Origin of the sequence: Legionella lytica, from assembly GCF_023921225.1 — a bacterium.
In the GTDB taxonomy this organism is placed as follows: domain Bacteria; phylum Pseudomonadota; class Gammaproteobacteria; order Legionellales; family Legionellaceae; genus Legionella; species Legionella lytica.
The window spans coordinates 2,865,172-2,980,514 of record NZ_CP071527.1; the positions used below are offsets into that span (position 1 = coordinate 2,865,172).

A 115,343-nucleotide genomic window follows, 5' to 3' on the forward strand; every position below is an offset into this window, starting at 1 on the left:
CTAGCAAGGATGAGGCTCTGAATAGAGCCGTTGATAAGGTTATTCAACAGGAAGAGCATGCACAAGAGATTGTAGCTCAAGAAGAAGAGCAGCAATCTAGTCCACTAGAAACCAATGTGCCACCAACCTTGGAACAAGCTGATTCTTCTACACACAATAACATTATCAGCGTACACTAAAAATTGGAGGGGGTAGAAATGGCTATTTTTTTTGATGACAAAAAGAATGCTTCTGCCGCCAAAAAGTTAATACAACACAATGAGCATGTTACGCGCAGGAAGCGTGTAACTCATGCTAAAACAGTCCTCCAAAAGTTAAAAGAAGATATTGATTACCGAGTGAAAAAGCTCCAGGGCGTCACCACCTTTCTAAGCGAACAGCATGCGCTTTATAAGCAACTCTCGCAAGAGTATGAAACCAGCCCCTCACCGGACTTAGCTCAACGCCTAGAAAAACAAAAACAGGGAATCAGTCAATTAGAGGGGCAATTACAGCAACATCAGCCAGAAAAATTAATTGCGAAGCTAACCACAAAGTATGAAAAATTAAAGCGGTTGTTGGAGCGGTCTGCAGAGTAATGAAAACTGCCGCAATTAAGTAATAAAGATTTATGAAAAGTTGGTCATACTGCACCAACCTACCCTCCATAATGCCCACTTAATGAACATTTAAGCTTTTCATGTTATATTGTCCGTATTAATCAGATAAAAAAGTGGTGAAATTATGCCCAAAGTCAGAAAATTAACAGGAAATTACATAGATATGCTGAAAGTACTCTATCCTGTAATGTCTTCATTTTATACATCAGAAGAAGCCTTTGTAACTAATTACATAACCGCGAGTTCAGCTATCTCAGAGACATTGCTCAAAGACTTGGGACGTGACAAATTTTTATCTACAAATGACAGAACCTATGAAGAGTTTGTTGCAGCCTGGATGACCCCTTCAACTTCTGCGGCGTATAATCAAGGCAATTTAACTAGCTCATTCTTCAGCTTGATGCTAAGCCTTTATATAAACGTAGATCCTCGCTTTGAAACACAGCCAACAGCCAAAGGAGCTCCTAACCGTATAGAAGAACGCATTGAGTACTCTCATAAAAACAATAATAGGTATATTAGTCTAGGCTATTTTGATGATGAAGGTATTCCATGTGGGATATGCATTAATTACTCTACTCGAGATCCTAATTTATGGACTATAAGTCTTATACGCAATACCAATGCAGAGCCTAAAGACAGAGAAGTTTTATTGATTTCGTCAGCAGAAATTCTCGCTCTAAATGAGGACAGCTTAGTCAATGCGAATAATGCCGAAAAGGCTATTCTCGATTTTTTAAAATCTAAAATGCTAAGTCAACAAATAAAGGATTGTGGTCTATTCACTAAGAATGGCACACTCAATATTGCTCATGCGAATAAGCTCCACGCCCAACATTACACAGGTTCACATCTTTATAGTAGACATATGGTTCATAAGTTGGAGAAACAAGTTGTAAGGATGAAACAATGGCAACTAACGGCACAGAAATTCAGCCTGATTAAAACTGCCTTAGCAGAAAAACGAGAAAAGAACATCCAACAACTGAATTCGTGGAAAGCTAGCTGGTTATACAGACCCGAATTAGAAACCGCCGGGAAGCAATCATTCCTTCGCAGAAATAGCGGCAATGTTTTTGCAACAGTAGCGGCTCTAGTTCTATTAGTCGGTTTTGCTTTAGTACTCTCAGGAATCTTAGCTCCATTGGGTATTACCTTGATAGGTACAGACTTCATCGTAGGTGCAGTTAGTGCAGGTTTCGCCTTCACGGCAGCTTTAGGAAGCATTGTAAAAATCGGGGCTAATGAGCAACGTCTGGCAGAGTATCAATCAGAATTAATGCGCCTGGAACCAACACGAGAGATAATATACAACCAGAAATTAACCAACATTACGACACCAACTGCAATCGAAGAGTTACCGGAACACGAGGCGATGCAAGCGGCAAATTTTCAAAACCAGCTAATACAAGCGGTTCTTCATGCAAATTTCAGTGAAACAGAATTCGCAGAACTTGAGGAGCAAATGAAACCAGCGGAACCACCTGTCACAGAGCCTGCTCATGACGAAGATGAGATGCTTTTTGTGGGTATCGATAAAGCATTTGATGCCCAAATACACATAGTAAAAGAACTAAACGAGGAAGATACCGCTTTAGAAAGAGAAGTAGATAAGGCCATTCAGCATGGAGAACATGCAAAAGGGATGGTGATTGCAGCACAAGAAGACCACCATCAAACTAATGTGGTACAAACTGTGGAACAAACTACTTCCCCTGCATTCGAGACCCTTATCACTGTACGCTAAAAATTGGGGAAGGAGAAATGACTATTTTTTTGATGACAAAAAAAGTAATTCTATTTCCCAAAAGTTAACACAACACAATGAGCATGTTACACGCAGGAAGCGTGTAACTCTTGCTAAATCCCCTATCCAGAAGTTAACATGGCGATGTTAAGCGCTAAATATGAGAAATTGAAAAGGTGTGTAACCTGATTGCTCGGAACCAGGCGACATCTGATGTGAGGCACTATTTATTTATATTCTTCGATATAGGCGCAGTCGTAGGGAATATTTGTACTGCAGTGTCATCAAAAGGATGCAAGTTAAACACGTCGCTAAAGACTTTTGCCGCAACGTCATTCGTGTTGGAATACCAATCGCTAATATCATCAGAATAATACTGAATGACAACGGGCTGAAAAATTGCATAGGCTACAAGCTGAGCCATTGGACCAGTCCCCATTCCTGTTTTTATAAAATATTTATTCCCCACCAAAGCCCGGCTTAACAGTTTTGCCTTAGCTTCAAGATCATCAGGAAGTAGCGCATTTACTGGCAATAAATTCGGTGCATAAACATTCACCGTGACCGCCAAATAATCACCAAACTCATGACGCTTATTCAGAAAGGCGGCAAGTGCTAATGCTTTCTTATCATCACAGACCATCACGTTAATTTCCATATCCAGCCCTTGGCCAGTTAAGGACTCCACGTGCACGCATGGGTCAGCCTCCAAAGCAGCGCTTAATTGGTTTTGTAATAATTCCCAAGGTGGCGTTAACCTATGAGTTGCAGCAAATAAGTTAGTACTCCCCCAAAAGCCCCAAAGCATCGCGAAAAATAATCCTGCCTTAATTGCTAACTTGCTCATTATCTACTCCAACGCTATTAAAAAATCAAAGAAAAGATAGAAACTTAGGGTTTCAATTAAGATGCCTCTTTGACTTAACCAAAGAGGCCAGAAGAAAATTACTCAGATGCTAATTCAATAGCAAAAGCGACTGCTAATTTACTGAAATTGGTCATATGCTCTAAGCTCAAAAGTGCCATAGTATCTGAAGAGCTATGAATGTAAGGGTTATGATCATCGAAGTTTGATTCACATGGGAATGCTGCTGGAACACCGATCTCTGTCCATGAGGCATGATCACTACAACCATAGCCACAACGAGAATAATCAACAGGAACCTTAACATAGGTATCAATTAACTTCGCTACAAAATTACTGAGACCTTTATCAGTGTAATCCGTAAATACCCACATAGTTGGATCTTTAGGATCAACACGATAACCAGTCATATCAAATTGAATCGCCGCTTTAACTGGAATTGCATGATCTTGGAAATGCTCGACCACATGCTGAGAACCAACCAAGCCACGCTCTTCAGCAGCGTACCAAATAATATAGATAGGACGTTTAAACGTAGTATTAGACGATAACAGAACGCGAGCCATTTCCATGATACTTGAAGAACCACTACCATCATCACCAGCCCCTGGCATACGACCATCTAACGTATCCATATGAGCACCAATAACAATACCTGGCGCTTTAATGTCTTTACCAATAACGGTCACTAAAGAAGGTTGTTTATAGTAGCCTGTAGAAACAAAATAGGTTGTTACATCAGTACGCCCATATTCAGTTGCCATTGCTTCAAATTTAGCTTTTAACCATTTTGCCGCATCAACACCAGTATCTTTGGTGGCTGAACGATTATGGTATGAAGTTAAATGAGCCAAAGTTTGCCAAATATTATCGGCAACCACATTTTGCAAAGCAGCATTTACTGCATCTTGATGCTTAATTTCATACGTGGTTTTTTCTTTTATGGGTGCATGCAACGCGTTTTTTGCCAAAACATTTTTAGCCGCGAGCTGTTTTGCAGCCAGTGAATTACCTGCTATGCGCTGACTCACATTCACAAAACGACCACAATGCTCCTTATCGGCCAAATGACTGAGTGACTCAACATCAGCACTTGGAACATCTATAATTCGAAATTGTTTGTTTTCTGCCAAAACATCATATGCAGTAGTTATTTTTGCAGCAAGACATTGAGATACTTGCAATTGCTCATGTACAGGAACACTAGCAGCAGCAACTTGGGTGCCCGCTAACATTGAACCAGCAACAATAAAGCCCATCCATTGATTAAAACGCATATCCTCTCCTAATTAATGTTGAGTTTCAAAACAAAAGAAACTACATGAGGTAAATCATGCCGTTTCACTTTACCTAAATTCATCTATTGAATCTACAGATACACATACAAAAACCTTTGCTCATCCTGGTTCTGCGCGCAATTACCCGCTATTATGCATTTTTTTTAACCTTTGCGCTATTGATAATCATTCTCATTTGAGATAAAGTCCTATTCACGATCGCTAACAGGTTAAATGGTTAACAATGAATACAAAAAAAATCCCTTATAATCTTGCTCTTATCCTACTCACCACAGGTGCTAGCTTAATTCTTGGCCTTTTAAGTTTTAGCGGAATGTTTGCCCTTATTCCCGTTTTGCCGTTTGCGATCGCGACACTTGTACTCTCCGTGGCCTATGAGGCAGAAATTTATTTACAAAATATTAAAGGTGCCCTCAGTAAAATTTTTAAATACAACTATTTACAAAACCAGCTCGCGAGAGAGTTTTTGCTAGAGCACTTTCCTAAAAATATAAACCACCCAGATTGCCCCCCCTTTTTCGTAAATTATGCGGCCTTACAGTTAAAACTTAAAAAGGCACCTAATAAGACAGAGAAAAAACATATTAAGAAATTACTCAAAGAGATGGAGCAGCAATTTGCCTTACAATTATTTTCCGACTCAGAAAGCATGCCTATTTCGGAAGATACAAACCAATTACGAATTTGGTTAGGCCAACATAATCAAGCAGCGTGGCAAGCAGATTTCCATAAGCGACGTCGCAATTTCCAAATGGTTGCCGCCTTTAGCTCGCTTTCTGCCCTATTTATGGGATTAGGAAGTACCTATCTTATCATGGAAGCGTTTAGTGCCATTCCCTGGATTGCCGTTATTCCCTTTGCTTACTGGCCTTTTATGATTGTTCCTATGGCCGTGATTGCTGGGGCTGCTTATGGTTTGTTGACGTATAATACGGTTACCGATCTTATTAGTAATGACACCATCACGAATTGGTTTACCCGAGTTCACACTCATTTTAAACAAGAAGGCTTTTCTGCACGCAACCTGTTTATGGCGTCCATGTCGACACTGCTCGTAGGCTTAGCAATCGCTCTTACGGTCTGTACTGCAGGAACCTGGTGGACTATCGCCACCAATGCACGCCCATTATTCGACTGGATGGGAAAAATGCCCAAGTTTGTCATGGGAGTAATAAACCCGTTGATTACTGGACTTTCAGCACTGGGCTTTAATATTCAAAATACGGCTGAATCAATCGAAGAATTAGACAAATCCATCTATACGGAAAAGGTTAATTCATCAACAAGCATCTATGACTCCATAAAAAAAACATGGAATGGTCTATGGGAAAATAAAAACTGGCTCAAAGTATTGAATCCATTCAGCATCATCAAGATGCTAACTATTACTCCGTTGCGCATCACCCTGTTTATGGGCCATTTAGTGAGTATTGCCTTAACCGCCGATCGCATGCCGGGAATTCCACAAATCTGGGCAGCATTAATTGCCTTTATTAGCGAAGGTTTTGAAGATGCCCACTATTTCATTGGCCGAGGGCATTCAGGAAAAAACGCAAAACAACAAGAGACTGAAGATATTAATGCCTTTACACAACGCATGCTACAAAAACGACTTGGCGAACAAGGTGGGCACAGCCATGAACTCGATATCCCTGCAAAAATCTTGTTTACGTTGGCAACCCCGCTGGATATTTTGGCCTCTAAATGGAATGCAATGGCAGCTTGGCTAATACCAGTAAATAAGGAGAAAAAACCACAACCAGTTGAAGCGGTAGCAGACAACCCACCACCCGAGCTAAATCTGGCTTTATCTGAAAATTGGAGGTCAGAGCATACGGTTTCCTTAATTGAAAAACACATACAAAAACATTTAAATAACGTATGGATTGGTACGGATACGGCAGAGAAAAAAGAAATAGCGCTTAGAGCATTGCAACAAGAAATACGTCGTGCCGATGCCAAGGATTTAGATGGGATACTTACTTCAGCGAAAACCAATTCAGTATATAATCAACATCGTTTATTTGCGCCTAAAGATGAGAAAACGACTACGCAGATTTTTGTTGAGGAATTATCGCAGCGGGTAACTTTAGCGGGTTAAGTAAAAGCCTCCTTCGACTTACATTTCATAAGAACGTTACTGCACTCATGCTTTTCCGGTTGTAGCATAAGTCGGGCCTCTGGCCCGACCTAACGCGGCCACCATAATTCGTGGATATTGTTTCCCAAAACACTTAAGGCTAATTAAATGTAAGCGTACAATTAAATTAAAATCAACGCGTTAAGCTTTTTAATACTCACCCATCCCCGCCAAAACCCAGATTTCATCGCGAAAATACGAATTACCCGTGCTAAAAAAATCGCAAGAACTATTAAGAATATGGTAAAGTACCTCATAAATTAAGCGATGTTAGGGCTGTTCAAAAAACAAGTAGCCCTTAGTGAAAATTCAGGCGTCAAGAGAGACATAGATGAAGAAAAGTTTGATTAGGAATTCACGGGCCTGGTTCGTCATGGGACATGATTTGGCCATGGCACTATTTAGTTGGTTTATTGTTCACTCGTTAATATCAGGACAACCGGACACATTTTCACTAACGCAATGGCTAAGCATTACCATAGCCTTTGCTATTTCAATTAAATATTTTCGTGTTTATGCGGTTGTGTGGAAAAATACCTCAACCAAAGATGTAAAAAGAAGTATTTATACCGTATTGACGGGCTCAATTTTATTCTTCTTTCTGGAGTTTCTCTTTAATAGGCTTGCGCTGATTTCGCGTTCAGAAATTATTTTCTATCCAGAATTAACCTTGATTCTTATTTTATCAACCCGTTATTTTTATCGCCAATATTTACAATCCTCCCACAAAACCCGGGCAACGGGAACAGGTTTGATTGTAATTGGTTCGGGAGCAGGCGCAAATTTATTCTTACGCGAAAATGATACTCGATTGAACCCCTACAAAATTGTCGCCATACTCGATGATAACCCGTTACTACATGGCACCTTAATGCAAAACTACCCCATTATAGGGTCCACTGATTTATTATTATCTCCCAAGTTCATACAGAGCTATCCAGCTGATGAGCTATTAATTGCGATTCCATCTTTACCCAAGGAGCATTTACAAGACATCTATAAAAAATGCAGTGCAACCGCTTATCCGGTAAAAATATTACCATCACTGATGAAGATCCTTGAAGGCTCAAGTCCTACGGAGCTAGAACAGATTAAATTAGAAGACTTATTAGGGCGTGCGCAAATTGAATTAGCCTGGAATGAAATTTCTACCGCCGTTTATGGAAAAAGAGTGGTGGTAACCGGTGGAGGAGGCTCCATCGGCTCCGAGCTATGTCGACAAATTGCGAAACTTAATCCAGAGAAATTAATTATTATTGATAACTCTGAGTTTAATCTCTATCAGATTGAACATGAGTTGCGTCATACTTTTGAAAATCTCCCGCTGCATATCAGCCTTACTTCGGTTCTTGATAAGCATGCGATTCATCAACTTTTTGAAAAAGTTAAGCCACAAATTGTGTTTCATGCTGCGGCATATAAACATGTTCCTATGCTGGAAGAACAAGTGCGAATTGCCGTCATGAATAACGTGCTAGGTACACAAGCGATTGCTGAAGCCAGTGTGGATTTTAATGTGAATAAATTTATTCTGATTTCAACTGATAAAGCAGTTAATCCGACGAATATAATGGGCACTACCAAACGGGTAGCCGAGATTTATTGTCAGAATCTAAATGGTCATTTTGCAACTCAATTTATTACCGTTCGCTTTGGTAATGTATTGGGCTCTGCAGGCAGTGTGGTACCGCTGTTTAAAAAGCAGCTTAAAGAAGGTGGACCGTTAACGGTAACACATCCTGATATTACGCGTTATTTCATGACAATTCCTGAAGCATGCCAGCTCATATTGCAAGCCATGGTTAATGGTCATGGAGGGGAAGTTTTTGTGCTGGATATGGGGGAGCCAGTTAAGATTAACTATCTAGCAGAGCAAATAATAAGACTCGCCGGGAAAGAACCACATCGTGATATTCAAATCAAATACACTGGCCTGCGTCCAGGTGAAAAATTGTATGAAGAACTGTTTCATGAAACAGAACAATTACGCCCAACAATGCATGAAAAAATTCTGCAAGCAAAACATCGTGTTATGGATTGGCAACAATTGATACATGCTTTTGATGCGATTGAGCAAGCATGCCATACCTTGAATGACCGGGAATTACGCAAGTTATTGGTGCACTTGGTGCCTGAGTATTGCGAGAACACGGAAGCATTGCCATCTGCTTAAGATGGCACATCTTCGCTGATGCCCCACAGACACGCTGCGGGGCATCAGCGAAGAGTATAAGATCTAGCCGTAAGAATAGAACATTGTTAATGAAAACCCTACTAGACAACCTAAATGTCCCGGTGTAATCTACGCGACACTTGCAAGAATAACATGATATAAGCTCGATCACTCCTTAAGCATTTTTATATCTTTATATTTCCTTTTAGAATTATTATGAACGATTATCGATATTGTAGGCTCAACGAATCAAATTTTGCGGACGTGGTACATTTGATAAAGGTAATTTACCATGTTGATGTAAATGTTGAACAGTTTAGAAAGAAATATGCTACTGACAGTTTCGGTGCTTCTTATATTGGCTATATTGCTTATCATAATGAAACAAATGAAGTTGCCGCGTATTATGGAATTTTTCCGCTTCGCGTCAAACTTAATGAAACGATTGTTATGGCGGCTCAATCAGGTGACACAATGACCCATCCGGCTCATCGGAACAAGGGGTTATTTGTGGAACTTGCCAAGCAGACTTATGAGCTAGGAAAAAGTTTAGGCATTCAATTCGTATATGGTTTCCCCAATCAATTCTCTTATCCTGGCTTAGTCAGAAAATTAGGTTGGACGCATGCATATGATATGCTGTCACTTAATTTGTTGGTACCTACGTTACCCTACGCCCATTTTTTAATAAAATGGCCTAACTTATCAACGTGGCATAGTAAAACTCTATTGAATTTGCTAAAAAAGTTTTTTGTTTTTCATGAAACATTGCCTGAAACACTTCTATCTTGTCAAAAGCAAAAAGAGGGAGTGATGCATGACCAAGACTTCTTTGATTATAAACTTGGTTATAATTGCATCCTTCTACAGCATCAAGATGTTTATATGGTTTTAAAAGTAGAAAATAATAATATTGGAATTGGGGCATTGTATAATTATGGCGAATTTTCTGGTATAAATAAGGCTCTGCGTAGGTTAAAATTAATTTGCGCATTAATGGGCGTTATGAGGATCAGAACTTATTGTTCACCAAATAACTTAGCGAACATTAACTTAGGAAAACTTGCGTTCTCTAAAAAAAGCCTTGCTTATTGTTATCTTAATTTCGGTATTGATTTTGATTTAGGGAAGCTTAACTTTACGTATTTAGATTATGATACCTTTTAGACCACTTTTACGACATAGCTATCTCTCACTCATGGGAAACTTCAAAAAAATTTCCCCTTGTGTTCATATTTTAAATGGGCATATTATTGGTGACAAGAGAGAACAAGGTAAAGATAGATTTAATCAATTATTGCAGCGTTTATCAGCTCATGTTGACTTTGTAAATATAGAGCAAGCATGTGAGCTAATTATAGAAAAAGCCCACTTAACCCGCCCAGCTGTAGCATTTACCTTCGATGATGGTTTTGATGACTGTTATCATGAAATTGCCCCTGCTTTAGAGCGGTTCAACGTCAATGCCGCCTTTTTTATTAATCCTAATTTTACTTATGGCGATGACGAATATATCCATAAATTTCTTAAAGAGAAGGCACCTCATCTTTCTTTTAGGAAGCCAATGAATGAGGCGATGGTAAAAGAATTACACAATCGAGGCTTTATTATTGGAGCTCATGGCTTAGATCATGAACGCTTAGTAAGCAATAACCCCGCGTTCTTAGAGCGACAAATTAAGGACTGTAAGGAAAAAATAGAAGATATGCTGCAAAGCGAATGTTCTTTTTTTGCCTGGCCTTATGGTAAGTATTCTGACATTTCTGATGAGGCCATGTTGATGATTCAGAAATTATTTCGGTATAACTTCAGTTCGGATCAGTATTCTTCTTATATGTCAGCGAAGGTATTTAATCGAAGACATTTTGAATGCGATTGGCCGGCAAACCATCTACATTATTTTCTTGCATGCCCGCGGCATGCATGAGTATAACTTTTTAGTTTATTTTTTCACCTATGAATTGTTTAAAAACCAGATCGTCGGTATCATCCGCAGATTATGATGGCAGGCAGCCAAATGCTTCATATTCTGCATAAAGAAAGATAAAAGGAAAAAGATGTCTAATGACTTACAACCCCTAGTTTCTATTGTAATCCCAGCATACAATAGTATGCCCTATTTGGAGGAAGCAATAGAAAGCGTCTTGTCTCAAGATTATCCAAATATTGAATTAATTGTTTTAAACGATGGTTCAACAGATAATACACGCGAATTTTTGGAAAAATATAAAGGTAAGTTTTATTACGACTCACACACCAATATGGGGCAAGCTGCGACCCTGAATAAAGGATGGAAGTTAAGTCGCGGAGATATCATTGGATATTTAAGTGCGGATGACATCTTAACCAAAGATGCAGTAAGCGTCTCGGTAAAAGCTTTTCAAGAAAACCCCGATATTATATTAACTTATCCTGATAATTTTGTGATTAACAGTCAATCTGAGTTTATTCGCAAATATACAGCACCTGAATATGAATATTATGATTTTGTTATTCATGCCAAATGTAGAATTGGCGTAGGGGCATTTTTTTTAAGAACCGCGTTCGATAAAATTGGAGGCTGGAACAGTAAATATCGTTTAATGCCTGATTATGCTTACCAACTATCTTTAGCAAAATTGGGTAAATTTAAGTATATACCCCAGGTATTGGGTTATTCACGGGTGCACTCTCAAGCGATATCAGCTAATAAAGTAAGTAATGAAACAGCCGACGAGTTTGTAACTGTAATGGAAAAAGAACTTATGGCTAGTACCGATAAGAGATTACTTGATTTAAAAGGTAAGATATTAAGCCGCTCCTATCTATTTTCAGCGCGAACTCATCTAGAGTCTGGGCGTTATAAAAAGGCATTACAGTACTTAATAACTACCATCAGGCTTGATCCAAGCCAAATTTTTAAACAAGATGTTTATCGCACTATTTTAAATTTCTTTACAAAAAAGATTTATATAAAAATTTACCCGAGGTAATAAATGGAAATAAGAATACTAAATCTTAAGTTTGGGATTGCTTCAGTTTTATTTTTATTTCTTTTCTCACTAGCAGGATTGAGTTCTTATCAAGGCTCATCTTTTTATTACTTTACTTTTGATATCACATGGTTAGCTGTATTACTCTCCGCATGTTGCTTTTCTCAAAGCTACGTTTTGTTTTATGCCCAGATTATGTTGTTTTTGGGATTTTGGACAAAGTTAATGGCTCATCTTATTTTAGGAGCCTATTTCGTTGAACCAACGGGTTTTTGGACGCATCACTTTGTGACTCCTGCCGCATGGGATCAGGTTTTACTAATATCGAGTCTAGCCGCATGTGGAGTTTTGCTAGCCAACCTATTATTTTTCTTCTGTACAAAAAAAGTGTCTCGGGAAAAGATAAAATTGAGTGTACCTCAATGGTATGTTAAGCATAGTGATTTCGCTTGGTATGTCCTTATTTTTGTTGGAATAACAACGAATACCATCAATATCTTTTATCACATTTCCACTACGGGCTTACGGCCCCAAATAATATTGCCTTTTCATCTAAATGCGGCAATGATTTGGCTGATGGTTATTGCTATTCCTTTGTCTATGGCCACATTTCTAGGATGGGAACAAAATCTAACCCAAAAAAGACAGCGCGGCTACTGGATCTGTTTCATGGCATTTTTCACATCATTATCGATTTTAAGCCGAGCAATTTATATTTTTTGGACTCTTCCTTACATTATCATCCTATTATCCAATTTTGACTTTTCTTTTAAAAGGTTCTCTTTTGGGCGAAATAAAAATATAATTATAGTTTATTTAACGTTTATAATATTATCTATTGTTCTCGTTAATGTTATCCGAATTGACCATTTTTCCCATCTCGCTTTAAAAGAACGTTCTCTTGAACAGCCGTTGAAAAACAAACCTCAGGCCATCCAACCAGCCTCAACCGCAAATGAGGAAAAATTTACCCAGCTATCAAAACTTTTTGTAGGGCGATGGGTAGGATTAGAAGCCGTAATGGCGACTACCGCATTCCCACAAACAGGGTGGAGCTTTTTTAAAGAAAGCCTCATAAAAAAACCTTCAGCAGGTGATGTAGGTGTTTATACACATACCATTTTAGAGCCCAATAAATACCAGAATACTAAAGAAACAATGTTTTCATCATTACCCGGACTCGTTGCCATATTAAATTACTCTAATTCCCACGCCATGGTTTTTTTGGGGATGTTTGGTATTTGTTTTTTATTATGTTATGTCGAACGAATGGTTTTTTTAATGATGAGGAATAAATTCCTATTATCACAACAAGGATTGATATTAGGCTATTGGTGCGTTGCTGGTTTAAATATCCCTTATTTAGGATTTATTAATTTACTAGAATGTCTTTTTGTTTCTTTATCTTTATGTTTAATTAGCCCTTGTTATGATTGGATTATGAAATATTCTATAAAAAAATCATCATCTTATCCGATATGATAACTATAAAGTATAGCTTATGAAAAAAGATGACCCGCTCAAAGAGGCTACAATAGTAAATGCTACCGCTCTTCATTCAGGTGGTGCTCTATCAATTCTACATCAGTTTCTAACACATGTTCGAGAGGAAGAGATTTATTATATTTTTATTCATCCCTCTTTAAATATCACGTTGGAAAAAAAGAATGTTTATTTTATTAAGAAAGAAGTAAATTCCATTATAAAAAGGATTTTTTGGGATAGTTGGGGATTAAAGCAGTGGTTAAAAAAACACCATATAAAAGCTAAAGCGTTACTCTCTCTGCAAAATACTTCTCTTGCAGGTTCTAAAGCACTACCTAAAATTATATATTTACATCAGGGTTTATCTTTGCATCAGCAAAAATGGTCCTTTTTTAAGCGCCAAGAACGACGTCTTGCGTTCTATAAATATGTTTATCCTTTATTTATTTTTTTACATGCAGACAAAAAAACGAAATTTGTTGTGCAAACTCAATGGATGAAAAAAGCTCTATGCACTTATTTTAACCAAAAAGATGAGCAAGTCTGCGTAATAAAGCCTGATATTCTGAGAAGAGATATTAACAACATTACGACACTAGAACTTCCATTCCAATATACTTTGTTTTATCCCGCGACTAGTGCCTTGTTTAAAAATCATGAAGAACTCATTTATGCCTTACATGAGATCAAGAAAAAAGATGCGTCACTGTCAATTGGGTTATATTTAACCATTAATCAAGAAGAAAATAAAAGTTTAGCTGAGCTAATTAAGAAATTGGAGCTCCAAAACAATGTCCTCTTTTTAGGGGCATTAAGCTATGAACACGTGTTAATGTATTATAAATCATGTAGTACAGTAGTTTTCCCTAGTTATATTGAGAGCTTTGGCTTACCCTTGGTAGAAGCGGCTATGTTTGGAAAACCGTTAGTGGCTATTGATGAAGACTATGCAAGAGAAGTAATTTCCAGTTACCCAGGCGCTCTATTTGCCCCACGAAACGCTCCGCAACAATGGATGAATGCGATAGAAAAATCTTTTTCTTATACCAATATCAAGCCTTATTCCCCAAATTATGAGACTAGTTGGAGCGATTTTTTCACATTATTGCATGAAAAATAATGTGTGCTTGTTCAGGTAATGATGCCAACTTAAGTTGGCACATTATTTTGATTAAACAGATGGATCCGTTACTGAGTTGTTACGGACCACATCCTTTTTAAATCTAAGCAAAAATCGCTCACCCCAAACCATTCCCGGTTTTTCAATGTATTTCCAAGAAAAATGTGCCAGAGTAATTATCATAACCAAGATAGTGAATACCAAGACATTGTTTCCCAAAACAGAATGCGTCGTAATGTATCGAATAAGTTCGCCAGTTTGAGGTTCGTTTAACATAGGAGCGAAATCATGATGGCTTAATTTTGAGAAAATTATTGCACAACTTATTACAAGAAAGATCATTGCGAAGTGAATCATATAAATCGAATAAGATAGTTTTCCTAATCTTATAAAAAACGGATGTTTTAAGAATGAAGAGAAAAAACCACCCTCTCTAGAAAAGATGATAATGACTACACAAAACCAAATGCTGGCAATTACTCCTTGATATTTTATGTTCCAATTTAAAATCATGAAAATCATGAAAAGACTTAAAGCTTCCAGTATGGTCATGAACTGTTTTGATAAAGAAACATTTAATGTTCTTTGGTAAATAGAGTACGCAAGTATGCCCGCAAAAAAGCAGGAAAAAACCCGTAATATGTTGTTATTAAGGACATCTAACCCCATCACTAATGAAAAAAATGCACATCCAGAAATAATGGCGAAAAGATAGAAGCTCACTTTACGGTTCAAGATTAATATCACGGCAAAAAGCATATAAACATACAGTTCCGCACTAATGCTCCATGCAGGGCCATTAAATGACAATGGGTCAGCTGAATTAAGCCAGGATTGTAATAGGAAAAGATTGGGAATAATTTCTTTTAATGAGTTTCTGCCAGAAAAAGCCGAGCCATTGAAATTAAGCCCTTTCATTTCTGCTAGCCACTTACCACATTCAAAGAGGATAAAGATGGCAAGCATAAAAAAGTGTAGCGGGTAAAGACGAAAGATTCTTTTGACGATAAACGGATTAAAATCATGATAATTGGCAAGAGAGTTTCTATACGTATGAAATAAAACAAATCCGCTTAAAACAAAGAAAAATTCGACAAATAAATGGGAGTTTCTAAAAAAGTTAAGCTCCGTGGCGCTGTAAGGAACGTGTAGATGAAAAAGCGCTACTGACAAAGCACATAAGCCTCTGAAGCTATCAAGCACAACGAAACGATTTGCCTTTAACATTAAAGTTAACCTTCAAACGAATAAGGGCTTAATTTAATTGCTCTTCATTATGCCCAAGGAATATTGCCAAGAGTTTATAACAACTGGTCATATTTGAAAATCAAGAAATAAACAATATTTCAGAGTCATCTGAACTATTTTTCCGCATCTATATATTTAATTGGAAAATTCTTATTTTTTAATCGTTTAATTTTCAAATCGTCAAAATAGTCGAATTCAAATAAAATGAAAGGTCGAATGTTTTAAGTTGTGATTGTCCTTAAAATCCTTTACCATCAAGCACCGCAAATAAAAAATTTATTTCCTCATACGGTACGGAATTGTAGATGAAATAAATTTAACCCAATCAAAGAAAGAAGTGAAAATTTTAGTTGTCTCACAATATTTTTGGCCAGAAACATTCATTATTAATGACTTAGTGCAATGTCTTGCAGCCCAAGGGCATCAAATAGAGGTTGTTACTGGGAAGCCTAATTACCCTGAAGGTACTATTTTTGAAGGATATTCCGCTTCAGGCTGTACCACAGAGTTATTTTCTGGGATTCCAGTTCATCGAGCTCCGCTTTTACCCAGAGGTAAAGGGGGTAAGAAACTATTGTTAAACTATCTTTCTTTTATATTGAGTGGCCTCATCTATTTTCCTCGCTTTGTAAGGAAAAAGAAATTTGATGCTATTTTTGTGTTTGTACCCTCTCCAATTACCTCTGTGATTCCTGCCATCTATTTAAAATGGCGTTTACGAGCCCATCTTGCCGTGTGGGTTCAGGATCTCTGGCCTGAAAGCGTGCAAGCAACGGGCTTTATTCAAAATAAGCATTTATTAAGTCTCATCGGATATATGGTAAAAAAAATTTATGCTGCATCAGATACTTTATTAGTGCAATCAAAAAAATTCCCTGCGGTGATGAAAAAATACACGCCCCTAGAAAAGGTTCTCTACTATCCTAATTTATTTTTAGAATCACCAAAAACGGAGTCTGTCTCTGCTAACGATATACCGGCTGATTTATTATCCGAGTTAGAATCTAATACTTGCGTTGTTTTTGCAGGAAATTTAGGCACGGCTCAAGCGCTAGAAACTATTCTTAATGCCGCTGAAGAAATAGCGCATTTACCACAATGTAAAATTATTTTGATTGGTAATGGAAGTATGTATGACTGGTTGCATCAACAAATAGCCCAAAGAGAAATTACAAATATATCACTTCCTGGCCGCTTCCCCGCAACTCTTATGCCCGTTATTTATGCTCGAGCAACAGCTCTTTTGGTAACCTTAAAAAAAGATGAAATCTTTTCTTACACAATTCCAAGTAAGGTCCAAGCTTATTTGGCAGCAGGTCGTCCTATTTTAGCTGCATTAGACGGTGAAGGAGCGGTAGTTGTTGAAAATGCGCAAGCAGGATTAGTATCTTCAGCAGAAGATGCCTCTGCGCTAGCGAAGAACATAGAAAAATTATATCATATGTCTGCTGCAGAGCGTGAAAAATTGGGAATAGCAGGGAGAGCATACTTTCTTGAACATTTTGAAATGACCAAACAAAGTCATCGACTCATTGAAATTCTTAATAATAAAATTAAATCGAGGTAATCTAATTTGAAAATTCTGGTTTTAGGTGTAACCGGTATGCTGGGGAGTGCAGTGTTTCATACTTTTAACCAGCAACAGAGTAATTTTACAGTTTGGGGCACTTTAAGAAGCAGGGAAAACCTTAAGTATTTCCCAGATTCTTGCCATTCTAATTTAATCTCTGATATCGATGTACTTGATTTTGATATGTTATGCAAAGTATTTGCCCAGATTAAACCTGATGTTGTTATCAACTGTATTGGTTTGATTAAGCAACTATCAAACGCGAAAGACCCTTTATCTGCGTTACCCATCAATGCCATGTTCCCACATAGACTCGCCCACTTGTGCGGTCTATCTGGAGCTCGCTTGATTCATGTTAGTACCGATTGTGTGTTTTCAGGGGAGAAAGGTTTTTATACTGAAAATGATAAGTCGGATGCAGAGGACTTATATGGTAAATCAAAATTTATTGGCGAACTTACCGAGTTTTCTCACGCGATTACCATCCGTACCTCAATAATAGGTCATGAACTCAATAGTAAAACAGCTTTGGTTGAATGGTTTCTGTCACAAAAAAATACTACCAAAGGCTATGTAAACGCTATTTTCTCGGGCTTGCCAACTTTTGAATTGGCACGGGTAATGCGTGATTATGTTATTCCTAAACCTGAGCTTCGTGGTCTTTATCATGTTGTTGCAAATCCAATTAATAAATATGAATTGATTTCATTGATCGCTGAAATATATAAGAAAGAAATAACTATTGTAGCGGATGAAGAAGTTAAAATTAATCGCTCTCTGAATGGCGAACGATTTAAAGCGGCAACCGGTTATGTTGCTCCGGCTTGGCCAGAATTGATTACCTTAATGTATGAATCAAAGAATTTGATATGGAGTTAATTTAGAATGTTCAACGATAAGACCCTTCTGATTACTGGTGGAACTGGCTCCTTCGGGCATGCCGTTTTAAAACGTTTTTTAAAATCAAACATACGTGAAATACGCATTTTTAGCCGTGATGAAAAAAAGCAAGAAGACATGCGTAATCAGCTAAAAAATGAGAAAGTAAAGTTTTATATTGGCGATGTTCGTGATTATTCAGCAATCGCGGAAGCGATGACTGGTGTGGATTATGTTTTTCATGCAGCAGCCTTAAAACAAGTTCCGTCCTGTGAGTTTTATCCTATGGAAGCAGTCCGTACCAACGTTCTTGGAACAGATAATGTTTTATCCGCAGGTATTGCTGCAGGTGTACAAAAAATAGTGGTATTAAGTACAGACAAAGCGGTTTACCCTATTAATGCGATGGGTATTTCCAAAGCGATGGCGGAAAAGATTGTGGTCGCTAAATCCCGTGTAGTTACCAATAAGGGCCCTATTATTTGCGCAACCCGTTATGGAAACGTGATGGCGTCAAGAGGCTCAGTTATTCCTCTGTTTGTGGACCAAATAAAAGCCCAAAAAGCATTAACGATAACCGACCCTAAAATGACTCGCTTTTTAATGTCATTAGAAGATTCTGTTGATTTGGTATTACATGCTTTTGATCACGCAAATCAAGGCGATATTTTTGTTCAAAAAGCGCCAGCTTCAACCATTGCTGATTTAACACAAGCATTAATTGAACTCTTTAAAAGCGACAATGAGGTTAAGGTTATTGGTACCCGCCACGGAGAGAAACTGTATGAGTCCTTAATTTCTCGAGAAGAAATGGCTAAAGCCGAAGATATGGGAAGATATTATCGCATTCAGGCGGATAACCGTGACCTAAATTATAATAAATATTTTGTCGAAGGTGAGGAACATATTTCCGATTTTGAAGATTATACCTCGCATAATACTCAGCAACTGAGTATACCTGAGATAAAAGATATGCTTCTAAAATTAGATTTTATTCAAAATGCTCTAGATAATACTCCCACTGAATTGTACTAAGCTATCCGGCTGGGGGCTATTAAAACCTCAAACTACACCGAAACTTTGTGTTGGGCCATGGGCCCAACCTATATTCAGCAGATTTAATTAATTATTGCTAATTTATAATTTTTACTTTCGAGCTTAAAATAAAAAATTGCAACAAGGGTCATGAGTAGCCAATAAATAAAATAGGTTAATACAAAAGCATAAGTTACCCCAATTAATCCATAGCTCCTGGAAAATGAATAACTCAAACAAACAAACACTGCACTTAAAATAATTTCCGTAATAACATATGTTTTCGTCCACGCTTTTGCTAAAAGTAAATAGGTAAATAACCAACTAGCAACGCGAAAAAAATCACCGAGAAGCTGATAAGAAAACAATTCCGTTGCAGGAGTAAACGTTTTACTGTAGAGAAGATTAATAATAATCCCTCGAAAAAGGTAAATGCATATAAGCATGAGGGCGATAAGGGGCATAAGAGTTTTAAAAGTACTCGTGATCTCTTCCTTTAATGCAGCAGGGGCCCGCAACTCGGATAACCGAGGCAAATAATACGTAGTTAAGGCTGCAGTAACAAACAATAAATAAGCATCGGATAAACGTATAACTGCTTGCCAATAACCTACATTTTCCCACCCAAACAACGTATTTAAGTCATTACGAACGATGATTTGTGCAAGAGGCACGGTTAAGGTACTTACGCTACTCATAAATGAATAACGCAGTAAATTATGAAGATACTTTTTCTCAATTTTAAAAGAAAATAGGAGACGAAACCAATCCTTACCATAGACAAATAATAATGAAATACAAATAGCTAATGCTTGGGCTACTACAAACGCGAGTAAAATACTTTTTAACGGATATAAAAGCGCAACACTACACACGATGATAAAACTAAGTACGCTGCTTATAATAGTAACCGTTATAAGCAATCGTATCTGGCCAAAGCCATTTAAAATAGAACACAGTAATAAATGCATGGCAATAAATAATTGAGCGATGGCCATCCAACGCATCAAATAAGCAAATTCAGCTGAGCCTAAAATCCATTCCGACAATTTTTGGCTATAAATTATGCCGAGCAACATCGTTGTAAGAGAGAAAAACAAGGTATAGAGAGTTGCCGTTGGTAAAAAATTTCTTAATTCTTGTGTATTGGCATATTCTGCAACGTACTTAATAACACCCAAAGCAATACCCCCGCCCGCGATGGTAGCAAAGATATTGGCCAATGCCATAAATTGCCCTAATATCGCTACTCCCTCAGGGCCTGTGTGCATTGCTATTATTTTTAGGCTCACTATACCTGTTAGAATTTTAACAAGTGTTGATAGCCCGGAAAAAAATGATGTCTTTAATAACTTATTATGAATTTTCATTGAACTGGTAATGTTCCAAGCGTTGGGTTTTCAACAACCTGCCATTTGCAAACAAGTTTCATTGATTGCTTATCAACGGCAGGTTTAATTTTAGGCTATTATAAGAAGCAACCCGGATTCTTACCACTATATTTTCTATAAATGTTAGTTGATTAGTGAAACATCCGTTTCTTTGCTGCCAATAGCTTTTGACATCTGGAAAATCCCCCGATCAAATGGTTTATCAGTACGTTTGTCACTACGTAAATAAACAAACTGTTTTTCAGAGTTATAAAAAACAGGCTCATGTTGGGTTAGAATATTTTTTAATAAAAAATCCAGGGGTAATTGTGTCGCATTATAGCCAGGCTTATACAGCGGACTTTTTACAGCAAAAAAAGTATTATATGTCTTAGTTACATTTACTGGAGTGAATGAATAACTTTTTCTTGCACTTGGTTTTGGAGTACGGAAACCATGATCACCATGAATTATAATCGTACTGTTTTTAGTTGCAGGATTACTTGCCAAAACGTCAAGAAACTGCCCCATCATTTTATGGGTACATTTAATTTGGTCTATGTAAGTAGCAGCTGTTTTCCCCCGATCACCTATGTATTCGCAATGAGCATTAAATACATAAGGATAATGTGGCATTAATAAATGAATAAAATAAGCATTACCCGTTTCAACGTCTTTGGCTAATTTAAGAATTTCGGGAAAAATTTTGTACGTTGCTGTTGATGCTTCAACTATAGTCTGCTTTTTATTTCCTGGAAACAAAATAGATAATATCTTATTGCTTAATTTATCCAACAATGGGACTGTAGAAAAAATATCATGAATCATAGCAATTGATTTTGCTTTGACATTCTCTACTGGCGAAGAAATAGGTGTGGCATAGTTGTAAGTATTACATTTTTTTATATTCGCATTTTTTCTATAGGTGCACAGATCAACATATGTGCTCTGCATTACATTGATTGCATACCCTTGCTTACTTAATAACTCAAAAAGTTTATTCTTAGTAATTAAATTCATCCCCTTTTCCTGGAGCAAATAATCGTCAAGTTTATCTAATGGTTTAAAGTTAAGAAAACTGGCGAAAGAGGATAGAGTTTGGAAATCTCGGCTATAAGCCTGGCCATATACTGTGAAATCTTTTTTCACATAATCGTTAATTAACTCTCTAGAAAAATAATCCGTTTTTTTTCCTTCTAAAACTGCGCCTCCAGTAATCCCGATTTGCTCATCCAGGACGATTTCAATATATGGAGGTAATTGAGAGTTCCCTTGGATTGATTGAAATTGTGTCGTGGAAAAAGGTGGGGTTTTCGCTGTAAAAAAAGCGCCAACCCAAAATACTGTGAAGATTATAAGAAGTAACTTGTCGAGTTGTTCACGGATACAATATAAGATGGCCATGAGCCCCATAACCATAAGGGGCGCACTATAACGGTACTTTAACCCAAAGGGCAAAACGGGTACTGCTTTCAGCTGGCTTAATAGAAAAAGAAAAAGTACTCCGGAAAGAATAAGCAATCGTAATGCAGTTCCACTAAAAACCATAACAGCTGAAGGAATTAAAGCAAATAGAAGCAATAACAAATAAGAATATAATGCCTCCGGACTCGTTATACTTATTCCGTTATGTTTGATGTATGCAGTACATAACGCCGTGAAAAACAAAGGAATTACCAAAAGATAACGCCAGTTTTCATTTAATTTTTTCAACATTCTATTAGCCTATTCTCTTCATCAAAAAAAGTGTCCGTGAAGTATCTTGAATAGTTCGCTCCTCTAATATGGTATAATAATTAGAAAAAGTTTTTCTGAACGACTCTAAATGGTAATTCGGGAAAATATCCTCCCTGCTTGCTAAAAGACGTTGAACTTGTGAGTCGTCTTTAGGTACGAACTCTATCAACAAATAATCGCCTAATCGTGAGAAATATTCAGCAATATGCTCAAGAGGAACATTATTGGAAATAGCTAAATGATGAATTAACGCCAGGGCCATAATTAAATTTACTTTCCCGCCTCGTTCAAGTAATCCATCCCTCTCCATTTGTTGCCAGCCCAGGCTTGAACTTGGATTAGTTAAATCCTGTAACAGCGGCAGAATGGATTGGTCCTTATCTTTTTTTATTTTTTGATAGTTCGTCTCTACTGCCATTGGATCTATATCAAAGCAAACAACGTTTGCTCCTGCATCGGCAATAATCCGACTGTAATAACCATTATTCCCCCCCAAATCCCAAGCAGAACGTGCGTTTGAAAGAAGAAATAACTCTTTAACTGTCTCCGCCTTGTGTTTGGTTGCTGCATCCGAATAATTAGTTTGATTATAGTAATCGCCCCATTCGGTTTTAATTGGTGACCAAGTTGTTTTTTTAATTAAGGAACTGAGATTATCAATTAAGCCAAGTAAATTTATTTTAGAAATTTTGTGGCTGCGCTTGGCTTTCATATTTGCAACATCACTATATTTTTGCTGAATTTTTGCATGCGCATGAATATGAGCAAAAATAGAAAATGAAAACTTACTTTTAAACGGTAATAACTTACTTGCTAGATCAAGTGGTATACCATCAATATATTGCTGAGAGAGCTTACCCAGACGAATATCTACTTTCGCCATTAATAGTAATGGCGCTAAGAAATGCCGGCAAAACTGGTTATAAGCAACCCACGGCTCCCCTTCTCTATAGAGAGCAAAAGAAGAAGTATCAATAAAAATAGGCTTGCCATGATGGAATTGAACATTATAGGCACTTGCGTCTTTTAAAATCATTCCATATTCAATTGCACACTTTGCAATTTCCAGAGTCAATAGCGCAGCATCTTTAAACTGGGAAAAGGACCATTCATAACAATAAGATATTGTTTCTATTTCTTCCGGCTTTAAAATTATTTGAGCTTGTTTATTGAATGCAAATTCAAGAGCGACCTCCTGGTGAGGTATTAAATAACCTTTAGACTGTAATTCCTTATATAATCCAGAGGCCATAAGATGCTGATAATCGGGGGAACCGGCTTCCGTAATTTGGCGATATATTTCCCCATTCAACGTATAGATTTGCCCACAAGGATCACGGAAAGAAGAGCGATGCCCCTCTACTGTATTGAGAAACTGATTAGGCTTGTTGGCTGTCATTATCATCTTTTATTTTTTCACTCCTGGAAAACAATTTTGCCTTTAATTTATGCCAATACGTTTTTAATATAAAAAGCCCACCAGTAATCGCTGCAATAGTGGACTGAATAATTAAACTACCTGTACCTGGGTCTAAATAAGCGTAAGCATTAGAAATCCAAATAAAAGACGAAAGTGCAATAAGAATATATTTCATATTGTTACCTATATTATTTTTTTACAAAAATATTAAATTAATAAAAATTGCGGCAGAGTTTAATAAACTTTTACTTTATGGTAAATGATAAACGTCGCCATGTCCGCATTCTCAAATAAAATAAACGCCAACCTTTATTCAAGTAAGGATTGGTTTTACTGTATTGCCTCAAGCTCTCCAGAGGCCTCTCTACTAAATAAAAAACGATCCCACCGGCTAAAATGGCAGATATCAAGCCTATACACATGGCAAGAATGCTGTTGGGCCAATATTGGATGTATTTCATATATACAAGCCAATGAAAAAGATAAATAGAATAGCTCCATTTACCTATAATTCGAAAAAAAGAAGTACAGAGAATCCGCCCATACAACCCCTTGCCCTCCAGAGTAAAAACAATAAATAAAGCCCATGCCAAACCAAAATAGATAAATTGATTTGCCAAGCTAAGATCAAGAGGAATTTTGAAAAAATAGAGTTTAGAAATTGGTAAGGAAACAAGGCACACTATCATTGTTACAAATCCTATTAAGGTTGCATTTTTTGATGTGGCATATGGCTTTAATTGCTCATAGATTGCAGCAAAAAAAACTCCTGTAGTAAAAGGGGTTAAATAGTAATTTACTTCAATGGAATTAATCGAGGTAAGCCAATAAGGCCAATAAAATTGCTCGATTAAAACGAAGCTCACAAAAACAAGTGTAGAGAATAAAGGATTAATCTTGGCAGCTTGAATCAAGATAAATGCAATTAGAGGCAAATAAAAATAAAATTTAAACTCGACTGGAATAGTCCATAAATGTGAAAAACCTTGTTTTAGCAATAAAGCATCTTCAACATTCGTCCATGAACTAATACCTGTTGTACCTAAAAATTTATAAACAATAAGAGCTAAAAAATAAAGTGGTATGATTCTTAAAAAGCGGCTTATCCCATAGTGTATCAGTTGAGAAGAACCAAAGCCTGATGTTTTGAATTTTGTGGTCAGCAGAAAAGCGCTCAACACAAAAAACAACCAGCAGCCAATTTTTCCACTACCCGCAAGATAGGGTGATGTGTTGATGAAAAACATCGTAATCGCATGGGTTATCAACACGATAAAACATGCCAATCCTCTTATACCATCAGCACAGGAGAAATAGAGCGCGCGAGGATGTATTTCTATATTTTTACTCATCATTCTCTATTCATCCTGAAATTATTCTATTTTGACCATATAACGCGATTAATATAATCAACATAACTGGATACAATTCGAACCATTTTTTTCGAAACACAACCACCTTCATAATCTGAAACAACTTTAAAGGTGCGTGAGCTTTGATTATGTTGTGAGGTGACTATACGTACAGCATCCAAAACACTAGCTGATTTGAGTCCACACATGACCAAAGTCGCATCATCCATGCCTTCTGGACGTTCATGCGTATTCCTAATAGTAACTGCAGGAAGATTTAGCAAAGAGGCTTCTTCGGTAATCGTGCCACTGTCTGATACGACACAAAATGCTTCCATTTGCAGTTTAATGTAGTCTAGAAAACCAAATGGCTTTAAGAAGTGAATGCGTGAATCCAATCCAGTAACATTAAGACTCTCTAATCTCTTTCTTGTTCGAGGATGAGTAGAAACCACTACCGGCATATTATAGGTTTGTGCCAAAGACTGTAATGTATCTAATAGATCCTGCAGGTTTTCGGGAACGTCTACATTTTCTTCCCGATGATTGCTAACTAAGAAATACTGCTGAGGTTGTAAATCAAGTTGTGACAAGATGTCTGATGATAAAATCTTGGGCATAAAATGCTCAAGAACCTCTTGCATATGTGAGCCTGTTTTAATGATTCTTTCTGCAGGTATGCCTTCACTAATTAAATAACGCCGTGCATGCTCTGACAACACTAAATTGATGTCACTTAAATGGTCAAGTACCTTACGGTTTAATTCCTCAGGAACACGCTGATCAAAACAACGGTTACCTGCTTCCATATGAAATACTGGGATTTTACGACGTTTTGCAGAAAGAACCGCGAGGCAAGAATTAGTATCCCCATAAAGTAGAAGCGCGTCAGGCTTTTCTTTTTCCAAGACTTCATCAGCTTTTTCAATAATACGCGCAATGGCTTGAGCGGCTGTATCTCCAACTGCTTCTAAAAAATAATCAGGCTTACGGATTTCCAAATCATCAAAGAAGATTTGATTAAGCTCATAATCAAAGTTCTGACCTGTATGCACTAAAATATGGTTGGTATGTTTATCAAATTCAGCAATGACGCGTGACATCTTTATTAATTCAGGCCTGGTGCCCACTATGGTCATTACCTTAAGCATTTGGGAAATCCTAATTTAAACGTGATAAAGGGCGTAAATTAACATAAAATGAACCATAATAACAGGACACTCAATAGACATTTACTTCAATATAAGTGCCTCAACTATTCCTACGATTTCCTTCACTAAAGGTAAATTTCCTCGTGTTTCAACATTTAATCGCAATAGAGGCTCTGTATTAGAAGAGCGCAGGTTTAGCCGCATGTGTTCAAACTCTAGGCTAATACCATCGGTCCGGTCTATTTTAGGCTGTAATGCAGAAAAATGAGCTTCTACACGCTCCATCACTCGCTTAGCATCAGCAACTTCATAGTTGATTTCACCACTGCAAGGAAAGGCATGAACACATTCATCAATGAGACTTTTTAACGACTTGCCAGTTTGACTCACTAACTCAATCACTAATAACCAAGGAATCATTCCGCTGTCACAGTAAGCAAAATCACGAAAGTAATGATGCCCACTCATTTCCCCACCGTATACCGCATTTTCACTGCGCATACGTTCTTTAATAAAGGCATGCCCGGTTTTGCATTGAATTGCATGGCCATTAGCTCGCTGAGCAATATCAATGGTGTTCCAGGTTAGCCGTGGATCATGAATTATTTTGCCACCAGGATTTTTTTTGAGAAAAGCCTCTGCTAATAAACCAACCAGATAGTATCCTTCAATAAATTCACCCTGCTCATCAAACAAGAAACAACGATCAAAATCTCCATCCCAGGCAATACCCATATCTGCCTGGTGCGCTTTTACCGCCGCGGCAGTTGCTTGACGATTTTCCATTAATAATGGATTCGGTATACCATTAGGAAAATCCCCATCCGCCTCATGATGAATCTTAATAAAACTAACGGGAATATTTGCCATGTTAAAGCGCGCTTCGATGGCATCAATTACATGCCCTGCAGCACCATTACCTGCATCAACGACTAGTTTTAATGGTTTTAATTGCTGCGAATGAATGTAACTTAGTAAATGATCGACATAAGCATCGAGGATATTTAATTGCTTATATTGTCCTTTTGGTGCAACAGGTTGAAATTCATTCTTTATCACTAGCTCTTCAATGGCGTTTAAACCACTATCGCCGCTAATAGGAGCCGAACCTTTACGGACTAATTTCATGCCATTGTAATCAATTGGATTATGACTGGCGGTAACTTCGATCCCTCCATCAGCACTTAAATGAAAGGTAGCAAAATAAACCTCCTCTGTTCCGCTCATGCCGATATCAATAACATCTGCTCCAGCATCCATGATGCCGCGCGCTAAAGCCTGTTTTAATGATTCGCTACTATGGCGTACATCACTTCCCACCACCACGGAGTTTGCGTTTAAAAATTGCGTGTAAGCAAAACCAATGCGGTATGCAAGCTCTTCATTCAATTCAATACCAAGCTTGCCGCGTATATCATAAGACTTAAAACATGCGAGTGTCATGGAAATTAACCCCGTCCATAGTTGTCTTGAAAACGAACAATATCATCCTCACCCAGATAATCCCCGCTTTGCACCTCAATCATTACCAAATCAAGGACTCCAGGATTTTCCAAACGGTGTTTGCAGCCTGCGGGAATATAAGTAGACTCATTAACGCGAACAAAAAACTCTTCCTCACCGTTAACGACTTTAGCCATACCGCTGACCACAATCCAATGTTCACTGCGATGATGATGCATCTGTAGACTTAAGCTTGCACCGGGTTTCACTTCAATACGCTTTATTTTAAAGCGTTCGCTTTGTTCGAGTATTGTATAAGTACCCCAGGGGCGATATACCGTACGATGTAATTTATAGGCTTCATGGCCCCGTGCTTTTAATTGGGTATAAATATGTTTTACATCCTGCGCACGCGACTTGTCAGCAACGAGCAGCGCATCAGGGGTATCCACAATCAATAAATTCTCAAGCCCCACGGCCCCAACTAAGCGATTATTACTTCTTATATTGCAGTTGGAGACATCGTACAATAACACATCGCCCTCAAGACGATTACCTTGCGCATCAGGCTCAATTAACTCATCAATAGATGTCCACGACCCTACATCGCTCCAGCCAATCTGACAGGGGATCACTGCGATATTCTCAGCTTTCTCCATGACCGCATAGTCAATGGAATTATCTGGAACTTGGGCAAATGTTTCTTCATCTAATTCTAAACCAGCAACGTTTTGATGATGCACCAAGTGTGACTGAGCAAAACAAGCACGCACCGCATGCAAAATTTCTGGGCAATGCTCTTCCAGGGCGCGCAACATAGCGCCAGCAGAAAATAAAAACATCCCAGAGTTCCAGAGAAACCGGCCGGAAATTAAATATTCCTGGGCTTTGTCTAATGCAGGCTTTTCTACGAAGCGTAATACTTGATTTGCTTCCGCCTCAATGTATCCATATTCTGTTTTAGGTTCGGTAGGTGAAATGCCAAAAGTGACTAGCTTATCATTAGCAGCCAACGCCAAAGCATCGTTTACTGCTGCTTGGAACGCATCTTGATTCAAAATTAAATGGTCCGCCGCTAAAACAAGCATCATTGCCTGTTCGCCATGTAAATTAATGGTATTCAGTACGGCGGATGCTATGGCTGCTGCGGTGTTACGGCCGAAGGGCTCCATAATGTATGAGGTTTCAATATGATTCGTATTAACCTCGGAGCTTTCTTCAATCATTTTAAATAAAAACTCTTTATTCGTAACGATCATCGCTTCACGTACATTAGGTAAAGAAGCTCCGCGAATAAATGCTTTTTGAAATAAACTTTGCCCATCTGCAAGACGCATAAAGGGCTTAGGATGTAATTCACGTGAAACTGGCCAAAGGCGTGAACCCGCTCCGCCACAAAGAATGATTGGTATTAGTTGCATTCCTGAGTTCCTTTTTTTGCCGGCTCGTAATCTGCTGATATTTTACCAACAACTACAAACCTAAACTTACTTACGCGCTCTGCTGTAATAATTCTCGAGCATGTGAGCGTGTTTGTTCTGTTATTGTTAAGCCGCCTAACATGCGGGCGATTTCATCGATTTTTTCCGCGTGTTGCAGTAAGGAAATACGAGTGAAGGTTTGGGTATTATCACTACTCTTTTCCACCATAAAATGGTTGTGCGCCGAGGCGGCAACCTGGGGTTGATGAGTAACACAAAAGACCTGTAAACGCTCACCTAATTTACGCAACATTTGTCCCACTAAGGCCGCGGTAACACCACCAATACCCACATCTACCTCATCAAATAATAACGTTGGAGTGGAGCCTTGTTGGGCGGTGATCAGTTGAATGGCTAAACCGATTCGTGAGAGTTCCCCACCTGAAGCAATTTTACTCAGTGCGTCAGGTTGCATGCCAGGGTTGGTACATACTTTATACTCGACCTTATCCATGCCATGTGCATACATCTTGTCTAATGGGGTGATGTCAATTTCAACCCAACCCTTTGGCATTCCTAATTGTTGAATGCTGGCAGAGATTTCCTGGGCTAACTTGGGGGCGTGCTCTTGTCTGGCACGTCTTAAACAGTTTGCGGCTTGCTCATAAGCCGCCACCAATTCACGATGTTGTCGTTGTAAATCCGCTAACTTAGCTTCACTGTCTTGTAATAACGTTAATTGTTTCTGTAAACGTTGTGCATGTTCTGCCAGTTGGCTGCTATCAACGTGATATTTTCGCGCCAGCTGATGAATGATGCTCATGCGGCTTTCTATTTCATGCAAACGCTCTGGATCAAGATGCACCCGCTCAGCAAATTGCTGCATTTCGCCAATGGCCTCTTCACATTGAATTAAAGCACCGTTAATTAATTCATAGGTATTTTTAATTTGCGCTTGCTCTTGGGGTAGTTGACTAAGCAATTGCAAAATATGATTTAAGCTCGTACACACATTTGGCTCATCTTCAGCATTTAATAAACCATGAATATTCTGACTGTGTTGCAAATATTCTTTTGCATGGTGCAACATTTGATGCTCTTGATACAAAGTATCAATTTCATTCTCTTGCAGATTTAAGGTGGAAAGTTCTTCAATTTGAAATTTTAATAATTCAATACGATCGGCTTGTTGCTCTAAACCTTGTAAGGTATCAATTTCTTGTTGCACTTTCTGACATTGCTTATAAAGCCGAGCCACCTCATCAAACAGGGCATGATTCTTCGCATATTGATCTAATTGCTGGCGATGAGTGGCATGCTGCATCAGGGTTTGTGTCTGATGTTGCCCATGAATATGTACTAACTTTTCACTGAGTTCTTTTATTTTTTGTAGTGGAAAGGGTTGCCCATTAATGTATGATTTTGAACGGCCTTCTGCATAGATTACTCGACGTAAGTAGACTTCGCCGTCCTCACAAGGAATATCTTGTTCTGCCAGCCATTGCGCAGGCTCCGAATTTTGATGCACGTAAAAACCTGCAGTAATGTCGCATTTATCCTGCCCGGGACGAATTACTGATGCATCGGCACGTTCACCTAAAGCCAGTAATAACGCATCGATCATAATCGACTTACCAGCCCCGGTTTCCCCGGTAAAGGCGGTCATTCCCTGCGTGAAATCTAATTCCAGGTGTTGCACGATTGCAAATTGTTCAATGCACAAAGTTGTGAGCATGATTTATCCCTGATGTGTGGATTCCCAACCAAGCTTGGATCGTAATGTATCATAGTAATGATAATCAAGAGGATGCAACAATCGTAACTGATGTGCATCTTTTTGAATCGTAACTCGCTGTCCTGGTTTTACCATACGCGACTGATGCCCATCACAGCTCACACACAGATCGGCTTCATTGCCTTCATTAATGTGTAATTCAATTTTTGATTCGCCATCAACGACCAAAGGACGGGAGCTGAGGCTGTGAGAAAACATCGGCACCAGCACAATCGCATTCAATTCAGGATGCATAATTGGCCCACCAGCAGATAAAGCGTACGCTGTAGAACCAGTAGGGGTCGATAAAATCATGCCATCAGAACGATAATGACTAACCAACTGCTCATTTACGTATACAGAAAACTCGATTAAATGCGTTTCATTACCACGTGACAAAACCACATCATTTACCGCATCCCCTTCAAAATAAGTCTCTTTATCATCATAGATACGAGCATGCAATAAGAAGCGTTTTTCTTCTTTATATTGTCCGGCCAATACCGCACTAAGCTGGCTTTCAATATCATGAGGTAAAATATCAGTTAAAAAACCTAGGCGTCCGCGGTTGATCCCGATGACCGGCGTATTTACTTTCGTGGCCATACGAGCAGCGGAAATCAAACTACCATCTCCGCCAATCACAATGATCAAATCGTTTTTTTCACCCATCTCATTTTTAGTTAAGACCGGTAATTGCACGTCAAAACCCAGCAAAGTGTCAACGTCTTGATAGACGCTGACCTTTTGGCTTTCCAAAAACTCAACCAAGCGATTTAAGCTGTCGTTAACCCCTGGGTTTGCACGATGTTGGCGTGCATATAAAATCACACGCTTAAATTTAGTTTTATTCGTCACTATTTGCTCGAGATGCTTTTTTGCGCTCATGTTCTTTCAGCGCTTTTTTACGAATACGAATTGAATTAGGCGTTACTTCAACTAATTCATCCTCATCAATAAATTCCAAAGCTTGTTCCAACGTTAATCTGATTGGTGGCGTTAGGATAATATTTTCATCAGTACCTGACGCACGCATGTTGGTTAATTGTTTTTCTTTAGTTACATTCACGACCAGATCGTTGTCACGGGCATGAATACCAACCACCATACCTTCATAACACGGTGTTTGGTGTTCAACAAATAAACGTCCACGCTCTTGTAAGTTAAATAAGGCAAAAGCACGTGCAGCTCCTTGGCAGTTGGCGATTAATACACCATTCACACGCTTACCAATACGTCCTTTATATGCAGGACCATAATGATCGTACACGTGATACATCAAGCCTGTACCTGAAGTAGCGGATAAGAATTCGCTATGGAAGCCAATAAGGCCGCGAGTTGGGATGATGTAATCTAAGCGCACCCGTCCTTTGCCATCTGGAACCATATCTTGCATTTCACCACGGCGCTCACCCAATTTTTCCATGATTGCACCTTGATGGTTCTCTTCCACATCAACGGTTAAACGCTCATAAGGCTCTTGTTGTTCGCCATCAACTTCGTGCAGGATTACTTCTGGCTTACAAATTGCCAGCTCATAGCCTTCACGGCGCATGGTTTCAATCAGAATAGATAAATGTAATTCCCCACGACCAGAAACACGGAACTTATCCGGGTCATCGCAATCTTCAACGCGTAAAGCCACGTTGTGTAATAACTCAGTATCTAAACGCTCACGAATTTTACGTGAGGTAACAAATTTACCGTCTTGACCAACAAAAGGCGAATCATTTACCTGGAAGGTCATACTGATGGTTGGCTCGTCAACCGAAAGTGCAGGTAACCCCTCAACCATAGCCGGATCGCAAACTGTATCGGAAATCTTCAAGCCTTCGATACCAGTAATCGCGATGATATCACCAGCGCTTGCCTCTTCAATCTCAACACGTTCCAAACCTCTAAAGCCCAAGAGCTGTAATAAACGGCCAGAACGAATGTTGCCGTCTTTATCCATAATTTTCACAGGAGATTTTGCTTTGATTTGACCGCGAGTAATACGACCAATACCAATAGTCCCTACATAAGATGAGTAATCCAACGAACTGATTTGCATTTGGAATGGGCCTTCAGCATCAACTTGCGGTGCATGAACCTTATCAATAATCGTTTGCAATAAAGCGCTCATGTCCGTAGCTTCATCCTCTAGATTCAGCTTAGCATAGCCATTTAATGCAGAAGCATAAACAACTGGGAAATCTAACTGCTCATCGGTCGCACCAAGATTGTCAAACAAATCAAATACTTGGTCCATAACCCAATCAGGTCGAGCACCTGGGCGGTCAATTTTATTGATCACCACGATTGGATTTAATCCCTGTGCAAACGCTTTTTGCGTTACGAAGCGAGTTTGAGGCATCGGGCCGTCTACCGCATCAACCAGCAACAGCACGCAATCTACCATCGACAGAATTCGCTCAACTTCCCCACCAAAGTCCGCGTGTCCAGGAGTATCAACAATATTAATTTGATGATCATTCCAATACACGCAAGTGTTTTTAGCTAAAATGGTAATGCCTCGTTCTTTTTCCAAAGCATTAGAATCCATAACGCGCTCTACTTTAGGAGCTCGTTCATTAAGAGTACCTGTTTGTTGCAAAAGCTTATCAACTAGGGTGGTTTTGCCATGGTCTACGTGTGCAATGATGGCAATATTGCGAATCTGTTCAATCATAAATAGCCTTTAAAGGAAAAAACAATGTATTTGTTCATAGATTCGACATTATACATCAATAGGCCAGTAAAACCTATCCGACACGTTAATTATGCTAAATTCAATAGAATAAGTAGCCCGATGTTTTAAACTCATACAAAATAAAAACCGCTGATTTACTTTAAAATACACAGAAATAGCAAAGCTTTGCTAGACTAGTAGTGAGGAGCTTAAAAACGGGGGCTATATGCAACCATTAATTTTACATCCTACTGATATTAGCCAATGGCATGCCTTGGTTAATGAGGCTCAAGCAACGACTCGGCTTGTACTCAATGAAAACACTGAAAGTTATTTAGTGTTTCTATTAATGCGCTTTTCCCAAGGAACCAAGCTCATTGAATCCGTTGTTGCGCTCGACTTTTTAGAGTCGGTCCATAAACCACGTCCCATGCAAACCCAATATCTGCGAGATGTCGGTGATAAAAGCTTACTTTTCTGCGGTCTGTTTCCTGGAATCGCCAAGCGACGCCATGTAAGTCTCAATTATTTTTCCGAAATGGGACAGGCAGCTTATTTAAGTGTGAGTGAATTGGAGGCAAAACCTTCCTCTGAGCTTTTCATTGAACTTAGTGAGCAATTTATTAATTTACAACAAATCTTGCAGGCAATGCGCGGGCAATGTGTGCAACTAATCCAAACAGATTGTAATCTGTTGTCTGCGATTAAATTGACGTTACAGTAAATGATTAACGAAGCCTGGTTTAGGCAATGCTAGCCTTTGTTTAAAGAGTACATTGCCTCCCTGTTGCGAGCAACCAGGCTACATTTACTTATGGAATAACATGGCGACATCAATCGCATCGAAGAGGTATTCCTTGTTGCAAAAGTCACAACGAATATCTATTTTACCCTGTTCCTCTAATAATTCCTGGGCTTCTTTCTCGCCGAGAATATTAATCACCTGCCGCATTTTATCCAGACTACAACGGCATTGAAATTGAGTACCACGACTGTCAAAAACACGTACCTCAGTTTCATTATACAAACGATAAAGTAAGGTTTGATTATCTAAGGTTAACAACTCTTCTTCACTGACAGTTTGCCCTAATTGTACAGCGTACTCCCAAAACTGCTCTCGCTGTACCGTATCTTGCCCAGGCATTAATTGCAATAACATCCCCGCCGCAGCAGTTTCATTCACTGCCAACCAAACACGGGTAGATATTTGTTCGGACTGAGCAAAATAATTCATTAAATTTTCACTCATGGAAGTGGACTGTAAAGGCACCATACTTTGGTAGGAGTTGGTTTGATTATCCTGGTTAATCGTCATTACCATCTGCCCACTAAGGAAGGCCTTAGCATAATCTTCGGTTTCCAAAGATTCTTCAAAGCGCGCAAAAGCCCTTATATTGAGCTCATGATCACATTGAACCAAGAGCAAAGACAAACGCTTGTCTCCTTGAAATTGTAAACTCAAACTGCCTTCAAATTTAATACTGGATGCAAGTAATAAACATGAAACGATGGCCTCACCCAACAAATTTTTAACCATGGGAGGATAATTACGCTGAGCCATAATGGTTTGATAAGTTTTTTCAATGTGTACTATTTCGCCACGAATATTGGCATGTTCAAAAATAAAGCGTTGCAGGGTATCAGATTCTTTCATAATGAACTCAAGTGCAAAAATAGTGGGTATTCTATCTTAGTTTAGAACCTTATGAATAATATTTTATGTTAAAAATAGAGCATTCACGATGAATATCACAGGATTTTTCTATCGAATGATAGCCTAATAGGTTACTCTTACCGGAATTATATCAATATAGCTTCCCAGCATCACATTTTGCGCAACCGACAGGCGACCGTAGACCGCGCTCTGTCTCATCGGAAACAGAAACCCCGATTCACTATATTACCACTGACGGAGGAATCAGCTGGAGCCTAACTCTCCTATTGCCAGTACCAGCCAGCATAGCGACGACAATCTAACACTATTTTTACTCTTTTTTAGTGGAGAAATCCTTACGGTGAACTATGCTTAAAAGAATCCACATAAAAAAATAGAGGACATATCATGATCGATAAAAACATACTCATACCTATTATTAAAACTTTAGATAAAGTTATTTTAGGTATAGAAGAAGTTGAAGAACCTAAATCATTGGATGCACGACAACAATTTATTGAAATTGACACTGAAGAAGAGTTTGACGTAGAGCGCTCCATGAATTAATTATTGATTCATCCTTTCAGAGAAGCAATAATCGCTCTTTTTTGAGCGAGAACCAGAAAGATGCTAAATAGCCAACAAATGGCAGCCGTAAATTATATAGACGGACCTTTATTAGTTCTTGCAGGAGCAGGCAGCGGCAAAACACGAGTCATCACGCAGAAGATAGGCTACTTAATTAATGAGTGCGGGTATGCAGCCAACAGCGTATGTGCTGTAACATTTACCAACAAAGCAGCCAGTGAAATGCGTGCTCGAGTGGCCGCAGTTCTTCCTGCCGCAAATCGGCGGGGATTAAAAATTGCCACCTTCCATACCCTAGGTTTAAGCATGGTTAAGCGTAATCTTGATTTATGCGATCTAAAGAAGGGCTTTTCCATCTTTGATAGCGAAGATTGCTTACAAATATTGCGCAGCTTTTTGCCTGCCAATAAGGCAACTGAGCGTGATTTTCTGATGCAGATTCAACAACGTATCTCACGTTGGAAAAATGATCTGTTAACTCCAGAGGAAGTTTTGCGCAATCCCTCCGATGCCCCTTTATACGCTGAAGCAGCCGTACTCTATCCACGCTATCAACAAGCATTAAAAGCATATAATGCCGTTGATTTTGACGATTTAATTCGTCTTCCAGTGACCTTACTTAAAGAACACCCTGAGGTGCGGGAGTATTGGCAGAATAAAATTCGCCATTTATTAGTAGATGAATATCAAGACTCAAATACTAGTCAATATCTTTTGGTTAAACTACTCACCGGGCTGCGTTCGCAATTTACCGTCGTGGGTGATGATGATCAATCTATTTATGCCTGGCGAGGAGCAAAACCAGAAAACCTAAAACAATTGCAAGAGGATTATCCTCAATTAAGAATTATCAAATTAGAACAAAATTATCGCTCAACCAACATTATATTAAATGCCGCCAATCATCTCATTGCCAATAACCAGCATCTTTTTGATAAAAAATTGTGGAGCGATCTGGGGCAAGGCGAGTTGTTGCGAGTAGTTCGTTGCAAAGATGAAAATGATGAAGCCGAGCAAGTCATCGCGGATTTAATTAGCCATAAAATGCGCGCGAGAACTGAATATGGTGACTACGCAATCTTGTATCGAGGTAATCACCAATCACGGATCTTTGAAAAAGTACTGCGCCATTATGGGGTTCCATACCGTATTAGTGGAGGCCAATCTTGGTTTGCCAAAGCAGAGATTAAAGATGTCTTTGCTTATTTGAAATTACTCTGTAATGAGGCAGATGACGCCGCCTTTTTAAGAGTCATCAATACTCCAAAACGCGGAATTGGTGAAGCAAGCCTCGATGTTCTGGGGAACTATGCACAAAATCGTGGACTTAGTCTTTATAAGGTAATGGATCATTTGGCACTCAGTGAAAATATCGCCGAAAAACCACGGACGGCCTTGCTGCAATTTAAATCATGGATGGAGGAAATAAAAAAACGCGTTACCTCATCCGATGCCATTGTGGAACATTTAAAGCAAATGGTTGAAGACAGTGGCTATGAAGCCTATATCTATGAACAATGCGATACGCCCGCTAAAGCACAAAAACGGATGGATAATGTCTGGGAACTATTGGAATGGGTTGGTCGTTTATTGGCAAAAAAACCAGAGCATACCTTAACCGATGTAATCAACAAATTAATCTTAATTGACATCTTAGAACAATCTGACGGAGAAGATAGTGACTCAATACAGCTCTTAACCCTACATGCATCAAAAGGACTTGAGTTTCCTTTTGTGTACCTAGTTGGGATGGAGGAAGAATTACTTCCACATCGAGTCAGTATTGATGATGATCAAATTGAGGAAGAACGACGTTTGGCCTATGTAGGCATTACTCGGGCGCAAAAAGGTTTATGTTTTACCTTGGCAAATCAACGACGTAAGGCGGGAGAAATGCAAGATTGTCTGCCCAGTCGATTTCTAGAGGAACTACCCGCGGAATACCTGGAATGGTTTGGTAAAAAAGTGGCTCCTTGTGAAGAACGCTCTAAAAACCTGGCTAAATCTCATTTGGCGGGTATTAAAAATATGTTGAATGGTTCTTAGATGCCTTAATACTTCAGAAATTGCCGCACTTTCGTTTTCACGTCTCAGGCATTAAACCACACCAGAACCCCATGTTGGGCCATGGACCCAACATGCATAATCGTGCAAGCTTTCCTTCGCTTTATCGTGGTAATGACGTATCTCAGATGCCCTGATATACTGAATTTTATGAAAAAAAATATTATCTTACTCATCGTTTCTTTTGCTATGTTCATGGAGGCGGTTGATACCACCATCATTAATACAGCAATTCCAGTTATGGCACATAGCCTCAATGTAAACCCTATTGATTTAAAATTAGCTCTAATTAGCTATCTATTAAGTCTTGCTATTTTTATCCCAATTAGTGGCTGGATTGCCGATAAGTATGGTATTAAAAAAGTATTCATTACCGCCGTTTGTGTATTTACTTTAAGTTCTGCCTGGTGTGGTTTTACCCAGAGCCTCAGCGAATTAATTTGTGCCCGCATTATCCAAGGCCTGGGCGGCTCATTAACAATGCCTGTGGGACGGCTTATTATTTTACGGACTTTTGAGCGCCATGAACTCATTGCAAAAATGAGCCAGGTCGTGATGATTGCTGCGTTAGGAATGATGCTAGGCCCCTTATTAGGCGGTATAATTTCCTATCATTTCTCTTGGCGCTGGATCTTTTGGGTCAACATTCCGGCAGGTATTTTGGCCATTTATCTTTCTCATAAAAACCTACCATTAATGCCATGTCGTCCGGTTCCACCCTTGGATAAACTAGGGTTTGTACTTTTCGGCAGCGGCCTGGCTTTGCTTACCTTTGGCTTATCAATGCTCAGCGAATCAGACATTGGCAGCTCTCATACTCTGGTCGTTCTTGTTTCGGCACTCATCTTACTGCTTGCTTACATCAACCAGTCTCGCCATAAAAAACACCCCATTATCAAAGTAGAACTGCTGCAATTACGCACGTTTGCAGTTGCCGTCACCAGTAATCTATTTGCACGCTTAAGCTTTGGAGGCACCCCCTTTCTACTTCCCCTGCTCTTGCAAATTGGCTTGGGCTATTCGTCACAACTGTCCGGATTTTTACTTACACCAATCGCCTTAGGGGTGTTGTTGGTTAAACCCATGTCTGTCTACATACTTCGTTTGTTTGGCTATAAAAGACTACTCATCTTAAACACTATTTTAGTTAGTATTGCCTTATGGTCTTTATGCCTAATAAATTCGTCCTCATCAATCTATGAGATTAGCTCGCTTACCTTTATTTATGGTTTCTTAATTGCGCTGCAATACACGGGAATGAATTCTTTAGCCTATGCTGAGGTCAGCGAAGACAATATGAGCGCAGCAACCAGTATTATGAGCACCATTCAACAATTAGCTCAAAGTTTTGGGGTTGCCGCTGCGGCAATTATCATTAGTTTTTTTACCGTCAACCAGCAATTGTCGATTAAAGCACTCCATCAAACTTTCGCAACACTAGGTATTCTGACGCTTTTATCAGGGGCAATATTCTTAACACTCAAAAAAAATGATGGCGAAGAACTACTTAAACCTAAATTATAAGTTAGAGATTTCTGAACAAATCCTCTATTATGTGCGCGCATTGTATGTTTTTTCACATTAAATTGAAAAATTTTAAAAATATTTAATAAAAAAACAGCACAATTAATAAAATAATGCTACAATGGGCTGGTAACAATTTAGGAAATTATCATGTCAGAAAAAATACGCGGTACAGTAAAATGGTTTAATGAGTCCAAAGGTTTCGGATTTTTAGAAAGTGGCGGCACAGATTATTTTGTGCACTTCAGTGCAATCCAAGGTAGCGGGTTTAAAACTCTTGCCGAAGGTGCAACTGTAATGTTCAAAGCTAGCAAAGGTCAAAAAGGACCACAAGCTGAAGACGTAGAAGTAGTTTAAACCTTATTTCTAGCGCCCCGTTCATGCTTAAAATATTCCATTTTAGCATGAACGGGGCGTTTTTTTTTGCATCTATTTTGCACGCCTCACAAGTATACTCTAAAATAACGGATTGAATGCCCCTGCCCATTAAATCCAATACAAGGAATCGTATGATGAGCAAAAAAATTGCCGTGATTGTTGGAAGTTTACGTAAAGAATCCTATAACCGAAAAATGGCACATGCGCTCATGGCCGTTGCACCTGAATCATTGAGCTTACACATCATTGAAATTGGTGATTTACCTTTGTATAACCAAGATCTTGATGATGAAAATAGACCAGCGGAAGCCTGGTTACATTTCCGTGAGCAAATAAGAATGGCCGATGGAGTACTCTTTGTTACTCCAGAATATAATCGTTCAGTGCCTGGTGTTCTTAAAAATGCCATTGATGTAGGCTCACGCCCCTATGGTAAAAGTGTTTGGTCTAAAAAACCTGGGGCAGTAATGAGTGTTTCTCCGGGAGCTATTGGCGGTTTTGGCGCCAATCACCACTTACGACAATCTTTCGTCTTCTTAGATATTCCAGTTTTGCAACAGCCGGAATCTTATATAGGTGGCGCAGGAAGCTTGTTTGATATACAAGGTGAACTTACGAACGAAGACACTAAGAAATACATTCAGCAATTTATGAATGCCTATGCCCACTGGGTTGAATTAAATACACATAGTAAATAGGATTTGTTGTATTTGTCCCAGCAATTGCCTTGGATATATCAGGCAATTGCACTAAAATAGCACACCAACGACCACCCCGCTGCAAATAACTGGAAAATATAAAGGTAAAAAGGTACATTGCAGCTCTTAGTAATACAAAAATTCCCATTGAGGGAGAGAGGAATAATGCAAAAATCAGCACAACCGACAGAAGACCTATCAATGGTAGAATCATTTCCGATTGCCATTATTGTAGGCGTGTTCAATCGGCACATAACTCAGAACTTACAAGATGGCGTAATAACCCAATTACAAAAGCGGGGCATTAAGAAAGAACACATTAGTGTCTATGAGGTTCCAGGTGCTATTGAAATTCCTTTGATCGCTAAAAGGTTAGCAATGTCTAATTCAGTACAATCAATAATCACTTTAGGTTCTGTTATTCGCGGTGACACCAGCCACTATGATCTAGTCTGTACCATGGCTAGCGAAGGCTGTATGAAGGTCTCATTAAAATATAATATTCCCGTCATTTTTGGTTTATTAACGACGGAGAATGAAGAGCAAGCGTGGGATCGTTTAGGCGGAAAACACGGACATAAAGGTATAGAATTAGCCAATGCGGCAATTTCCATGCAGCAACTTTTAAATCAATTGCCGCGGTAATAATAGGTAGTAACTCATGGCCAATCAATACGAACAATTTGAGCAGCGCAAACAAGATCACATTAAGCTTTCCCTAATGCATGAAAACCAAACTGCTGACTTAAGTAAGTTTGACAGCATTCAGTTAATCCATGATGCGCTTCCCGATCTTAATTTTGATGAAATCACTATAGAGAGCATGCGATTTGGCCAAGTAGTAACCAAACCATTTCTAGTAAGCTCAATGACGGCAGGACATCGCCGGGCAGAGCATATCAATCAGCATTTAGTTGAAGCCTGCTCGCAAAGCGGCTGGGCCATGGGGGTTGGGTCCCAACGGCGCGAACTGATGGATCCTAAAGCTGCATTCGAATGGACTCACCTACGCAAGAGTTTTCCTAAGGTACATTTATACAGCAACTTAGGGATTGCACAATTAATTAATACTCCGCTTGCCGATATTCAGCGTCTAACCGATGCATTACAAGCAAATGCATTAATCATTCATTGCAACCCATTACAAGAATGTATGCAACCCGAAGGCACCACGGATTATAAGGGCTGTTGGCAAGCATTGGAGCAATTAGTTAAAAAGTTCCATTTACCGGTTATTATCAAAGAAACAGGCTGCGGTTTTTCTCAAAAAACCATGCAGCGTTTGACTGATATAGGTATTGCAGCACTCGACATAGGCGGCTTAGGTGGTACGCACTGGGGACGAATTGAAGGACACCGAGCAACCCAGGATCCCATACGCCATCAAGCAGCAATTACTTTTAAAAATTGGGGCATTGATACTGTCACTGCAGTGCAACAGGCAGCCGCATTAAAACCTGCTTTTGAAATTTGGGGATCGGGTGGTGTCACTAATGGTTTAAATGCTGCCAAATTATTTGCGCTAGGAGCCTCGACTGTAGGTTTTGCAAAGCCGATGCTTGAAGCAGCTTTGGACTCTACAGAGCAAGTTCTTTTGCAAATGCATACGATTGAATACGAATTAAAAGTTGCGATGTTTTGTACTGGCAGTCGTGTTCTTAATGATTTGACTCAGAAATTAGCTTAGAGAATCAGGCTACGTTGGATGGGGTTACTGTTTAAGGAAAACCTGGTTGCTCACAACCAGGCTACATTTATTAGGTGTGCTTTATTCGACTACTTCTTTCTTTTCTTCAAGGCTTCTCGACAAGCCAAGCTTCTCTTTCAAGCGTGCTACTGCATCTGGATCGTATTGACGTGTTGTTTTATGTTTTACAACAACTGCTGAGCGCGCAGGCTGAGCTGGTGCTTGTGCTGAATACGAACGAGCGGGATAAGTAGGAAAATAATCATCTGAAGCAAATTGTTGGTTCGCTGTTTTCGGTTGATAGCTTGAAGGTTGCTGGTTTGTACTGTATGGAGTTGTGCTTTTTTCTGCCATCACTTTGCGAGCATTACGAACGCTTTTCTCAACGCGTTTTTTAATCTTCGCAGCAGCATGATCTGCCTCTTCAGCACTGACCTCAGCTACTTCATTACCCTGCAAATCAACGCGCATTTCACGTGCTTTTAAACATGCCAAGTAATCAAGACGACGCGTAAATAAAACGACAGCCTCCCTAAGTTTACTCTTAGAAATACCAACCTCAGCAGCTTTATCTGCATGCAGCAAAATATCATTCATAATCCCACCCTTTAATGGACGGATTCGTAATGAGTTATCAAACGCAGCAGGGAAATTAGCCGCAAGCCATAACAACGCATCAGAGCGTGCTTTTTTAGACTGGTTTTTTTGAGCTTTATTAATAACAGCGGTGCGCGGGTGCAGCTCCTGTTTTCTCATCAGTGTACCCTTTAGAAATTGGTTGCCTATCCGAAAATAATATGATCATTCACCTTCTGAATGAGCGCACAATGTACAATGTTTAAGGGTTGTTTGCAAGCACTCTAAGTAAGTTCATCTGTTTCCAAGAGAAACATCAAAATTCTAGGTAGAAAAAAAATCAATATTCAGCCTATAATTAATTTAAATTGAGACTACCATGTATATCCATGAGACGATTATTTATAGCTTTCTTTTGTGCCTTTCTGCCCTGGACTATTTTTCTTATAAATGATAACCCAGGAGGTGCTTTCGTTGCCCTGGTAATGCAAGCGACACTGATTGGTTGGCCCTTTGCATCCGTGTGGGCTTGGCGTACCCAATATCCTCCCAAGGATCAGGATACACAAAAAAAGACCCCTTAAGGTCCAAACCCTCATCAATAATTTGCATTGAACATAAGGAATACCATGTTAACTCGTGTTATCGTAAATGGAGCCAATGGTAAAATGGGAGCATTGGCTTGTGAAACGCTCAACGCTCATCCTGAATTTACCTTAGTTGCTCAACTTGGCCGACAAGATAATTTAGCTCAAGTAATTCATGATACCCAAGCACAGATTGTGGTTGATTTAACACGAGCAGATACGGTGTATCAAAATAGTCTGACGATTATCAATAATGGAGCTCGCCCGGTCATTGGCACCTCAGGATTACTTCCAGAACAAGTCAACGAGCTAGCCATAAAATGTGAAGAGCAACGCTTAGGTGGAGTTATTGCTCCTAATTTTTCCATTAGTGCCGTTTTAATGATGCTTTTCGCAGCAAAAGCTGCAGAATACTTTTCTGAAGTAGAAATTATCGAGACCCATCATCAACAAAAATTAGATGCTCCTTCTGGTACTGCGTTAAAAACCGCAGAAATGATTGCCGGGGCAAGAAAAGCGCCTAAGAACAAATTAAACTTAAAAGAGTTAATTCCTGGAGCTCGTGGCGGCACACATTGTGATATTAATATCCATTCGTTGCGATTACCCGGAGTACTAGCCCGCCAACAAGTTATTTTTGGTAATGCAGGTGAAACACTTTCTATTACTGATGACAGCATTAGTCGAAGTTGCTTTATGCCAGGTATTGTCTTGGCTTGTCAAAAGGCCAGGACATTAAATAGTTTAGTTTATGGTTTAGAGCATCTGTTATAGCATTTATTTACCATTAAAAGAAAACCTGGTTGCAAGCAACCAGGCGTTATTTTTAGGATGGTTCCGCAGCCTCCGGAGTTATAGTGATAACTCCGTCACTTTTTTCGAGTGCTTGTTCTTCTCAAATAACTTGGTCAAGTCAGTAGTGAGCTTATTAACAAGCTCCTCATGTTTTAATGCAGGTGCATCAATTAATTGCCGTAACTCATAAACTGACTTTGTTGCCTCCGTACGCGAAGAATCCTGTACAGGCCGGGATAATATAATTTTCATGATTCCTGCCATACGAACAATATTAGTAGGGCCGGCTCGAGGATCATCCATCAGCTTTTTAATTTCAACAATCCCTGTGGGAGCACTACGCTCAGAACTAAAAAAAATAGCTCCCCAGGACTTTTTCTTTTCCTCTTGAGGCGGAACAAATTGGCTCATGTCGTTAAATAATAAAAATAAGGTATCGTAAAGGGCCGTACATTTTTCCTCACCTAACTCGGCTGCGATTAAACTACATCCCAGTTGCTCTTTAGGTAATATTGGAGACCCCGTAGTAACCTTTCTAAGTTCATTATTTGTAGCAAGACGGTCATCATAAATTAAAGCTTTATCATGGTTTATACGTTTAATAATTTCCGCAGCTATATCAGCAGGTAAATACTTAGATGGTGTTTTAATACCCTCCGAGCCGGGAGCATTATGCCCTGCATGTTCATGATGATGACGAGAGAGGTAGATATCGACAAAAATATTGATAAAATTAATACGGTCTTGACCTAAGTCGGAAAACTCTGGCCAGAATCCATATTCGTATTTATACCGGCACATTGCGTCAGTATGAATAGATTCAATTGCCTTTCTATCCTTACCGCTGACACATGAGCCAAAAGAATAATCTTTCGAAACAAGAAACATTAATTGCTCTAAAGAACTTAAAAATAACTCTCGTCCATAATAATCAAAAAAATTGGTTGTACCAACTCCCGAATTTAAAACTGCTTTATAGCTCAAAAGAAGTGGTTTTAATTGTGGGATAGTTTTCTGCCGCGCCTCCATGTCAGTAACCAGCGCCTCGATATCAGGATCTGTAGCAACGGTATAAAGTATTACCTTTGCCGCATTAAATGGATGATTCGTTTTTCTCATTCGTGCCGCAAAGGGATGCTGTGCCATTTGCGTATCGGCTATATGCTTTAAATTACCATCAGGCAACCATTTTGAAATATTAATCCCTGGTAGATGAATAGGACTAACTAAGGTTTGTACTAAGAGAAGTTGCTCCGATGTGCTTTGTGCCATTGCCCGTGTTAGATTTCTATAAGTGTACAGTTGTATAACCTCTTTCGGCCACTCATCAACACCATCTCGAGGCACAACATGACTTCCACGATACTTTGCAGTATAGAGATCCTGTAAATTGCCATCTTTATCAATGATATGTGAACTATGCACTGCATAATTGGGAAGTAGCGGTAAGGAACGATGACGACTACATATAAAGGAAAAGACCTTATCCAAGCGTTCGTTACTTTTAAGAGCATGTTCTAAAAGATACTGTTGATGCTCAGGGAGCACCCAATACCATTGAGGCAGTTTCCTGACTTGCGAAAAAGTACCCTTATATTCTTCAGCCGCCAGCATCTGTTCAAACAGCTTCAGTCGTTTATCTATTTCTAACTCATCCTCATTAGCAAGGGAAAAAATCATTTTTTGCTGATGCATGGGTAAGTCTTCAAACCACTTCGGTAATGGCAACATCAAGCCAGCAATCTGTTCTAAATCATTTTTCAGGCTAAGAGCATTTAATTTAATACCATCCCATGCAGTGAGAAACTTTTCAAAATCATCAACTAAATCAGTAACATCTGAGGGTAAATTGCAAAAATACACCTGTCTGAAATGAAGCTCGGGCTCTGAAAGCTCCTGAAACCAGTGTGGCGTTTTAGGACAGTTTTCTGCTTTTATTTTATAAAACTCTTCCAATGTTTCTTGCTCATAAGGCAACAAAGCCTTATCCACTTGCACTGTGCCCATAGGCGTTAAGGTTACTAAATCAGGTCGACCTCTTAACATCAAAACATATTGTTCCGCTTCATTTAATAATTCAGTCGCATCCTCTCCTGACTTATTCCAAAGCAAGCGGATTGTGTCGACAAGGCTGGTAGTAAAGGTCTTTAATTCTTTTTGTAACTCAGAAACGCGCGTTGCTGTATTGGCGTTAAAGGTATAGAGCTGGCGGCACTGCTCAATGTGCGTTTTAATCACCTCACTAGGAAAATGTGGGTCGGTCAATGAGCGCGGGTATGCCTCGAGAAGATATTCAAACGCTTGGCAATAACTATCAACCTTTTTTTGATAACTTAAACGATAGTCAGGTTTATGAGGATCATAGGTTTCCACGACATAGCCAGGAAAATGGCCTTGTAAAATAGATACCAGCCCCGTCACAGTACCCTTGGGTACACGCAAAATTCCTTTTGTCATTGATAATTTCCTTACTACTTATAGTCCCTGGATTCCATCAGAAGTAATTTATTTTTAAATATTTTTTTTAAATAAGCACTCCTGTACCATCACTATTATTGTATAAATATTTCCACGAAACAATTACAATGATCAACTTAAATTTACAAAAAACATGAAAAGGAGTTTGGCAATGGGATACATAGTGCAACATTATGTAGGTGGTCAATTTGTAAACGAAACGAACACCGCAAGTCACCCTATTTATAATCCAGCGTTGGGCGAAATCATTGGACAACTACACTTCGCTTCCAAAGCACTTTGCGATAAAACCATCAGCACTGCAAAAGAAGCGGGTATTGCCTGGGCGCAAACGCCCGCAATTAAAAGAGCTCGCATCCTTTTTAAATTTAGAGAACTAATGGAAAAGCATCAACTGGACTTAGCCCGTTTAGTAACTCAAGAACACGGTAAAACGATTGATGATGCCAAAGGTTCCGTTGCTCGCGCCATTGAAGTCGTCGAATTACATTGCGGACTGCTCAACCAACTAAAAGGTGATTATTCTACAGAGGTAGCCGGTGGTATTGATTGCCATACACTCAGACAACCACTTGGGGTTTGCGTAGGAGTTTCTCCATTTAATTTCCCCGTCATGGTTCCTGTATGGATGATGATCCCAGCGATTGCCTGTGGTAATTCCTTTATATTAAAGCCCTCAGAACAAGATCCCTCTGCCTCCGTACGCTTATTAGAATTATTAAGCGAAGCAGGTTTACCGGCAGGAGTGGCTAACTGTTTACAGGGTAATAAAGACACGGTGGATTATTTAATTACCCATCCTGATGTTGCGGCAGTTACCGCTGTTGCCTCAACGCCCGTAGCACAGTCCATTTACACGAAAGCAACCGCTCATGGCAAACGAGCTCATACTTTTGGTGGTGCAAAAAACCATTGCGTAGTCATGCCTGATGCGGATATGGAGCAAGCCGCATCTGCGATTGTAGGGGCGGCTTATGGCTCTGCAGGCGAACGTTGCATGGCCATTTCCGTCGCTGTGGCGGTAGGAGATGAGGTGGCAGATGCTTTAATTGCCAAAATGACACCGCAAATCAACGCAATGAAAATCGATGCTGGCGATGTAGCTGACACCGACATGGGGCCATTGGTGAGCAGCGCACATCGCAAACGAGTTATGGCAGCGATTGATCAAGGCGTACACGAAGGTGCGCAATTAGTCATTGATGGAAGATCCTATAAACAACCCAATCATCCCCAAGGTTTCTTCATCGGCCCCTGCCTCTTTGATAAAGTCACCGAGCAAATGTCTGTATATCAAAATGAAATTTTTGGGCCAGTATTAGTCGTCGTGCGAGTGAATGATTTTGAACAAGCACTCGCTTTAGTCAATAGACACCAATTTGGAAATGGTACTGCGATTTTTACCCGTGATGGATACAGTGCACGTGAATATTGCCAACGTGTACAAGCAGGAATGGTAGGAGTGAATATTCCTATCCCTGTACCTGTAGCCAACCATCCCTTTGGTGGCTGGAAACAATCATTTTTTGGCGACATTAGCTTACATGGTGATGAAAGCATTTATTTCTATACCAAATTAAAAACCGTGACCAGTAAATGGCCTACGCATGCCTTAAAAGGAAGCGCGTTTATCATGCCAACCCATGATTAAAGCATAGGTTTATCATTCGAACGGAGAATTAGATGGCAAAAATTGGATTTGTCGGACTTGGTCATATGGGTTTACCTATGGCCATGAATCTCGTTAAAGCAGGACACCAGGTTACAGGATTTGATTTACAGCAATCAGCCTTACAACGTTTTGCGACAAACGGAGGCTTAATTGCAAAAAATATTGCCGATGTGGCCCGCGGACAAGAGATAGTCATTACCATGTTGCAAACAGGGCAGCAGGTACTACAGGTTTGTCATGGTACTGACGGCTTGTTCAGTACGATTGCTAATGGGGCCTTATTCATTGACTGCTCTACTATTGATGTCAACAGCTCACGTGAGGTGCACCAGCTCGCTAAAGTCAAACAGATTCACGTGGTAGATGCACCCGTATCTGGGGGCACAGCGGGAGCAAGTGCAGGAACCTTAACCTTTATGGTCGGAGGAGAACTGGAAGCCTTTCAGATTGCCCAACCAATCCTTACAGCGATGGGGCAAAAAATAATCCACACCGGCGCTGCAGGAAGTGGGCAAGCAGCAAAAATCTGCAATAACATGATTCTTGGTATATCCATGATTGCCGTTTCTGAAGCCTTTGTTCTCGCAAAACAATTAGAGCTCTCCCCACAAAAATTATTTGAAGTAGTAAACAATGCTTCTGGCCAATGTTGGGCAATGACTAAATATGCTCCTGTGCCTGGGATACTGGAAAATGTGCCCGCCAATAATGACTATAAACCTGGATTTGCAGCGGCTATGATGCTTAAAGATTTACTCCTTAGCCAAGACTGTGCTCATGCAGTCGATACCAGTACACCGTTGGCCGAAAAAGCAACCGCTCTTTATCAGCAACTTATCGAGCAAGGGCTCGGTGATAGTGATTTTTCAGCTATTATTAAACTAATAGCTCATGGAAAAGAGGTTTAACATGCAAGCGAAACCATCCCCTCACCCACTAACCCCTACAGAGGAATCTTTGGCTGAATTTTGGTCTGAAATTGCCAAACAAACCATTCAATGGATACGCCCTTGGGACACCGTACTTTCTGGTGATTTTAAACAAGGAACTATTCGTTGGTTTGAAGGAGGAAAACTCAATGTTAGCGCTAATTGCCTAGACCGTCACCTCCCCCATAAAGCGAATCAAACTGCAATTATCTGGGAGGGAGATGATCCGGCGCATCATAAAAAGCTAAGTTTTGCACAGTTACATGAAGAAGTATGCCGTATGAGCAATGTGCTCAAGAAGCTCCAGGTTAAAAAAGGAGATAAAGTCGCGATTTATTTGCCGATGATTTCTGAGGCGGTTATTGCGATGCTTGCCTGCACACGCATTGGAGCCATACATACGGTCATATTTGCCGGCTTTTCTGCGCATGCATTACAGCAACGTTTAATCGCCTCAGAATGTAAATGCCTAATCACAGTAGACAGCTTTTCTCGGGGTGGTAAACCCGTTGGACTAAAAGAACAGGTTGACGAAGCCTGTGAAGGCATATCTTTGCAACGCCTTATTATTAAAAATAGTAATGCCTCAATTCACTTCGATAAAAATCACGACCATTGGTGGCATGAATTAAGAGATCAGGTTGACGCTCATTGTGAGCCAGAACCTATGGATGCGGAAGATCCTTTATTCATTCTCTATACCTCTGGCAGTACTGGCCAACCGAAAGGGGTCGTACACACAACTGGAGGGTATCTTGTCCAAGCGGCTTACACTCATCAACTTATCTTTGATTGCAAAGAGGATGAGGTATTTTGGTGTACTGCGGATATAGGTTGGATCACGGGACACAGCTATGTGGTTTACGGTGCATTGTGTAATGGTATAACCAGCCTGGTTTATGAGGGGATACCCACTTGGCCCGATCCATCTAGAAATTGGCAAATTATTGATAAACACCAGGTCAATGTATTTTACACCGCTCCAACAGCCATACGTGCGCTCATGCGTACCGGTAATCAGTGGCTGGATTCAAGCAGTAGAAGTTCTTTGCGTCTATTAGGCTCAGTCGGAGAACCAATTAATCCTGAAGCATGGGAATGGTACTACGACGAAGTAGGCCAAAGTAAATGCCCAATTGTAGATACGTGGTGGCAAACAGAAACGGGGGCAATTATGATCAGTGCCCGCCCTCATGACCCTGCGAGCAAACCAGGGTCAGCCAGAAAACCAATTCCAGGAGTAATTCCGGTCTTGTTAAATGAGCAACATGAGGAAATTACTGGAGCAGGTGAAGGATTTTTGGCGATGAAATATCCTTGGCCTTCTATGGCACGAACGATTGCCGGGGATCACCAGCGTTTTTGTCAGACCTACCTACATCATGGTTATTACATTACAGGTGATGGTGCCAAACGCGATGATGACGGTGATTATTGGATCACTGGACGTGTAGATGACGTCATTAATGTCTCTGGCCATCGTTTGGGTACAGCAGAAATTGAGAGCGCCTTAGTTAGCCATATCTCGGTTGCGGAAGCAGCTGTCGTTGGTATTCCTCACGATCTCAAAGGACAAGGTATTTTTGCCTATGTAATTCTCAAAGATAATGTCAGCCTCACCAGCACTTTAGAAATTGATTTAATTGAACAAGTCAAAAAAGAAATAAGCGCCATAGCTAAACCTGATGTCATTCACTTCACCAGTGAACTACCTAAAACCCGTTCCGGTAAAATAATGCGTCGCTTTTTACGTAAAATAGCCTGTAAGGAAGTTCAGCATATTGAAGAATTAGGTGATTTATCAACATTAGCTAACCCGCAGGCTATTAATATCCTCTTAAAAGAGCTCAGCAAGTAAGCATTTGTCCTGAATGCATTACCGCACTCAGGACAAATTATGACCACAATGCTGGATCTATCCCTATAAAAGCTGTATTATTAAATTACCGCATGCTTTTATTTGAGACATATTATGTTTAAAGTGACCTTGCATAAAGAAGATTATGCTTCAATCGCAGAGGAGGTAAGAAAGCAATTGCGGTGCGCTTTTCCTAAGAGTGATTTTCCTTGTGAAGAGATTCTTTTTGGCCCAGAGTTTATGGCTCCAGCGTTGCGTATTGATACTCCTTCGACAAAAGTTGAATTTAGTGAAAAGGAGCAACAATATGTAAAAGAGCAACGAGCTCTAATTAATCACAGTCAATTAAGCCCAGAAGAAAAACGAAAAAGACAGCAGCATCTGGATAGTATTATTCTCTTTGGACAAATATTATTTGCTCAAGCCTCCTGTTTACATTTTTTGAAAAAAACCTGCCCCCAACCACGAGCAGATTCAACAATTACAGCAGCACAAATGCAAACTCTTGAGGCCCATTTAGATAAGTTAAACAACTTGGTCGAAAATGAGGGCATACAATATATGTCATCAAGGTTTGAGGTTTTATCAAGAAGAAAAGAATTTAACCAATACTTATCGGAAATCAAGCATGAGCTCAAAAACATGCCGCTGGATATGGAAGAGAAAAAAATATTCCTGCGTAACTTACATAAGGCTCGAGACTTTTATTTGCAGGCGAATGATTTCAACTTTACCTATGCCAATAAATCCACCCGAAATTTTTCAGCATTTTTAGCTAACTATGAATATTATGGCTCTAAAGTTTCATTAGCGGCATCGCTTATTGCCATTGCCGCTACTGCACTTGCGCTTATCCCACCATTGGCTCCTATAATGGGGCCTATTGCCCTAGCTGCTACGTGCATTAGTATGGCAATTGGCGTACCCCTGGCATTAAAAACCGTAGGAACAATGATTTATAATCTTATTCGCTTTGGAGCCGCCCCCACTCCTACTGAATTAGCAACAACCGCATTGGTAGGTACTAGTATCGCCTTGATGGGCGCAGGAAGTTTTGTAACCACAGCCATACAACAAGGACTAATAAGCAGTACGGCAGCAACAGTGACGCAAACCCTTAAAACAATCAATGATACGGTTAAAATGGCAGGCAGTATTGGCGGTAGTTTTATGGCGGATCAAGCCCGTCAAAAAGTTAATCAATATAAAGCAGAGTTAGCGGATATGCAGAAGGATGAGCCTAGCAATGACTCAGCATACAAAATCCAAGTAGGTTAAAGAGGCATCAAGCCGCACCATAACTCAATGTTGCGGCCATGGGCCAAACCAACATGGCAGATATCAACAGTCATGTACTACTTAATGCAAACCAAGCCACTGATTTAACAAAAGAATTAACTGATCTACCCCTTCCTTTTTTAAGGAAGAAAAAGCCTGGACACTAATTAAATGACTAGCAAGCTCATAATGCTTACGCACTTTTAAAACTGTATTTTTGACATCACTACGGCTCAATTTATCAGCTTTAGTCAATAAAATATGTACCGGCAGCTCACGATTCAATGCCCAATCGACCATCATTTGGTCAAGATCTTTTAAGGGATGACGCACATCCATTAACAACACCAACCCTCTCAAACTTTGCCTAATATCAAGATAATGTGCTAAATGCTTTTGCCATTCCATTTTCACTTGCAAAGCCACTTTAGCATAACCATATCCAGGTAAGTCTACCAAACGGCGCTCGTCATCAAGAGAAAATAAATTAATTAATTGAGTTCGTCCTGGCGTCTTACTGGTTCGGGCTAAACCTTTTATCCCAGTCAAACAATTTAGTGCACTGGACTTCCCAGCATTGGAACGTCCAGCAAAAGCAACCTCATAGCCAGTATCTTCAGGCAAATGAGTTACTCGCGCGGCGCTTTTTAAAAATACTGCTTTAGCATAAGGGTTTTCTAACATAAAATATACGACATTGGGATTTAAACCCAGGCAGTGTACCATTATTTTACGTTTTTATATAATTTTTACAAAATTAGAGTACTTTAGTAGCCTTAAATACAGAGAATTTCATGAAAAAATTTGCACTAGCAATTATTCTGTGCGTCCCGCAAACCATTTATGCGCAAGAAAATACCCCAACAACCGCAAATAAAGCGATGGTCTGTGCCGCCTGTCACGGACAATCAGGCAATAGCTCAAACCCCGAATGGCCCAATCTGGCTGGGCAACACCCCAAATACTTCCTTAAGCAACTAAAAGATATGAAAGATAAGTCCCTACGTGACGCCCCCACCATGAGCGCCTTAGTTGCAACCTTGAGTGAGCAGGATATGGATGACTTAGCAGCATATTATGCTAAAATGCCTTTGGCTCAAGGAAGCACTCCAAAAGAGTTTCTGCAACGCGGAGAACAGCTTTATCGAGGAGGCGACTTTACAAAACGGATAACTGCCTGTATTGCTTGTCATGGTCCGAAAGGTACGGGTAATGCTCAAGCTGGCTTTCCAGTACTTTCTGGCCAACATGCTGCTTATACGCTATTACAATTGCTGGCATTTAAAGACGGCAAACGCAAGAATGATTTAAATCATATTATGCAAGATATTAGTAGCAGGATGAGTCGAGAAGATATGGAAGCTGTAGCACACTATATTGAAGGTTTACACTAGGGAATTTAAACATGTTAAAAAAACTATTTTGTTTCTTCTTACTTTTACCCACAATGGTTTTTGCTGCCGCTTTTGTTGAAGGCAAAGATTATATTGTGGTATCCAATCCTCAGGCAGTAAAGAGTAAAACGCCTATTATTCAAGAGTTTTTTAGTTATGGTTGTCCTTGGTGTTATAAAATAGAAACACCACTACATCAGTGGGTAAATACCTTGGGAACAGGTGTTCAGTTTGAACGCGTTCCCGTAGTATTTAAACCCAGCTGGGAACTGTATGCTAAAGCCTATTACACCGCGAATACGCTTGCGCTGTCAGATAGATTAAACCCAGCGCTATTCAAAGCCATTCAGGTAGATAGAACACCTTTAGAGTCGAAACAAACAATGATTAATTTCTTTGTTTCCCAAGGTGTTGATCGCGAAATTGCGAAAAGTGCTTTTGAAAATTCACCAAGTATTGATATGAAAGTGCAATCGGGTATGTCCTTAATGGGTGCTTATCAAATTAGTGCAGTGCCTGCATTTGTGGTCAATCAAAAATACAAAACTGATTTGCAATTGGCAGGAAGTCCTGAGCGTTTGATGGAAATATTAAATTATCTTGCAAAGAAATCAGCGTAATTTCCTGGTGCTAATGGCACTAACTTAAGGAATTCGCCACACTCATAACTCCCTGGTTGCAAACAACCAGGGTACCGTCTGCCAAGAGAAATGTCCGGCCATGGACCCGACCTACGTGATGCCTACACCCCGTCTCCGGGATTTTCTAAGCTTAAAATTCCGGTGTTAAAGTCATAGGCGAACAGTTCTGCATAGCGCCCCCAGTCAATCATGGTGCGTAGTACTCGCTCTGCTTCTTTTTCACTTAAGTAATCTTCAAGCTTACTTAAGAAACGCTCCTCAGAAACACGATGCCCTACCTTCTCATCTAAAATGCGACTTATGTAACGAGCAAGTGGAACTTTTTCTAATAAGCGTTGGGCAAATAATTGCTTACGCTCTTGTAAATCCGCTTCAGAGAATTGTTTACCTAAATCACTTAACTGAATATCCCCAGCTGAAACCTTGGCAAAACCTAATATTTCTAAGGTTTCTAAGATTGGGAACAAATCATCAATATTCATCATCAATTCGTCCGCTAACTCAGGCAAATCGATGCGCTCTTCAAATGATGTCATCGTTTCAATCAAACCGGTTAACTCTGAAGGCTCCACATCAGGCAAACGATAACCTAAGCCAATTTGGCGCTCACGCTGAGCACGCTGCGCTTTTTCTTTAGGACCGGTCGTCATTAAGGTGTAAATTTTATCGACCAATGCACGAAATTCTGGCGATTCAGGATCGCGAGGTTGCGGTAAAGTGACCGGTAGCTCCGCACGAATGTAACCAGGATCATTACCAAAAATGACTATACGATCCGCAAGAGTAGCTGCTTCGTCAATATTGTGGGTTACTAATAAAATACCATTGGTATTGGTTTTCTTTTCTTTCCATAACTCCAGCAAGTCTGACTTTAAGTTTTCAGCAGTCAAAACATCCAGGGCTGAAAACGGCTCATCCATTAATAAAACATCTGGATTAATAACTAATGCTCGGGCAAAACCAACCCGCTGCCGCATCCCCCCTGAAAGCTCTTTAGGGAACGCTGATTCAAAACCATCAAGACCAATAATATCAATCGCTTCAATTGCTCGGTGACGGCGTTCTTCACGGCTAACACCTTGCGCTTCAAGGCCTAATTCCACATTTTCCAAAACCGTAAGCCAAGGCATTAAGGCAAATGATTGAAAGACCATCGCAATCCCGGCAACCGGGCTGGTAACGGGCATGCCGCGGTAGGTTACCGTACCACTAGAGGGAGGAACAAGGCCTGCAATGATTCGCAGTAAAGTTGATTTACCCGAACCCGACTTACCTAATAATGCGACAATTTCGCCTTCTTGTAATTTAAAATTAACATCTTCAAGCACCAGCAAATCTTGCTCGGAAGCTTTTTTGAAGGACTTACGTAAGCTTTCTATAGCAATAATAGTTTCAGGCATAATCGTCTCAAGCTAGCGAAATGGTAAACAGGCCCTAATTAAAATTAAACCGCTCTTCTGCCAAACGGTACAATGGGCGCCAAATAAGGTGATTAAACATCAGTACATACAAACACATCATTGCAGTACCTAGAGCAATTTTTGGAAAATTACCGGTTGCCGTACTAGCCTGAATGTATGCACCTAAGCCCGTTGCTTTCAAGGTGGTATCACCCCAGCTCACCCATTCAGCAACAATACTGGCGTTCCAAGCACCACCGGCTGCAGTAATTGCCCCCGTAATATAGAACGGGAAAATTCCAGGTAAGGCTAAACGCTTCCACCAAAGCCAGCCTTTTAAACCAAAATTATTGGCCGCCAGGTAGAGATCGCGAGGAATTGATGATGCACCCGCGATGACATTAAATAAAATATACCATTGGGTGCCCAAGATCATTAAGGGCGTTACCCAGATTTGTACATTTAAATTAAACTCAACAATCGCAATGACAAATAAAGGATAGAATAAATTGGCCGGGAAAGCGGCAACAAATTGGATTACAGGCTGGATCCTTTGTGCAAGACGTGGTCTTAAGCCTATCCAAACGCCAACAGGAATCCAAATTAACGAACTTAAGATAATCAGAGCAATAACCCGGGTTCCTGTGGCCGCTCCCAGTAAGAATACATGTAAGATGTCACTCACTTTAAGTTCGGCTAAAATAAATCTTAATAAAAACCAGCCCCCACTTATCACACACACTAAAACAGTGATATTCCAAAAACGGTCTAAAAGCTTTTGTTTTTTTAAATCGACTTCTTTAATTGTCTTAGAATCACCTATACGAAACCAACGCGCATTAACAAAGCCGTCAGTCAAGATGTTAATCATCTCCGCAAATTGCTTCATGAGGCGACTACCACGCATCCAGTCAATCAGCCAAGATTGGTATTCTGCTTCATCAGGTGATACTTCAAATTTAAACTTTTCAGACCAAGCAATTAAAGGACGAAATAATATTTGATCGTATAAAAAAATCACGATAACCATCGTTAAAATTGCATAGCCAACTGCGTGCAAATCTTTTTGTTGTATTGCCAAAGCAATATAAGAACCTACTCCAGGTAAGCGTATATTTTGATGCGCTACAGAAATGGCTTCAGATAAGACCACAAAAAACCAACTCGCAGACATAGAAATCATCATGTTCCACAATAATCCGGACATGGAAAAAGGAACTTCTAATTTCCAAAAGCGCTGCCAGGCAGAAAGACGAAACATGGAGGAAACTTCTTGTAAATCATGAGGAAGTGTTTTCAATGATTGGTAAAAACCAAAAGTCATATTCCACACTTGAGCGCAGAAAATAGCAAAAATGGAAGCACATTCAGGGCCTAACAGGCTATGAGGAAATAAATGGATAAACCCAGTTACAGTAATCGATAAAAAGCTCAAAACCGGTATTGATTGTAAGATATCAATAGCAGGAATAATTATCTGCTCGGCACGCCGATTTTTAGCCGCCAAAAGCCCTACTGAAAAAGTAAAAATAATGGAAAAAAACAACGCAATAAACATACGGATTACCGTACGCAGTGCATAAAAAGGTAGATTTTCTGGCTCTAAAGAAATGGGTATTTGATCTCCTAATTGATAAGGAGTCGCCATTTGTGAGCCCGCCCAGCCAAAAAAGAACAGTACTGCAAAAATTAAGATTAATAGCAGTAAGTCCCAGCGATTGATAAATCGACCAACTCTATCAGGATTAGCAAAGTAGAACCGACTGTTGCGCACAATGCCCCCTTAATAACTTTGCCGATATAAAACGCAGTAGAATAGCATAAATGCTAGGTAAGTCATAGGTAAATGCCTTGTATTCACGTGAACGTTTGTACCCCCCTCGGTGATTGCGAAATTTTTTGCGTAAATAGCGTGGGAAGTACATTTCATCCATTAAATTTAAAATAATGTGATCTAAAATTGAACTTTTAGTTTTTTGTGGTGTCAAAAGGTATGAGCATTTCCCCCGAATGCTTAGCTTCGCTTTACCCCCTCTTAAGCGAAGCGCCGTTTGGATAAAAATCCAAACACGTAATTTGCCCCGGTGAGTAACCGGGGATTTTTTTATTTAAAAAAAATGAGCTACACTGAAGCTATTGAGTTTTAACGCAATCGAGAAAAGACATGAAAAAACACGTTTTGAACACCATACGCTCACTGGTTGCCGCTTTAGCTCTGGGTTCACCGCTAGTTTATGCAGGCCCTGATCTAGCTCCTTTAATCGTTTGGGTTAATGAAGCGGTTGTCGCTACCAACACCTACAGTTATAAAAACTATTTGCAAGATCAAAAACAAATTGCCAAATATTTTACTGCCGATGCCTGGATTGCCTATAACAAAGCATTAAATACCTCTCAATTACCAGAGGCAGTACAGAAAAACCTTTATTATGTCAGCGCCATACCTACAGAGCCCCCGGTAATTACACCTATTGATGCGACCCACTGGAAGGCAGTCACCAACTTATTAGTCGTTTATCAAAACCCTCAGTATCAGCAACATCAAACGCTTAAAGTTACGGTAAACTTTGGCGTTGCCCCATCGGGCCAAGGGGTGCGAGGCTATAGCATTACTAACCTACAAGCAGTAACCGCTAAACCACCTTGCCAGTGCCCTATTGACGAAGAAATGGCACCACCACCTAATGTAGGCAATGCCACAAAATAATCCCCAACTGTAAAGCAATAAAGATGCCGATTAAAATTAAAATCACATTTAATTTTTTCGGCATGGTCACATCTAGGGCTGATTGCTCGGGATGGTTCGGGTTATAATAAATATCAATTTCTTCCTCTTCCTTAAAAGCAACCGCCGCTTTATAAGCGACGCGGCGTGCATATTTACTGTTAGGGGTATTATGCGCCGTATCTAAAAACAAATATTCACCAACTAAATCTTTATCATATACTTGGTAGGTGTATTCAATTTTTGGCCAAACACTATGCCCTGCTTGAGTCCACTCACAGCGAGTTACGTGTCCTTTTGTCTTTAACCAAGTTCGTGCCCGCACTAAAGACTGTCGATCGCGCCAAAAATGTATGAATAGACCCAGTAAAACAACTAACCACCCCAAATCCAGCAACCATCGCGAAACAGTAAGCCAAGTCATCCAGGAATCCTATAAATATCATGTATTTCTTACAGTATATAATGAGATATAAGGATTTACGCTAATAAGGACAATCTAAATTAATTAAGCACATCAGTTAGAGTAGACTCGGCGGTAAAGTACAGCAAACATTTATGCTAGGCACTCTCTCGACCTCAATGAATCTTCGCTCTTTTTAAAGTAGCATTTTCAAGTATCTTGAGTATAATCTTTCTCAATCAAGACGCGAAAAAAGGACACACGCAATGACTGCTAAAACCCCTCTGTATGCAACCCATGTAAAATGTGGTGCTAAAATGGTTAATTTTCACGGATGGGAGATGCCGCTGCATTATGGCTCTCAACTCAATGAACATCACCAGGTACGTCAGGACGCAGGGATTTTTGATGTTTCCCATATGACTATCGTTGACATACTAGGAGCCGGTGGCCGTCTATTTCTACGTAAACTCCTAACTAATGATGTCGACGCATTAGATCATAATGGAAAAGCGCTCTACAGCTGTATGTGTAATGAACATGGCGGTATCATTGACGATCTAATCGTTTACCAACGTGCTTCCGACAATTACCGCATCGTACTTAATTCCGCAACACGGCATGAAGATTTGGCTTGGATTCGAAAAGTGAGCGAAGGCTTTGCCGTGGGATTACAAGAGCGCAGAGAACTCGCCATGATTGCCGTGCAAGGCCCAAATGCCATCGCAAAAGCCCGTTCCATTCTTAATCCTGCACAAGTTGATGCCGTATCTACCCTTACCCATTTTGAGAGTGTTGATGTTGAACAATGGTTTTTTGCACGCACAGGTTATACTGGTGAAGATGGTCTAGAGATTATTGTCCCTCAAGATCAAGTAGCGCAATTATGGGATGATTTAGTACAAGCAGGAGTACAACCCTGTGGATTAGCTGCACGGGATACACTAAGGCTCGAAGCAGGAATGCTCCTCTACGGCCAAGATATGGATACCTCTACCACTCCTTTAGAGTCAGGCTTGGCTTGGACCATAAAATGGGAGCCCGCCGATCGCGATTTTATTGGCATGGGGGCTTTAGTATCACAAAAGCAACTAGGTATTAAACGCAAAATGGTCGGATTAACCCTATTAGATAAAGGGATTATGCGTCAAGGCCAGCGCGTTGTTATTGATGGCCAAACAGATGGCGTAATTACCAGCGGTAGCTTTTCACCAACCCTAGGACATTCAATCGCTTTAGCTCGTGTACCGGTTGATACAGGTACCGAAGTGCTGGTTGATATCCGAGGCAAATTAATTCCTGCAACCGTAGGTAAACCGCGTTTTGTAAAATATGGGCAAGCAATATAAACACCCCCTTCCCCTCGATAAATGCGGGGATTTTGACATACGTTAGAAAATTAAGGATGAATGCAATGAACGATTTAAAATTTACCTCAACCCATGAATGGCTTAAAGAAGAACAAAGTGAAGTCATCATAGGGATTACAGATCACGCCCAACAATTATTAGGCGATATGGTCTTTGTCGAACTACCTGAGGTAGGTGATGTAGTAGAGGCAGGAGATGAATTAGGTGTGGTGGAATCAGTAAAAGCAGCATCCGATTTTTATGCGCCAATTAGCGGAGTAATTACCGCCGTTAACGAAACTGTTGTTGAAAATCCAGCTATAGTTAATACAGACCCCTATCATGCTGGTTGGCTTGTTAAATTAAAACCTAGCGACCTCAGCGAAATTGACAATTTATTAACTGCTGAAGAATATCAAAATGAGACAGCTGAGGAACACTAATCATGCCTTATATTCCCCACACACCTAAAGATACCCAACAGATGCTTGAAGCCATTGGCGTGCATGACACCCAGGCTTTATTTGATGAGATTCCTGCCGCCCTACAATATGCAGGTTTTCAACAAATCCCTTCTGGCCTCAATGAAATGGAGATGTTAAACGAAGCGCGCACGCTAGCTGCTAAAAATCATAATGGAATCTGCTTTATAGGTGCAGGATGCTATGAACATCATATTCCTGCCGCCGTGTGGGACATCGCATCACGTGGTGAATTTTTAACTGCATATACCCCTTATCAAGCCGAAGCCAGCCAAGGCACCTTGCAGCTATTATACGAATTTCAAACCATGATCTGTGAACTTACTGGCATGGATGTAGCCAATGCCTCAATGTATGATGGAGCAACCGCTCTTGCTGAAGCAGTACTAATGGCCGTAAGGGTAAATAAGCACAGTAAGTCAAACCGTGTTCTGGTTGCGGGGACCGTTCATCCTTTATACCGAGAGACAATTAAAACCATTCTCAGCACGCAGCATATTGAGATGGTTACTCTCCCCTTTGATGAGCAACAAGGAATTACAGATCACGCAATCCTGGAAAACTATACTGGTGAAGACATTACTGCATTAGTGATTGCTCAACCAAATTTCTTTGGTTGTCTGGAAAGCGTAGATCAATTAAGTGATTGGGCGCATAAGAATAAAGTAATTAGTATTGCCTGTGTTAATCCCGTCTCCTTGGCATTATTTAAACAGCCTAGCCAATGGGGTACGCACGGAGTAGATATCGTTTGTGGTGAAGGCCAACCCTTAGGAGCACCGATGGCATCTGGTGGCCCCTATTTTGGTTTTCTCAGCACCCGGATGGCGCATGTACGGCAAATGCCTGGCCGAATTATTGGTTGTACCGTAGATAAGGACGGGAAACGTGGATTTACCCTAACCTTGCAAGCACGTGAACAACATATTCGCCGCGCGAAAGCCACTTCAAACATCTGTACCAACCAAGGATTGCTGGTTACCGCAGCGACTATTCATATGAGTCTTTTAGGTGCGGAAGGATTAAGGGAAGTTGCGAACCAGTGCTATCAAAACACCCATGAATTAGCTGAGCTACTGAGTCAGATTGATGGTGTAGAACAAGTATTTAGTGCCCCTTATTTCCATGAAATAGTGCTGAAGCTAAATAAGCCTGTTAAAGAGGTCTTAGAGCAATTAGCAACTGCCGGTATCGCTGGTGGCTACGCACTTGAAACCCATTATCCGCAACTGCAAAATATGCTCGTAGTTTGTGCCACTGAAATGCGTACAGCAGAAGATTTAGCTCTTTATGCCAGCACATTGCAAACCATTATGAGTCAACGAGGTGCCTAAATGTTTGTTGTTCAATTAACTTATTTGGTACCTACCTTGGAGGTAGATAAGTACCTTAGTGCACATAGGGAATTTTTAGATTATTACTACAAGCAAGGTTTGCTCGTGGCTTCTGGCCCGATGAAACCACGTACCGGCGGCATTATTATCGCAGCAACTAATGACCGAGCTTATATAGAGTCCATCTTTAAACAAGATCCTTACTACTTAGCCGAAATAGCGAGCTATGAATTTATCGAATTCACCCCAGTAATGCATCGAGATGAACTCAAAGAACTTATTCAAAAAATGGAAGGCAAACTATGTTGATTTTTGAATTATCCCAAGAGAACCGCAGGGCAACAGCCCAAGCACCGAAAACGACTCCTGGCAAATACGCTATTCCAGAGGAGTTTCAACGCAAAACACCACCAAGAATGCCTGCCTGCTCTGAATTACAAGTAGTGCGTCATTTTACACGCCTTTCCCATAAAAACTTTGCCATCGACAGCAATTTTTATCCGTTGGGCTCGTGTACGATGAAATACAACCCTCGTGGCGTACATAAAGCAGCCTCCATACCTAATTTCCTTAATCGTCACCCTTTAACGCCAGAGCAAGACAGCCAGGGCTTTTTAGAACCGCTTTATCACTTGCAAGAGCATATTGCGGAAATTACCGGAATGGCGGGAGTTTCTTTAACCCCAATGGCTGGCTCACAAGGTGAATTTGCCGGTGTTGCCATGATCAAAGCCTATCATCAATCGCGCGGGGATACCGCACGCGATGAAATGCTAATTCCAGATGCTGCTCACGGTACTAACCCAGCCTCTGCCGTTATGTGTGGATTTAAAATCGTTGAAATTGCTACCGCACCGGATGGTGATATTGATCTGGAAGAGTTGAAAAGTAAATTAGGGCCTAAAACGGCGGGAATTATGCTCACCAACCCATCGACCTTAGGCTTATTTATGCGCCAAATTAAAGAAATTGCCGCGCTCGTACATCAAGCAGGCGGCTTACTCTATTATGATGGTGCCAACCTTAATGCAATTCTAGGTAAAGTAAGACCCGGAGATATGGGCTTTGATGTGATGCATCTTAATTTGCATAAAACCTTCGCTACCCCTCATGGCGGTGGTGGCCCAGGCTCAGGCCCTGTTGCAGTAGGTAAGCGTCTACTTCCATTTATACCCTTACCCGTAGTAAAAAGGACGGAGCAAGGCTACCAATGGGCAACGCGCCAAGACTACCCACAAAGTATTGGGCGCTTATCCTGCTTTATGGGGAATGCCGGTATTTTGTTACGTGCTTATTTTTACATTCGTGTTTTAGGCAAAGAAGGTTTATTGCGTGTCTCTGAATACGCAACCTTAAATGCGAATTACTTGTTAAAAGAACTTACTAAAATCGGATTTACAGCAGCCTATCCAACACGACGTGCATCCCATGAATTTATTCTCACCTTAAACCCAGAGAAGAAGGCTTATGGGGTTAGTGCCATGGATTTGGCAAAACGTCTGTTAGATTACCGAGTTCATGCACCAACCACTTATTTCCCGCTATTGATTCCGGAATGTTTACTTATTGAACCAACCGAAACGGAAAGCAAAGAAGAGTTGGATAATTTTGTGCAAATAATGAAAACCATCCGCCAGGAAGCAATGGATAATCCGCAATTACTCCAAGATGCACCACATAGTCTACCGGTAAAACGCCTGGATGATGTGAAGGCAGCAAGAGAGTTGGATTTGAATTATTTTGCTACGCATGAGAAATGAGCCCCTGTAATGTTTTAAGTTAAGGCGGCCGTCGTTGTGAACGAAGTGAAACAATCGAGGGCGCCCCACCACGTACCCTTGATTGCTTCGTCACTATGAGCAACTAGTACTCAACTTAAATCCCATCGCAGTCATTGAAAACGAAGTGAAAAGCGGATTTTAAGTTGTGGGAGTGCCCCTTGCGGGCACTTTTTACGTGAACACATTGCTTGCGGCTCTACGTCTCCATCCCTTCATAGTAATAAAACCACGTTTAAGCTATTATTGGCGTTCATTTGCTTTTAGGAATTTACACCATGCATACTGCTATTATTATTCCTGCACGCTATGCTTCAACCCGCTTACCCGGAAAACCTTTGGCCCTAATTCAGGGGCAAACCATGTTACAACGTGTCGTAGCGCTTTCACGTGCAGCAGCAGTAGGCTTAAACGATGTCTCAATCATTGTCGCAACCGATGATCAGCGCATTGTGGATCATTGTCAAACACTTGAAGTCAGTGTGGTAATGACCTCCGAGTATGCACTAACAGGTACTGATCGCGTTGCTGAGGCAGTACGACAAATGCCCCGCAAGCCAGATTTTATTTTAAACATGCAAGGAGATGCCCCCTTAACGCCGCCAGATTTCTTACGCGCCTTAATTGATGCCTTTGCCGCCTCAGCTTGCGATGTCGTCACGCCAGTGACCCAATTGTCATGGAAGCAATTAGATGAGTTACGCCATAATAAGCAAACAACGCCATTTAGCGGCACAACCGCAGTCTTTGATGCACTCAGTGGAAAAGCATTCTGGTTCAGTAAAAACATTATTCCGGCCTTAAGAAAAGAATGCGAACTACGGCAAAAAACGGATAAAAGCCCTATATTTCGTCATATAGGTTTATACGGTTATTCATTAGCAATGTTGGAAAAATTTATCACCCTACCAGAAAGTACCTTTGAACAGCTCGAAGGCTTAGAGCAACTCCGTATATTGGAAAACGGCTATAACATTCGTTGCATCCCAGTAGACTATCAGGGTCGAGCCAATATGTCTGGAGTCGATAGTCCCCAAGATATCGCCCGTGCCGAGGCATTAATTAGTCAACATGGCGAATTACTACCTATAGAGGCTTCCTAGACTATGACAACACGATTACTCATCGCACGCCACGGCAATACCTTTGCCCCGGGAGAAACTGTTCGCCGTGTAGGAACGACTGATTTAGCTTTAGCCGAAAGTGGTCTACTCCAAGGATACGCACTAGGAGCTTATTTAAAGCAAGAACAACTTATTCCTGATGTTATTTTTACCTCGACCTTATTGCGCACTATTCAAACTGCAGAACAGGCTCAAAAAGCGATGTGCACTCACTTGCCCATGGAAAATCTATCCATTTTTAATGAGCTCGACTATGGCCCTGATGAAAATCAACCAGAAGAACAGGTTATAGCGCGCCTTGGCAAAGAAGCACTTGCAGCCTGGGAGACTCAAGCCCGAGCGCCTAACGGCTGGCATGTTTCTCCAATGGAGATAATTACTAATTGGCAACACTTTGCAGAACAACTACGCCAACAACATCAGGGAAAAACGTGTTTAGTCATAACCAGTAATGGCATTGCCCGTTTTGCTCCCTACCTTACCGGTAATTTTGCAGCCTTTAGTGCGCAATACCCTATTAAAATTGCGACAGGAGCTCTTTGTATTTTTACCAATGAGAAGGCATCTACGACCTGGAATTGTTTGGAATGGAATGTAAGGCCTCCAAGATAGCTCCGCAGTCTTAACACCTCAGCTGGCTTCCTGGCCCAACGCGACATCGAGCGACGCCAAAGTCCAATGTTTGGCCAGGGGCCCAACCTACACGTCTAGTGATGCTTATTGGCATATTTCACCATTTTGTTCACAATTTGATATAATATATTTTGTTTGATACTCAAGGATAAATAATGCGTGGCTTAATTACACAAGTATGTAATGGTGTTCTTCATGAAGAAACTTACCGCTCTACCCCTAGCTCCTTAGATCAAGGAAATAGTGAAGTTTTAGCATCCAGCCTGTTTATTCATCTTGATGAAAACGGAAAAAATATTGCTAAACCCAAAAACAGCGATGACAAATTAGTTATCGGCTATAGCAGCGAAGGAATGGCCTTTCAAATTATCGTTGATGGCTTTTATGGTGGTGAGCGGCAAGAAACCTTTGGCTTCATTGATAACCATGTGGTGCCCTTAATGGGTCCCTACTCAGTAGAGCTTAGCACTACCCCCGCGAAAAAAACACCTCAAGAAATTACCGAGCGATTAATCCACACCATCTATTCTTTACGCACACGACATGCAATAAACGCCGAATTTACAATGTCATTGAGTATGATGTATCAAAAAGAAGATGCATTTTATTGCGCTGGTTTTGGTATTGGTGATACTGGGATAGTCATCAAACGCACTAATGGAACCATAGAGCAGCTGACTTATCATACTGAAGTTGATGGCTCTAAAGATGCTTTTGATAATTATTCCTCGTCCCATGTTAATTCCGTAACTCAACGAAACTCCATTTTTAATACCCTGGTAATGCCTGGAGATGAGCTCATCGGTTATACCTATCTCCCGAAAGAGTTAGAAAAAATAGAACATGAGTTTGAGGTAGAAGAAACATCTAAACACGGAGAGAAACGCCAAAAAAAAGTGCAACAATATCGTTTAGCACACGAACATTTTAATAATCAAAGTTCCTTATTTTCTCAATTGCTGAACGTGGTAGACACCACCCAGCAGCTATTAATTAAGCAAGCGCAAACATCAGGGGAATATCATCGCTTTGGCGATGATTTTTCCGTAGCGTGTTTGGTTATTCCAGATGCGTTACTAGTAAAACAATTACAAACGAAAGCGACTTTACATGCTTTGCAACTAGGGTTAACTGCTTATCTTGCCCAGGAAAATAAAGGACTGTTTGCATTATTAGATATCTTTACCGGTACCGCACAATGTAGAGAACGAGCCTCGCGTTATCAAAGCTTACTGGTTCAATACCAAAATAATGATTTAATAAGCGTAATTATTGCCTTAACCCTCGCGTCTAATAAGAAAGAAAAACCCATTCAAAGCTATTTAAGACAGCATCTAGAATTACCATCAGATTTAACTCTAGAAATAAAGCTTAGGGAGAGTCTTCAAAGATTAGAGGGAACAACCACCAATGTTGTCGAATTAATGCAACAAATCACCACCTACATCAATGCTCCCAAGCGAGGAACTATTGATTTGTTATTGGAGTTTGAACAACACCAAAATGATGATGATTTTGGGTTGCATCAAGCAGGATATTGAGTGAGTTAGACAGATGCAAATAGGGCCTGTCTACAGCTAAACCGTAAACAGGCCCTAATTAGTAAACCCTTATAGGGTCGCTTGATTTTTATTTGGTCGAGGTTCTTCTAGAGATGAAATTATCTCAGAGTTACTTACCAAAGCAAATACATTGTTATACCCGACTACGTCTTGCGGATTAGATTCTACGTTCTTAGTAGCAGCCTTATCCTGCACCAATTGGCTCATTGGACCCGAGTAACTATTGGTCATGTTGTCATTTTCATGATCATTAACGATTTCTGGCGTCATATCGCTTTTAGCAGAGAACCAGTTACTGATCGCTTGTATTCCCTTATAAAGGCTATAACCAACCACTGCAGCCGCCAAAAGTGTGCCAACTGCCAATAAGACTGCCGGAACAACTGCAACACCGGCCACAGCCCCGCCAGCGGACACCAATGGAGCCATTATTCCGCTACCGATTAGGCCTAACCCCAGTCCTATCGCAACCGCAGCAACAAAAGCAGTCGTCATTACCGCCATGCCTTTGAAAACTCCCGCATTACGCGCAAAAAAACCAGGTATTTTTTCTGGGCTGGGAGCCTCAGGACGAGGAGCATTTAACTCTTGCAATCGTTGAGCGGCTATTCCTCTAAGCCAGGCCACCTCAGCCAACATTTCCTCAGCTTCAGCATAGGGCATGTCATCATGCTCAGACTTATGTTCTGCATGCAATTGGAAGCGCTTAGTCATTGCTTTATTACACAATGTTTCGATACGATCAAGATCAGCCTCTGGTAGCAATTTCTTTTCACGCAAGAGACGGATAGTCCCTAGCCCAGAAAGATGTCCACCATCTTCCTGATATAAACCAAACTCAGTGCGCATTCCCATCAAAATAAAATCCAGTGGACGCATAATATGAGTTTTAACACTAACATTCGATGCATTTGGCGATGGTGCCGTAAAGTCGTGAATCGCTAAACTATAAAGTTTCTGCGCGGAGCAATATGCACCTAATACAGGATCATTTTTTATCTTATTGCATAATTGCTCGCCCAGTTCATAGCGAGGAAGAAATATAGGTTTTGAAGAGACAAGTGAGCGTACCGTCGCCTCAGCGTCAAGAACGCCACCTTCCTGGAGTTTTTCGTATAAACTTTCAGGTGTACCGATTAGTCGGCTAGGATTAATACCAATGGGGTCTGGGTATAATTGATTTGTTGCCGTAAACATACGTTGGCATAAATTATTTAGGGCATCAAATACCGGTTGAACCAGCTCTATGTCTTCTTCATTTTCGACAAGAACAAAAGCATCCAAATCAGAATATTGCGTTGCTTGTGCCTTTGCTAAAGAGCCGGCAAAATGAATTTCCATTCCGGGAGGGATTTTAACATTACATGCTTCAAAGGCATCTAAAATCATCTCCTTATAAAGCTGGCGTAATCCATATTCCCATTCTTGCCATGCTGAAATATTATCATTATCTGGCTGGTGCAAATTCCGCTCTAAAACAGCAAGTTTCTCAAGGTACTTATTAAAGTGCTTCTGGGCATAAGAATCTAATTGCACTTCATCACGCTCATCACTGTATAAGTTACCAAATAATACTGAGTTACTCATTCGCGTCTCCGCCAAACACTCACCAAAATAAAGTGAGATTTATTCACCTGATGCCTGTATTATATAAGATTAATTGTTAAGAAATTATTAACCGTCATGCACAAATCAAAATTTGTTTTAATTTCAATCATGTTTTGTGCCCAACAACTTTATGCAGATTGCACTGATCTATTGGATTTGGCAGATAGGCCCAGTGTGCTTGACAGTGCCTGTGCTACCCCTTATCACCACGTCGTTATTGAGTCCAATTTTATTGTTCAACAGTTAAACAAAAATGCCGGGAGGCAATATAATTTCCCTAATACTGAGATTCGCATTGGTTTACCATCAACGACTGAATTTATTGTTTCACTACCTGATTATATTCAACAAACAACGTTCCCTAAGTCTGGCTCTACAGGCGTCTTTGCGGGACTCAAGCACTCAATGCATTACAACAATCGATGGCTTTTCGCGGTAATAGGAAATGTTAATATCCCTAGTGGCAGTTACAATTTTGGAAATCTCGGTTGGGGAGGAATAATAAATGGCGTTGCTACTTACAGCATCAGTTCAAAGTGGAGTCTTAGTGGTATGCTGGGGCTCAGTGAGCTAAGTGACTCCCAATCCGTCCACGGACGTTATTTTACCAGTATCAATCCCGATATTTCTCTCAGTTATTCGCCCTCAAACTCGACTGCGATTTATGCAGAAGTCTATGGACAAAGCAAAATCGATTCAGTCCAAGGAGCCGGATTCAATTTTGATGCAGGCGTATTATTGCTCGTGCATACAAATGCAATGATCAATTTAAGCGTTGGGCAACAGTTGTATGGTTATCTAGGTGGGTTTACACATTATATCAATGCAGGCTTTTCGATACGGCTTTGATGTTGCCTTGATTACGCTGCGCTCATCAAGGCTACGTATACGTTTTGTATTTACCCTATGTGAGCAAAAAGACGATCGCTTAAGTAAATTGATTTTTTCACCAATTCATCCATCTCAGGAGTAGGTTCGCATGAATGATATGCTGCTTTAAGGGGAGAAAGATCTACTTTGGCATGTGTTACATCATTTTGTAAATAACCATCAAGTGCTCTAAATGTTTGGTATTTATCCGTAGCGAACTCTTGGCAATTGGCTAAGGTTTCGTCTTGACAGATTGAGAAGCGCGTTAAATGTTCTACATGAAAAGGCTCTTGGCTTTTAGAAAAGAAATATTCCATCGTGTAAACTGAACTCTTAGAGCTTGCACAAAAATAATAGCCTGATTTAAATTTATTGTTTTCAAAAACATCGCCGCGAATAATTCGTCCTTCTCCAGGCTGAAGTCCTGCAAGCGTGACTGTATGATTAATCGATTTTGTGGGCTCAGCTCCTTCGGCAGCCGCAGCACTTGATACAATCAAACCCAACACTAATAAGATAATCTTTTTCATTCGCTTCGTGCTCCTAAATGTAAATAGACTCGAATTTAAGCCCAGCATTATACCTCATTTTGAGCGAAGAAGATCCATTTTCTTACAAATTTATTACCATTTTTTTCCAAAATGACCTAAATGACCATATTTTCACCATCGAGGATGATTTAAATTTTTTCTTCTTTTGGGTTGTCTTATGCGCCATCTTCTTTTAATGTATTTGCCCAGAAAGCAAGTTATGCTTTTGATGAATAATTAAAAAATTAGTTCAAACCAAGGCGCAAAGGATATGGACAGCCAAGACCTCACATTTGAAAAGCAAATTCAGCGATTACAGAAGAAAATCGATTTTTTGGAAAAAGAAGCGCAACGAAATGCTGATGCAGCCAATAAAGCAAAAGCAGAGTTTTTATCTAATATGCGCCATGATATTCGTACGCCCCTATCAGGCATCATGGGTTTTTCAGAACTATTAAAAACCGAAACCAGCGAACCACGCATCAAAGAATATGCCGATAATTTAGTAGCATCAAGCAGTGCCTTATTAAGTTTGCTGGATGAAATATTAGAAACGGTGCGTGTGAGTACTGGAGATGTGCCCGCGCAAAAGAAAAAATTTGATCTGCATCAATTATTTCAACACATTGAGGCATTATATAAAGCTCGCGCACTGGAAAAACAATTAAAACTTAGCCTTATTTGGGATGAGACCCTCCCCAATTTTGTCATCGGCGATAAAATTAGAATTCACCGAATCATCCTGGAGCTGGTGGCGAATGCACTGAAGTTTACCAATAAAGGCTTTGTATCCATTCGCGTTGAATTAGCCAAAAAACAAGGGCGAAACTTCATCATGAAATTGATAGTCCATGATTCTGGAATCGGCATATCCCAAGAAAATCAACAGGATATTTATCTGCAATTCAAACGTCTGACCCCATCCTATCAAGGAATTTATAAAGGACCTGGATTAGGCTTATATGTAGTAAAACAATTCATTGATGATTTGGCAGGAGAAATTTACGTCGCCAGTGAATTACACAAGGGTACATCCTTTACATGCATTATTCCTTTGCAAGAGCCCTTATTAAATGATGAACAAGGAGTAGATAAGGAACAAATTGCTATCCCAACCTACCTAGAACCTACAGCAGCAATGAGCCAAAATAGCAAGACCCGAGTATTGATTGTCGAAGATAATCGCATTGCTCAATCAGTAGCGCGCGCACTGCTAACCAATCTGTCCTGCCAGGTGGATATCGCCGCAAATAGTTATGAGGCCTTAGAATATTATGAGCGCACTGTTTATGATTTAATTTTTATGGACATAGGTTTAGGCGAAGGCATGGATGGCTATGAAATTACGCAAAAAATTCGTAGCAAAGAAGATGATGACCATCATACCCCGATCGTTGCACTAACCGCCCATGCCCTTGATGAAAGCAGACAACGCGGCATTGAGTCAGGTATCGATGCAGTTTTGACCAAGCCATTAACCCGGGCTCAAGCCATCAACATCTTAAAAACATTTGTGCCTGCAAGGATTGCCTATGCTTCCCCCCCAGCTAGTAAAATCCAAGCAGATTTACCCGCACATAGTGAGGAATTATTTCAATTAGAGCAATTTCCTTTACTGGATTATAAATTAGGACTAAAGAACTGTGGTACGAATTGCATGCTGGTAGAGTTATTAACCCTCATGATTACTCAAGAATTACCCGCGGATTTTGAACAGATGAAAAATGCGTTTGCGAAAAAAAATTATGATGTGGTGGAGCGAATTGCACATAAAATAAAAGGCGGAGCAGTTTACGTAGGCACCACGCGGATGAAATATGCTTGTCAGTACTTGGAGCGCTATTGGAAAACTGGGGCGCGCGAACACTTCGACAGCTTATATCATCAAGCAATCAGGATTATTGATGAAACTTTTGTGCATCTAGCTGATTGGCTTAAAAAGACAATGTGAACGGTAAACATGATGAGGCAATCTAAGCGGCCCTGGTTGTATCAATTATAGTGTCTCTCGACCTAAGGCAAGCTCGCAAATAAATGCAGTTGTAAATTCAAAATAAAACCATGCTTCATGCAGTATTCAGCGGCATATTCATGATTACGCTGATTCTTTTGTAAATCTAAAAGCTCAGGTTCCCAAAAGCTAATAACCTCATTAATTTCTGAACGCTCTGCCATAGTCAGATCTCGTCCTTCATCACGAATCATTTTTACACGTTGAGGTTCTTTTTTATAAATGTTCATGGGGCTAACAAAAACAGGTTTATTGGTTTTTTCCGCCCATTCATGCGCCCACTTAGGTATTTCGCTATAGGCTTGATAACGTCTATCTTCCGGGGCTGACATCACAAACTTCAAACAATCAGCACGTGCTAACATTTTTGCATTTGGCTCCAGATAGCGAACCACTTTTCCCTCATGCTCTAGGCATTTTGGGCTTACAACCAAGGTGGTAGATTCTGGGAGATTAGGCAAAACCGACGTGCCATTGGATTCAATTTGTAACGATTGAAATTGATATTGTGCCTGTTCAAGAAAAGCTGACAGATTATTTTGTAATGAGGGCTCACCACCAGTAATTACCAAGACCATTTTTTTTGCCGGTCCCTGTGCCCATGCTGGAGTTGCTAAGGCGCGACGTGTAAAAAACTCCTTGATGACCTCATCAGCCTCGGCCAATAAAGAGGAAAAACTTCGCCATTCGCCGGAATCAAAATAGGTATCACAAAAAGAACAGGCTAAATTACATTTAGCCAGTCGGATAAAATAGGCAGGATGGCCGCGATATGGGCCTTCCCCTTGCAAAGTAAAGAAACGGCTGGTTACAAAAAGCTCATCTTGCCTCGCATCTTTAAAAAAAGCCTTTCCCGCAATTGAATTAACACCAAACATCTAGGTCCTGTGAAATTTGCTTCTGTTTTTGAGTATCATATAGGGTCTATTTACAAACTCAACTTTTTTACGATGAATTAACGCACTGGATTCAGGGCATCACGCTGTTCTTCGCGTCGATCCAGATCCGCTATTTTACTGTCGATGCAACGAAACATCTCTCTTGATGTTGCCGTAGTGCCATAAGCGCCTCGGATGTACTTCACAATCCAGATATCAGAGCGTAATTCTTTAATAAACTTCAACGCCCCCTCTGGTTCTGTTGGCTTCAGCTCTTCTTTTAATTGTAATAACTCATCTTTGCTTAAGTGCGCTCTACGCAAAAGTTCTAAAGCACACTCTTTGTCATGTTTTAACGTGCCCATTGGTTGACTACGAATACGCCCTAACTCTTTTTTGTATTCTTCCAAGGAAGTCACTGGTGGTTGCATGCTCAAAGAACTTGTTTGCTTGGCCTCTGCAAGCAACGTCGCGAATTCAGCGGATGTTTTTGAGGTGTACTCTGCTTGATGCCGAGTTAAATCGCAAATTACATCTGCATAATAAGTGCGCATGCGATTATTATATCCATGTTGCTCATCGGTAAAGCCCTTCGCATTTACATTATCCGTGTAAATTTCATAGTACGTAATAGCCCAATCTAAAGCAGTTAAACCATGGCTATCTTTGTTGTTTAAGTTGGAATAAAAATATTCACTGGTTTCAAAACAACGATAAGCCTGAGCAATAACCGCCGTATGCAACGCAGTATTAGAGTTACTGACCGTACTCGCCATTACCACTGCTTTTAACGAATTGCTGACCTCTGCTCGGTACGCATCAATTTCGTCATTAGTACAACCTAAGCTAGTAGCATATTGTTGCAACTCATTAAGAATAAACTTTTCTGCTAGAGACTGATTTTCCAGGATAAATTTTCTGAATTCAGGGACTTCCACTAAAGCAACTCGTAATTCACTAAATCGTGAGCTTGTTGCCCGTAATATCGTAGCCAAAGTGCTTTTTGCTTCAGCCACATCCGATGCATCATCTAAAGTCTTTTTCATCCCTTTACTAATGAGCTCAATGGGAATGACCGCTTGTTTTAAGAAACGTTGCCATTTTGCAAACTCAAAATCAGGGTCGTGCTTTAGGGATTGATAAGCAAGTCGGTCTTGCAGGCTTTGGTACGCTTTATCTCCTGCAACAAAAAACGCTCGCTTTGTTGGCCAATAATGGTTTCCTGAATGGCGTAAATCAGGGAATCCCTGCAAATCAGCGGCATTAATACGAAATTCTTTTCCGGTATACGTTAGATTCGCGAGGCGAGCACTGCGAGTTGCCATCATTTTCTGGCTAAACATAAGGTCATTATCGATTTTAAAAAAGTGGAAACAGGGCTTATCAGCTTCCAAAGTTACATAATAACCAATATTCCCCTTGTGTAGATCATCCTCTTCAAGTCCATAGGCGGTGGTAAATACATCCGCCAAAGAATCCATATCAATCGTGATGTTTCCCTTATTTTTTTCAGCCAACAATTTTGCAAAAAAGTTCTGCGGTAGTTTATCAAGGAAATTAAATCCCTTGCCAACTCCGTGATTAGAAACATCAAACTCTTGCTGCACATTTGCTAAAAATTGATCATCGCATTTTCGCTTTAACGATTCCCATTCATAAATCATAGCCAACACTTCATGCTGATCTCGTGCAATAACATCAGCCGGCACGGCATTGAGATCCAGAGGAAGATCTTCATCTAGCAAGCATTGCACATAATCGGAACAGGCTAAAATAGTTTTTTCGTCTAAAGGTCCTACTGAGGCTACGGCGACATCGCGACGCTCTTGCCAATAATCGTGCAACCGTTGAAAATAAGCGACACCAAATTTATCCAAGGCCTCTTTAGCATCATGAATAGCTTTAAACTCCTCCCATTTATTTACCGCTTTTGAGGAATTGACTTCCCCTGCCTCTTTTTCCGGCATAGGGTTTCGTATTCGGGTATCAGGCCCATAAGCCCAAGCCAGGAACTCAGCATCACTTACTTCCGTTGTAATTGGTTTATGGGATTCGATCCAGGCGTGAAATTCAGCCTCGCTTACCTCTGCACTTGACGTAAACTTCTTATTTGCCTGTAAAAAAACAATATCGTTATCTGCGGCACGTAAACGCAATAAAGCATGGGCTGCATGTTCGGCACAAACACCAGCGATACTGCCGTTCTTGTAGCGTACAATGTCTTGCTCTAAGTTGCGTTGTGGCGCGGAGATTGCATTAGCGACTGCGGTAAAACAAGCTTCTAATTCTGAAGCCTGCTCTCCTAATCGTCCTGGATGTTTATTTTTTTTGAAAATAACGTGTCGCGCTTGTCCTTTTTCATTATATGCGATGGTGCCAAAATGAGCTTCATGAGCACTTGCATTAGCGCCAACCTTACTGAAACCTAAAATTGAGAGTATCTGCATGATAGAAAGAAAATTAACAAGTCATTATGCTCATATTATAAACTAAACCAGGTTTTTTAAAAACCCCCACTGCCTAAAAAACAACCAAGAACATGATTCCAAGTATTAGATTACACATGCTCAACTACTTAGCATAATGATAACTTGCTGATAAGCGTTTGATTTCATTTTAAAAAATACTTTGCGATTAAAAAAAAATGAGTTATAACTCTTTGATGCTGGTTCAGGGATTGATAGATCAGTGTGAGGACAGCATTTGATTTGCGTAATGCTGGATATTGTTTTTTTCACGGAGTGAGAAAATGAACAGTAAAGTATTTTCGCAACGGTTCAATCGCGAATTAGCTACTTTAGGTTTTCCCGAAGAATTGTCGGAAAAAATCAAAGCGGTATCCAAGGTATTCGAGATATCTCGCCATTTGGCAAACTCTCTAATATTTGGACACATCCTTCCAGAAAGGGACCAACTGGATAAAATTGCTTCGATTTTGGAAGTTTGCCCACAGTGGTTAAGTGGGGCAACTGATCGGAAAAAAGCCTATAGTAGTCGCGAAACTGCTGATAGCGAGTCATAGAGATATGACAGCAAAGTTGGGTGGAACTTGTGAAGCCCAACTTTTCTCACCCAGCTTCCTGCCCAGTGATACAACAAAATTTGAGCCCAATACCCAAATTATTGTATAATTATCCAGAACACTCGTTAACTTATGTTCTGCTCTATTAGCGAACACCACTTTATCCGTAGGTTACTACTATCATGGAATGTCTAAGCTTTTGTATCGCCAAATCAATTGATTTATCACGCATTGATGCCTATTTTAAAAATTCTTCTTCTGAGTTTTCATCATTAAAGACGCGTGATGTCATCAAGCTCACCTCGAACACGAATCAAGATCATACAATCTACGTATTCAAAAATGGAACCGTAGTTTCTTGGGGGGTTAAGCGTTATCAAATTAATGATTATTTAAATACGATTAAACAATTACTGGATAAGCCTGTCACTATGTCGGTGCATGATGAGTTTCACTTCCAATCGGGTGAAAAAACGACGATAGAACCTCACGACTTTTTTGATGTGGATTGTCTAACGATTGAAGATGATAGTGATGAATTGAAACTAAGTCTTTCTTATGGTTTTTCACAATCGGTGAAATTACAATATTTTGAAACCATCATTGATGCGCTTATTGAAAAATATAATCCGATGATCCTAAACCTGTCCCATACCGGTGAAATGGAGATCAGTCGTAACCAAATCCAGCAAATTATTGGTGAAATTCTAGGTGCGAAAAGTGAAATGAATTTAATTAGTAATTTCCTTTATCATCCCAAATATTTTTGGCAGCATCCCACTTTAGAACAACACTTCGCCATGCTTGAGCGTTATTTACATATTCAACGCCGTGTTAATGCAATTAACCACCGCCTAGATACCTTGAATGAAATTTTTGAAATGTTTAATGGCTACTTAGATAACCGCCATGGCCATAATCTTGAAATTATCATTATCGTATTAATTATTATGGAAATTGTCGTAGCAGTGTTAAACCTACACTTTTAATACCGTTGTAATCCAGGAACAGCCCTCAAATCAAGGGCAGCTCCTGGATTACACTGAACAATATGCTATTCTTTAAAAAAACCAAATAAATTTAAATAACCATGATTAGCACAACCAATCAATTGAATGAAAACCAGCTCCATGATTTGGAACAGCTAAAAAATTTCAGCAAAGCTGTCGACGGCAGCGTTCCTAATGTATATGTGCATTTATTAGTACAACGCAGAACCTTACCTACGATAGCCCTATATTATGAAAATGAACAATTACTTGGTTTTGTTAGTGTCTATTTTTTCTATGAAGATGCGGTAGAAATCGCATTACTAGTGCATCCCGAAGCCCGACGTAAAGGTGTTGCGAAACAATTGTTGCGACATATATTACCTATAGTACAAGAACATAACTACCCGAAAGTGATTTTTTCATGCCCAGCCCATATCAACGCGCGCTGGCTGCCCACACTAGGCTTTTTATATCGCCATAGTGAATACTACATGGAACGACACAATTTGAGTCCGTTATTGGATAATAAAAAACAGCTCACTTTTCGCACAGCCACTATAGATGATATTCCGCAATTATGTTTGTTAGACGAGGCCTGTTTTCATAAAACGCACGCCGAACTTGAACCACGTTTTCAGCATATATTGAGTGAACGTAATTATCAGATTATTTTGGCTTTTGAACATAACCAACTCATTGGTAAAGCCCATTTGCGTTGGCAACAACATGGGGCAACACTGTCTGATATTGCGGTGTTCCCAGAAAAACAAGGTCATGGATTAGGAACGGCTCTGATTACTCATTGCATCAACTACGCATTAAGTGAGGGAAAACCCGATTTAAATCTTGATGTCGAAACTCATAATCAAAAAGCCCTTAACTTATACACTCGTTTGGGCTTTTTAACTCAAAATGCTTGTGATTATTGGATGATTGAAGTAGATCAATTACAAAAACAAATTTCCAATCCAATAAGTGCTGCAAGTTAATTGCAGCTACTACCAAGAGATCAGAATCGATACAGAGAGGGAACCTCGTCCTCTTGTGCATCAATATACGCCGCAACAGAATAAGTAATAGGCATGCTAAATAATGCGCCGATTGCCAGGCAACATGCGACACCAAAAGAAACCATTAACATTTGCGGTAAAATTGGCAGTATCGTGGAAAAGATAATACATGCCGCTAGCCCCAAGATATAATCCTCAGGTTCAGGCTCAGGACCAATAAACGCTTCTGTAATTAGTGTATAAGGGCCTCTAGCTATATGACCACAGGTAGAGAAAAAAGAGCCATAAAATTCAGTTAATGTACTAGTTGCTGACATAACTATGTTCCTAACAGATCGTATTGTTCTATGTTTTATAAAGCTGAATGCTACACTAAAAGCATTAAGGTAATATTAAGAAATGAAAATCTTGACAGAGTTTTCTTCCCCCCTTTAGTATTAGCTTGAAAAAATACTTCTTTATAAAAGGATTAGGGATGAAAAAGAGGGTAGTCATAACCGGAATGGAAATAACATCTTCCATAGGAACAGGGCTGAATACATTTTGGAATGCAGCAAGCCAGGGCCAATGTGGAATTAAACGTATCCAAAGCTTCGACCCATCTCCCTACCCTACACAAATGGGAGGAGAAATCACCGATTTTAATCTAGATGAGCTGCCCCAATTTAATAAAAGCAAACGCTATCCTCGTTCCGCTCAATATGCTTTATATTGCGCCCATCATGCAATTGCTCAAGCAGGCTTAAGTGCTAATGAATTATTTAACGCCGGCACCTATATCGGCACCAGCATGGGTGGACAGTCTGAAGCCGAAGAAGTGTATAAGGCGATTTACCTTGAGGGATGGAAAAAAATGCCCGCCCTTTCCGTCTTACGCACTATGCCCAATTCAATTGCAAATTATATTGCGATTGAATTTGGTATTGGAGGGGCTAACTCAACGATTTCCAATGCGTGTATTTCTTCTGCTGAAGCAATAGGAGCAGCCTATCAACAAATAACTAACGGCCGATTATCTACCGCTATTTGTGGAGGAACGGAATCATTTATCTGGGAATCAATTCTTGCTGCCTGGTGTAAATTAAGAGTGATGTCCACTAAAAACGAAACGCCTGAAAAAGCGTGTAGCCCATTTGATCTTAATCGAGATGGAATGGTTATTGCCGATGGGGCAGGGATTTTAATTCTTGAGGAATTGCAGCAAGCGAAAGCTCGCGGTGCTAAAATTTATGCGGAAATTATCGGGTTTGGAGCCAGCTGCGATGCGTTTCATGTGACTGCTCCCAATTCCCAAGGGCAACAACGCGCCATTTTTTCAGCCTTAGACGATGCCCGCTTATCAGCAAATGATATTCACTATATCAATGCCCATGGCACAGGCACCCCACTCAATGACAGTATCGAAACAGAAACGATTAAAGCTGTTTTTGGCCAGCGGGCCGATGAAATTCCGATAACCGCACAAAAATCGATGACAGGACATGCGATTGGCGCTGCTGGTGCCATGGAAATTATAGCCACCACGCTTAGTTTACAAAATAATCTATTGCTACCAACAATCAATCTGGACACCCCTGATCCTGCTTGTGATTTAGATTATGTAGCCAATAACGCACGTCCAAAAATGATTGATATAGCCTTATCGAATCATTTTGCCTTCGGTGGAGCAAATGCAGCTTTGGTGTTAAGTAAGTATTTTTAGAGACAGGCCATTAAGTTAAAGAAATTTTGCAATGACTTGTAGCAACTGCCCTGAATTTTAATTCAAGACAGTTTCTACAACTTATAAATATAAGATACAGTTGAAAGTAGTAAGGCTAGGCTATGCTTAATAATTTCATAAACGTAGACATGTGCCAATAATTTATATTAAGGCACAACCAACATATCCGTCGAATTAACACGCACCAAACGCTCACTCACCCGCCCCATCAATGCATAATACAATGCTGAGTGACCTCGCGCGCCAAATACCACCAAATGGGCACCCCAGTCTGTAGCAAACTGCGGAATGTCATTGGCTGGATAACCTCCAATAAATTTTACGGAAAAACGAGCTGGATCCACTGCACAATCTGCCAAGAATTTAGTTAATTTATCTTGCAATGAATCATGCATATGCGGCTTAACCATTTTGTCATACCAAACATCAGCGACATGCAATACTAAAAATTCAGCCTGCGGATACGCTTTATAAGCAACTTCAATTGCTTTTTTACTGGAATCAGAAAAATCCGTGCATACTAAAATGCGAGCATATGGCCCTCCAGGTGGCTGGCGTACTAAATGTACTGGAATAGAGGATTGCTTAAGCACCGCTTCAGAATTTGTGCCTAAAATAAAATCATTTAAATAGTAAGTTCCATGCGCCCCCATAAAGACAGTATCAATAGCATTATCCTGAATAAACTTCATGATTTCATCGGGGACACGGCCATCAAGTACCGTAAAGTGCATTGAGTATGGAGATACGAGCTGTTTTAGCTCCTGCTCATGAGCCTCCTCTGCTTTGTGAACCCAATCTTGCTGTACTGCCTCACTTCCATCCATCCAGCCTTGATTGATCACATGCACGCAATTCAGTTCGCCCTGAACCGAACTGGTGAATTGAACTGCACGTTGCATCGCATAGAGTGAATGCGCCGAGAAATCTGTAGTGACTAATATCCGTTTAAACACAGGAGTATCCTCAAAAAAAGTCCATACATAAGAGTATAGGATTTCTTAATGCATATTGGCAATATTAGCCCAATTTGTAAAATTACCACCACAAAACAACAGGAGTGTAAAATGGGAAAATTAATCCGCTTGGAACAACCCCATATCACCCGGCTTGGGAACAATTGATAAATAACCAAGCACCTAGCTCTCTTCCAGGAATAAATAGCGTTAAAGATTTGATTGTTATTTATACTATAATAAATAACAAAACCTAGGCGTATTATTTATCCCTGGAAGGAGCATCTTGTGAAACGATTTCGTAATATCCTCTTTGTGAGTAATGGTATTAAAAATGAAACCGAAGCCTTAGCTGAGGCAATACGATTAGCGGAGCATGATCAGGCCTGCTTAGGAATGCTTATTGTCTGCCCTCCATTTTCTTCTGACTTCGAACAATATAAAGACTCATATGAAACCTTTTTAAAAGAACAGGCTCGAAAAATGATTACCGAAGCCCAAATAAACCTAACCAAGAAAAAAAACATCGAAGTAGCTATTGTATGGGAAAAAACTCCCAGTCTGGCCATTATTCAACAGGTTATCCGCCAATCTCATGATTTAGTCGTTAAAGCCGCTGAAGATAATGGCGGTAAGGGATTTAAAGCCTTAGATATGACGCTATTACGCAAATGTCCCTGCACTTTATTTCTACATCGGCCATTAAAACACCCTAAGGCAGTTCAAATCGCCGTAGCGATTGCCCCTGAGAATACAGAAACATCGGAACAGGATCTAGCGTCTAATCTATTAAAATTGGCTCAACATTTAGCCAAATTCTACCCTGGAAAGTCGAACATTTTGTCCTGCTGGGAATTCGCCTTAGAGGGATTTTTACGCAATAGTGCCTGGATTGATATGTCCGCAGACGCGATTGAAGAGATGGTGCAACAGGAAGGTAATAACAATTATATGAACTTGCATAAGTTAATTAAACAAGCCAAGCTGCAAGAAAATCCAACGATTTATCATTTAAAAGGCGATCCGACAGAACTTATACCAACTTGGATTACCGAAAAAGAGATTGATGTATTAGTAATGGGCACTGTAGCACGAGCAGGAATTGCTGGATTCATTATTGGAAATACTGCGGAAAATATTTTGCAAAAGCTTGATTGCTCCTTGTGGGCGATGAAACCCCAGGGTTTTGTTTCTCCAGTGAAAGCATATTAAAAATGTTGAGTATATTATTTTGCATAAGCCGAACGAGCGTTAAAGCCAGCATCACTGTTTGAAGCTGGCTCGCCCCCCATTATCTTCCATATCCATTTGGCGGGTAATTGAACTGTTCGGTACAATATTGGCGATGTCTAAAGATGACTTTTTGGCTTTAACGAAAAAACGTTGTTGCTCATCATAACCAACACTTATTTCTGAATCCAGGCTAACCCCTACATCAATTCATAAATCAAGAGGGATTCTATTGAACACCTTGGCCTCAATAAAATAAGATGGATATTAATTACAAATCTTGAAAAATTTAAAATGTCTACTTATTAAAAGGATCATTTATCATGGGCTATTTTTCTTTTATCACTACTCCTATAACCCAAATTTATCATGGCACGTTAGAATTGTTAGGCGACGTATCAATGCAAGTCGTCAATTTTGGCCGTTCTTATATTTTCGGTGACTTGCCAGAATTAGTTTGGCACGGCTTTAATCGTGATTGGATCTTGGATGAATGTTATCGTCGTATGAAAAATACCCCCGAACGAGTAGGCAAACTGGTCGTTGGTCCCTATTGGGCACCCAACTATCAATTAGCCACCTTAGTTATGGCTCCCGTTCCAATAATAGCCAGTTATGGAGAAAACCCTGTAGATCCACAAGCCCGGGAACCATTTCAAGTAATGGAAGCAGCCATCAAGAAAAAAACCATTGTTAACTTGTCGAGCAATGAAGCAATCCAAGAGCGTACGAAAATAAAATCACACTTAAACATTACCGAACGGGTCAATACCGAAACTCTAAAATTGATTAAACAGCAATGTGCTAACTGGCAAGCAGATGTGGATATAGAAACTCAAATCAGCTTAGTCTGCACCAATATTATTGGCGGCACGGTCTTTGGTCTTAAACCGGTCTCTCTTGCAGACATTCCTACTCTAAAATCCATGAGTGAAAAAATAGTACATAGTAAACCAGGTAAAGCAGATTTTGAGCAGGCAAGTGAGGAGTTGCTCTCTCTATCAAGCAAACTTATTTCCCGATCATTTAATACCATTATTGGACAAAAACAGTACATTTATGACCAAGTAGCCCCTGAAAAGCCAGAGGATAACCATTTTTTAAATCTATCTCCAAGGCAACAAATGCAAATCCTGCAAGATACACATGGTGGTGCCGCCCTGATCGTGGAGAGTAATTTATCTGCTTTATGTACCATTGCTTTAGCAAAAATAATTGAAAACCCACAAATTAAAGAACGCTTAGTTAGCGAAATAAATACTCTATCAGAGCTTAGTGATTTTAAGGCACTCGATAAACTACCCTATTTAGATGCCGTATATGCCGAGGCCTTACGTTTTGTCTCGCCAACTGCAGTCATTGCACGTAAAACTGGCAGCAGTACCTTATTAGAAAAGGTAGTCGGCAACGATAATATAGAACGAAATATCCCTGTCCCTAAAGGCAGTTATCTATTTAGCGCCATCAGACGAGAACATCTTGACCCAGACTTTTGGGCTAACCCTAATGAATTTACACCTGAACGTTTTACACATAGAGTGCCTCATTTTAGTGGCCCGCATTTTTTCCCCTTTTCCTCTGGTCCGCGCTCCTGTCCTGCCGGCGGGCTTTTTGTTAATGTAGTATTTAAAACGTTAATTGCATTTGTCCTGAAAAATTATACATTAACGCTTGATAATGCCGTGGAAGACATCCCCGCCAATGCATTGCATCCACGCTGGGCGAATAAATATTATGTGACGCAATTTCAAGAAAATGCAGCATGGTCGTCATTGCCCCCCCAAGAACCATCAGTTCCCGGGGTAAACTGACCAGGCGACTAAAACGGCAAGGCTAGTAAGGGATTGATAGCATTGATTAATTTGCCAAACATCCATTTAATATCTTGCAGAGCCTCATAAGTTTTGGCTTCAAAACGGACGGTTAAATAAGGCCCTGTATTTGATGGACGAATAAGCCCCCAAGCATTGGTTAGATTTGCTCTTAACCCATCAATATGCACTAATTCCCCAGATAAATAATCTGGGGCTTGCAGAACTATTTGCTGCATGAATTGAGTTTTTAATCCCTCAGTAATGCCAATTTTTAATTCGCCAGTGCTTAATGACTTAGGAAATTGCTCGAAAAATTGATGGCTATCTTTAGTTTGCTCACTCAACATTTCTAACACTCGTGCCGCGGCATAAAGCCCGTCATCATGCGCTAACCAACGATCGCTAAAATAAAAATGACCACAATATTCACCGCCAATAGCGGCTCGATGCTCACTCATCGTTGCCATAATATGTGCCATACCGGTTTTTGCCATAATGGCACGACCATTATGAGCACTTAAATAATCCTGCAAATGACGGGTACATTTAACATCAAAAACAATTGCTGGTTTCGCTATTTTTTTTAGTAGTGCATCAGCAAATGCTAAAAGCAAATAATCCGAAGCAATGACGCAACCGTTTTGATCAACAACACTCAGACGATCGCCATCCCCGTCAAAAGCAAGCCCCAAATTTGCTTGTTGTGTTTGAACTGCCCGGCGTAGGCCACTTAAGTTTTCCTCTGCAGATGCTGCTGATTGTTCCTCAGTATTATGAGGAATAACCTCACAACCTAAAGCAATTAATAATTGAGGGGCTAGACGACATGCAACCCCATTGCCACCACCGATAACCACTCTTAATGGCTTAATCGCTCTTAAACTTGCTTTAACCATACGAATATACTTATTAATCACTTGCTCTTCAGGATACTCCACCACTCGTGCTCGCCCCGAATCATCAATCAAGAATCGTTGCTCCATAATGCGTTGATGCAATAAACGTAATCGCTCGCCATGGTAGTTTTGTTTGCCTAAAATGATTTTCAACCCATTATAAACCGCAGGGTTATGGCTTGCGGTTATCATTAATCCTGACTGACACTGCAAATCATGCATTGCAAAATAAAGTACTGGTGTGGGTAAACAACCAATATCAATAACATTTGTTCCAGTGAATAATAAGCCTTTAATCAAGGCATCCGCGAACATATTACTACTAGGCCGACTGTCTCGACACAGCAACAGCGTGTGTAATCCATATAGTTCTTGTAATTCACTACCAATAGCAACGCCTAAGGTATAATAAGTATTTTCATTCAAATCTTCGCCAATTGGATTGCGAATATCATACTCTTTAAAAATGGTTATAGGCGGTTTTATTAGATAGGACTTACTCATAATTTAGCTCCACTAGCTTAGCTAAATTGCCATACACTCAATGATTTATAACGATGTCCTTATCTGAAAAAATCACCCTGTAAGATGACAAATAGTTTCACGACCATAGATTTACGCATATTGATTTAAGCTATACGCCAACTATATCCCCAAAACAAAGTGCTCGATAATTAAACAGTGTAGCCGATGAATAAATAGAATGCGAATTCATTTTATGATTTTTATTAAAAAGGAAAGGTATGATTTAAAAAAACCTGGACAAGTTAATAATAGGCCAGGTTTATTAGTGAAAATTTAGCTAAGGTACGTGCCTTCACCAATTCGCTCAGCCTCTACACCAGAAGCAAATATCTCTTCATTTACCGCCGCTGCGGGTTGAAAAAATTTATAGTGTTTGGCCAAAGAACTATCAGGTGCAACATAACCATATTTATTTGAAATAGATAATAGCTCAGGAACATTTTGTTTCAAGTAAGCTTGTAAAACAATATTTTGTGTTAAGACAGCAAAATGCCACGCGGTATTACCGTGATTATCTGTATCTTTTAATCGCTCAACTCCATGAACTCCAGCGAGCGCTACCATCTCATTAAAATTACCCAGTCTGGCAGCTATTAATATTGGTGTTTCGCCATATTGATTCCGCCCTGGGCTCTCGGGTGAACGAATAAAAGCCCTCTCAACTTGCCTTTGATCTAAATAATTTTGAAGATCGTGAATAGCCTCTAAAGCAAGAGCATTCAAATCATGCTGTACTTTTGTTGTGAATTTTGTAGGATAGCGCTGTAATAACCATTTTTCTATTTGCTCAATTGAATCAACACCTACCGGATAATAATTAGCGAAGGAGTCGCCCAAATAGGCATTATGCTTTTCATTTTCTGAGCAAGGTTCCAAAAGTCGAGCAATAACCGCATAGAAATAAGTTTTATACAGATCCCCATCCTTTAAGTATAAAATATCGTACCGCTCAGCCACATCATCTATTTCTCGAGCCCCATTTATTTTCAAGCCCATTAAATGAAAAGAAAAACTGGAGGCCAATAAATAGCCAGGAGTACCATGATGCCTTATCTCATTAAGCACTAATTCTTCATAATGAGTTAAATCCTCAGCAGCAATGTTGGGGGCCTCCTGCAGTGAGCGTAACAGAAATTGAATCCCTAAATGAAGGGCATACAATGAATGATATGTTGTCGCCAATTCAAAAAACTGCTCATACGATGGCACCAGCTCCTCTCCTGCCAATTGAATCGCCAGGATATACCCCATAAGAAAATCCAACGAGGCGACATTTTTTTGCTTTTTAAATGCAAAAGAAGAATTATCTGTTGCTATGGGCAAATTGGTCAGCTCCTTATCCCAGTAAGGAGCATAACGCGGGTGTTTTAGCTCGGTATATAAATGCTCATTCTCAGCAAGTAAATTAATTAAATCGATTAAGGTAAAACTATTGAGGTAGTCTATTAATTTTTCCTCTTCGGATTTGTTATTACCACTGCTTGCATTTCGCAATAATACATCTAATTTACTCGCCTTCATTTCAACATTATTCATATACTAATCCTAAGCATTAAGCGATGCTGTTCCTTGAGTTGGAATTTGCTCCGCTATTTCACTATTATTGTCAACTGCATCTTCTATAACTAAAGCCTCTTGAGTCGACTTCCATATTTGTTGCTCATTAAAGAAAACATGACGATTTGCTTGCATACTAAGCCCATGAATCCCACTGAAACGGTTAGGTTTTTGTGGGCTCAAGGGTACCACCCTATCAACAAGCTGCTGAGTAGGCTGTTCCTGCCCATCTAAAACAAAAGCCTGTTGCAGATTTAAAACCCCATTTTGTAAAGTAAATCGCTCTGTTAACAACTTTTGTGCCGCGACAACCGTCTTGTAATTTGCCGACTCAGTCAAGTCATGCGCATATTTTTGCTGATTTTCTTCTCTTCCTATAATAGAGGGTAAAATATCATTTATAGGATCGCGCGCCATGGGCTTACGTTTGTAACTTGACTCGACTTTCTTTTTCTTATCCCATTCTTTTGCCCCCTGATGAAGGCCATACTTATTGTTACCTAAATCAACAGCTTCACCATAGATACCTTTTTCATGATCTTTAACAGAATGCGGGTAATAATCATGGTCCGTAACGGTTCCCCATTTAGTATAAATAACACCTACATCTAAGACACTTATAATCGCCGAACCATTGTTACGCATGCCCATATCATCCATACGGCAAACGTATTTGCTTCTATTTTTTAATTCCGCAAGTTCATGAAGTTCACACCAGGGATGAATCTCAATATAAGGGTTATGTAACTTATTCTCGACTTCTTTTTCGAGCGCCACTTTCGCTTTTTTCCAATAATTTTGTTTTTGCTTGTTATCCATGGTCTTATAATCAATGGAAGATTGTTGAAGTTCCTTCTGATATCTTTTTAAATTCTCCAAACCATAGCGCTCTGCAAAAAATTGTTCCATTAAGTTCGTATCTTGGGGATCGCCGCTAATAATAACAACTCCCTTAAAATTATGTAAGCCTGAATCTGCTCTTTTCTTGAGCTCAATGCCAATTTTCAAGACCTCTTCAAAGCCTTTTCCGGGTCTAATCGTACCAAAACTAAGAATATTGGGTTCTTTTTGAATCACTTCTTTTGGTGTTAATAATGAAGTGCCGCTAAGCTCTTGGGATGCAACCGTTAGTCCAGCTTTATCTTTTAAATTATAAGGAGTTATCGCCCAATGATGCTCTTCCTTACGCTCTCTATCTAAGTCGCCATTTTGGGCTGCACATACCGCATTGTGTCTATCTTTTTCGTTAAAAAATAGTACGGAATCCGCATTACGCAGTAAATCATGGAGCATTTTTTGTAAAAAACGTCGCGTATAATTTTGTTTGTATTCATGTACCGTAATGTTGACTCTAATCCCCGCCTGTTGAAATATCTCGATATCCGCTGGCATAAAAAATGCGCCGGTATCTGGTGTTCGAATGTGGATATCAACACCTAATTTCTTGCCTTCACCAAGCTTTATCATCGTTTCGGCTAATTGGTTAATAATGTTTTTTCTATCTTCATCTTCTTTTGCAATTTCCAAAACTTTATAAAACTCTGCAGTGCCATCAGGTTTTGTTTGCTCGCGTTTGCCAACCTTCTGCGTGCTAAAATCATAAAATGATTCACGAATTCCCGAAAGTTGCTCTAGAGCAGCAACTAACTCGCCCTTATCATAGCGTGGCGCTTCAAATGCCGCCTGCAAACTAGTAAGTAACAACTCAGCCTCTCCCAGCTCATTAAGCCGAGCCTTGAATGCTTTTGCTTTTTTTACCGCAAGGTTCCATTCTTTGAGAATAGCGATTAAACACGCCTCAGGTTTGGTACTGTCTTCAAAAGTTTTTTTACTTATAGAAACCGATACTCCGTATTGTTGCGAACATTGAATCATTTGCTCAAATAAATCAACTGCCTTTTCTTTATTGGTTCGTTGTTTAGGTGTACTATTTTCATTTGTGGAATCCACAAGCGGAGGTTCATTTACATTTGGTTCCGAGCTCGACGTGGAAATTAAAAGACGGTAAGTGTCGCTTTTATATTGAGTAATCTGTGTAAGCCCCTTGTTCAACTCTTCCACCGTTTTTCCAGAAGAATCCGTCTTATGTTCAGCTATTTGCTCAGATACTAATGCAAGCCGCTCAACTACATCCTCACGCCCAAAAATTATTTTTTGCGTGCCACTCATAAAACCAATACGTAACAACTCATTATTAGCCCCGAGTATAACTTGCGGTGTACGTAAAGTAATTTTACGCTCAATGCAATGAATTGCTTCCTTTAGTTTCTCATTCGTCTCACAAGAATAACCACTTAATACCGTATGTTCATTAGCCACAGGTTGCAGTACAGTGACTGTAGGGATCGAATTTGTAGGAATAGGTTGGAGTCCTGGAGTACATGGAATCGAATAATGCTCATCCTTTTGTTTTAACCAAATACAGGGTGTTGACGAATGTTGTGAAAATCCCTTAACCAACGATTTTGCATATTGCCCATCGCCAGTACGAGCATCTTCATCAAAGGGGGCCGTTAGCAGAAAAATCATATCAGGCGCATTAATATCCAAAAGCTTTAAAATCTGCTCTACATTTTCCTTTATATCCGCGCAAAAAGATGACTGTGTTAAAAGTTCGGTATTATCAATAATGTCTAATTGCAGCAACAAGCTGTGCACATCTGCTGTCAGCTTCGAGGATTCTTTAATTGCCGTTTTAAATTGCTTTAAAGCATCAAGAACTACATTCACATGAAACGCAGCACTGTTTTCATCAGCCTGCTCTAATTTATGCAACGCCCCCAATAAAACCGTCGATATACGAAATATTTTTTTCCTGTTCATGATAACCACTATAAATTTAAAAATTAGACAAATTATACAAAATGATTATTAAGCGATCATTAAGAGATCACAAAGAGAGCGATTAATTTTGCGCAAATTAATACTGTGTAGAGGCGCAATAAGCTTTTTCAGCACAGACTCGAAAAGACACCATAAGGAGTATATAATCAGCCAATTTTGCAAATTTTAGAGGCCAATAAAATGAATGCTTCGCTTTATGAGATAGCACGTTTAGTACAAGGGACCGTCATCGGCGATGATTCTATTCGGATTTCAGCATTATCCCCTATTGATGATATTACACCTGGGACACTGGCTTTTGCTGACAGTACTGACAACCTAAAAATTGTAGAGGCATCACCTGCTGCAGCAATTTTAGTAGCTCAAGGTATGGAAAGTACGGAAAAACCTGTAATCCAAGTAGCTCACCCACTTAAAGCATTTATTTCTCTTCTCCATCACTTGCACCCAGCTCCGAAAATCCAACCAGGTATTCATCCGACAGCAGTTATTGGTGAGGGCGTGCAATTGGGAGCAGATGTCTATGTTGGCCCCTATGTGAACATTGAAGCCGGTAGTGTTATCGGCGATCAGTGCGTCCTCAAAAGCCACATATATATCGGCCATGACGTCACCATTGGTGCGAATACAACCATTCATCCCCATGTCACCGTGTACGATCACTGTCAAATCGGTTCGCGAGTTATTATTCATGCATCCACCGTTATTGGTTCTGATGGCTTTGGATATACTTTTGTTGATGGCAAGCACTTAAAAGTGCCTCATGTAGGTAAAGTGGTTATTCATGATGATGTGGAAATTGGTGCGAATACCGCTATAGATCGCGCGACCATGGGGGCTACCGTTATTGGAGAAGGGACAAAGATTGATAATTTAGTGCAAGTTGCCCATTCAGTAAAATTAGGCAAGCATAATATTCTTTGTGGTTTTACCGGCATTGCGGGTAGTTGTACCACAGGAAACCATGTGATTTTTGCAGCAAACGTAGGCGTCAGTGATCACGTTACCATTGGCGATGGTGTTGTTTTAGGAGCTCGCTCCGGTGTGGCACCGAAAAAAGAGCTCAAAGCTGGAATGGTCTATTTCGGTAACCCTGCGCGCCCCAAAGATATTGCCATAAAACATGAGCTGGCCGTTAACCGAATTCCATTAATACGTAAAAACATAAAAACCCTTTCGGAACAAGTTGCCACTCTGAGCGCACAACTATCCAAGCTAGAGGTAGAGTAAATAATGAAGGCACCATTAATTCTCATCGATGGCTCATCCTATTTTTTTCGGGCATTTCATGCACTTCCCCCTTTAACCAACTCCAAAGGCCAACCCACAGGGGCGGTCTATGGAGTTGCAAACATGATCAAAAAACTGATTAAAGATTATCAGCCAGAAGAACTCGCAGTAGTCTTTGATGCCAAGGGAAAAACATTCCGCGATGAATGGTATCCGGAATATAAAGCCCATCGCCCTCCTATGCCTCAAGAATTAAGCTCGCAATTTCAACCATTAATTCAATTATTAGAAGCAATGGGATTACCCCTGCTGATTGTTGACGGGGTAGAAGCAGATGATGTGATTGGCACGCTCGCCAGGCAAGCCACTGAACAAGGAATTCCTGTAGTAATTTCTACTGGGGATAAAGACATGGCTCAATTGGTTAATGAGCATATTAGCCTGATTAATACCATGAACAATTCCAGTATGGACATTGCCGGGGTTAAAGAAAAATTTGGGGTGACACCAGAACAAATCATTGATTATCTTGCCCTAGTAGGAGACACCTCCGATAATATTCCTGGAGTGACTAAATGCGGCCCTAAAACCGCAGTGAAATGGCTAACTGAATATCAAACCCTAGATAACCTGGTGGCGAACGCAGCACAAATCACTGGAAAAATTGGGGAATATTTACGTGCAAGCATTCCCCAACTGCCCTTATCGAAAAAACTGGTGACCATTAAAACCGATTTAGAGTTACCCTTAAACATCCATGAATTAAAGCCGAAGACGGTAAGCAAAGAGTCACTCATTGCACTAATTCGTGATCTTGAATTCAAGAACTGGCTAAAAGAACTTTTAGAACCTAAAGAACGCCAGCCAGAGCATGCAGCAGAAACGAGTGTCATCGCTACAACTTATGAGCTAGTAACCAGCAAAGAGCAACTCGCTCCATGGATACAACAGTTGGAACAATGCCACGAATTTTGTATCGATACTGAGACAACCGATATTGATATTATGAAGGCAGAAATTGTTGGCATATCACTAGCTATTGAACCGCAAAAAGCCGCCTATATCCCCTTTACCCACACAGATGGCAGCCCACAATTAAACCGAGAAGACGTACTAGCCCAATTAAAACCTATTTTGGAAAATCCCAAAATTAAGAAAATCGGACAAAATATTAAGTATGATTACTCCGTGTTAAAAAATCACGGCATTAATCTGCAAGGCATCGCATACGACACTATGCTTGAATCCTATGTTTTAAATAGTAGTGCCGGTCGTCATGACATGGACTCCTTATCCTTAAAATATCTAGGCCATAAAACCATTACCTTTGAAGAACTTGCAGGCAAAGGCGCAAAGCAATTACGTTTTGACCAAATCCCTGTTGATAAAGCCGGCGTTTATGCCGCAGAAGATGCCGATGTCACGCTCCAGTTACACCATAAGTTATTCCCTATGATGGAAGCGCCATTGCAAGAGGTATTTAATCGCATTGAAATGCCCCTGGTGACCGTGCTTGCTGATATGGAGTTGCAAGGTGTGCTGATCGATGCCGTGACTTTAGAGCACCATGGCAAGCGCCTGAAAGAACGCATTCAAGAGCTTGAGACCGAGGCGTTACAGCTGGCAGGAAAACCCTTTAATTTGAACTCGCCCAAACAATTACAAGAGATCTTGTTTGATGAGCAAAAGCTGCCTGTGATTGCCAAAACCCCTACAGGCCAACCCTCAACTGCTGAGTCAGTTTTGCAAGAGCTCGCTTTTGATTATCGCTTGGCCGCCGTTATTTTAGAATACCGCGGATTAAGCAAATTGGTTTCTACCTACATTGATGCCTTGCCGAAAAAGATTAGTGCCGGAACTGGCAGAGTACATACGTCTTATAATCAGGCAGTGGCTGCAACTGGGCGCCTGTCCTCAAGTGAGCCTAATTTACAGAATATTCCTATCCGCAATGAAGAAGGCCGCCTAATTCGCACCGCATTTATTGCCCCCCCTGAACACCTCATTTTAGCAGCAGATTACTCACAAATTGAGTTACGTATCATGGCGCATTTATCTCAAGATGATAACTTGCTTACCGCCTTTGCCAATGGCTGGGATATTCATACGGCAACTGCTGCAGAAATTTTCCAAGTACCACGCGATGAGGTAAGCTCGGAGTATCGTCGCCGAGCCAAAGCGGTGAACTTTGGCTTGATTTATGGCATGTCTGCTTTTGGATTGGCTAAACAAATTGGTGTAGATCGTCAAGATGCACAGCGCTACATCGATACTTATTTTCATCGCTATCCCAAAGTTTTAGAGTATATGAATCGTACCCGCCAACAGGCTCATCAAAATGGCTATGTGGAAACCCTATTCGGACGACGACTGTATTTACCAGAGATTAATACGCGTAATATGATGCGCCAAAAGGCGGCTGAACGTACCGCGATTAATGCGCCGATGCAAGGTACTGCAGCGGACATTATTAAAAAAGCAATGATTTCCATTGCTGACTGGCAAAACAATCAAGTAAATCCGCCTGCCAGAATGATTATGCAAGTGCATGATGAATTGGTTTTTGAAGTAGCGAAGCAAGAAGTTGAATCATGTGCACAGAAAATTCGTCACTTGATGGAGCATGCAGTGCAACTTTCCGTTCCTTTGCTGGTATCCATTGGCACTGGAGAAAATTGGGATGCGGCTCATTAAAGATGGGCATGGTACATGGAGCCTGATACTAGGCTCCTTCACTTTGTTCACAATAGCGGCAAACAAGCGAGCCACTTCTTAATGTAGGTTCGCGCGGAGCCAATATGTGTGTGAAGTTGGAGCTTCGTTGTTGGGCTTCGTTACACTCAGCGCCAACCTACATCCATGCAAAAGTAGCGTTGCTGGACCCGATTAGGCCTCGAGATCATGGGGGAGTAATCGTCTATTGGCACGGAAATACGTTATAGGTGAACACTCCAATAAATCAGATAACTTTTCCATATAAATGCATGCGAAGCGATCTACCTGATAGGCAAAATAACTTTCTTCAGCCCCCGCTCGGAAGATTCGCTCCCACTTAGGATTGAAAAAGGCTTGTTGCTCTTTGATTAATTTGGTCAATTGCGCGTCCAGATGACTGATTTTTGTCTGTAATTCTTGCAGCTCATTCTGATATATAGTAGAACCTTCATCAATACTTTGTGTATGTAAGAGCACATAATTGGACTCTAGATCCTTTTTCACGTCCATCGTTTCACTAATTTGTCGTTCGATAGGCATAGCCCGTTTTTGAGCATCAATCTCTTCACCTAACTCTTCGACAACCAAGGCCGTACGCCAATTACAATCTTTTTTCAGACGTAGAATATCACCATAGATATGATCACCAATGTACAGGATCTCATCCCCTCGCACCCGTAAATCATCAGTAAATTTCTTCGCATTACCTCCCTGGTAAACTCCTGGGACAATGGGGCCGATGAGATTATGCATGGCACCATTAGCTTGATTTACGGCTAAAAAGCGCAAATTATCGTAAAAAAAACGGGGTTTATTAGCTAAAGTAATCACAAACTCAAATAAATCTGCCCAACTTTCTCCCTTCTCAAGAAACGGGGTGATTGCATAATCTAAAAGAAGTTTAGTATATGAATATTCAGAGTTAGTTAGTATGAATATTCTTTTGCCATGATGAATGAAGTGTTTTAAACCATCCACCAAAGCGCGATCTTTAATTACGTAGGTAGACAGGTTTTTGCTGATAATCGATTTCAAGCTGCCATCCGAATGTACCTTGTCCACGCACGCTTGCACATCCTGAGCTATTTCTTGATAGTTCGGCATACTATCGCCCAAGGTATCTTTAAGCTCCACTAATTGCCCATAGAGGACACAAAAGGCAATAGAAAACGAAGTGTCGATTGCCATATAGTTTGGATCGCCTAAATCCACATAGGTACTGCGATAAATTTTCTGTTGCTCGACAAAATCAATTAATTTAGTTCCATGGAAACTTTGTCTAATGGCCCCATAACGGCTTAGTTTTAAAATATTACCGTTTTTACGATCCACTACTAAACCACGAATAGCATCATGATAATTAAAATTTAACTTCTTAATTGCGTCTGGATAATGTTTTGTTTCCACTAATTGTTCTTTAACTAACTGGTACACAAGAGACTCAAAATTCTCTGAGTGATAACGAATCAAGGTATGGTCCATGTCCAGACCAATTAATTTGATTTTTTTCATATTGAGGATTCGATTTACAAAAACTTTGCACTTACCCATGATTCTAAAACCTAGTTAGTTAAATTTTTTAAAACTCATTCTTGTATATTTATGTAGGCTAGGGCCATGACCCAACAAGGCATCGTGCCACAGAGAGTTCAATGTTGGGCTATGAGTCCAACCTACCCATCCGCGCCAAAATTGAGAGGGTTAAAACACGCCATTAGCCTTTTAACTTCTTTATACCCTCGGGGGATGCAACCAAAATAACGTCGGCTAAACGATGAGCAAATAATCCATTCTCAACCACGCCCGGGATTGTATTTAAGCGATCTTCCAACGCCTGCATATTATCAAAATTCAGATTAAACACATCGAGAATAATATTCCCATTATCAGTAACAAAACCATCGCGATATTCTGGATCACCACCTAATTGCACTAAATGTCGTGCAACCATGCTACGTGCCTGGGGAATCACTTCGACAGCCACTGGAAATTGTCCTAGTTGCTTAACAACCTTTGACTCATCCACAATACAAATAAACTTTTTGGCTACTTCAGCAACAATTTTCTCGCGGGTATGAGCCCCACCGCCGCCTTTAATCATTTCGCCATGAGTAAGCACCTCATCAGCTCCATCAATATACACAGGCAACTCTTGCACGGAATTTAAATCAATTACGGGAATACCTTCAGCACGTAATCGCGCTTCGGTGGCTTTAGAGCTGGCAACACATGCATCGATTTTATGCTTGATAGTTGCTAATTCTTTAATAAAAAAATTAACCGTAGACCCGGTACCTACGCCAACTACCGTATCATTTTCAATATAATCTAAAGCTGCTTTTGCTGCTTTAATTTTTAAATCACTCATTAAAACCCACTCCCTTTTCTTTGTCTTAGTACTTCATACAAAGAAACGCCTGTGGCTACGGATACATTTAAACTATCAACACTGCCTAACATGGGCAAAGAGAATAAACCATCACAATGTTCGCGGGTTAAGCGACGTAAACCCTCACCTTCCGCTCCCATTACAATCGCCATCGCGCCAGTACAGTCTGTTTGGTAAAGTGTTTGCGTTGCTTCTCCAGCAGCGCCATAAATCCAAACACCCTGTTCCTTCAACGTTTCCATACTGCGCACTAAGTTAGTAACACGCACGAGTGGTACCGATTCAGCAGCCCCACAAGCAACCTTACTCACTACGGGAGTAATACTGGCATTTTTGTCTTTAGGAATAACGACAAAATCAACGCCAGTTGCATCGGCGCTACGTAAACAAGCGCCAAGATTATGCGGGTCGGTAACACCATCAAGAATTAAGATCAATGCCGGGCTTTTGCTCGCCTCTAATAAAGGAAGAAGATGCGACTCATTATATTCTGGTAATGCAGAAGCACTAGCGACGATTCCCTGATGGGTAAAATCAGCAAAACGCTGATTCATTTGTTGCATGCTTAGCTTTTCGATGCTGATTTTTGCGTGTATGGCTTTATCCAATAAATCCTGCACGCGTTTATCCATACGCTCCTGACTGATAAACAGTTTACGGACAACTCGGTGTGGATTAGCTAATAAAGCAGAAACGGAGTGTACCCCATAAACAAATTGCTCACTCATGACTTTTTGTGTCCTCTACAACTGGCTCAAAATCGATTTTACGTTCATCTAAATCAACTCGAGCAACTAAAACGGTCATTTTATCGCCCAAACGATATACTTGCCCGCCTCGTGTACCAATAAGTCGATGTTTTACAGCGTCAAAAGTATAATAATCATTCTTCAGTGAAGTAACATGCACTAAACCTTCAACAAAAACCTCATCTAACTCAACAAAAACTCCAAAACTGGTTACTGCCGAAATACGTCCATTAAAGACTTGTCCCAGCTTATCTTGCATGTATTCACATTTAAGCCAGCTAACCACTTCGCGAGTGGCTTCATCAGCACGACGCTCTGTCATTGAGGAATGCTTGCCTAAACGATTCATGTCATCATGCGAGTAATCAAACTCATGAATTGGATGATTATCCAAGAGATGTCCTACCGCACGATGGATTAATAAATCCGGATAACGACGAATGGGTGAAGTAAAATGAGTATAGGCCGAATAGGCAAGTCCAAAATGCCCCTCATTCGCTTCAACGTAATGCGCCTGTTTTAAAGAGCGTAACATCACCGTCTCAATCAAATGCCTATCTGGTCTATCAACGATGGCATTCATGGTGCGTTGAAAATCTTTAGGTCCTGGCTTTTTACCCCCAGATAATTGTAATCCCAACTCCCCTAAAAATTGCCTTAACGCTGTAATTTTATCTTCTTCAGGAGCCGCATGAACACGGTATAAAGTAGGGATCTCCGCGCGTTCAAGAAAACGTGCTGTAGCCACATTAGCCGCTAACATGCACTCTTCAATTAATTTATGCGCATCGTTACGAATCACTGGAACAATGCATTTAATTTTTTTATTTTCATCAAATTCAATACGTGTTTCAGTCGTTTCAAAATCCATGGCACCGCGAGTTTTGCGCGTGGCTAATAATACCTTATATAAATCATAAAGCCCGCTAATCATTGACCAAAGTGGAGCGTGCTTTTCATCACTAGTCCCCTGCGCCAACCAATTACCAACCTGGGTATACGTTAGGCGAGCGTGTGAATGAATCACCGCACGATAAAAACGTGAACGCCCAATCTTACCTTCTTTGCTAATCGCCATTTCGGCAACCATACATAAGCGGTCGACATGAGGGTTAAGTGAGCATAAGCCATTAGATAAGGCCTCAGGTAACATGGGTACTACCTTACCCGGAAAATAAACCGAGTTACCACGACGAGCCGCTTCTTTATCTAATGCAGAATTTGGCTGGACATAATTACTCACATCCGCAATGGCCACATAAAGCTGAAAACCACCCTTGGGTTTTGCATAACAATAAACAGCATCATCAAAATCTTTGGCATCTTCGCCATCGATGGTCACAAAAGGTAAAGAGCGTAAATCAGTACGTCCTTTTATTTGTTCTTCAGTCACTTGTTGCGGAATTTTTGCTACGTCAATACTGACATCATCAGGCCATTCAAAAGGAATGCCATGAGCATGAATAGCGACTTGGATCTCCATACCTGGAGCCATATGCTCGCCCAATACGTGGATGACTTTACCAATGGCCTGCGCCCGTTTGCTGGGGAAGGCGATTACTTCCACCAAAACGATTTGGCCATTTTTAGCGCCATTAACAAACTCTTGCGGAATGGAAATATCTTGCGTTAAATGTTTGCTGTCCGGTAACACAAAAGAAACACCATGCTCGGAAAAAAAACGCCCGACAATGGATGCATTAGCATGCTCTAAAACTTCATGAATTTTCGCATCGGGTCTGCCGCGCCGATCAACGCCTACTTGATAAGCTAAGACAACGTCGCCATGCATTACTGCACGCATTTCCTTAGCGGATAAAAACATATCATCCGAGCCATCATCCGGGATGAAAAAACCAAAACCATCGGGATGGCCTTGCACTGTTCCGCGTGACAAATTAATTTTTTGGAGCAGGCAAAAGCGTCCGCGACGGTCTTGCATAATTTGCCCATCACGCAGCATGGCCTTGAGTCGAAATCCCATGGTCTCTTGTTTACGCTCATCTAAATGTAATTTTTCAAATAAATGACTGCGCGACATCGGCTTACCGTATTCATTAAGGACATCCATAATGAATTCACGGCTAGGGATTGGGTCCGCGTATTTTTCACTTTCCCGCTCATGAAAGGGATCTTTTGATTTTTTACTCACCGTTCACCACATTTATATTTATTGTCATAGTATAACTTAATCATAATTTGCTCTCTTGTACCACTTATCTTTATAAGTAGCAATGATTTACCTGTTAACGAGGTAACACATAACCTCGTCCACCAACTGCAGCCTTTAATGCAGGCAAAGACATATTCTCTGCAGCCCAGAATGTTCCTTGCGCATTTTCAGGAAATTTCACTTTGTTCCATTTACACACGGCAATGGTACCCTCACAGGGAACTTGTTGCTCATGCCCTGGTCTGGATTCAATGCAGGTCAATGCAAAAGGACCTTTTTCCAAGGACAAGGCAGCCCATTTTCCGCCTTCTATGCGACTGGTCCAGCCGGCACTCGCTCCGGGATTGTTCACGGGGTGAGTAACCCACATATCAATGGCGGTGATGTTATGAATAAAAATTAAAGCTTTTTTATCTGCTTGAATGGTTACCGCATTTCCTTGCACCATCACCGGCTGACAACCAACAGGTAATTTAGATTCGGCTGCACTAGCTGATAAAGACAGCGCCAATAATCCTAAAATTGCTATAACCTTCATGTTGTTCTCCATAGATGCTTTATCACGGTATAATAAAAATTATATAATTACCCTTTACTGCTTACTAGTACCATTTTCGAAATGGCACTCGCATTAACTGCTACAAAAGGAACAAACCCTATGCACATCTGGATAGATGCCGATGCCTGCCCCAAAATCATTAAAGAAATTTTGTTCCGTGCCGCAAATCGCACTAAAACATCAATGACCCTTGTCGCTAATTCCTTTATTAATTACCCTAACTCTCCCTTCATTCGTGCAGTGCAAGTAGAAAAAGGATTTGATCAAGCTGATCATTATATTGTAACCCATGTTCAAGCACATGATCTGGTAATTACCGCAGACATTCCACTCGCAGCGGAAGTAATTGCCAAACATGCTCTAGCTCTTAACCCGCGTGGCGAGCTTTATACCACAAATAACATAAGACAGCGTTTAAACATCCGTGATCTAAATGAACAACTACGTGCTAGTGGCCATAACATTGGCGGACCACCTGCATTAAGCATCAAAGAAAAAACTGCCTTTGCTAATGCATTAGATCGCTGTTTAGCTAAAAAATAATTGGAAAATCAATACATTTTTGCATTAGTTTGACACTGTTATCTTAGCAGCCTAAATTTAAAATATATCCATCATGGATGCTTAGCATGAAGCTAATCACTTTTTTAGTCCTCTTATTGGGAAATATTTTCGCTTATGGTGCCCAAGTAGAGGTCGGTGTTATAGGATTTGTTCCTCCTTTTGCCTCAGAAATTGGCCATACAGGACAATTCTATGGTTTTTGCATCGAATTAATGAATGAAATCTGTAAACGCACGGATAATACCTGTAAATATAAAGCTACTGATGTGGGCAAGCAATTAGCCGCGTTGCGTGCAGGTCAGGTGGATGTGGCATTTTTGCCAGCACCTGTAGTATTAACTCCCAATGAAGATTACCTATATAGCCTTCCTTATTTACCCAGCCAAAGTCAATTTATGATTTTAAACACGAATACCAGCATCCATTCTATTGATGATCTTAGAGGCAAAAAAATCGGCGTGGTTAAATCAAATAACGTCAGAAATACGGTGTTAAGCAAATTTACTGCGCCAGATCATGTCATTGAATACGATGGGATTAATGGGCTAGTTTCTGGAATAACCTCTGGGCAAGTGGATGCATTACTACTCAACGCTAGCGTAAGTAAATATATTATCAATAATGTACAGAATCTAAAAGTAATTGGAAAGCCCTTTGATATTGGTATGGGTTATGGCATCGTAGCCTTGAAAAAGAACGCCCTGCTGATTAATAAAATTAATGCCGCATTATTGCAAATGGAGGCTGATGGAACGTACGAAACCATTTACAAAAAATATTTTGGCTACTAAACGACCACTTTTCTATGGATCCGACTACTTTTTTTAGGGTACACTTCCTGTTTTTTATATTTGCAGGATAAAATATGTCGGAACAAATTCAGACATCAACCATTACTGAACTACATCACGCATGTATTACTCAATGGAAAGCTTCAGGGGTATCCTCCCAACATAATGGTTTTTATCGTCTAGTTGAAGAAAATCACGCCTTTAATTATCAACTCTGGCATGCTGAAGACCGTGCCCGTCGTGATGATATGGGTCCTGAATTTGTCTATCAGGCCAAGCGTGAAATTGATCAATGCAATCAAGCACGTAATAATCGTATGGAAGCAATGGATACTTGGCTTTTTAACCTATTACAACCTGCTGCGCACGACCAATGCCCCGTTAACTCTGAGTCGCCAGGAATGATGATTGATCGCTTATCCATTTTAGCGCTTAAATCATATCACATGGCCTTACAAACTAAGCGTCAGGACGTGGCTGAAGAGCATCGTCGCACCTGTTACGACAAATTAACAGTGATTCAGCAACAATTAGAACAATTGGCTTTTTGTTTAGATACCTTTGTTAATGAAATTTTAGCGAAAAAACGTACATTTAGAGTGTATCATCAATTTAAAATGTATAACGATCCTACGTTAAACCCTGAATTGTATGCTCCCGCGGTGAAACTGTAACTGCGGTGGACTCGTTTGCTCTAAAGAAGCCAAGATGTGAAATAAGACTGGGAATGGAAATCGTTCTTTTAAGGGAAGCAGGCGGAGATTTTTCAGTACCCTCGCTTGATTCCCCAGCGACCTTGGTTTGCGTTACCTCACCAGGGGTTTTTTCGGTAATAACAACCTCTTTTTTAGCTGTATTATCTCTACCCAATCCACGTGCTAAGGCCCGCAGTGATAAGACCGCTGAAAACACCGCTGCACTCGCAACCGTAAGCATCAACATCGCCGATGGACCATGTTCATGGTCTTGAGGATCTGTCTGTAAAAATGCTAAAGCGATTAAGGTTGCAAAATTATTTCCCTTGGAAATCCCAGAAAAGAAGGAGCGAAAAACTTCAAGCCATTCTTGGGTTAACGATTTTTGCGTGTCTGCCGGCTTACGCGCATCACCAAGCCATTGTTTCAATGTTTCAAATGAAGGGGCCGTGCAATTGTCCGAAGTTATATTATTTTGTAACTGACCAAGCTGCTGAAGCGCCTCGTCAGCAACAGTATGCCTCTGGCTTTGCTCTTGCAAATATTGACGATGAGAGTACATCAAAAATGCGGTAACACTAATGATTGACGCAATACCCGATGAAATAATACCAATTAATAATGCTGGCGGAAAAAACGCCGTACCTATGCTAAATACAGACGTAGCCATAAATAAAAAGCTGGTTAATACACCATAGGCAAATAAACCATTTTTGATACCTAAGAAAAACACCGTGGCATAGTTTGGAGTCGTTTGCTCTTTTAATTCTTTGTGCAATAAAATAAATTGTGCCATTAAGCGGGCTACGTCACGCCTCATATCCTGAGAGTTTGCATTCTCGGAGCGCGCTAACTTCCCATAAGTCGTTTCTAATTCTTTAGCAACTAAGGCCAGTTTACATCGCGTTTGCGTCGCCAATAGCTCTCGCTGTGCTTCATATCCCTCATAAAGGCGCGCAGCAACACAAGACAGGGTAAAAATTATCGTAAATCCAGCCATAACCGCAAATACTTCTGGACTCAAGGTAGCCAGACCTATCACGCCAGCATACAAATAAAGGCTATCGATCAAACCACCTAAGCCGCGAGCAAGCAAATCAAGTGCCCGTTCACTCATCGATTGATATTGAATTTTGCTTGGGTCTTTTAAATAATCATCATGCTCTTCTTTAGTTAGGAAGGGCATGCTTTTGTCATTAAGGCGTTTTAGCAAATCTTTATTGACGCTCATTTTCTTTTTGCGTTGCTCTTCTGTCGAACGCTGTAGAAAACGATTAAGAGTTGCCACTAGTCCTAAAGCCAATCCTACCGGAATGATGAGAAATTTGAGATCTGCGGCACCTAAAATAGCAATAATTTGAACTAAGCTTTTCCATCCCTTATATGCATTTTTCATCCCTTTCATCATATCGCGAAAATAAGGCCAAGCGGCTGCAATAAGATATTTCATCTCATCGCGTTTTCCGGGTTCTTTATTTTTTTCTTTCTCAAAGTAACTAGCAAAAAAAGCAAAACCAACTAAAAACAGAGCTTCACTAATGAATAAGGACATCCCCTGAGGAGAACACAAGACTCGACGCATTAAATCAGGATCATTACTGCTGGAAATGCATACTTCAAAAAAGAATTTGAACATGCTGTAGGAAGAGCTGAGGGAATCAAAGACGTTATATACGTGATGAACAGTGCGGCCTTTCTCCAGCTCTTGAGCTAGAAGAACAGTTTGCGCATCGATAAGACCGGCTATTGCCAATAAGAACACTAATTCTTTATGCTTTTTCGACGAATCTTCTTCATTCTTAAGAGACATGCGTCACACACGGGCCATCAGTTAAGATTGAAAAGTATTATATTCTTTATTAAACTTGATGTCAATTATGAATCCACACTGAATCAAAAAAACACAATTTCGACGGCCATCGTTAATGATAACACAATCTTCTCCTGACAAAAAATATTTAATGAACCCCATTTACAGCTGTGACTTAGGGAGCAAACCTGCTACGATATTGCTCCAATATGATTGAAACTTCTATACCTTTGTAATTTTTAAGGTATATACAACTCAGGAACGAGGATTAAATGAGAACAATATCTGCTCTCTTTATTTTTATGTCACTTATGGCTGGACCCCTTATGGCAAAAGACGCAGTACACATTTATGGTTATGTTGAAAAAATTTCATTCCCGGGGAAAGACTTAGTCTTATCTGCAAAATTAGATACCGGCGCGAAATCAGCATCATTAAATGCAACCAATATTACGGAAGTAAACGTAAAAGGAGTGCCTTATTTACGCTTTACGGTACCGACTAAAACTGGGGACTACATTTTCGAAGGGGAATATAAGGGTCGCGTAAAAATTAAAGTCCGAGCAGGTGAACATGATGGCTTATTACCCCATGAGCCCATCAAACGCCCTGTGGTATTACTGCCAATACAACTTGGAGATGACGTTAAAACCATTAAAGTTAATTTAACCAACCGAAAACGTTTCAATTACCCTTTATTATTGGGTAGGGATGCTATTATTGCATTTAATGGTGCAGTAGATCCTGCCTTGACTTTTACCGTTAAAACCCAGAGCAGTAAGAAATAATGAAAAACAATACGCGTCACGTTTATGGTCTTATCCTCACGTTATTTATTTTAGGAACGGGAATCTTTTTGTATCGGCATCTCGTACTGGACGTGCCGCTAACAGATACGGAAACAGTTAATAGTTGGATGGTAGAATCCAACTTGCGCTTTGTTGCTGACCCCAGCACCCCTATTAAAGCTAGTTTCAATATTCCCTACTTACCACCACACTTCGCCATTCTCGATGAGTACTTCGTTTCACGAAACTATGGAGTAACCACCAACCTCAATGGTGATAACCGAGAAACCGTATGGTCCATAAGACGTGCGCATGGGGCACAGTCCTTGTATTACCGGGCGATCTTCCGACAAACTGATGCCAATGAATCACCTTTAGGCGCTCCAACCGCAATCAAGTCACAGCCATTAAATGAAAGCCAAAAATCTGCAGTAGAAACAATCACCAATCAAGTCAGACAAACCTCTGCAGATATTAAAACTTTTGCGCAAAGTACGGTTAAAGAACTGAATAAGCAAGATGGAAACGCCAAACTACTGGTTGGTAATGAATTCACCGATGAGCAAATCGTTGATGCCGCCATCTTGATTTTGAATCAATCAAAAATTTCGGCCATGCCCGTAAAAGGCATTTATTTATCACAGCAAAATAAAGCTGAACTGAAATTCTTTTTAGCAGTATTTAATGGCAAAAACTGGCTTTATATTAATCCCAAAACTGGTGGTGCAGGTTTACCCAAAGACTTTTTGATCTGGCAATACGGCAATGAACCCGTATATGACGTTACTGGTGGTAAAAAAGCATTATTTAATATTACGATATCCCCCACCCCCATTAATGCCTTAAGCATTGCCAAATCACGTGGCTTGCAGTCAGACTCCCAACTATTACGTTTTTCATTATTGCAGCTGCCAGTAAACGTCCAGGCGATCTATAAAATTTTGCTTACCGTACCCATTGGGGCTTTTATTATTTTAATTCTCCGCAATTTTATCGGCATTAAGACCTTCGGTACCTTTATGCCAGTATTAATTGCCCTTGCGTTTAGAGAAACCCATGTCATTTGGGGAATTTGTCTCTTTGTCACCATTGTATCTTTCGGGCTTTTAGCACGCTTTTATCTCGATCAACTGCGACTGCTTTTGGTGCCGCGATTGGCTGCCATCCTTACGGTGGTCATTTTACTCATGATCTTTATTAGTGTGGTCAGTCAAAATCTTGGTTTGGATGCCGGTTTATCTGTAGCCCTCTTCCCCATGGTTATTTTAACCATGACGATTGAGCGTATGTGCATCACCTGGGATGAGCGTGGTGCATCAGAGGCAATCAAATCAGGGGTTGGTAGCTTATTTGCAGCGGTAATTTCTTATTGGGCAATGAGTTATGAGCCTCTGCAATATTTAATTTTTGCCTTCCCTGAATTACTTTTAGTATTACTCGCGCTCATTTTGTGGTTTGGCCAATATCGCGGCTATCGATTGTTTGAGTTAAAACGCTTTAAAGTGCTTGCGAGAGAATAATGATTAATTTGTTTCGCCGTTTAAAAAACCATGGGATATTAAGTATTAATCAACGGAATACGGATTTTGTATTACGTTATAATCCAAGAAAATTGTTTCCCTTAGTTGATGACAAACTTAAGACTAAAAAGCTAGCCCTGCAAGCGGGTATTGCCGTTCCGCCCTTATATGAAATCATCGAAACAGAACAGCAAATTAAGTCGATTGAAACACTGTTTGCTCCTTACGATGATTTTGTGGTGAAGCCTGCTCGTGGCTCTGGCGGCGATGGTATTTTAGTATTTAAAGATAAGGTCTACGGACGTTATCGCCAAATTAATGGCAAACTGACTACAGCTCAAGAGTTGAGCTACCATTTATCCTGTTTATTATCTGGCGCTTACAGTCTGGGCGGTTCTTCTGACTATGCTATTATCGAAAAACGTGTGGTTGTTGATCCAGTCTTTGCCGAAGTAAGTTATGAAGGCATCCCCGACATTCGCATTATTTCATTATTAGGCTATCCCGCGATGGCGATGGTAAGACTTCCCACGCGATTATCAGGCGGGAAAGCGAACCTCCACCAAGGCGCCATTGGCGTTGGTGTGGACTTAGCTACGGGAAAAACTTTAGGTGGAGTATTTCATAATGACACCATTGATTATCACCCTGATACCCTAAACCCAATTGTTGGAATCGAAGTACCCTATTGGAATAAAATATTGGAAATTGCTTCCAGCTGTTATGATTTAACCGGTCTAGGTTATCTTGGCGTGGATATTGTACTCGATAAAGACCACGGTCCTTTAATGCTGGAGCTAAATGCACGTCCGGGATTAAACATCCAAATTGCGAACCGCGAAGGTGGCCTCAAGCGTTACCGCGCCATTGAAGCCCATCAAAAAGAACATCCAAATGAATCTGTAGCTGAAAAAGTAGCGTTTAGTCGAAAAACTTTTGCTCGTGGGTGAAAATAACTCATCATGCCAAATAGGATCGGATAGAATACAAAAGCTCTTTACGAGTCAAAACTTAGAAAAGATTTAGTAGGCTGGGCTGTTAAGCCCAGCAGATTTTTATCACCACTCACCAAAACCAGATCGCATCAAAGAAGCATCACTCGCCCAGCCCTCACTAAATATCCCTTGGCGAATAAAACGATGAATACTTGAATAAGGCCAATCAGAAGGATTTTTGACATAACCGTGTTTCACCGGATTATAATGGATGTAATTAATGTGATGCTCATAATCTGATTGGTCCCTTATCATGTGCTCCCAAAACCTGCGTTGCCAAATACCACGTTCACGTTTTTTCTGTCGAGAAATTGATATTGATTCATAAGATTGTATTTGCATGGAAAAAATCGCTTTTATTCGGCTTAATCGTTTAGAATAGTCAAGAGCATTGGGCGGCAAAGTTATTATCATATGCAAGTGTTCCGGTAAGATAATAATGGCATCGATATAAAAGTGATGTATCTGCTGAACCCTTTTGAAAGCATCTCTTAAGGCTGCGATTTGGTTTGTAAGTAACCTGCTGTTTCTGTTTTGCAAATTTAATGTGAAAAAATACGTGGCGCCAGGTATTAGCATCCTTCTGTAATGCATAAATTGGACTCTTGTTGTATTCCTTTTTGATGTTTATAACTAAATTAGGAGCGGAATTCAATATGCTTTGCTGGGCTTTACAGCCCAGCCTACGTTGATTTGTTCCTGGTTAAGCAAACTCGGATTTTTTCTGAAAATTGGCATATTTCCATATTCAGAGCGCAGCAGCACCTGCGTAAAAGTTGGGCTGTAAAGCTCACCAAAACACTTTATTGTGGTATTGTACAAAAATCCTGCGCCCTAGATTGGGCAGGCACCGCAGCATGCAACATTTTAACCCACACCACGAGCATGCTGAATAAACAGGCGCTTAATTGGCATAAAGGTATTACAAAACCCCAAGCCCAATCCGCGTAAAGTAACTATTGGCGTGAATGAGTTACTAAATAAGCGCTTGAATCCTTCCATCAGCGCGATCGTTTGCCAAACCGCATGTTTGCGTTCACGTTGATAGGCTCCCAAGGCCTTTTTAGAGACTAAATTGTTGGGTGTAGCATCCAAGCATTGCAACCACGCATTAATATCCGCCAACCCCACATTTAAACCTAGGCCAGCTAAAGGATGAATCGTATGTGCCGCATCGCCGAGCAGTAACCAACGAGCTCCGGTATACTGCTTCACATGCCGCATTTGCAAAGGGAATTGATGGCGAGTACTGATTAAATGAACGGAACCTAATTTTTTAGCAAAAGCCTTGGTTAACTCTTCATTAAATTGCTCATCGCTGCATTCCATGAGCTTTTTAGCGCGTTCCGATTCGGTGGACCAAACAATGGAGCATTCATTAGGATTTGCCAAAGGTAAAAAGGCTAAAGGACCATCGGGATTAAATACTTGATAGGCCGTATGTTGATGGGCTTTTTCTACGGCTACCGTTGCCACGATTGCCTGTTGTTGATACGGCCAGGTCGTTAAGGCAACCTTGAGCTTTTGCCGCACCGGTGAATTGGCACCATCGGCGACCATTAACAACTGCCCTTCCCAGCTCTGGTGCTGACTGGATACTTTAATGCCTTGAACGTCTTCATGTACTGCGTCCACACAACAGCCAGGGAATAAATGAATTTCCGGATATTGCGCCGCTTGTTGTAGTAAAGCTTGCTTTAGAATTGATTCCTCGATAATGGTGCCCAGATGGGAGCTGGCCACACAACGTGAATCAAAATCGATATGGGCGCCATTGACGGCATCCCACACATACATTTGGCTGTAGGGAGACAAGCGCGATGGCTCTAAATGCCGCCATACCCCTAATCGCTGTAATAAAGTCTGTGAGGCTTGATTAATCGCATAAACCCGCATATCGGTTTTGCTAGTATCAACCGTTAATGAACCGGCATCAATCACGGCAATGGTATAACCACGTTGGGCCATGGCAATTGCTGCGGTTAAACCAACAACCCCACCACCAATGATTAGTACGTTAAACTGCAAATTCATTTTATTTACCTCTAGGCTTATGCCTTATGTTCGTTTAAGGCAATCTCACAAACTAAATCGGGAACCACGCCACCAAATCCACGAGCATAACGTGCTAAAAGAGCTTTTAAACTAGGAATATTATCAAGAGCCACCAGACCTAAACCACGTGCAATCCCTAAGCCTGGTAAGCGACTGGTAAATAAGTTAATTAAACCATCGGTAAAGCGCGTAATTATACGTTGGTCATAAGCACGTAGTTGTACGTACTGTGCCAGCATTTCCGCATTTAAACCATGTTTTGCAATACATTGCGCTAAAGTAGCCACATCTCTAAGCCCTAAGTTAAATCCTTGGCCTGCAACCGGGTGTAAGGTATGTGCAGCATTTCCCACAAAAACCACCGACTCTTTAACTTGCTGTGACATTAACACTTGCTGTAGGGGAAAAGAGGAACGCTTACCGGTTTTGGTAAAACGCCCCAATCGATAGCCAAAAGTTTGTTGCAATTGACGTAAAAACTCATCATCAGACAAGGTCAGCAATTGGCTGGCTTCTTTAGCAGGAACAGCCCACACTAAAGACATTCTATTTTCTTGCATGGGTAATAATGCCAAAGGACCATGAACGGTAAACCGTTCATAAGCACGTCCAGCATGCGGCTGGCTTAAACCGATATTGGCAACAATACCTTGTTGACCATACAACTTCGTTTGTGACGGTAAGCCACAAAAACGTCGTAAGGCAGAATGGGTGCCATCAGCGGCAACAATTAAACGGGCAGCAACATTTATTTGTCCCGCTTCCGTATTAATCGTTACCGTCTTTGTATTGAGATCCAGGGATTCAACCGTAGCTGGAGCCAAAATCTGCAGCGGGTCCAACCGTTGATGTAGGGCACGATTAATATACTGCATTTCCACGACATGGCCTAAAGGCGCATCAATCTCACCATACAAACGCGATGCCCCAAAATGAGATTGATCCGAAACATGAATCATCTCGATGGGTGTTGCCTGTGCCTGCAAATGTTCCCAAACACCAAGCATAGTTAAAATACGCTGAGTCGCGGGAGAAAGTGCCAAAGAACGCGCATCAAAATCAGGATTGATTTTATGTCCTAAAGCATGAGCATCCACCAACAAACAACTAAACCCAAGCCCTTGCAACGCTAATAGTAACGTTGCCCCAGTCAGGCCCCCGCCAATAATCAGAATATCTATTTCTTTTTTAGTCACGCATTAATGCCTCAATGTCTGCCACATCAACAGGTAAAGCCCCAGTCAATACTTCATGACCAGTAGCAGTTACTGCCACATCATCTTCGATACGTACTCCAATACCCCACCACCGCTTATCTACGCCAGGGATGTTCGAGCTAATGTATAAACCCGGCTCAACCGTTAATACCATTCCAGGTACTAGAGGCCGCCATTCGCCATCTATTTTATAAAGACCACTATCATGCACATCCAAGCCAAGCCAATGTCCTGAATTATGCATATAGAAAGGTCTATAGGCTTCCTGCATAATTAACTCATTGACCTCACCTTGCAAAATACCCAATTCGCATAAGCCTTCCGTTAAAATACGAATAATGGTCTGTTGCACTAAATTCCAGGGTGCACCTGGTTTTACTGCGGCAATACCTGCTTTTTGTGATTTAAGTACGAGTTCATAAATACTTTTTTGTTCGGGACTGAATTTACCACTGATGGGGAAAGTTCGAGTGATGTCCGCAGCATAATTTCCATATTCGCCCCCGGCATCAATCAATACCAGATCACCCGCGTTTAAAGGATGGCTATTATCCGTATAGTGCAAGACGCAGGCATTTTCGCCACTACCAACAATCGGATCATAGGCGACACTACGGCAACCCTGGCGGCTAAACTCATAAATCAATTCAGCTTCTAACTGGTATTCGTTATGCACTTCTTTACATTGACGCATCGCACGCAGATGAGCATCCACTGAAATACGCGCCGCTTGACGCATTAAATCGAGCTCAGCCTCACTTTTAACTAGACGCATTTCACCTAAAATAGGATCCAAATCGCACAGGCTATTTGGCGCTTTAACCCCTCGGCGCACCTGATCTTTGACTGCAGACAGGGAATCCATAATCAATTGTTCCAACTCAGCATTGCGGGCAAGAGAAAAATAAACGGCTGATTTACCACCCAGTAAACCTGGTAGCTCTTCGGCAACATCGTCAATAGAAAAAGCCATTTGCATTCCCAACTCTTCCACTGCTCCTTGTTGTCCCAGACGTCTACCTGTCCATTGTTCCGCAGCAGGGTTACGTGGGCGGTTAAAGAGAATGCTTTGGCTTTCTTTTCCGGCGATCAGCACTAAGATGGCGTCCGGCTCATTAAAGCCGGTCAAATAATAAAAATTACTGTCCTGGCGAAAACGATAATGCGCATCCCCATTACGTAACTGTTCATGTGCCGCGATAATAATCGCCACACTACCTTCCGGAAGTTGCTGCGCTAACTTATTTCTTCTTGCCTGATATTCTTGCTGAGTAATCATACCAACATCCTTATTAATGGGTTACACCACGATTTCGTTCATTCATCATTAAATCAGCGTGCAAACGAATTACCGCCATACGCGCGTATTCGCTTACTTCCATCAATGCACGTTCATCTTCTTCGCCTACATCTAAAGTATCACAATCCAATTCGGCAAACTCAATCATATGTTGCAAGGCATCTTGAGCCTCGTCCTCATTGAACTGATCACCCCCTATTCCACATAAAGTTAAGGCCTGAGTAAAGCCTTCACACCATTCACTAAATGCCAAAGCTCGTTGCAACAAAGACTCGTCATCATGAGGAAGCATCATTTGAAAATTAAAATCAAAATGGGTAATTTGTTGTTGGCTGATAGAAAAAACTGCGAATAAGGCCAGCAAAGCACTGCGACTTTGTTCATCCTTTTTATTATTCAACAAGGCGCGCAAATACGATTCACCCTGAGAATCCTCTCCAGCACAAAGATAACCACACATCATTCCATGTAATGAACTGGCAGAAACCGGCAATGATAAAAACGAAATCGCATCAACAAAATGATCGTACTCAGGTAAGGTCAAATGTTCATTTTCAGCAGACATAATTAACTCATCTATAAAAAAATGCCCCATGATAACCGATTTGGCGCAGCGGTTCACCTCAGTATTTGCTGCTTGCAAGCAAAATTGCTACTATTTACTCCAAACCCTAGCGATTCGAAGGCTTTATTATGACACAAACAAAATCATGCTCTATTAAATTACTCAACAAATCTTATGAAATTAAATGCCCCGAGGGAGAGGAAGCGAATTTAATACTCGCGGCACAAAAGCTTAATAATCAAATCATGCAGAATAAAAAGAAAACCAAACAATTGGATGATTTCCACACGTTATTGTTGGCGGCCTTAGATATTAGCCATGAATTAGTGGTGTGCAAAAGCGAACAAGCGCAACAACACCATCAAGTCACTCAGTTTATTACTTCTTTAGAACATAAAATTAATAAGATGGTAAATGGCGAGATAGAACGCGCTCCAGAAATGGATTAATTAGTGGGTTATGCCAACTTTTAATATAATTGTTGAGCAATGTCAGAGTTATTGCTTGTGACCCAGTAATCGCTACGCGTCAGGAAAGACAGAATGCAAGGCGCGTAGTCAGCAACTAGATCAACATTTGTTAGGGAGCAATTGAAGCTATTTTTATATATATCCAAACTTACTGCTTGGCCATTGCCCAAATGGGGTGCCTGCAAAATTAAAAGGAGTTAGCGATGAGACGCCAATGGTATCTCGGTTTTGCAATCATAGTACTGATCGCCCTGGCGATATTTATCATGCTGAAAGACATCCGATGGTTTTTTGTATTTCTCACCCCCATCATCATTCTTTGGATTTACGACCTAACTCAGAAAAAACACACGATTTTGCGTAATTTCCCCGTACTGGGACATATACGCTATTTTTTAGAATTTATCCGTCCAGAAATCCAACAATACTTTATCGCCACCGATGAAAGTGAACTTCCCTATAATCGAGAAACACGCTCCTTAATCTATGAGCGTGCCAAAAACACACGCGACACCATTCCCTTTGGTACGGAACGCGATATTTTGAGTATTGGTTACACCTGGGCTTTGCATTCGCTAGCCCCTAAACACTCCTCAGAGGTCGAGTCACGCATTCAAGTTGGTGGTCCGGATTGCCTGCAACCGTATAGTGCCTCCCGATTTAATATTTCCGGCATGAGTTTTGGCGCATTATCTGGAAACGCGATTATGGCCATGAATAAGGGGGCTATGCTCGGTGGCTTTTACCAAAGTACCGGAGAAGGCGGTTTAAGTCCTTATCATTTACAAGGAGGGGATCTGGTTTTCCAAATCGGTACCGCCTATTTTGGTTGCCGCACCGCAGAGGGGAAATTTGATGAACAAGAATTTGCCCTAGAAGCGAATCGCAAAGAAGTAAAAATGATTGAAATCAAACTTTCTCAAGGTGCTAAACCCTCACATGGCGGGATTTTACCGGCAGCAAAACTTACCGAAGAAATTGCCAAGGCAAGAAAAGTACCCATGGGTAAAGATGTAATGTCTCCCATCGCCCACACGGCATTTAGCACCCCCGTTGGTTTATTAGAATTTATTAAAAAACTACGAGAACTCTCCGGGGGCAAACCCATCGGCTTTAAACTATGCTTAGGCCGCCGAGATGAATTTTTTGCGATTTGTAAAGCGATGTTAGAAACGAAGATTCTACCTGACTTTATTACAGTTGATGGCGCAGAAGGCGGTACTGGGGCCGCTCCGGTAGAATATACAAACTTTATTGGAACGCCCTTAGAGGCAGGTTTAGTCTTTGTTCATAATGCCCTGGTGGGCATTGGTGTTCGTGATAAAATTCGTATTATTTGTAGTGGAAAAGTGGCTAATGGCTTCGACATACTCACCAATATTGCTCTTGGCGCAGATATGTGTAACGCAGCTAGAGCCATGATGCTCGCCACTGGATGCCTACAAACCAAACAATGTAATGCCAATACCTGCCCCACTGGGGTTACAACTCAAAATAAACGCCTGCAGTATGGCTTGGTCGTTGATGAAAAAAAACAGCATGTCGCTAACTTTCATAAAAATACGGTAAAAAGCTTTTTAGAGATGGTTGGTGCATTGGGTTTAGACAACCCCAGTGATTTGAAACCTTCGCATATTATGAGACGTACTGGAGTTGATGAGGTTAAAAGTTTTGAGCAGATTTATGATTATTTAACTCCTGGACAATTGTTAGGTAGGGATATTCCCGCAAGTTACAAAAAAGATTGGGAGACCGCTAACCCAGCGCATTTTTAAAGGAAAACCCGAATCAAAGCCAGAAAGTATTTTAGGCGTAGCCTGGTTGCTTGCAACCAGGTTTTCCTTTAATTAGGCGACATCATAGCCACCGGCAACCGCGGTATAAACCTGCACCATACCATCAAGCAATTGAGCTTTCTCTTGAATTAGACTCAACTTACTGCGTTCCAAATTAATTTTAGCATTAATCACCGTACGATAATCTTTCGCTCCAGACGTATATTGAGCTAAAGCCAAGGCGTAAGATCTTTTGGCGGCCAGGTAGCCTTTCTTCGTTTGCAAATAGGCTAACTTATTCTTTTGCGCATTAGTCAGTGCATCATCAACATCCGCAAACGCGCTACGAAGTGTTGCTAAATAATTGTAATAAGTTGCTTTAAACCCTGCTTTCGCTGATTTAATATTTTGATAGGCACTTGGATTAAATACCTTCATTGAGGCTACTGCTTGGGCTACCCACAAATTAGTACTTATTTTTAAAAGATTCGTTAAATCCACAGAAGCCTTACCAACTAAACCAGTTAAACTAATGGTCGGAAAAAATTCTGCATAAGCAATCCCAATTTGGGCATAAGACATTCTGACATTATTAGTGGCAATCATAATATCAGGACGATTTTTTAAAACCGATGAAGGCAGTTGTTGCGGAATAATCTGCTTTACCTTAAGAGCCAATAAGCTGCGCTGCGTTCTCACCGGTCCTGGGTTTTGATTCAATAATAACTGAATGGTATTTTCACTTTGAGCAATAATTCCTTCAATCTGCGGAATCCTTGTTTCCTCTTGTGCCAATTGTTGGTCAATACTGGTCAGCGTTTCTAAGTCGCTGGCTCCTTTTTGGAAACGTACCTGTTCCAGTTGACGCAATTTCTTTAAATCTCGAGTTAATGCCCGCTCCACAGCCAACTGTTCACGTTGACTCAAGAGCATAAAATAGGTACCGCTCATTTGGCTAATGATGCTCAGTTTGGTTGACTGCATCTGGGCTTGTTGTATCGCTAAAGAGGCTTTAGCCGATTTAATATTACTAACATTACTTAAGCCACTCACCGTATAACTGGGTACAAAACCCGCATAATAGCCTCTAAATCGAGGTCTAGGAAAATTTGCAAAAAATGCGTTATTGGCCAACTGGCTGCTGGGAGTAATATGTGGATTCCAGGTGCCACCAGTAAAGCCGCTAGCACTGGCATCAAATGTTGGAATCCACGCATATTGAGCCGCCTTAAGCTGGGCTTGCGCTTGTTCAATGGTCGCGTAGGAACCTTTAATACTGTCATTGGTTTGCAGCGCCTGAACAATGAGATGTGTCAATTGTGGATCATTGATCTTGTTCCACCAGGCAACTCGATTTAGCTCAGTCTTATCTTGGACATATTTAATACCAGTACGGGTGCTCTTAGGGTAAGTCACCTGCTCATTGACCTTACAATTTTTGCAACAGCCTCCAAGC

97 protein-coding genes (2 of these 97 only partly in view) are annotated in these 115,343 nt (G+C 40.5%); 55 read left to right on the top strand and 42 right to left on the bottom strand.

Annotation, left to right across the window (positions count from 1 at the left end):
• The 3 genes from J2N86_RS12625 to J2N86_RS12635 form a co-directional block, all read left to right on the top strand.
• Positions 1-179: the end of a YgaP family membrane protein gene (locus J2N86_RS12625; RefSeq protein WP_252579807.1), read on the top strand. 1,465 nt of this gene lie to the left of the window's left edge; the window shows 179 of its 1,644 coding nt (coding positions 1,466-1,644); its start codon lies off the left edge, out of view; the stop codon is at positions 177-179.
• An 18-nt stretch (positions 180-197) separates the two neighbouring features.
• Positions 198-578, top strand: a complete 381-nt coding sequence (locus J2N86_RS12630; protein WP_252579808.1) for a hypothetical protein — start codon at positions 198-200, stop codon at positions 576-578.
• A 145-nt stretch (positions 579-723) separates the two neighbouring features.
• The gene (locus J2N86_RS12635; RefSeq protein WP_252579809.1) at positions 724-2,346 is read left to right on the top strand and encodes a hypothetical protein; all 1,623 of its coding nucleotides are present in this window, start codon (positions 724-726) and stop codon (positions 2,344-2,346) included.
• Between the two features lie 223 nt (positions 2,347-2,569).
• Here J2N86_RS12635 and J2N86_RS12640 read toward each other — a convergent pair whose 3' ends face one another.
• Complete coding sequence (locus J2N86_RS12640; RefSeq protein ID WP_252579810.1) at positions 2,570-3,193, bottom strand: group-specific protein; 624 nt, start codon at positions 3,191-3,193, stop codon at positions 2,570-2,572.
• A gap of 98 nt (positions 3,194-3,291) precedes the next feature.
• Complete coding sequence (lapA, locus tag J2N86_RS12645) at positions 3,292-4,488, bottom strand: aminopeptidase LapA (protein ID WP_252579811.1); 1,197 nt, start codon at positions 4,486-4,488, stop codon at positions 3,292-3,294.
• Positions 4,489-4,732: 244 nt separating this feature from the next.
• Here lapA and J2N86_RS12650 point away from each other — a divergent pair, with 244 nt between their 5' ends.
• The 7 genes from J2N86_RS12650 to J2N86_RS12680 all read left to right on the top strand — a co-directional run bounded on the left by J2N86_RS12650 (position 4,733) and on the right by J2N86_RS12680 (position 14,399).
• Positions 4,733-6,610 carry a hypothetical protein gene (locus J2N86_RS12650; protein ID WP_252579812.1) on the top strand — a complete coding sequence of 626 codons (1,878 nt, stop codon included), beginning with the start codon at positions 4,733-4,735 and terminating at the stop codon, positions 6,608-6,610.
• 370 nt (positions 6,611-6,980) lie between these two features.
• On the top strand, positions 6,981-8,822 hold the full coding sequence (locus J2N86_RS12655) for a polysaccharide biosynthesis protein (protein WP_252579813.1): 1,842 nt from the start codon (positions 6,981-6,983) through the stop codon (positions 8,820-8,822).
• Between the two features lie 216 nt (positions 8,823-9,038).
• The gene (locus J2N86_RS12660) at positions 9,039-9,989 is read left to right on the top strand and encodes a GNAT family N-acetyltransferase (RefSeq protein WP_252579814.1); all 951 of its coding nucleotides are present in this window, start codon (positions 9,039-9,041) and stop codon (positions 9,987-9,989) included.
• Positions 9,976-10,749: a polysaccharide deacetylase family protein gene (locus J2N86_RS12665; RefSeq protein WP_252579815.1), complete on the top strand. Its 774-nt coding sequence runs from the start codon at positions 9,976-9,978 to the stop codon at positions 10,747-10,749. Before J2N86_RS12660 ends, J2N86_RS12665 begins: the two co-directional genes overlap by 14 nt.
• A 130-nt stretch (positions 10,750-10,879) precedes the next feature.
• Positions 10,880-11,794 (top strand): glycosyltransferase, encoded by a 915-nt coding sequence (locus tag J2N86_RS12670; RefSeq protein ID WP_252579816.1) that lies wholly within the window; start codon positions 10,880-10,882, stop codon positions 11,792-11,794.
• Positions 11,795-11,797: 3 nt separating this feature from the next.
• The gene (locus J2N86_RS12675) at positions 11,798-13,276 is read left to right on the top strand and encodes a hypothetical protein (protein WP_252579817.1); all 1,479 of its coding nucleotides are present in this window, start codon (positions 11,798-11,800) and stop codon (positions 13,274-13,276) included.
• A gap of 19 nt (positions 13,277-13,295) precedes the next feature.
• Positions 13,296-14,399: a glycosyltransferase gene (locus J2N86_RS12680; protein ID WP_252579818.1), complete on the top strand. Its 1,104-nt coding sequence runs from the start codon at positions 13,296-13,298 to the stop codon at positions 14,397-14,399.
• A 51-nt stretch (positions 14,400-14,450) separates the two neighbouring features.
• Here the strand turns inward: J2N86_RS12680 and J2N86_RS12685 are convergent, their stop codons facing one another.
• Positions 14,451-15,626: an acyltransferase family protein gene (locus tag J2N86_RS12685; protein WP_252579819.1), complete on the bottom strand. Its 1,176-nt coding sequence runs from the start codon at positions 15,624-15,626 to the stop codon at positions 14,451-14,453.
• Positions 15,627-15,984: 358 nt separating this feature from the next.
• Between J2N86_RS12685 and J2N86_RS12690 the strand changes: the two genes are divergently transcribed.
• Genes J2N86_RS12690 through J2N86_RS12700 form a run of 3 tightly spaced genes read left to right on the top strand, consistent with a single transcriptional unit; the run spans position 15,985 to position 19,131 of the window.
• Positions 15,985-17,214, top strand: a complete 1,230-nt coding sequence (locus tag J2N86_RS12690) for a glycosyltransferase family 4 protein (protein WP_252579820.1) — start codon at positions 15,985-15,987, stop codon at positions 17,212-17,214.
• A gap of 6 nt (positions 17,215-17,220) precedes the next feature.
• Positions 17,221-18,096, top strand: a complete 876-nt coding sequence (locus J2N86_RS12695) for a dTDP-4-dehydrorhamnose reductase family protein (RefSeq protein ID WP_252579821.1) — start codon at positions 17,221-17,223, stop codon at positions 18,094-18,096.
• Positions 18,097-18,102: 6 nt separating this feature from the next.
• A complete protein-coding gene (locus tag J2N86_RS12700; RefSeq protein WP_252579822.1) occupies positions 18,103-19,131 on the top strand; it encodes an SDR family NAD(P)-dependent oxidoreductase in 1,029 nt (342 codons plus the stop codon).
• Positions 19,132-19,214: 83 nt separating this feature from the next.
• Here the strand turns inward: J2N86_RS12700 and J2N86_RS12705 are convergent, their stop codons facing one another.
• The 11 genes from J2N86_RS12705 to typA all read right to left on the bottom strand — a co-directional run bounded on the left by J2N86_RS12705 (position 19,215) and on the right by typA (position 33,470).
• Entirely contained in the window at positions 19,215-20,501 is a 1,287-nt protein-coding gene (locus tag J2N86_RS12705; protein WP_252579823.1) for an O-antigen translocase, read from the bottom strand.
• A 144-nt stretch (positions 20,502-20,645) separates the two neighbouring features.
• A complete protein-coding gene (locus tag J2N86_RS12710) occupies positions 20,646-22,217 on the bottom strand; it encodes a sulfatase-like hydrolase/transferase (RefSeq protein WP_252579824.1) in 1,572 nt (523 codons plus the stop codon).
• Between the two features lie 4 nt (positions 22,218-22,221).
• Positions 22,222-23,637 carry a methyltransferase domain-containing protein gene (locus tag J2N86_RS12715; protein ID WP_252579825.1) on the bottom strand — a complete coding sequence of 472 codons (1,416 nt, stop codon included), beginning with the start codon at positions 23,635-23,637 and terminating at the stop codon, positions 22,222-22,224.
• Entirely contained in the window at positions 23,618-23,833 is a 216-nt protein-coding gene (locus J2N86_RS12720; RefSeq protein ID WP_252579826.1) for a hypothetical protein, read from the bottom strand. Before J2N86_RS12720 ends, J2N86_RS12715 begins: the two co-directional genes overlap by 20 nt.
• A gap of 70 nt (positions 23,834-23,903) precedes the next feature.
• Positions 23,904-25,013, bottom strand: coding sequence for an acyltransferase family protein (locus J2N86_RS12725; RefSeq protein WP_252579827.1), 1,110 nt, complete (start codon positions 25,011-25,013; stop codon positions 23,904-23,906).
• Positions 25,014-25,036: 23 nt separating this feature from the next.
• A complete protein-coding gene (wecB, locus tag J2N86_RS12730; protein ID WP_252579828.1) occupies positions 25,037-26,161 on the bottom strand; it encodes a non-hydrolyzing UDP-N-acetylglucosamine 2-epimerase in 1,125 nt (374 codons plus the stop codon).
• Positions 26,162-26,242: 81 nt separating this feature from the next.
• The gene (locus J2N86_RS12735; RefSeq protein ID WP_252579829.1) at positions 26,243-27,604 is read right to left on the bottom strand and encodes a phosphohexomutase domain-containing protein; all 1,362 of its coding nucleotides are present in this window, start codon (positions 27,602-27,604) and stop codon (positions 26,243-26,245) included.
• Between the two features lie 5 nt (positions 27,605-27,609).
• Positions 27,610-29,025 carry a mannose-1-phosphate guanylyltransferase/mannose-6-phosphate isomerase gene (locus J2N86_RS12740; RefSeq protein WP_252579830.1) on the bottom strand — a complete coding sequence of 472 codons (1,416 nt, stop codon included), beginning with the start codon at positions 29,023-29,025 and terminating at the stop codon, positions 27,610-27,612.
• Positions 29,026-29,095: 70 nt separating this feature from the next.
• The gene (gene recN, locus J2N86_RS12745; protein WP_252579831.1) at positions 29,096-30,760 is read right to left on the bottom strand and encodes a DNA repair protein RecN; all 1,665 of its coding nucleotides are present in this window, start codon (positions 30,758-30,760) and stop codon (positions 29,096-29,098) included.
• Between the two features lie 3 nt (positions 30,761-30,763).
• Positions 30,764-31,687, bottom strand: coding sequence for an NAD(+) kinase (locus J2N86_RS12750; RefSeq protein WP_252579832.1), 924 nt, complete (start codon positions 31,685-31,687; stop codon positions 30,764-30,766).
• Positions 31,647-33,470 carry a translational GTPase TypA gene (gene typA / locus J2N86_RS12755; RefSeq protein WP_252579833.1) on the bottom strand — a complete coding sequence of 608 codons (1,824 nt, stop codon included), beginning with the start codon at positions 33,468-33,470 and terminating at the stop codon, positions 31,647-31,649. The genes J2N86_RS12750 and typA overlap by 41 nt, the downstream gene beginning before the upstream one ends.
• A gap of 226 nt (positions 33,471-33,696) precedes the next feature.
• On the opposite strand from typA, the gene J2N86_RS12760 reads away from it, so the two are divergent.
• The gene (locus tag J2N86_RS12760; RefSeq protein ID WP_252579834.1) at positions 33,697-34,194 is read left to right on the top strand and encodes a hypothetical protein; all 498 of its coding nucleotides are present in this window, start codon (positions 33,697-33,699) and stop codon (positions 34,192-34,194) included.
• Between the two features lie 84 nt (positions 34,195-34,278).
• On the opposite strand, the gene hslO is transcribed toward J2N86_RS12760, so the two are convergent.
• The gene (gene hslO, locus J2N86_RS12765; RefSeq protein ID WP_252579835.1) at positions 34,279-35,124 is read right to left on the bottom strand and encodes an Hsp33 family molecular chaperone HslO; all 846 of its coding nucleotides are present in this window, start codon (positions 35,122-35,124) and stop codon (positions 34,279-34,281) included.
• A 408-nt stretch (positions 35,125-35,532) separates the two neighbouring features.
• On the opposite strand from hslO, the gene J2N86_RS12770 reads away from it, so the two are divergent.
• The 7 genes from J2N86_RS12770 to fni all read left to right on the top strand — a co-directional run bounded on the left by J2N86_RS12770 (position 35,533) and on the right by fni (position 42,063).
• Positions 35,533-35,691 carry a hypothetical protein gene (locus J2N86_RS12770; RefSeq protein WP_252579836.1) on the top strand — a complete coding sequence of 53 codons (159 nt, stop codon included), beginning with the start codon at positions 35,533-35,535 and terminating at the stop codon, positions 35,689-35,691.
• A 60-nt stretch (positions 35,692-35,751) separates the two neighbouring features.
• The gene (locus J2N86_RS12775; protein ID WP_252579837.1) at positions 35,752-37,758 is read left to right on the top strand and encodes a UvrD-helicase domain-containing protein; all 2,007 of its coding nucleotides are present in this window, start codon (positions 35,752-35,754) and stop codon (positions 37,756-37,758) included.
• A 168-nt stretch (positions 37,759-37,926) separates the two neighbouring features.
• Complete coding sequence (locus tag J2N86_RS12780; RefSeq protein WP_252579838.1) at positions 37,927-39,300, top strand: MFS transporter; 1,374 nt, start codon at positions 37,927-37,929, stop codon at positions 39,298-39,300.
• 150 nt (positions 39,301-39,450) lie between these two features.
• The gene (locus tag J2N86_RS12785) at positions 39,451-39,657 is read left to right on the top strand and encodes a cold-shock protein (protein ID WP_058534402.1); all 207 of its coding nucleotides are present in this window, start codon (positions 39,451-39,453) and stop codon (positions 39,655-39,657) included.
• 155 nt (positions 39,658-39,812) lie between these two features.
• Complete coding sequence (locus J2N86_RS12790) at positions 39,813-40,376, top strand: NADPH-dependent FMN reductase (RefSeq protein WP_252582455.1); 564 nt, start codon at positions 39,813-39,815, stop codon at positions 40,374-40,376.
• A 165-nt stretch (positions 40,377-40,541) separates the two neighbouring features.
• A complete protein-coding gene (gene ribH / locus J2N86_RS12795; RefSeq protein ID WP_252579839.1) occupies positions 40,542-41,021 on the top strand; it encodes a 6,7-dimethyl-8-ribityllumazine synthase in 480 nt (159 codons plus the stop codon).
• A gap of 16 nt (positions 41,022-41,037) precedes the next feature.
• On the top strand, positions 41,038-42,063 hold the full coding sequence (gene fni / locus J2N86_RS12800) for a type 2 isopentenyl-diphosphate Delta-isomerase (RefSeq protein ID WP_252579840.1): 1,026 nt from the start codon (positions 41,038-41,040) through the stop codon (positions 42,061-42,063).
• A gap of 81 nt (positions 42,064-42,144) precedes the next feature.
• Here fni and J2N86_RS12805 read toward each other — a convergent pair whose 3' ends face one another.
• On the bottom strand, positions 42,145-42,819 hold the full coding sequence (locus tag J2N86_RS12805) for a ProQ/FinO family protein (RefSeq protein ID WP_252579841.1): 675 nt from the start codon (positions 42,817-42,819) through the stop codon (positions 42,145-42,147).
• Positions 42,820-43,268: 449 nt separating this feature from the next.
• Here J2N86_RS12805 and dapB point away from each other — a divergent pair, with 449 nt between their 5' ends.
• Positions 43,269-44,000: a 4-hydroxy-tetrahydrodipicolinate reductase gene (gene dapB / locus J2N86_RS12810; protein ID WP_252579842.1), complete on the top strand. Its 732-nt coding sequence runs from the start codon at positions 43,269-43,271 to the stop codon at positions 43,998-44,000.
• Between the two features lie 78 nt (positions 44,001-44,078).
• Here the strand turns inward: dapB and J2N86_RS12815 are convergent, their stop codons facing one another.
• A complete protein-coding gene (locus tag J2N86_RS12815) occupies positions 44,079-46,478 on the bottom strand; it encodes an oxidoreductase (protein WP_252579843.1) in 2,400 nt (799 codons plus the stop codon).
• Positions 46,479-46,650: 172 nt separating this feature from the next.
• Between J2N86_RS12815 and J2N86_RS12820 the strand changes: the two genes are divergently transcribed.
• The 4 genes from J2N86_RS12820 (at position 46,651) to J2N86_RS12835 (ending at position 52,236) form a co-directional block, all read left to right on the top strand.
• Positions 46,651-48,150 carry a CoA-acylating methylmalonate-semialdehyde dehydrogenase gene (locus J2N86_RS12820; RefSeq protein ID WP_252579844.1) on the top strand — a complete coding sequence of 500 codons (1,500 nt, stop codon included), beginning with the start codon at positions 46,651-46,653 and terminating at the stop codon, positions 48,148-48,150.
• Positions 48,151-48,182: 32 nt separating this feature from the next.
• On the top strand, positions 48,183-49,079 hold the full coding sequence (gene mmsB / locus J2N86_RS12825; protein WP_252579845.1) for a 3-hydroxyisobutyrate dehydrogenase: 897 nt from the start codon (positions 48,183-48,185) through the stop codon (positions 49,077-49,079).
• 1 nt (position 49,080) lies between these two features.
• A complete protein-coding gene (acs, locus tag J2N86_RS12830) occupies positions 49,081-50,958 on the top strand; it encodes an acetate--CoA ligase (RefSeq protein WP_252579846.1) in 1,878 nt (625 codons plus the stop codon).
• A gap of 114 nt (positions 50,959-51,072) precedes the next feature.
• Positions 51,073-52,236 carry a hypothetical protein gene (locus J2N86_RS12835; RefSeq protein ID WP_252579847.1) on the top strand — a complete coding sequence of 388 codons (1,164 nt, stop codon included), beginning with the start codon at positions 51,073-51,075 and terminating at the stop codon, positions 52,234-52,236.
• Between the two features lie 81 nt (positions 52,237-52,317).
• Here J2N86_RS12835 and yihA read toward each other — a convergent pair whose 3' ends face one another.
• Positions 52,318-52,920, bottom strand: coding sequence for a ribosome biogenesis GTP-binding protein YihA/YsxC (gene yihA, locus J2N86_RS12840; protein WP_252579848.1), 603 nt, complete (start codon positions 52,918-52,920; stop codon positions 52,318-52,320).
• Positions 52,921-53,030: 110 nt separating this feature from the next.
• Between yihA and J2N86_RS12845 the strand changes: the two genes are divergently transcribed.
• Together J2N86_RS12845 and J2N86_RS12850 are read left to right on the top strand one after the other, a co-directional pair.
• Positions 53,031-53,630 carry a c-type cytochrome gene (locus J2N86_RS12845; protein WP_252579849.1) on the top strand — a complete coding sequence of 200 codons (600 nt, stop codon included), beginning with the start codon at positions 53,031-53,033 and terminating at the stop codon, positions 53,628-53,630.
• Between the two features lie 11 nt (positions 53,631-53,641).
• Positions 53,642-54,250 carry a thiol:disulfide interchange protein DsbA/DsbL gene (locus tag J2N86_RS12850; RefSeq protein WP_252579850.1) on the top strand — a complete coding sequence of 203 codons (609 nt, stop codon included), beginning with the start codon at positions 53,642-53,644 and terminating at the stop codon, positions 54,248-54,250.
• Positions 54,251-54,372: 122 nt separating this feature from the next.
• Here the strand turns inward: J2N86_RS12850 and J2N86_RS12855 are convergent, their stop codons facing one another.
• A complete protein-coding gene (locus J2N86_RS12855) occupies positions 54,373-55,671 on the bottom strand; it encodes an ABC transporter ATP-binding protein (protein ID WP_252579851.1) in 1,299 nt (432 codons plus the stop codon).
• A 34-nt stretch (positions 55,672-55,705) separates the two neighbouring features.
• Complete coding sequence (locus J2N86_RS12860; RefSeq protein ID WP_252579852.1) at positions 55,706-57,445, bottom strand: ABC transporter permease; 1,740 nt, start codon at positions 57,443-57,445, stop codon at positions 55,706-55,708.
• 390 nt (positions 57,446-57,835) lie between these two features.
• Between J2N86_RS12860 and J2N86_RS12865 the strand changes: the two genes are divergently transcribed.
• The gene (locus tag J2N86_RS12865; protein WP_252579853.1) at positions 57,836-58,378 is read left to right on the top strand and encodes a DotI/IcmL family type IV secretion protein; all 543 of its coding nucleotides are present in this window, start codon (positions 57,836-57,838) and stop codon (positions 58,376-58,378) included.
• On the opposite strand, the gene J2N86_RS12870 is transcribed toward J2N86_RS12865, so the two are convergent.
• Complete coding sequence (locus tag J2N86_RS12870) at positions 58,353-58,820, bottom strand: DUF3592 domain-containing protein (protein ID WP_252579854.1); 468 nt, start codon at positions 58,818-58,820, stop codon at positions 58,353-58,355. The two genes, J2N86_RS12865 and J2N86_RS12870, sit on opposite strands and share 26 nt — an antisense overlap.
• A 245-nt stretch (positions 58,821-59,065) precedes the next feature.
• Here J2N86_RS12870 and gcvT point away from each other — a divergent pair, with 245 nt between their 5' ends.
• The 8 genes from gcvT (at position 59,066) to J2N86_RS12910 (ending at position 67,040) form a co-directional block, all read left to right on the top strand.
• A complete protein-coding gene (gcvT, locus tag J2N86_RS12875) occupies positions 59,066-60,148 on the top strand; it encodes a glycine cleavage system aminomethyltransferase GcvT (RefSeq protein WP_252579855.1) in 1,083 nt (360 codons plus the stop codon).
• A gap of 65 nt (positions 60,149-60,213) precedes the next feature.
• The gene (gene gcvH, locus J2N86_RS12880) at positions 60,214-60,591 is read left to right on the top strand and encodes a glycine cleavage system protein GcvH (RefSeq protein ID WP_252579856.1); all 378 of its coding nucleotides are present in this window, start codon (positions 60,214-60,216) and stop codon (positions 60,589-60,591) included.
• Between the two features lie 2 nt (positions 60,592-60,593).
• The gene (gene gcvPA / locus J2N86_RS12885; RefSeq protein ID WP_252579857.1) at positions 60,594-61,964 is read left to right on the top strand and encodes an aminomethyl-transferring glycine dehydrogenase subunit GcvPA; all 1,371 of its coding nucleotides are present in this window, start codon (positions 60,594-60,596) and stop codon (positions 61,962-61,964) included.
• Entirely contained in the window at positions 61,965-62,273 is a 309-nt protein-coding gene (locus tag J2N86_RS12890) for a YciI family protein (protein ID WP_252579858.1), read from the top strand. It abuts the gene before it with no gap.
• The gene (gcvPB, locus tag J2N86_RS12895; RefSeq protein ID WP_252579859.1) at positions 62,267-63,724 is read left to right on the top strand and encodes an aminomethyl-transferring glycine dehydrogenase subunit GcvPB; all 1,458 of its coding nucleotides are present in this window, start codon (positions 62,267-62,269) and stop codon (positions 63,722-63,724) included. The genes J2N86_RS12890 and gcvPB overlap by 7 nt, the downstream gene beginning before the upstream one ends.
• A 296-nt stretch (positions 63,725-64,020) precedes the next feature.
• Positions 64,021-64,845 (top strand): 3-deoxy-manno-octulosonate cytidylyltransferase, encoded by an 825-nt coding sequence (gene kdsB / locus J2N86_RS12900; protein ID WP_252579860.1) that lies wholly within the window; start codon positions 64,021-64,023, stop codon positions 64,843-64,845.
• Positions 64,846-64,848: 3 nt separating this feature from the next.
• The gene (locus J2N86_RS12905; RefSeq protein ID WP_252579861.1) at positions 64,849-65,478 is read left to right on the top strand and encodes a histidine phosphatase family protein; all 630 of its coding nucleotides are present in this window, start codon (positions 64,849-64,851) and stop codon (positions 65,476-65,478) included.
• Positions 65,479-65,654: 176 nt separating this feature from the next.
• Positions 65,655-67,040: a deAMPylase SidD family protein gene (locus J2N86_RS12910; protein WP_252579862.1), complete on the top strand. Its 1,386-nt coding sequence runs from the start codon at positions 65,655-65,657 to the stop codon at positions 67,038-67,040.
• Between the two features lie 69 nt (positions 67,041-67,109).
• Here the strand turns inward: J2N86_RS12910 and J2N86_RS16125 are convergent, their stop codons facing one another.
• The gene (locus tag J2N86_RS16125; RefSeq protein ID WP_289781834.1) at positions 67,110-68,648 is read right to left on the bottom strand and encodes a hypothetical protein; all 1,539 of its coding nucleotides are present in this window, start codon (positions 68,646-68,648) and stop codon (positions 67,110-67,112) included.
• Positions 68,649-68,744: 96 nt separating this feature from the next.
• Here J2N86_RS16125 and J2N86_RS12920 point away from each other — a divergent pair, with 96 nt between their 5' ends.
• Entirely contained in the window at positions 68,745-69,518 is a 774-nt protein-coding gene (locus J2N86_RS12920) for a transporter (protein ID WP_252579863.1), read from the top strand.
• A 50-nt stretch (positions 69,519-69,568) separates the two neighbouring features.
• Here the strand turns inward: J2N86_RS12920 and J2N86_RS12925 are convergent, their stop codons facing one another.
• Positions 69,569-70,069 (bottom strand): hypothetical protein, encoded by a 501-nt coding sequence (locus J2N86_RS12925; RefSeq protein WP_252579864.1) that lies wholly within the window; start codon positions 70,067-70,069, stop codon positions 69,569-69,571.
• A gap of 271 nt (positions 70,070-70,340) precedes the next feature.
• Here J2N86_RS12925 and J2N86_RS12930 point away from each other — a divergent pair, with 271 nt between their 5' ends.
• Positions 70,341-72,020, top strand: a complete 1,680-nt coding sequence (locus tag J2N86_RS12930; protein ID WP_252579865.1) for a response regulator — start codon at positions 70,341-70,343, stop codon at positions 72,018-72,020.
• Positions 72,021-72,082: 62 nt separating this feature from the next.
• On the opposite strand, the gene J2N86_RS12935 is transcribed toward J2N86_RS12930, so the two are convergent.
• Positions 72,083-72,958, bottom strand: coding sequence for a 7-carboxy-7-deazaguanine synthase QueE (locus J2N86_RS12935; RefSeq protein WP_252579866.1), 876 nt, complete (start codon positions 72,956-72,958; stop codon positions 72,083-72,085).
• A gap of 77 nt (positions 72,959-73,035) precedes the next feature.
• Entirely contained in the window at positions 73,036-75,405 is a 2,370-nt protein-coding gene (locus tag J2N86_RS12940; RefSeq protein WP_252579867.1) for a hypothetical protein, read from the bottom strand.
• A gap of 302 nt (positions 75,406-75,707) precedes the next feature.
• Here J2N86_RS12940 and J2N86_RS12945 point away from each other — a divergent pair, with 302 nt between their 5' ends.
• The 3 genes from J2N86_RS12945 (at position 75,708) to J2N86_RS12955 (ending at position 77,961) form a co-directional block, all read left to right on the top strand.
• On the top strand, positions 75,708-75,980 hold the full coding sequence (locus tag J2N86_RS12945; RefSeq protein WP_252579868.1) for a hypothetical protein: 273 nt from the start codon (positions 75,708-75,710) through the stop codon (positions 75,978-75,980).
• Positions 75,981-76,162: 182 nt separating this feature from the next.
• Positions 76,163-76,969: an RMD1 family protein gene (locus J2N86_RS12950; protein WP_252579869.1), complete on the top strand. Its 807-nt coding sequence runs from the start codon at positions 76,163-76,165 to the stop codon at positions 76,967-76,969.
• Between the two features lie 101 nt (positions 76,970-77,070).
• Positions 77,071-77,961, top strand: coding sequence for a GNAT family N-acetyltransferase (locus J2N86_RS12955; RefSeq protein ID WP_252579870.1), 891 nt, complete (start codon positions 77,071-77,073; stop codon positions 77,959-77,961).
• Positions 77,962-77,981: 20 nt separating this feature from the next.
• Here the strand turns inward: J2N86_RS12955 and J2N86_RS12960 are convergent, their stop codons facing one another.
• Positions 77,982-78,299 (bottom strand): hypothetical protein, encoded by a 318-nt coding sequence (locus J2N86_RS12960; RefSeq protein ID WP_252579871.1) that lies wholly within the window; start codon positions 78,297-78,299, stop codon positions 77,982-77,984.
• Between the two features lie 158 nt (positions 78,300-78,457).
• Here J2N86_RS12960 and J2N86_RS12965 point away from each other — a divergent pair, with 158 nt between their 5' ends.
• Complete coding sequence (locus J2N86_RS12965; protein WP_252579872.1) at positions 78,458-79,684, top strand: beta-ketoacyl-[acyl-carrier-protein] synthase family protein; 1,227 nt, start codon at positions 78,458-78,460, stop codon at positions 79,682-79,684.
• 167 nt (positions 79,685-79,851) lie between these two features.
• On the opposite strand, the gene J2N86_RS12970 is transcribed toward J2N86_RS12965, so the two are convergent.
• On the bottom strand, positions 79,852-80,661 hold the full coding sequence (locus J2N86_RS12970; RefSeq protein WP_252579873.1) for a universal stress protein: 810 nt from the start codon (positions 80,659-80,661) through the stop codon (positions 79,852-79,854).
• A gap of 288 nt (positions 80,662-80,949) precedes the next feature.
• Between J2N86_RS12970 and J2N86_RS12975 the strand changes: the two genes are divergently transcribed.
• Both J2N86_RS12975 and J2N86_RS12980 read left to right on the top strand, forming a co-directional pair.
• Complete coding sequence (locus J2N86_RS12975; RefSeq protein ID WP_252579874.1) at positions 80,950-81,873, top strand: universal stress protein; 924 nt, start codon at positions 80,950-80,952, stop codon at positions 81,871-81,873.
• A gap of 341 nt (positions 81,874-82,214) precedes the next feature.
• Positions 82,215-83,702, top strand: a complete 1,488-nt coding sequence (locus J2N86_RS12980; RefSeq protein WP_252579875.1) for a cytochrome P450 — start codon at positions 82,215-82,217, stop codon at positions 83,700-83,702.
• Between the two features lie 8 nt (positions 83,703-83,710).
• On the opposite strand, the gene J2N86_RS12985 is transcribed toward J2N86_RS12980, so the two are convergent.
• The 3 genes from J2N86_RS12985 to J2N86_RS12995 all read right to left on the bottom strand — a co-directional run bounded on the left by J2N86_RS12985 (position 83,711) and on the right by J2N86_RS12995 (position 89,506).
• Positions 83,711-85,105, bottom strand: coding sequence for a phosphomannomutase/phosphoglucomutase (locus J2N86_RS12985; protein WP_252579876.1), 1,395 nt, complete (start codon positions 85,103-85,105; stop codon positions 83,711-83,713).
• Between the two features lie 294 nt (positions 85,106-85,399).
• Positions 85,400-86,662, bottom strand: a complete 1,263-nt coding sequence (locus J2N86_RS12990; RefSeq protein WP_252579877.1) for a DUF5630 domain-containing protein — start codon at positions 86,660-86,662, stop codon at positions 85,400-85,402.
• Between the two features lie 9 nt (positions 86,663-86,671).
• Positions 86,672-89,506: a hypothetical protein gene (locus tag J2N86_RS12995; protein WP_252579878.1), complete on the bottom strand. Its 2,835-nt coding sequence runs from the start codon at positions 89,504-89,506 to the stop codon at positions 86,672-86,674.
• A gap of 201 nt (positions 89,507-89,707) precedes the next feature.
• Between J2N86_RS12995 and lpxD the strand changes: the two genes are divergently transcribed.
• Complete coding sequence (lpxD, locus tag J2N86_RS13000) at positions 89,708-90,757, top strand: UDP-3-O-(3-hydroxymyristoyl)glucosamine N-acyltransferase (protein ID WP_252579879.1); 1,050 nt, start codon at positions 89,708-89,710, stop codon at positions 90,755-90,757.
• A gap of 3 nt (positions 90,758-90,760) precedes the next feature.
• Complete coding sequence (gene polA / locus J2N86_RS13005; RefSeq protein WP_252579880.1) at positions 90,761-93,451, top strand: DNA polymerase I; 2,691 nt, start codon at positions 90,761-90,763, stop codon at positions 93,449-93,451.
• A 192-nt stretch (positions 93,452-93,643) separates the two neighbouring features.
• Here polA and J2N86_RS13010 read toward each other — a convergent pair whose 3' ends face one another.
• The 5 genes from J2N86_RS13010 to J2N86_RS13030 form a co-directional block, all read right to left on the bottom strand.
• Positions 93,644-95,023, bottom strand: a complete 1,380-nt coding sequence (locus tag J2N86_RS13010) for an HAD-IG family 5'-nucleotidase (RefSeq protein WP_252579881.1) — start codon at positions 95,021-95,023, stop codon at positions 93,644-93,646.
• Between the two features lie 163 nt (positions 95,024-95,186).
• Complete coding sequence (rpiA, locus tag J2N86_RS13015) at positions 95,187-95,840, bottom strand: ribose-5-phosphate isomerase RpiA (RefSeq protein WP_252579882.1); 654 nt, start codon at positions 95,838-95,840, stop codon at positions 95,187-95,189.
• Positions 95,840-96,589, bottom strand: a complete 750-nt coding sequence (rlmB, locus tag J2N86_RS13020) for a 23S rRNA (guanosine(2251)-2'-O)-methyltransferase RlmB (RefSeq protein ID WP_252579883.1) — start codon at positions 96,587-96,589, stop codon at positions 95,840-95,842. The genes rpiA and rlmB overlap by 1 nt, the downstream gene beginning before the upstream one ends.
• Positions 96,582-98,762, bottom strand: coding sequence for a ribonuclease R (gene rnr / locus J2N86_RS13025; protein ID WP_252579884.1), 2,181 nt, complete (start codon positions 98,760-98,762; stop codon positions 96,582-96,584). Before rnr ends, rlmB begins: the two co-directional genes overlap by 8 nt.
• A 94-nt stretch (positions 98,763-98,856) precedes the next feature.
• On the bottom strand, positions 98,857-99,321 hold the full coding sequence (locus J2N86_RS13030; RefSeq protein WP_252579885.1) for a hypothetical protein: 465 nt from the start codon (positions 99,319-99,321) through the stop codon (positions 98,857-98,859).
• A 120-nt stretch (positions 99,322-99,441) separates the two neighbouring features.
• Between J2N86_RS13030 and J2N86_RS13035 the strand changes: the two genes are divergently transcribed.
• From J2N86_RS13035 to J2N86_RS13045, 3 genes are all read left to right on the top strand, one after another.
• The gene (locus J2N86_RS13035) at positions 99,442-99,885 is read left to right on the top strand and encodes a YaiI/YqxD family protein (RefSeq protein ID WP_252579886.1); all 444 of its coding nucleotides are present in this window, start codon (positions 99,442-99,444) and stop codon (positions 99,883-99,885) included.
• Positions 99,886-99,971: 86 nt separating this feature from the next.
• Entirely contained in the window at positions 99,972-100,697 is a 726-nt protein-coding gene (locus J2N86_RS13040; RefSeq protein ID WP_252579888.1) for a transporter substrate-binding domain-containing protein, read from the top strand.
• 74 nt (positions 100,698-100,771) lie between these two features.
• Positions 100,772-101,371, top strand: coding sequence for a DUF4254 domain-containing protein (locus J2N86_RS13045; RefSeq protein ID WP_252579889.1), 600 nt, complete (start codon positions 100,772-100,774; stop codon positions 101,369-101,371).
• On the opposite strand, the gene J2N86_RS13050 is transcribed toward J2N86_RS13045, so the two are convergent.
• The gene (locus tag J2N86_RS13050; RefSeq protein WP_252579891.1) at positions 101,328-103,202 is read right to left on the bottom strand and encodes a hypothetical protein; all 1,875 of its coding nucleotides are present in this window, start codon (positions 103,200-103,202) and stop codon (positions 101,328-101,330) included. The two genes, J2N86_RS13045 and J2N86_RS13050, sit on opposite strands and share 44 nt — an antisense overlap.
• Before the next feature lie 326 nt (positions 103,203-103,528).
• On the opposite strand from J2N86_RS13050, the gene J2N86_RS13055 reads away from it, so the two are divergent.
• The 3 genes from J2N86_RS13055 to J2N86_RS13065 are packed head-to-tail and all read left to right on the top strand — an operon-like array spanning position 103,529 to position 106,460.
• Positions 103,529-103,990 carry an ATP-dependent zinc protease family protein gene (locus J2N86_RS13055; RefSeq protein WP_252579892.1) on the top strand — a complete coding sequence of 154 codons (462 nt, stop codon included), beginning with the start codon at positions 103,529-103,531 and terminating at the stop codon, positions 103,988-103,990.
• Complete coding sequence (locus J2N86_RS13060; protein ID WP_252579893.1) at positions 103,990-105,510, top strand: inactive transglutaminase family protein; 1,521 nt, start codon at positions 103,990-103,992, stop codon at positions 105,508-105,510. Before J2N86_RS13055 ends, J2N86_RS13060 begins: the two co-directional genes overlap by 1 nt.
• Positions 105,510-106,460, top strand: a complete 951-nt coding sequence (locus J2N86_RS13065; protein ID WP_252579895.1) for an alpha-L-glutamate ligase-like protein — start codon at positions 105,510-105,512, stop codon at positions 106,458-106,460. The genes J2N86_RS13060 and J2N86_RS13065 overlap by 1 nt, the downstream gene beginning before the upstream one ends.
• Positions 106,461-106,568: 108 nt before the next feature.
• Here the strand turns inward: J2N86_RS13065 and J2N86_RS13070 are convergent, their stop codons facing one another.
• The 5 genes from J2N86_RS13070 to J2N86_RS13090 form a co-directional block, all read right to left on the bottom strand.
• On the bottom strand, positions 106,569-107,099 hold the full coding sequence (locus J2N86_RS13070; protein ID WP_252579896.1) for an REP-associated tyrosine transposase: 531 nt from the start codon (positions 107,097-107,099) through the stop codon (positions 106,569-106,571).
• A 273-nt stretch (positions 107,100-107,372) separates the two neighbouring features.
• A complete protein-coding gene (locus J2N86_RS13075; protein WP_252579898.1) occupies positions 107,373-108,539 on the bottom strand; it encodes an FAD-dependent oxidoreductase in 1,167 nt (388 codons plus the stop codon).
• A 17-nt stretch (positions 108,540-108,556) separates the two neighbouring features.
• A complete protein-coding gene (gene ubiH / locus J2N86_RS13080; RefSeq protein ID WP_252579900.1) occupies positions 108,557-109,756 on the bottom strand; it encodes a 2-octaprenyl-6-methoxyphenyl hydroxylase in 1,200 nt (399 codons plus the stop codon).
• The gene (pepP, locus tag J2N86_RS13085; RefSeq protein WP_252579901.1) at positions 109,749-111,056 is read right to left on the bottom strand and encodes a Xaa-Pro aminopeptidase; all 1,308 of its coding nucleotides are present in this window, start codon (positions 111,054-111,056) and stop codon (positions 109,749-109,751) included. Before pepP ends, ubiH begins: the two co-directional genes overlap by 8 nt.
• A gap of 13 nt (positions 111,057-111,069) precedes the next feature.
• Positions 111,070-111,642: a UPF0149 family protein gene (locus J2N86_RS13090; RefSeq protein WP_252579903.1), complete on the bottom strand. Its 573-nt coding sequence runs from the start codon at positions 111,640-111,642 to the stop codon at positions 111,070-111,072.
• 128 nt (positions 111,643-111,770) lie between these two features.
• On the opposite strand from J2N86_RS13090, the gene J2N86_RS13095 reads away from it, so the two are divergent.
• Together J2N86_RS13095 and J2N86_RS13100 are read left to right on the top strand one after the other, a co-directional pair.
• Positions 111,771-112,091 (top strand): cell division protein ZapA, encoded by a 321-nt coding sequence (locus J2N86_RS13095; protein ID WP_252579904.1) that lies wholly within the window; start codon positions 111,771-111,773, stop codon positions 112,089-112,091.
• A 224-nt stretch (positions 112,092-112,315) separates the two neighbouring features.
• A complete protein-coding gene (locus J2N86_RS13100; protein WP_252579905.1) occupies positions 112,316-113,887 on the top strand; it encodes an FMN-binding glutamate synthase family protein in 1,572 nt (523 codons plus the stop codon).
• A gap of 72 nt (positions 113,888-113,959) precedes the next feature.
• Here the strand turns inward: J2N86_RS13100 and J2N86_RS13105 are convergent, their stop codons facing one another.
• Positions 113,960-115,343: the 3' portion of a TolC family protein gene (locus J2N86_RS13105; RefSeq protein ID WP_252579906.1), read on the bottom strand. Its footprint extends 41 nt past the window's final position; 1,384 of the gene's 1,425 nt are visible here — the last part of the coding sequence; its start codon lies off the right edge, out of view; the stop codon is at positions 113,960-113,962.

Bases quoted from the DNA above. Each gene is read 5' to 3' on its own strand.
- J2N86_RS12925 (WP_252579864.1), bottom strand. From the start codon at position 70,069: ATGAAAAAGATTATCTTATTAGTGTTGGGTTTGATTGTATCAAGTGCT.
- dapB (WP_252579842.1), top strand. From the start codon at position 43,269: ATGTTAACTCGTGTTATCGTAAATGGAGCCAATGGTAAAATGGGAGCA.
- J2N86_RS12950 (WP_252579869.1), top strand. From the start codon at position 76,163: ATGGAATGTCTAAGCTTTTGTATCGCCAAATCAATTGATTTATCACGC.
- J2N86_RS12805 (WP_252579841.1), bottom strand. From the start codon at position 42,819: ATGAGAAAACAGGAGCTGCACCCGCGCACCGCTGTTATTAATAAAGCT.
- J2N86_RS12945 (WP_252579868.1), top strand. From the start codon at position 75,708: ATGAACAGTAAAGTATTTTCGCAACGGTTCAATCGCGAATTAGCTACT.
- J2N86_RS12990 (WP_252579877.1), bottom strand. From the start codon at position 86,662: ATGAATAATGTTGAAATGAAGGCGAGTAAATTAGATGTATTATTGCGA.
- acs (WP_252579846.1), top strand. From the start codon at position 49,081: ATGCAAGCGAAACCATCCCCTCACCCACTAACCCCTACAGAGGAATCT.
- J2N86_RS12890 (WP_252579858.1), top strand. From the start codon at position 61,965: ATGTTTGTTGTTCAATTAACTTATTTGGTACCTACCTTGGAGGTAGAT.
- gcvPA (WP_252579857.1), top strand. From the start codon at position 60,594: ATGCCTTATATTCCCCACACACCTAAAGATACCCAACAGATGCTTGAA.
- rpiA (WP_252579882.1), bottom strand. From the start codon at position 95,840: ATGAGTGATTTAAAAATTAAAGCAGCAAAAGCAGCTTTAGATTATATT.
- J2N86_RS12965 (WP_252579872.1), top strand. From the start codon at position 78,458: ATGAAAAAGAGGGTAGTCATAACCGGAATGGAAATAACATCTTCCATA.
- gcvH (WP_252579856.1), top strand. From the start codon at position 60,214: ATGAACGATTTAAAATTTACCTCAACCCATGAATGGCTTAAAGAAGAA.
- J2N86_RS12850 (WP_252579850.1), top strand. From the start codon at position 53,642: ATGTTAAAAAAACTATTTTGTTTCTTCTTACTTTTACCCACAATGGTT.
- J2N86_RS13050 (WP_252579891.1), bottom strand. From the start codon at position 103,202: ATGTCTCTTAAGAATGAAGAAGATTCGTCGAAAAAGCATAAAGAATTA.
- recN (WP_252579831.1), bottom strand. From the start codon at position 30,760: ATGCTCACAACTTTGTGCATTGAACAATTTGCAATCGTGCAACACCTG.
- gcvPB (WP_252579859.1), top strand. From the start codon at position 62,267: ATGTTGATTTTTGAATTATCCCAAGAGAACCGCAGGGCAACAGCCCAA.
- J2N86_RS13075 (WP_252579898.1), bottom strand. From the start codon at position 108,539: ATGAATTTGCAGTTTAACGTACTAATCATTGGTGGTGGGGTTGTTGGT.
- J2N86_RS12960 (WP_252579871.1), bottom strand. From the start codon at position 78,299: ATGTCAGCAACTAGTACATTAACTGAATTTTATGGCTCTTTTTTCTCT.
- J2N86_RS12940 (WP_252579867.1), bottom strand. From the start codon at position 75,405: ATGCAGATACTCTCAATTTTAGGTTTCAGTAAGGTTGGCGCTAATGCA.
- J2N86_RS12710 (WP_252579824.1), bottom strand. From the start codon at position 22,217: ATGTTGAAAAAATTAAATGAAAACTGGCGTTATCTTTTGGTAATTCCT.
- J2N86_RS13010 (WP_252579881.1), bottom strand. From the start codon at position 95,023: ATGGGTAAGTGCAAAGTTTTTGTAAATCGAATCCTCAATATGAAAAAA.
- J2N86_RS13090 (WP_252579903.1), bottom strand. From the start codon at position 111,642: ATGTCTGCTGAAAATGAACATTTGACCTTACCTGAGTACGATCATTTT.
- J2N86_RS12930 (WP_252579865.1), top strand. From the start codon at position 70,341: ATGGACAGCCAAGACCTCACATTTGAAAAGCAAATTCAGCGATTACAG.
- J2N86_RS12735 (WP_252579829.1), bottom strand. From the start codon at position 27,604: ATGACACTCGCATGTTTTAAGTCTTATGATATACGCGGCAAGCTTGGT.
- J2N86_RS12665 (WP_252579815.1), top strand. From the start codon at position 9,976: ATGATACCTTTTAGACCACTTTTACGACATAGCTATCTCTCACTCATG.
- hslO (WP_252579835.1), bottom strand. From the start codon at position 35,124: ATGAAAGAATCTGATACCCTGCAACGCTTTATTTTTGAACATGCCAAT.
- J2N86_RS12635 (WP_252579809.1), top strand. From the start codon at position 724: ATGCCCAAAGTCAGAAAATTAACAGGAAATTACATAGATATGCTGAAA.
- J2N86_RS12680 (WP_252579818.1), top strand. From the start codon at position 13,296: ATGAAAAAAGATGACCCGCTCAAAGAGGCTACAATAGTAAATGCTACC.
- J2N86_RS12855 (WP_252579851.1), bottom strand. From the start codon at position 55,671: ATGCCTGAAACTATTATTGCTATAGAAAGCTTACGTAAGTCCTTCAAA.
- wecB (WP_252579828.1), bottom strand. From the start codon at position 26,161: ATGCTTAAGGTAATGACCATAGTGGGCACCAGGCCTGAATTAATAAAG.
- ribH (WP_252579839.1), top strand. From the start codon at position 40,542: ATGCAAAAATCAGCACAACCGACAGAAGACCTATCAATGGTAGAATCA.
- J2N86_RS12815 (WP_252579843.1), bottom strand. From the start codon at position 46,478: ATGACAAAAGGAATTTTGCGTGTACCCAAGGGTACTGTGACGGGGCTG.
- J2N86_RS12865 (WP_252579853.1), top strand. From the start codon at position 57,836: ATGAAAAAACACGTTTTGAACACCATACGCTCACTGGTTGCCGCTTTA.
- pepP (WP_252579901.1), bottom strand. From the start codon at position 111,056: ATGATTACTCAGCAAGAATATCAGGCAAGAAGAAATAAGTTAGCGCAG.
- J2N86_RS12770 (WP_252579836.1), top strand. From the start codon at position 35,533: ATGATCGATAAAAACATACTCATACCTATTATTAAAACTTTAGATAAA.
- J2N86_RS12775 (WP_252579837.1), top strand. From the start codon at position 35,752: ATGCTAAATAGCCAACAAATGGCAGCCGTAAATTATATAGACGGACCT.
- J2N86_RS13095 (WP_252579904.1), top strand. From the start codon at position 111,771: ATGACACAAACAAAATCATGCTCTATTAAATTACTCAACAAATCTTAT.
- J2N86_RS13065 (WP_252579895.1), top strand. From the start codon at position 105,510: ATGATTAATTTGTTTCGCCGTTTAAAAAACCATGGGATATTAAGTATT.
- typA (WP_252579833.1), bottom strand. From the start codon at position 33,470: ATGATTGAACAGATTCGCAATATTGCCATCATTGCACACGTAGACCAT.
- J2N86_RS12785 (WP_058534402.1), top strand. From the start codon at position 39,451: ATGTCAGAAAAAATACGCGGTACAGTAAAATGGTTTAATGAGTCCAAA.
- J2N86_RS12790 (WP_252582455.1), top strand. From the start codon at position 39,813: ATGAGCAAAAAAATTGCCGTGATTGTTGGAAGTTTACGTAAAGAATCC.
- gcvT (WP_252579855.1), top strand. From the start codon at position 59,066: ATGACTGCTAAAACCCCTCTGTATGCAACCCATGTAAAATGTGGTGCT.
- lapA (WP_252579811.1), bottom strand. From the start codon at position 4,488: ATGCGTTTTAATCAATGGATGGGCTTTATTGTTGCTGGTTCAATGTTA.
- J2N86_RS12705 (WP_252579823.1), bottom strand. From the start codon at position 20,501: ATGAAAATTCATAATAAGTTATTAAAGACATCATTTTTTTCCGGGCTA.
- J2N86_RS16125 (WP_289781834.1), bottom strand. From the start codon at position 68,648: ATGAGTAACTCAGTATTATTTGGTAACTTATACAGTGATGAGCGTGAT.
- J2N86_RS12715 (WP_252579825.1), bottom strand. From the start codon at position 23,637: ATGACAGCCAACAAGCCTAATCAGTTTCTCAATACAGTAGAGGGGCAT.
- kdsB (WP_252579860.1), top strand. From the start codon at position 64,021: ATGCATACTGCTATTATTATTCCTGCACGCTATGCTTCAACCCGCTTA.
- J2N86_RS12700 (WP_252579822.1), top strand. From the start codon at position 18,103: ATGTTCAACGATAAGACCCTTCTGATTACTGGTGGAACTGGCTCCTTC.
- J2N86_RS13040 (WP_252579888.1), top strand. From the start codon at position 99,972: ATGAAGCTAATCACTTTTTTAGTCCTCTTATTGGGAAATATTTTCGCT.
- J2N86_RS12905 (WP_252579861.1), top strand. From the start codon at position 64,849: ATGACAACACGATTACTCATCGCACGCCACGGCAATACCTTTGCCCCG.
- J2N86_RS12780 (WP_252579838.1), top strand. From the start codon at position 37,927: ATGAAAAAAAATATTATCTTACTCATCGTTTCTTTTGCTATGTTCATG.
- J2N86_RS12760 (WP_252579834.1), top strand. From the start codon at position 33,697: ATGCAACCATTAATTTTACATCCTACTGATATTAGCCAATGGCATGCC.
- J2N86_RS12955 (WP_252579870.1), top strand. From the start codon at position 77,071: ATGATTAGCACAACCAATCAATTGAATGAAAACCAGCTCCATGATTTG.
- mmsB (WP_252579845.1), top strand. From the start codon at position 48,183: ATGGCAAAAATTGGATTTGTCGGACTTGGTCATATGGGTTTACCTATG.
- J2N86_RS13045 (WP_252579889.1), top strand. From the start codon at position 100,772: ATGTCGGAACAAATTCAGACATCAACCATTACTGAACTACATCACGCA.
- J2N86_RS12630 (WP_252579808.1), top strand. From the start codon at position 198: ATGGCTATTTTTTTTGATGACAAAAAGAATGCTTCTGCCGCCAAAAAG.
- J2N86_RS12640 (WP_252579810.1), bottom strand. From the start codon at position 3,193: ATGAGCAAGTTAGCAATTAAGGCAGGATTATTTTTCGCGATGCTTTGG.
- J2N86_RS12985 (WP_252579876.1), bottom strand. From the start codon at position 85,105: ATGAGTAAGTCCTATCTAATAAAACCGCCTATAACCATTTTTAAAGAG.
- J2N86_RS12995 (WP_252579878.1), bottom strand. From the start codon at position 89,506: ATGAACAGGAAAAAAATATTTCGTATATCGACGGTTTTATTGGGGGCG.
- J2N86_RS12920 (WP_252579863.1), top strand. From the start codon at position 68,745: ATGCACAAATCAAAATTTGTTTTAATTTCAATCATGTTTTGTGCCCAA.
- J2N86_RS12750 (WP_252579832.1), bottom strand. From the start codon at position 31,687: ATGAGCGCAAAAAAGCATCTCGAGCAAATAGTGACGAATAAAACTAAA.
- J2N86_RS12740 (WP_252579830.1), bottom strand. From the start codon at position 29,025: ATGCAACTAATACCAATCATTCTTTGTGGCGGAGCGGGTTCACGCCTT.
- J2N86_RS13030 (WP_252579885.1), bottom strand. From the start codon at position 99,321: ATGAAGGTTATAGCAATTTTAGGATTATTGGCGCTGTCTTTATCAGCT.
- fni (WP_252579840.1), top strand. From the start codon at position 41,038: ATGGCCAATCAATACGAACAATTTGAGCAGCGCAAACAAGATCACATT.
- J2N86_RS12870 (WP_252579854.1), bottom strand. From the start codon at position 58,820: ATGACTTGGCTTACTGTTTCGCGATGGTTGCTGGATTTGGGGTGGTTA.
- J2N86_RS12980 (WP_252579875.1), top strand. From the start codon at position 82,215: ATGGGCTATTTTTCTTTTATCACTACTCCTATAACCCAAATTTATCAT.
- J2N86_RS13070 (WP_252579896.1), bottom strand. From the start codon at position 107,099: ATGCATTACAGAAGGATGCTAATACCTGGCGCCACGTATTTTTTCACA.
- J2N86_RS12670 (WP_252579816.1), top strand. From the start codon at position 10,880: ATGTCTAATGACTTACAACCCCTAGTTTCTATTGTAATCCCAGCATAC.
- J2N86_RS12725 (WP_252579827.1), bottom strand. From the start codon at position 25,013: ATGATGAGTAAAAATATAGAAATACATCCTCGCGCGCTCTATTTCTCC.
- J2N86_RS13035 (WP_252579886.1), top strand. From the start codon at position 99,442: ATGCACATCTGGATAGATGCCGATGCCTGCCCCAAAATCATTAAAGAA.
- J2N86_RS13060 (WP_252579893.1), top strand. From the start codon at position 103,990: ATGAAAAACAATACGCGTCACGTTTATGGTCTTATCCTCACGTTATTT.
- J2N86_RS12655 (WP_252579813.1), top strand. From the start codon at position 6,981: ATGAAGAAAAGTTTGATTAGGAATTCACGGGCCTGGTTCGTCATGGGA.
- J2N86_RS13055 (WP_252579892.1), top strand. From the start codon at position 103,529: ATGGCAAAAGACGCAGTACACATTTATGGTTATGTTGAAAAAATTTCA.
- J2N86_RS12835 (WP_252579847.1), top strand. From the start codon at position 51,073: ATGTTTAAAGTGACCTTGCATAAAGAAGATTATGCTTCAATCGCAGAG.
- yihA (WP_252579848.1), bottom strand. From the start codon at position 52,920: ATGTTAGAAAACCCTTATGCTAAAGCAGTATTTTTAAAAAGCGCCGCG.
- J2N86_RS12685 (WP_252579819.1), bottom strand. From the start codon at position 15,626: ATGTTAAAGGCAAATCGTTTCGTTGTGCTTGATAGCTTCAGAGGCTTA.
- J2N86_RS12935 (WP_252579866.1), bottom strand. From the start codon at position 72,958: ATGTTTGGTGTTAATTCAATTGCGGGAAAGGCTTTTTTTAAAGATGCG.
- J2N86_RS12650 (WP_252579812.1), top strand. From the start codon at position 4,733: ATGAATACAAAAAAAATCCCTTATAATCTTGCTCTTATCCTACTCACC.
- J2N86_RS12720 (WP_252579826.1), bottom strand. From the start codon at position 23,833: ATGAAATATATTCTTATTGCACTTTCGTCTTTTATTTGGATTTCTAAT.
- J2N86_RS12660 (WP_252579814.1), top strand. From the start codon at position 9,039: ATGAACGATTATCGATATTGTAGGCTCAACGAATCAAATTTTGCGGAC.
- J2N86_RS12675 (WP_252579817.1), top strand. From the start codon at position 11,798: ATGGAAATAAGAATACTAAATCTTAAGTTTGGGATTGCTTCAGTTTTA.
- rlmB (WP_252579883.1), bottom strand. From the start codon at position 96,589: ATGAGTGAGCAATTTGTTTATGGGGTACACTCCGTTTCTGCTTTATTA.
- J2N86_RS12845 (WP_252579849.1), top strand. From the start codon at position 53,031: ATGAAAAAATTTGCACTAGCAATTATTCTGTGCGTCCCGCAAACCATT.
- J2N86_RS12910 (WP_252579862.1), top strand. From the start codon at position 65,655: ATGCGTGGCTTAATTACACAAGTATGTAATGGTGTTCTTCATGAAGAA.
- polA (WP_252579880.1), top strand. From the start codon at position 90,761: ATGAAGGCACCATTAATTCTCATCGATGGCTCATCCTATTTTTTTCGG.
- lpxD (WP_252579879.1), top strand. From the start codon at position 89,708: ATGAATGCTTCGCTTTATGAGATAGCACGTTTAGTACAAGGGACCGTC.
- J2N86_RS13100 (WP_252579905.1), top strand. From the start codon at position 112,316: ATGAGACGCCAATGGTATCTCGGTTTTGCAATCATAGTACTGATCGCC.
- J2N86_RS12820 (WP_252579844.1), top strand. From the start codon at position 46,651: ATGGGATACATAGTGCAACATTATGTAGGTGGTCAATTTGTAAACGAA.